99 protein-coding genes and 1 pseudogene are annotated in these 103,572 nt (G+C 70.4%); 53 read left to right on the plus strand and 47 right to left on the minus strand.

Going from position 1 to position 103,572, the window contains the following annotated elements; all coding sequences use genetic code 11:
• Positions 1-193 precede the first annotated feature (193 nt).
• Positions 194-2,326, plus strand: coding sequence for a SpoIIE family protein phosphatase (locus tag AB0E85_RS20255; protein ID WP_361928873.1), 2,133 nt, complete (start codon positions 194-196; stop codon positions 2,324-2,326).
• Here the strand turns inward: AB0E85_RS20255 and AB0E85_RS20260 are convergent.
• Together AB0E85_RS20260 and AB0E85_RS20265 are read right to left on the minus strand one after the other, a co-directional pair.
• Positions 2,317-3,009 carry a GAF and ANTAR domain-containing protein gene (locus AB0E85_RS20260; protein WP_361928875.1) on the minus strand — a complete coding sequence of 231 codons (693 nt, stop codon included), beginning with the start codon at positions 3,007-3,009 and terminating at the stop codon, positions 2,317-2,319. The two genes, AB0E85_RS20255 and AB0E85_RS20260, sit on opposite strands and share 10 nt — an antisense overlap.
• 107 nt (positions 3,010-3,116) lie before the next feature.
• Positions 3,117-4,337 (minus strand): annotated as a pseudogene (locus tag AB0E85_RS20265) (GAF domain-containing SpoIIE family protein phosphatase); the annotation flags it as partial.
• Positions 4,338-4,668: 331 nt separating this feature from the next.
• On the opposite strand from AB0E85_RS20265, the gene AB0E85_RS20270 reads away from it, so the two are divergent.
• From AB0E85_RS20270 to AB0E85_RS20340, 15 genes are all read left to right on the plus strand, one after another.
• Complete coding sequence (locus AB0E85_RS20270) at positions 4,669-5,502, plus strand: hypothetical protein (protein WP_361929098.1); 834 nt, start codon at positions 4,669-4,671, stop codon at positions 5,500-5,502.
• A 70-nt stretch (positions 5,503-5,572) separates the two neighbouring features.
• On the plus strand, positions 5,573-6,280 hold the full coding sequence (gene cpaB / locus AB0E85_RS20275) for a Flp pilus assembly protein CpaB (protein WP_361928878.1): 708 nt from the start codon (positions 5,573-5,575) through the stop codon (positions 6,278-6,280).
• A 9-nt stretch (positions 6,281-6,289) separates the two neighbouring features.
• Entirely contained in the window at positions 6,290-7,522 is a 1,233-nt protein-coding gene (locus AB0E85_RS20280; RefSeq protein ID WP_361928880.1) for an AAA family ATPase, read from the plus strand.
• Positions 7,519-7,914 carry a pilus assembly protein gene (locus AB0E85_RS20285; RefSeq protein WP_361928883.1) on the plus strand — a complete coding sequence of 132 codons (396 nt, stop codon included), beginning with the start codon at positions 7,519-7,521 and terminating at the stop codon, positions 7,912-7,914. The genes AB0E85_RS20280 and AB0E85_RS20285 overlap by 4 nt, the downstream gene beginning before the upstream one ends.
• A 1-nt stretch (position 7,915) precedes the next feature.
• A complete protein-coding gene (locus AB0E85_RS20290) occupies positions 7,916-8,272 on the plus strand; it encodes a TadE family protein (RefSeq protein WP_361928885.1) in 357 nt (118 codons plus the stop codon).
• Positions 8,273-8,297: 25 nt separating this feature from the next.
• The gene (locus tag AB0E85_RS20295) at positions 8,298-9,635 is read left to right on the plus strand and encodes a CpaF family protein (RefSeq protein ID WP_361928888.1); all 1,338 of its coding nucleotides are present in this window, start codon (positions 8,298-8,300) and stop codon (positions 9,633-9,635) included.
• Positions 9,636-9,644: 9 nt separating this feature from the next.
• On the plus strand, positions 9,645-10,589 hold the full coding sequence (locus AB0E85_RS20300; RefSeq protein WP_361928891.1) for a type II secretion system F family protein: 945 nt from the start codon (positions 9,645-9,647) through the stop codon (positions 10,587-10,589).
• 16 nt (positions 10,590-10,605) lie between these two features.
• Positions 10,606-11,493 (plus strand): DUF5936 domain-containing protein, encoded by an 888-nt coding sequence (locus AB0E85_RS20305; protein WP_361928894.1) that lies wholly within the window; start codon positions 10,606-10,608, stop codon positions 11,491-11,493.
• Between the two features lie 463 nt (positions 11,494-11,956).
• Positions 11,957-13,321, plus strand: coding sequence for a histidine kinase (locus AB0E85_RS20310; RefSeq protein ID WP_361929101.1), 1,365 nt, complete (start codon positions 11,957-11,959; stop codon positions 13,319-13,321).
• Between the two features lie 25 nt (positions 13,322-13,346).
• Entirely contained in the window at positions 13,347-14,294 is a 948-nt protein-coding gene (locus tag AB0E85_RS20315) for a response regulator transcription factor (RefSeq protein ID WP_361928897.1), read from the plus strand.
• A 147-nt stretch (positions 14,295-14,441) separates the two neighbouring features.
• Entirely contained in the window at positions 14,442-14,675 is a 234-nt protein-coding gene (locus AB0E85_RS20320) for a Flp family type IVb pilin (RefSeq protein ID WP_184849469.1), read from the plus strand.
• Positions 14,672-15,274, plus strand: a complete 603-nt coding sequence (locus AB0E85_RS20325; RefSeq protein ID WP_361928899.1) for a pilus assembly protein TadG-related protein — start codon at positions 14,672-14,674, stop codon at positions 15,272-15,274. The genes AB0E85_RS20320 and AB0E85_RS20325 overlap by 4 nt, the downstream gene beginning before the upstream one ends.
• 34 nt (positions 15,275-15,308) lie before the next feature.
• Entirely contained in the window at positions 15,309-15,893 is a 585-nt protein-coding gene (locus tag AB0E85_RS20330) for a hypothetical protein (RefSeq protein ID WP_361928902.1), read from the plus strand.
• Between the two features lie 8 nt (positions 15,894-15,901).
• Positions 15,902-16,558, plus strand: a complete 657-nt coding sequence (locus AB0E85_RS20335) for an OmpA family protein (protein WP_361928904.1) — start codon at positions 15,902-15,904, stop codon at positions 16,556-16,558.
• A gap of 201 nt (positions 16,559-16,759) precedes the next feature.
• Positions 16,760-19,159 (plus strand): hypothetical protein, encoded by a 2,400-nt coding sequence (locus tag AB0E85_RS20340; RefSeq protein WP_361928907.1) that lies wholly within the window; start codon positions 16,760-16,762, stop codon positions 19,157-19,159.
• Between the two features lie 22 nt (positions 19,160-19,181).
• Here AB0E85_RS20340 and AB0E85_RS20345 read toward each other — a convergent pair whose 3' ends face one another.
• Both AB0E85_RS20345 and AB0E85_RS20350 read right to left on the minus strand, forming a co-directional pair.
• Complete coding sequence (locus AB0E85_RS20345; protein ID WP_361928910.1) at positions 19,182-19,445, minus strand: hypothetical protein; 264 nt, start codon at positions 19,443-19,445, stop codon at positions 19,182-19,184.
• 453 nt (positions 19,446-19,898) lie between these two features.
• Positions 19,899-20,282, minus strand: coding sequence for a DUF192 domain-containing protein (locus AB0E85_RS20350; protein WP_361928913.1), 384 nt, complete (start codon positions 20,280-20,282; stop codon positions 19,899-19,901).
• A 313-nt stretch (positions 20,283-20,595) separates the two neighbouring features.
• Between AB0E85_RS20350 and AB0E85_RS20355 the strand changes: the two genes are divergently transcribed.
• The 5 genes from AB0E85_RS20355 (at position 20,596) to AB0E85_RS20375 (ending at position 24,676) form a co-directional block, all read left to right on the plus strand.
• Positions 20,596-21,255, plus strand: a complete 660-nt coding sequence (locus tag AB0E85_RS20355; RefSeq protein WP_361928916.1) for a hypothetical protein — start codon at positions 20,596-20,598, stop codon at positions 21,253-21,255.
• A gap of 71 nt (positions 21,256-21,326) precedes the next feature.
• Positions 21,327-22,280 (plus strand): hypothetical protein, encoded by a 954-nt coding sequence (locus tag AB0E85_RS20360; protein ID WP_361928918.1) that lies wholly within the window; start codon positions 21,327-21,329, stop codon positions 22,278-22,280.
• Positions 22,281-22,388: 108 nt separating this feature from the next.
• On the plus strand, positions 22,389-23,267 hold the full coding sequence (locus AB0E85_RS20365; protein WP_361928920.1) for an LLM class flavin-dependent oxidoreductase: 879 nt from the start codon (positions 22,389-22,391) through the stop codon (positions 23,265-23,267).
• Positions 23,268-23,304: 37 nt separating this feature from the next.
• Positions 23,305-23,802, plus strand: coding sequence for a GNAT family protein (locus tag AB0E85_RS20370; protein WP_361928923.1), 498 nt, complete (start codon positions 23,305-23,307; stop codon positions 23,800-23,802).
• Positions 23,803-23,812: 10 nt separating this feature from the next.
• Complete coding sequence (locus AB0E85_RS20375) at positions 23,813-24,676, plus strand: class I SAM-dependent methyltransferase (protein WP_361928926.1); 864 nt, start codon at positions 23,813-23,815, stop codon at positions 24,674-24,676.
• A gap of 19 nt (positions 24,677-24,695) precedes the next feature.
• Here AB0E85_RS20375 and AB0E85_RS20380 read toward each other — a convergent pair whose 3' ends face one another.
• On the minus strand, positions 24,696-25,892 hold the full coding sequence (locus AB0E85_RS20380) for a winged helix DNA-binding domain-containing protein (protein ID WP_361928927.1): 1,197 nt from the start codon (positions 25,890-25,892) through the stop codon (positions 24,696-24,698).
• 808 nt (positions 25,893-26,700) lie between these two features.
• Between AB0E85_RS20380 and AB0E85_RS20385 the strand changes: the two genes are divergently transcribed.
• The 4 genes from AB0E85_RS20385 (at position 26,701) to AB0E85_RS20400 (ending at position 31,721) form a co-directional block, all read left to right on the plus strand.
• Entirely contained in the window at positions 26,701-27,474 is a 774-nt protein-coding gene (locus tag AB0E85_RS20385; protein ID WP_107455663.1) for an isoprenyl transferase, read from the plus strand.
• 354 nt (positions 27,475-27,828) lie between these two features.
• Entirely contained in the window at positions 27,829-29,154 is a 1,326-nt protein-coding gene (locus AB0E85_RS20390) for a PhoH family protein (RefSeq protein ID WP_062928844.1), read from the plus strand.
• Positions 29,155-29,556: 402 nt separating this feature from the next.
• A complete protein-coding gene (locus AB0E85_RS20395) occupies positions 29,557-30,270 on the plus strand; it encodes a transglycosylase SLT domain-containing protein (protein WP_361928931.1) in 714 nt (237 codons plus the stop codon).
• 137 nt (positions 30,271-30,407) lie between these two features.
• Positions 30,408-31,721, plus strand: coding sequence for an AI-2E family transporter (locus AB0E85_RS20400; protein WP_361928933.1), 1,314 nt, complete (start codon positions 30,408-30,410; stop codon positions 31,719-31,721).
• A gap of 82 nt (positions 31,722-31,803) precedes the next feature.
• On the opposite strand, the gene AB0E85_RS20405 is transcribed toward AB0E85_RS20400, so the two are convergent.
• Positions 31,804-32,337, minus strand: coding sequence for an alkyl hydroperoxide reductase (locus AB0E85_RS20405; protein WP_030842655.1), 534 nt, complete (start codon positions 32,335-32,337; stop codon positions 31,804-31,806).
• Between the two features lie 6 nt (positions 32,338-32,343).
• Positions 32,344-32,898: a peroxiredoxin gene (locus tag AB0E85_RS20410; protein WP_031132607.1), complete on the minus strand. Its 555-nt coding sequence runs from the start codon at positions 32,896-32,898 to the stop codon at positions 32,344-32,346.
• Between the two features lie 133 nt (positions 32,899-33,031).
• Between AB0E85_RS20410 and AB0E85_RS20415 the strand changes: the two genes are divergently transcribed.
• Positions 33,032-33,982 (plus strand): LysR substrate-binding domain-containing protein, encoded by a 951-nt coding sequence (locus AB0E85_RS20415; RefSeq protein ID WP_361928937.1) that lies wholly within the window; start codon positions 33,032-33,034, stop codon positions 33,980-33,982.
• A 15-nt stretch (positions 33,983-33,997) separates the two neighbouring features.
• Here AB0E85_RS20415 and AB0E85_RS20420 read toward each other — a convergent pair whose 3' ends face one another.
• From AB0E85_RS20420 to AB0E85_RS20440, 5 genes are all read right to left on the minus strand, one after another.
• Entirely contained in the window at positions 33,998-36,334 is a 2,337-nt protein-coding gene (locus AB0E85_RS20420) for an FtsX-like permease family protein (protein WP_361928940.1), read from the minus strand.
• Positions 36,331-37,020: an ABC transporter ATP-binding protein gene (locus AB0E85_RS20425; RefSeq protein WP_062928847.1), complete on the minus strand. Its 690-nt coding sequence runs from the start codon at positions 37,018-37,020 to the stop codon at positions 36,331-36,333. The genes AB0E85_RS20420 and AB0E85_RS20425 overlap by 4 nt, the downstream gene beginning before the upstream one ends.
• Positions 37,017-37,541: a PadR family transcriptional regulator gene (locus AB0E85_RS20430; protein ID WP_033311201.1), complete on the minus strand. Its 525-nt coding sequence runs from the start codon at positions 37,539-37,541 to the stop codon at positions 37,017-37,019. The genes AB0E85_RS20425 and AB0E85_RS20430 overlap by 4 nt, the downstream gene beginning before the upstream one ends.
• A gap of 128 nt (positions 37,542-37,669) precedes the next feature.
• A complete protein-coding gene (locus tag AB0E85_RS20435) occupies positions 37,670-37,930 on the minus strand; it encodes a hypothetical protein (protein ID WP_361928943.1) in 261 nt (86 codons plus the stop codon).
• On the minus strand, positions 37,927-38,862 hold the full coding sequence (locus AB0E85_RS20440; RefSeq protein ID WP_361928946.1) for an SPFH domain-containing protein: 936 nt from the start codon (positions 38,860-38,862) through the stop codon (positions 37,927-37,929). Before AB0E85_RS20440 ends, AB0E85_RS20435 begins: the two co-directional genes overlap by 4 nt.
• 261 nt (positions 38,863-39,123) lie before the next feature.
• Here AB0E85_RS20440 and AB0E85_RS20445 point away from each other — a divergent pair, with 261 nt between their 5' ends.
• Positions 39,124-41,412: a transglycosylase domain-containing protein gene (locus AB0E85_RS20445; RefSeq protein ID WP_361928949.1), complete on the plus strand. Its 2,289-nt coding sequence runs from the start codon at positions 39,124-39,126 to the stop codon at positions 41,410-41,412.
• Positions 41,413-41,469: 57 nt separating this feature from the next.
• On the opposite strand, the gene AB0E85_RS20450 is transcribed toward AB0E85_RS20445, so the two are convergent.
• From AB0E85_RS20450 to AB0E85_RS20465, 4 genes are all read right to left on the minus strand, one after another.
• Positions 41,470-43,614, minus strand: a complete 2,145-nt coding sequence (locus AB0E85_RS20450; protein ID WP_361928951.1) for a SpoIIE family protein phosphatase — start codon at positions 43,612-43,614, stop codon at positions 41,470-41,472.
• A gap of 322 nt (positions 43,615-43,936) precedes the next feature.
• A complete protein-coding gene (locus AB0E85_RS20455; RefSeq protein ID WP_361928953.1) occupies positions 43,937-44,629 on the minus strand; it encodes a DUF402 domain-containing protein in 693 nt (230 codons plus the stop codon).
• Between the two features lie 83 nt (positions 44,630-44,712).
• The gene (locus AB0E85_RS20460) at positions 44,713-46,116 is read right to left on the minus strand and encodes a class II fumarate hydratase (RefSeq protein WP_361928956.1); all 1,404 of its coding nucleotides are present in this window, start codon (positions 46,114-46,116) and stop codon (positions 44,713-44,715) included.
• 77 nt (positions 46,117-46,193) lie between these two features.
• Positions 46,194-47,864, minus strand: coding sequence for a fumarate hydratase (locus tag AB0E85_RS20465; RefSeq protein WP_361928959.1), 1,671 nt, complete (start codon positions 47,862-47,864; stop codon positions 46,194-46,196).
• A gap of 180 nt (positions 47,865-48,044) precedes the next feature.
• Between AB0E85_RS20465 and AB0E85_RS20470 the strand changes: the two genes are divergently transcribed.
• Both AB0E85_RS20470 and AB0E85_RS20475 read left to right on the plus strand, forming a co-directional pair.
• Positions 48,045-48,746, plus strand: coding sequence for a DUF1707 domain-containing protein (locus AB0E85_RS20470; RefSeq protein ID WP_361928962.1), 702 nt, complete (start codon positions 48,045-48,047; stop codon positions 48,744-48,746).
• A 114-nt stretch (positions 48,747-48,860) separates the two neighbouring features.
• Complete coding sequence (locus tag AB0E85_RS20475; RefSeq protein WP_361928964.1) at positions 48,861-49,238, plus strand: WhiB family transcriptional regulator; 378 nt, start codon at positions 48,861-48,863, stop codon at positions 49,236-49,238.
• A gap of 103 nt (positions 49,239-49,341) precedes the next feature.
• Here AB0E85_RS20475 and glpX read toward each other — a convergent pair whose 3' ends face one another.
• Positions 49,342-50,376 carry a class II fructose-bisphosphatase gene (gene glpX, locus AB0E85_RS20480; protein ID WP_033311180.1) on the minus strand — a complete coding sequence of 345 codons (1,035 nt, stop codon included), beginning with the start codon at positions 50,374-50,376 and terminating at the stop codon, positions 49,342-49,344.
• A gap of 127 nt (positions 50,377-50,503) precedes the next feature.
• On the opposite strand from glpX, the gene AB0E85_RS20485 reads away from it, so the two are divergent.
• Positions 50,504-51,028: a DUF4245 domain-containing protein gene (locus AB0E85_RS20485; protein ID WP_361928966.1), complete on the plus strand. Its 525-nt coding sequence runs from the start codon at positions 50,504-50,506 to the stop codon at positions 51,026-51,028.
• Positions 51,029-51,085: 57 nt separating this feature from the next.
• Here the strand turns inward: AB0E85_RS20485 and AB0E85_RS20490 are convergent, their stop codons facing one another.
• The 3 genes from AB0E85_RS20490 to xseA all read right to left on the minus strand — a co-directional run bounded on the left by AB0E85_RS20490 (position 51,086) and on the right by xseA (position 53,261).
• Complete coding sequence (locus tag AB0E85_RS20490) at positions 51,086-51,676, minus strand: malonic semialdehyde reductase (protein ID WP_361928969.1); 591 nt, start codon at positions 51,674-51,676, stop codon at positions 51,086-51,088.
• Positions 51,677-51,797: 121 nt separating this feature from the next.
• Positions 51,798-52,043: an exodeoxyribonuclease VII small subunit gene (locus AB0E85_RS20495; RefSeq protein ID WP_361928972.1), complete on the minus strand. Its 246-nt coding sequence runs from the start codon at positions 52,041-52,043 to the stop codon at positions 51,798-51,800.
• 9 nt (positions 52,044-52,052) lie between these two features.
• Positions 52,053-53,261 carry an exodeoxyribonuclease VII large subunit gene (xseA, locus tag AB0E85_RS20500; RefSeq protein ID WP_361928975.1) on the minus strand — a complete coding sequence of 403 codons (1,209 nt, stop codon included), beginning with the start codon at positions 53,259-53,261 and terminating at the stop codon, positions 52,053-52,055.
• Positions 53,262-53,380: 119 nt separating this feature from the next.
• On the opposite strand from xseA, the gene AB0E85_RS20505 reads away from it, so the two are divergent.
• Positions 53,381-54,406, plus strand: a complete 1,026-nt coding sequence (locus tag AB0E85_RS20505) for a 4-hydroxy-3-methylbut-2-enyl diphosphate reductase (RefSeq protein ID WP_361928977.1) — start codon at positions 53,381-53,383, stop codon at positions 54,404-54,406.
• Between the two features lie 69 nt (positions 54,407-54,475).
• Complete coding sequence (gene ppgK / locus AB0E85_RS20510) at positions 54,476-55,222, plus strand: polyphosphate--glucose phosphotransferase (protein ID WP_361928980.1); 747 nt, start codon at positions 54,476-54,478, stop codon at positions 55,220-55,222.
• Between the two features lie 18 nt (positions 55,223-55,240).
• On the opposite strand, the gene AB0E85_RS20515 is transcribed toward ppgK, so the two are convergent.
• Positions 55,241-55,894, minus strand: a complete 654-nt coding sequence (locus AB0E85_RS20515) for a DUF6542 domain-containing protein (RefSeq protein ID WP_361928983.1) — start codon at positions 55,892-55,894, stop codon at positions 55,241-55,243.
• Positions 55,895-56,062: 168 nt separating this feature from the next.
• On the opposite strand from AB0E85_RS20515, the gene ychF reads away from it, so the two are divergent.
• On the plus strand, positions 56,063-57,151 hold the full coding sequence (ychF, locus tag AB0E85_RS20520; protein WP_030842729.1) for a redox-regulated ATPase YchF: 1,089 nt from the start codon (positions 56,063-56,065) through the stop codon (positions 57,149-57,151).
• A 143-nt stretch (positions 57,152-57,294) separates the two neighbouring features.
• Here ychF and AB0E85_RS20525 read toward each other — a convergent pair whose 3' ends face one another.
• The 3 genes from AB0E85_RS20525 to AB0E85_RS20535 form a co-directional block, all read right to left on the minus strand.
• On the minus strand, positions 57,295-58,293 hold the full coding sequence (locus AB0E85_RS20525) for a methyltransferase (protein ID WP_361928986.1): 999 nt from the start codon (positions 58,291-58,293) through the stop codon (positions 57,295-57,297).
• 10 nt (positions 58,294-58,303) lie between these two features.
• Positions 58,304-59,404, minus strand: coding sequence for a type III polyketide synthase (locus AB0E85_RS20530; RefSeq protein WP_361929103.1), 1,101 nt, complete (start codon positions 59,402-59,404; stop codon positions 58,304-58,306).
• Between the two features lie 134 nt (positions 59,405-59,538).
• Entirely contained in the window at positions 59,539-59,991 is a 453-nt protein-coding gene (locus tag AB0E85_RS20535) for a MarR family transcriptional regulator (RefSeq protein ID WP_361928988.1), read from the minus strand.
• 136 nt (positions 59,992-60,127) lie between these two features.
• Here AB0E85_RS20535 and AB0E85_RS20540 point away from each other — a divergent pair, with 136 nt between their 5' ends.
• Entirely contained in the window at positions 60,128-61,543 is a 1,416-nt protein-coding gene (locus tag AB0E85_RS20540) for an FAD-binding oxidoreductase (RefSeq protein ID WP_361928991.1), read from the plus strand.
• A gap of 37 nt (positions 61,544-61,580) precedes the next feature.
• On the opposite strand, the gene AB0E85_RS20545 is transcribed toward AB0E85_RS20540, so the two are convergent.
• Entirely contained in the window at positions 61,581-62,837 is a 1,257-nt protein-coding gene (locus tag AB0E85_RS20545; RefSeq protein WP_361928994.1) for a cytochrome P450, read from the minus strand.
• Positions 62,838-63,097: 260 nt separating this feature from the next.
• Here AB0E85_RS20545 and AB0E85_RS20550 point away from each other — a divergent pair, with 260 nt between their 5' ends.
• Positions 63,098-64,414: a condensation domain-containing protein gene (locus AB0E85_RS20550; protein WP_361928996.1), complete on the plus strand. Its 1,317-nt coding sequence runs from the start codon at positions 63,098-63,100 to the stop codon at positions 64,412-64,414.
• Positions 64,415-64,507: 93 nt separating this feature from the next.
• Here the strand turns inward: AB0E85_RS20550 and AB0E85_RS20555 are convergent, their stop codons facing one another.
• Positions 64,508-65,188 carry a class I SAM-dependent methyltransferase gene (locus AB0E85_RS20555; RefSeq protein WP_361928999.1) on the minus strand — a complete coding sequence of 227 codons (681 nt, stop codon included), beginning with the start codon at positions 65,186-65,188 and terminating at the stop codon, positions 64,508-64,510.
• Positions 65,189-65,257: 69 nt separating this feature from the next.
• Entirely contained in the window at positions 65,258-66,193 is a 936-nt protein-coding gene (locus tag AB0E85_RS20560; protein WP_361929001.1) for an NADP-dependent oxidoreductase, read from the minus strand.
• A 204-nt stretch (positions 66,194-66,397) separates the two neighbouring features.
• On the opposite strand from AB0E85_RS20560, the gene AB0E85_RS20565 reads away from it, so the two are divergent.
• From AB0E85_RS20565 to AB0E85_RS20575, 3 genes are read left to right on the plus strand one after another with little or no spacing between them, the layout of a single operon-like run.
• Positions 66,398-67,777 carry a BTAD domain-containing putative transcriptional regulator gene (locus tag AB0E85_RS20565; RefSeq protein ID WP_361929004.1) on the plus strand — a complete coding sequence of 460 codons (1,380 nt, stop codon included), beginning with the start codon at positions 66,398-66,400 and terminating at the stop codon, positions 67,775-67,777.
• A gap of 51 nt (positions 67,778-67,828) precedes the next feature.
• Positions 67,829-68,893, plus strand: coding sequence for a methyltransferase (locus tag AB0E85_RS20570; protein ID WP_361929007.1), 1,065 nt, complete (start codon positions 67,829-67,831; stop codon positions 68,891-68,893).
• Positions 68,894-68,905: 12 nt separating this feature from the next.
• Positions 68,906-70,033, plus strand: a complete 1,128-nt coding sequence (locus AB0E85_RS20575; RefSeq protein ID WP_361929009.1) for an FAD-dependent oxidoreductase — start codon at positions 68,906-68,908, stop codon at positions 70,031-70,033.
• Between the two features lie 97 nt (positions 70,034-70,130).
• On the opposite strand, the gene pheA is transcribed toward AB0E85_RS20575, so the two are convergent.
• The 8 genes from pheA to AB0E85_RS20615 are packed head-to-tail and all read right to left on the minus strand — an operon-like array spanning position 70,131 to position 77,089.
• The gene (gene pheA, locus AB0E85_RS20580) at positions 70,131-70,994 is read right to left on the minus strand and encodes a prephenate dehydratase (protein ID WP_361929012.1); all 864 of its coding nucleotides are present in this window, start codon (positions 70,992-70,994) and stop codon (positions 70,131-70,133) included.
• A 27-nt stretch (positions 70,995-71,021) separates the two neighbouring features.
• Positions 71,022-72,251: a 3-deoxy-7-phosphoheptulonate synthase gene (locus AB0E85_RS20585; protein ID WP_361929014.1), complete on the minus strand. Its 1,230-nt coding sequence runs from the start codon at positions 72,249-72,251 to the stop codon at positions 71,022-71,024.
• Positions 72,252-72,253: 2 nt separating this feature from the next.
• Positions 72,254-72,697, minus strand: coding sequence for a chorismate mutase (aroH, locus tag AB0E85_RS20590; RefSeq protein WP_361929016.1), 444 nt, complete (start codon positions 72,695-72,697; stop codon positions 72,254-72,256).
• A 46-nt stretch (positions 72,698-72,743) separates the two neighbouring features.
• Entirely contained in the window at positions 72,744-72,989 is a 246-nt protein-coding gene (locus AB0E85_RS20595; RefSeq protein ID WP_361929018.1) for an acyl carrier protein, read from the minus strand.
• Positions 72,989-73,477: a hypothetical protein gene (locus tag AB0E85_RS20600; protein ID WP_361929020.1), complete on the minus strand. Its 489-nt coding sequence runs from the start codon at positions 73,475-73,477 to the stop codon at positions 72,989-72,991. Before AB0E85_RS20600 ends, AB0E85_RS20595 begins: the two co-directional genes overlap by 1 nt.
• A complete protein-coding gene (locus tag AB0E85_RS20605) occupies positions 73,470-73,904 on the minus strand; it encodes a hypothetical protein (protein WP_361929023.1) in 435 nt (144 codons plus the stop codon). The genes AB0E85_RS20600 and AB0E85_RS20605 overlap by 8 nt, the downstream gene beginning before the upstream one ends.
• A 17-nt stretch (positions 73,905-73,921) precedes the next feature.
• On the minus strand, positions 73,922-75,475 hold the full coding sequence (locus AB0E85_RS20610) for a phenylalanine aminomutase (D-beta-phenylalanine forming) (protein WP_361929025.1): 1,554 nt from the start codon (positions 75,473-75,475) through the stop codon (positions 73,922-73,924).
• A 9-nt stretch (positions 75,476-75,484) separates the two neighbouring features.
• On the minus strand, positions 75,485-77,089 hold the full coding sequence (locus tag AB0E85_RS20615; RefSeq protein ID WP_361929027.1) for an AMP-binding protein: 1,605 nt from the start codon (positions 77,087-77,089) through the stop codon (positions 75,485-75,487).
• 381 nt (positions 77,090-77,470) lie between these two features.
• Between AB0E85_RS20615 and AB0E85_RS20620 the strand changes: the two genes are divergently transcribed.
• From AB0E85_RS20620 to AB0E85_RS20665, 10 genes are all read left to right on the plus strand, one after another.
• A complete protein-coding gene (locus AB0E85_RS20620) occupies positions 77,471-77,938 on the plus strand; it encodes an ester cyclase (RefSeq protein ID WP_361929030.1) in 468 nt (155 codons plus the stop codon).
• 120 nt (positions 77,939-78,058) lie between these two features.
• Positions 78,059-78,979, plus strand: coding sequence for an alpha/beta fold hydrolase (locus AB0E85_RS20625; protein ID WP_361929032.1), 921 nt, complete (start codon positions 78,059-78,061; stop codon positions 78,977-78,979).
• Positions 78,980-79,020: 41 nt separating this feature from the next.
• Entirely contained in the window at positions 79,021-79,752 is a 732-nt protein-coding gene (locus AB0E85_RS20630; protein ID WP_361929034.1) for a PIG-L family deacetylase, read from the plus strand.
• Complete coding sequence (locus tag AB0E85_RS20635) at positions 79,752-80,525, plus strand: AraC family transcriptional regulator (protein WP_361929036.1); 774 nt, start codon at positions 79,752-79,754, stop codon at positions 80,523-80,525. Before AB0E85_RS20630 ends, AB0E85_RS20635 begins: the two co-directional genes overlap by 1 nt.
• 232 nt (positions 80,526-80,757) lie before the next feature.
• Entirely contained in the window at positions 80,758-81,744 is a 987-nt protein-coding gene (locus AB0E85_RS20640) for a ketoacyl-ACP synthase III (RefSeq protein ID WP_361929038.1), read from the plus strand.
• Between the two features lie 33 nt (positions 81,745-81,777).
• On the plus strand, positions 81,778-82,515 hold the full coding sequence (locus tag AB0E85_RS20645) for an SDR family NAD(P)-dependent oxidoreductase (RefSeq protein ID WP_361929040.1): 738 nt from the start codon (positions 81,778-81,780) through the stop codon (positions 82,513-82,515).
• A 368-nt stretch (positions 82,516-82,883) separates the two neighbouring features.
• The gene (locus AB0E85_RS20650; RefSeq protein WP_361929043.1) at positions 82,884-83,222 is read left to right on the plus strand and encodes a hypothetical protein; all 339 of its coding nucleotides are present in this window, start codon (positions 82,884-82,886) and stop codon (positions 83,220-83,222) included.
• 82 nt (positions 83,223-83,304) lie between these two features.
• The gene (locus AB0E85_RS20655) at positions 83,305-84,396 is read left to right on the plus strand and encodes a GNAT family N-acetyltransferase (RefSeq protein WP_361929046.1); all 1,092 of its coding nucleotides are present in this window, start codon (positions 83,305-83,307) and stop codon (positions 84,394-84,396) included.
• Positions 84,397-84,437: 41 nt separating this feature from the next.
• On the plus strand, positions 84,438-84,971 hold the full coding sequence (locus AB0E85_RS20660; protein ID WP_361929049.1) for a hypothetical protein: 534 nt from the start codon (positions 84,438-84,440) through the stop codon (positions 84,969-84,971).
• Positions 84,968-86,452 (plus strand): FAD-dependent monooxygenase, encoded by a 1,485-nt coding sequence (locus AB0E85_RS20665; protein ID WP_361929052.1) that lies wholly within the window; start codon positions 84,968-84,970, stop codon positions 86,450-86,452. The genes AB0E85_RS20660 and AB0E85_RS20665 overlap by 4 nt, the downstream gene beginning before the upstream one ends.
• Before the next feature lie 23 nt (positions 86,453-86,475).
• On the opposite strand, the gene AB0E85_RS20670 is transcribed toward AB0E85_RS20665, so the two are convergent.
• Positions 86,476-86,856: an SAM-dependent methyltransferase gene (locus tag AB0E85_RS20670; RefSeq protein ID WP_361929054.1), complete on the minus strand. Its 381-nt coding sequence runs from the start codon at positions 86,854-86,856 to the stop codon at positions 86,476-86,478.
• 113 nt (positions 86,857-86,969) lie between these two features.
• On the opposite strand from AB0E85_RS20670, the gene AB0E85_RS20675 reads away from it, so the two are divergent.
• Together AB0E85_RS20675 and AB0E85_RS20680 are read left to right on the plus strand one after the other, a co-directional pair.
• A complete protein-coding gene (locus AB0E85_RS20675; RefSeq protein ID WP_361929056.1) occupies positions 86,970-88,229 on the plus strand; it encodes an MFS transporter in 1,260 nt (419 codons plus the stop codon).
• A gap of 133 nt (positions 88,230-88,362) precedes the next feature.
• The gene (locus AB0E85_RS20680) at positions 88,363-88,992 is read left to right on the plus strand and encodes an NADH oxidase (RefSeq protein WP_361929059.1); all 630 of its coding nucleotides are present in this window, start codon (positions 88,363-88,365) and stop codon (positions 88,990-88,992) included.
• 20 nt (positions 88,993-89,012) lie between these two features.
• On the opposite strand, the gene AB0E85_RS20685 is transcribed toward AB0E85_RS20680, so the two are convergent.
• The 10 genes from AB0E85_RS20685 to AB0E85_RS20730 form a co-directional block, all read right to left on the minus strand.
• Entirely contained in the window at positions 89,013-89,621 is a 609-nt protein-coding gene (locus AB0E85_RS20685) for a response regulator transcription factor (protein ID WP_361929062.1), read from the minus strand.
• Positions 89,622-89,720: 99 nt separating this feature from the next.
• Positions 89,721-90,911 (minus strand): histidine kinase, encoded by a 1,191-nt coding sequence (locus AB0E85_RS20690; protein ID WP_361929065.1) that lies wholly within the window; start codon positions 90,909-90,911, stop codon positions 89,721-89,723.
• Positions 90,912-91,151: 240 nt separating this feature from the next.
• Complete coding sequence (locus tag AB0E85_RS20695; protein WP_361929067.1) at positions 91,152-93,443, minus strand: TOMM precursor leader peptide-binding protein; 2,292 nt, start codon at positions 93,441-93,443, stop codon at positions 91,152-91,154.
• Positions 93,440-93,664, minus strand: coding sequence for a hypothetical protein (locus AB0E85_RS20700; RefSeq protein WP_361929070.1), 225 nt, complete (start codon positions 93,662-93,664; stop codon positions 93,440-93,442). The genes AB0E85_RS20695 and AB0E85_RS20700 overlap by 4 nt, the downstream gene beginning before the upstream one ends.
• Before the next feature lie 85 nt (positions 93,665-93,749).
• The gene (gene rfbB, locus AB0E85_RS20705) at positions 93,750-94,775 is read right to left on the minus strand and encodes a dTDP-glucose 4,6-dehydratase (RefSeq protein ID WP_361929073.1); all 1,026 of its coding nucleotides are present in this window, start codon (positions 94,773-94,775) and stop codon (positions 93,750-93,752) included.
• The gene (locus AB0E85_RS20710) at positions 94,772-95,281 is read right to left on the minus strand and encodes a GNAT family N-acetyltransferase (RefSeq protein WP_361929076.1); all 510 of its coding nucleotides are present in this window, start codon (positions 95,279-95,281) and stop codon (positions 94,772-94,774) included. The genes rfbB and AB0E85_RS20710 overlap by 4 nt, the downstream gene beginning before the upstream one ends.
• A 15-nt stretch (positions 95,282-95,296) precedes the next feature.
• Positions 95,297-96,193, minus strand: a complete 897-nt coding sequence (gene rfbA, locus AB0E85_RS20715; RefSeq protein WP_361929079.1) for a glucose-1-phosphate thymidylyltransferase RfbA — start codon at positions 96,191-96,193, stop codon at positions 95,297-95,299.
• Position 96,194: 1 nt separating this feature from the next.
• The gene (locus tag AB0E85_RS20720) at positions 96,195-96,800 is read right to left on the minus strand and encodes a dTDP-4-dehydrorhamnose 3,5-epimerase family protein (protein ID WP_361929081.1); all 606 of its coding nucleotides are present in this window, start codon (positions 96,798-96,800) and stop codon (positions 96,195-96,197) included.
• Positions 96,800-97,900 carry a DegT/DnrJ/EryC1/StrS family aminotransferase gene (locus tag AB0E85_RS20725; protein WP_361929083.1) on the minus strand — a complete coding sequence of 367 codons (1,101 nt, stop codon included), beginning with the start codon at positions 97,898-97,900 and terminating at the stop codon, positions 96,800-96,802. Before AB0E85_RS20725 ends, AB0E85_RS20720 begins: the two co-directional genes overlap by 1 nt.
• 98 nt (positions 97,901-97,998) lie before the next feature.
• Complete coding sequence (locus AB0E85_RS20730; RefSeq protein ID WP_361929085.1) at positions 97,999-98,985, minus strand: NAD-dependent epimerase/dehydratase; 987 nt, start codon at positions 98,983-98,985, stop codon at positions 97,999-98,001.
• 264 nt (positions 98,986-99,249) lie between these two features.
• Here AB0E85_RS20730 and AB0E85_RS20735 point away from each other — a divergent pair, with 264 nt between their 5' ends.
• Together AB0E85_RS20735 and AB0E85_RS20740 are read left to right on the plus strand one after the other, a co-directional pair.
• Positions 99,250-100,737: an MFS transporter gene (locus AB0E85_RS20735; protein WP_361929088.1), complete on the plus strand. Its 1,488-nt coding sequence runs from the start codon at positions 99,250-99,252 to the stop codon at positions 100,735-100,737.
• Positions 100,738-100,908: 171 nt separating this feature from the next.
• On the plus strand, positions 100,909-102,039 hold the full coding sequence (locus tag AB0E85_RS20740) for a nucleotide disphospho-sugar-binding domain-containing protein (RefSeq protein ID WP_361929091.1): 1,131 nt from the start codon (positions 100,909-100,911) through the stop codon (positions 102,037-102,039).
• Between the two features lie 71 nt (positions 102,040-102,110).
• Here the strand turns inward: AB0E85_RS20740 and AB0E85_RS20745 are convergent, their stop codons facing one another.
• Entirely contained in the window at positions 102,111-102,815 is a 705-nt protein-coding gene (locus tag AB0E85_RS20745) for a hemerythrin domain-containing protein (protein WP_361929094.1), read from the minus strand.
• Positions 102,816-103,064: 249 nt separating this feature from the next.
• On the opposite strand from AB0E85_RS20745, the gene AB0E85_RS20750 reads away from it, so the two are divergent.
• A complete protein-coding gene (locus AB0E85_RS20750) occupies positions 103,065-103,451 on the plus strand; it encodes an ester cyclase (RefSeq protein WP_361929096.1) in 387 nt (128 codons plus the stop codon).
• The last annotated feature ends 121 nt before the right edge of the window (positions 103,452-103,572 follow it).

Raw genomic sequence — 103,572 nt, forward strand, 5'->3', positions numbered from 1 at the left:
CCCGGCGGCCTAGCGGCCCGGCGGCCTAGCGGCCCGGCGGCCTAGCGGCCCGGCGTCCCAGCGGCCCGGCGGCCCAGCGCCCAGCGACCCCGTTCCGAGACCTGCACATCCGGCGTCAAACCGGGCACCCGTCGGTATGACATGCCCGGACGCTCCGCCAGGCGTAGCGTCCGGGTAGGAGCGGGAGGACACCATGCCCGGGAGCAACGAGCACCCCGGCGGCTCCGGATCACCGGACGACGCCCTCGGGGTGGCCTTGGCCGACACCGTGCGCGGCACCGGCGCCTCGATCGGCGGCCTCTACCTGATCGAGGAGGCCGAGCCCGTGCTGCGCCTGGTGGCCGTCTGCGGTCTGCCGGTGGCCTTCACCGCCCCCTGGCGGCGGCTGCCCCTGACCGCACCGGTCCCGGTCGCCGACGCGATCCACGACGACACCCTGGTCAGCCTGGCCGGCCAGGACGACATGGCCCGCCGCTACCCGCGCGCCGCCGCCGTCCTGCCCTACCCGTTCGCCCTCGTCGCCGTCCCGCTGACCGGCGTACGGCGCTCCTGGGGCGGCCTCGTGCTGATGTGGCCCGCCGTCCGGCCGCGCCGGATCACGCCACGCGAACGCGACCACATCACCTCCAGCGCCCGCCGCATGGCCCGCCTCCTGGACGACGCCCCCCAGCCGCCGTCCCTGCCCGACCTGCCGCGGGTCGTCCCCGTGGACGCCACCCGCCATCCCGTGCAGACCGGTCTGGCCGCCGCCGACTACCTCGAACGCCTCCCCGAGGGCGCCCTGGCCCTCGACCTGGAGGGCCGTGTCACCTTCATCACCGCCACCGCGGCCCGCCTGCTCGGCCGCGGCGCCGACCGACTCCTGGGCACCAGGCCCTGGCAGTCCCTGTCGTGGCTCGACGACCCCGTCTACGAGGACCACTACCGCACGGCGGTGGTCAGCCGCGCCCCCGTCTCCTTCACCGCGTTCCGCCCCCCGGACCAGCCGCTGACCTTCCAGCTCTATCCCGACACCAGCGGCATCAGCGTCCGCGTCCTGCCCAGCACGGAACAGGCCGGTGCCCCGCCGCCCGCCGGCGCCCGGCAGCCCGCCGTGGCACCCACGGGACGCCTCTACCAGCTCGTGCACCTGGCCGCCGCGCTCACCGAATCGGTGACCGTACGCGACCTCGTCGCGCTGATCACCCACCAGATCCTGCCCGCCTTCGGCGCCCAGGGCCTGGTGCTGTCCGGCGTCGACGCCGGACGCCTGAAGATCACCGGCTACCACGGCTACCCGGCCGAGGTCATGGAGCGGCTCGACGCCCTGTCCCTGGACACCGACCTCACCCCCGCGGGCCAGGTCCTCGCCAGCGGCACGCCCGCCTTCTTCGCCGACCCCGCGGAACTGGCCGCCAGCTATCCCAGAGCTCCCCAGATCAGCGGCAAGCAGGCCTGGGCGTTCCTCCCCCTGATCATCTCCGGCCGGCCCGTCGGCTGCTGCATCCTGTCCTACGCCCAGCCGCACACCTTCACCGCCGACGAACGCGCCGTCCTCACCTCGCTGTCCGGCCTGATCGCCCAGGCCCTCGACCGTGCCCGGCTCTACGACACCAAGCACCGGCTCGTGCACGAGCTGCAACGCGCCCTGCTGCCCCGGGCCCTGCCGCGCCTGCCCGGCCTCGATGTCGCCGCCCGCTACCTGCCGGCCGGCCACGGCACCGAGGTCGGCGGCGACTTCTTCGACGTCCTGCGCGTGAACGACACGACCGCCGCCGCCGTCATCGGGGACGTGGAGGGCCACAGTGTCGCCGCCGCGGCCCTCATGGGCCAGGTCCGCACCGCGATCCACGCCCACGCCACCGCCGGCGCCGCACCCGGCCAGGTCCTGGCCCGCACCAACAGGCTCCTGGCCGATCTCGACTCCGACCTGCTCGTCTCCTGCCTCTACGTCCACCTCGACCTGGCCGGCCGGCAGGCGTCCTTCGCCAGCGCGGGACACGTGCCCCCGCTGCTGAGCCACGCCCGGCACCCCGCCCGGGTCCTGGACGTCGACCCCGGCCCGCTCCTGGGCATCGACACCGGCGGCGACTACCCGGTCACCACCGTGCCCCTGTTCCCCGGTACGACCCTCGCCCTCTACACCGACGGCCTGGTCGAACTCCCCGGCACCGACGTCACCCGCACCACGACCGACCTCGCCGGGCACCTGGACGCCGCCGACGGGCAGGACCTGGAGCGGCTCATCGACCGGCTCGTCCGCCACACCACACCCACCGGACAGCACAGCGACGACATCGCGGTGCTCCTCCTGCGCGCCATACGCCTGCCGGACGGTCAGACCTGACCGGACGGCTGGGCCCGGACCCGCCGGGCCACGTCACGCAGCTTGAGATTGTGGTCCTGGGAGATGCGCCGCAGCACGCCGAAGGCCTCGTCCTCGCTCAGCTGATGGCGCTCCATCAGGATCCCCATGGCCTCACCGATGGCGTGCCGCGTCTCCAGGGCGTGTTCGAGCTGGTCGACGGTACGGGCCGTCGACAGGGCGACGGCGGCGTGGGAGGCGAGCAGCCACCCCGCCGACTCGATGTCCTCGCCGAACGCCCCGGGACGGCGCGAGTAGAGGTTCAGCGCGCCGAAGTCCTCCTCGTCGGTGTAGAGCAGTACCCCGGTCATGCTGCCGATCCCGAGGTCGCGAGCGGCCCGGCTGTAGCGCGGCCAGGACGGCTGCGGCCGGGTCATGTCGGCGATGCGGAACAGCCGCTCGCCGTCCACGCGGCGCGCGGCGTCGAAGCAGGGGCCCTCGCCGAGCTCGCCCTGGAGCCGGTCCGACTCCTCGACGAGGTCGCCGCACACGGCGAGCGTCACGGCCCGGCCCTTCGAGACCGTCAGGATCCCCGCCGCGTCGCAGCCCTCGACCAGCTCCACCGCCGCCGCCGAGACCGCGTCCAGCGTCGCCTGCACCGAATCCTGGGCGACCAGGTCCCGGGCGAGTTGCGCCATCTGCTCGGCGTACCGCCGCCACTCCACCGCCACCACCGCCTTGCTCGCCGGTCCCGCCCACGGTACTCCGCGCCGATTCACAGGGCCGTTCAGCCGATCCGGCCGGGCAGTATGCCCGGGGCCGGGCACCGTATTCACCGGTACGCCGTCAGCAGCAGCGCCACGTCGTCCGGCCGTTCCCGGGCCCGCCGGGCCGTCCCCACCAGCCGGTCGGCGAGGTGCTCCACCGAGTCCGCCGGGGTCTCGGACAGCCGGTGCCGGACCGCGTCGATGCCGGTCTCGATGTCGCTGCCGGGCCGTTCCACCAACCCGTCGGTGTACAGGGCGAGAACACTGCCGGGGGCCAGGGTGAGCGCGGTGACGGGGTACACCGAGTCGGGCTGCACGCCCAGCATGACGCCGCCCACGAGATCCAGGGTCTCGGCCCGCCCGTCGGGGTGCCGCAGCAGCGGCGGGGGATGACCGGCCCGCACCGCGAGGGCCCGCCCGGTGCCCGGGTCGAGCTCGATGTAGCAGCAGGTGGCGAAGACGTCCGACTCCAGCTCCGTCAGCAGCCGGTTGGTGTGTGTGATGACCTCCTGCGGCGGGCGCTCGCTCGCGGCGAACGCGTGCACCGCGCTGCGCAGTTGCCCCATCACCGCCGCGGCGCCGACGCTGTGTCCCTCGACGTCCCCGATGACCAGGGCCACCCCACGCCCGGTCGTGATCACGTCGTACCAGTCCCCGCCGATCGCCATGCCCTGCGTACCGGGCAGATAGCGGCCGGTCGTGCGCAGACCCTCGACGGCGGGCAGGCGGTGCGGCAGCAGCCCCTCCTGGAGACCGCGGGCGACCGCGGACTCAGAGTCGTAGAGCCGGGCCCGTTCCATCGCCTGGGCGGCCAGGCCGCTCAGCGCGGTGAGGGCGGAGCGCTCGTCCGGGGTGAAGCGGTGCGGGGCCTCCCAGCCGAGGATGCAGGAGCCGACGGAACGGCCGGAGGCGATCAGCGGCAGGAACGCCCAGGCGTTCATACGGTCCAGGACGATGCCCGGATAGGCGAGGGAGAGGTCCTCCGGCGACTCGAAGAACAGGGGGAGCCGAGTGGTGAGCGCGTGCACGCCGGGAAGCTGTGTGTCGAGGGTGACCCCTTCGAACGGGGTGAGGAAGCCCTCCGGGTACCCCGACTCCCACAACAGGTACATCCGGCCCTCGCGGACGGTGTACAGCGCCAGCTCCCGGGCACCGAAGGCCGGCAGCAGCTGCTCGGACACGGCCCGGCAGACGTCCCGCACGGTGACCGCCTCGGTGAGCACGCTCGCCATCTGCACCACGTGGTAGAGCGCTCCGGCACGCGCCGCGGTGACCGGCCCGGGCGGGGGCGCCGCGGCCGTGGCGTCGGGGCCGGCGGCGGCACCCGGCGGCGGCCCCCGTTAGGGCCCCGGGGGGGGCCCCGGGGGGCCCCCCCGGGGCCCCCCCCCGCGACCGGCAAGATGCTCAACCTGCCCCGTTTTGACGCATCTTGTGCAACGGCAGTTGCTCCCCAGCTACACAAACGCTGTTCTCCGGTCCCAGAGCCGTGGTTACAGTGCTGAGGTAGTCACGCAGTGAAGTCGACACGGTGCGCCGGAGTGACACCCGGCGTTCCGACGGGCATGGGGAAACGGGGAGCTGCGCGTGCCAACTGCCATTGCCGTGACCAGCGCCGACATGGCGCTGCCACCACAGGACGAACGCACCCTGCCCGCCGTCGTGCTGCGGGACGTCGAACGACGCCCCCTGGAGCAGGTCCTGGCCGAGATGCAGGCCCTGGTCGAGCACCACGGCCATGTGATCGTGGTCTGCTCACAGGCCGCGCCCACTGCGGTGCAGCGACGGCTGCACACCCTGCGCGCCCTCATGGAGAGCGACCGGATCGCCCTGTTCCGGCCGGATCTGCCGCCCCTCGGACTGGCCGTCCTGGCCCGCCAGTTACGGCAGCTCGCCTCCTGCGACATCAGCCCCGGCGTGCTCGCCTCGGCCGGCCGGCTGCTCGTCCACTACATCCACGCCGGCGCGCTGCTGGGCTCCGTCGCGCGCCTCGACCGCGTCCCCGTCGGCCTGAAGTCGCACGCCAAGTCCTGGATGCCCGGCAGCCAGTTCGGCGTCCTGGCCCACCCCGAACCGCACCTCGTCCGGATCACCCCCGAAGCCGGGCTCCCCGGACCCGAGTTCGGCACCTGGATGCTTCTCGCCAAGGGCCAGCTCCCGTCCGACTGGGTCACCACCACCCTCGCCCCCTCCTGGAAGGTGCAGGGGCTGCGCGAGACCCGGCTCCCGGCCGAGTCACCCGGCTGGTGGGGCACCGGCAAGCTCGTCGAGTTCTGCAGCTACCTGCCCGACCTGTCCGTCCTCTACCAGTTGGTCACCTCCGTCCGGCGCAGCCAGTGCCACTGGTGCGGCATCGACGTCATCGGCGACCGGTGCGTGTTCTGCTCCGCCACGCCCCCCGTCCACGACAGCCCGCCCCGCAAGCAGCTGGAGAACCGGACGGCCGTCGGGTGAGGCCTGACACCGCTCGTCAGCACTGCTCCGATCCCGCCCGACCGATATCCCCAACGAGGTTGTCCGGTTCATGAACTCCCGTCAGCGCCGCGGCGTGATTCTCCTGCTCCTGTCGGTCGTCTGCGCCCTCGGCGCCTTCGCCGGCGTCCTCTCCGTCATCAGCGACGTGAAGTCGAAGGTCGGTCCCGAGGTCACGGCCTACCGGCTGAGGTCCGACGTGCCGCCCTACACCACCCTCAGCACGGGCCAGTTCGAGAAGATCAAGATGCCCGAACGGTGGCTGTCCGACAACGCGGTCACCGACCTGCGGGAGATCCAGGGCAAGATCGCCGTGACCACGCTGGAAGCGGGCTCCCTGCTCCAGACGGACATGATCGTCCGCCGGCCGGCGCTCCAGCCCGGCCAGCAGGAGGTCGCCATCATGATCGACTCGGCGACCGGCGTGGCCGGCAAGATCACGCCCGGCGCCTCGGTCAACGTCTACGCCACCTTCGAGGGCGCGCGTGAGGGTGACCCCGACCAGTCGAAGATCATCGTCACCGACGCCAAGGTCCTCGACGTCGGCGAATTCACCCCGCTCAAGCCCGACGAGTCCGACCGCACCCGGCAGCCCACCGAAGCCGTCCCGATCACCTTCGCGCTGTCCGCCCTCGACGCCCAGCGCATCACCTACGCCGAGTCGTTCGCCAAGCGGGTCCGGCTCGCCCTCGTCGCGCCCGGCAGCGACACCACCGTCCCCGAGCGGGACCGGACGTACGAACTCGCGAAGGACAAGTGAGAGGCTGCCATGCCCACGAGGATCCTCCCGGCAGTCGGTGACGCGGACGCGGTCCGGTCCGTCACGACGCTGCTCAGCCAGCTCCCGGACGCCGAGCCCGTGGCCCCCGTGGTCGACTCCACCCAGCTCATCGACACCCTCGCGCGCCTCGCCGCCGAGTCGGTCGACGAGCTGCCGGAGGTCGTGATCGTCCACGAGCGGATCGGCCCCGTCCCCGCGCTGGAACTGATCCGCGAAGTGGCCCTGCGCTTCCCGGCCGTCGGCGTCATCCTCGTCACCTCCGACGCGAGCCCCGGCCTCTTCCAGGCCGCCATGGACTACGGCGCCCGCGGCCTGGTCGCCCTGCCGCTCAGCTACGAGGAACTCGCCAGCCGCGTCCAGGCGGTCGCCCAGTGGTCCGTCGGCGTACGACGGCACCTGGGCGCCGGTGGTGACGTGTTCACCGGCGTCGGCGGCACCGTCGTCACGGTCAGCGGCGCCAAGGGCGGCGCCGGGACCACGCTGACCGCCATCCAGCTGGCCCTGGCCGCCCAGGCCTCCGGCCGCAGCACCGCCCTGGTCGACATGGACCTCCAGACCGGCGACATCGCCTCCTACCTGGACGTCCAGTTCCGCCGTTCGGTCGTCGACCTGGCCGCCATCAACGACATCTCCCCGCGCGTCCTGGCCGACGCGGTCTTCCGGCACGACACCGGGCTCGCCCTGCTGCTGGCCCCCGCCGAAGGGGAACGCGGCGAGGACGTCACCGACCGCGCCGCCCGGCAGATCGTCAGCGCCCTGCGCTCGCGCTACGAGGTCGTCGTCATCGACTGCGGCGCCCAGCTCGGCGGCGCCGGCGCGGCGGCCGTGGAGATGGCCGACCGGGCCCTGCTGGTCACCACGCCGGACGTGGTCGCCGTACGGGGCGCCAAACGGGCCGTGCGGATGTGGGACCGGCTCCAGATCCGCAAGGCCGAGGAGACGACCGTCGTCGTCAACCGGCACAGCCGCGCCACGGAGATCCAGCCGCCCCTGATCCAGAAGATCACCGGCACGGCCGTCGCGGCCACCGTCGTCCCCGCCAACTTCAAGGAGCTCCAGAGCGTCGTGGACGCGGGCCGCATCCACGAACTGGAGAACAAGAGCTCGGTGAAGCAGGCACTGTGGGGGCTGGCGGGGGAGCTGGGGCTGGTCAAGGTGGCGGACGGCGGCCACAAGGCAGGCCGCGGACCGGTGAGTTTCCGGCGCCGGAGGGAGTCATGAACATGCGCTCCGCTCTCGCACCGCCGGGTTTACGGGACCGGGGCCAGGTCACCATCGAGTTCCTCGGCATGACCCCGACGATCATCGTGACGCTGATCGCGCTGTGGCAGGTCGTTCTCGTCGGCTACACCTTCACCCTCGCGGGCAATGCCGCGGACGAGGCGGTACGGCAGGCGACGGCGGCGGAGCCGGGGGCGCGGCAGGGCGCGTGCGAGGCGGCCGGGCTCAAGCATCTGTCGGAGGCGTGGCGCTCGGGTGCCGAGGTGACCTGCGGAGGCTCCGGCTACGTCACGGCCGACGTCAACCTCCAGGTCCCGATTCTCTTCCCGGGCACGCTGTCCTTCCCGTTCACGGTCCACGGCCACGCCGGCGCGGTCGAGGAGGCGGACTGAGATGCCGTACGCACGAAGGGCCCGCGACCGCGGCCAGGTCGCCATCGAGTACATCGGCTTCCTGCCGATCCTGCTGATCGTCGCCCTGGGGGCCGTGCAGCTCGGCCTGATCGCCTACACGGCCCAGCAGGCCGGCACGGCGGCCAGGACCGGGGCGCGCAGCGCGTCGCTGGAGGGTCCGCACGAGGCGGACTGCAAGGCCGCGATCAGCAGTTGGCTGGCCGACGGGACGACCTGCCCGGCGTCGATCGGCGGCGACGAGGTCACGGTCACGGCCACCGTGCAGATCCCGTCCCTCGTGCCGGGCTGGGACTTCGACCCGGCCGTCAAGACCGCGACGATGCCGCTCGACCACTGAGCACCGAGCTAGGAGCACCCCACTCATGAGCCTGCGAGCACGCATCAACACCCCCGAGGAGCACGGCAACCGGGGCGAGGACGGCCACATGGTCGCCTCCTACCGGGCCAAGCTCCTGGAGGAGATCGACCTCGCGGAGATGAGTTCGCTGGCCGCCGCCGAGCGCAGGGCACGGCTGGAGCGCGTGCTCGGGCACATCATCAGCCGTGAGGGCCCGGTCCTGTCGACGGTGGAGCGCTCGCAGCTGATCCGCAGGGTGGTCGACGAGGCGCTCGGCCTCGGCATCCTGGAACCGCTCCTGGAGGACGCGTCCATCACCGAGATCATGGTCAACGGCCCGGACGCCATCTTCGTTGAGCGCGGCGGCCGGGTCGAGCAACTGCCGTTGCGCTTCGCCTCCAACGACCAGCTCATGCAGACCATCGAGCGCATCGTCTCGACCGTCAACCGGCGCGTGGACGAGTCGAACCCGATGGTCGACGCCCGCCTGCCCTCCGGCGAGCGCGTCAACGTGATCATCCCGCCGCTGTCCCTGACGGGCGCCACCCTCACCATCCGCCGCTTCCCGCGCTCCTTCACGCTCCACGAGCTGATCGGCCTCGGCTCGCTCGACGAGCACATGCTGTACCTGCTGGCGGGCCTGGTGCAGGCGAAGTTCAACATCATCGTCTCGGGCGCGACGGGCACCGGGAAGACGACCCTGCTGAACGCCCTGTCGGGCCTCATCCCGCAGGGCGAACGCATCATCACCATCGAGGACTCCGCCGAACTCCAGCTCCAGCAGCCCCACGTGATCCGCCTGGAATCGCGGCCCCCGAACGTCGAGGGCAAGGGCCAGGTCACGATCCGCGACCTCGTCCGCAACTCCCTGCGCATGCGCCCCGACCGGATCGTCGTCGGTGAGGTCCGTGGCGGCGAGTCCCTCGACATGCTCCAGGCGATGTCCACCGGCCACGACGGCTCCCTCGCCACCGTCCACGCCAACAGCGCCGAGGACGCGCTGATGCGGCTTCAGACCCTGGCGTCGATGTCGGACGTGGAGATCCCCTTCGTGGCCCTGCACGACCAGATCAACAGCGCGGTCGACGTCATCGTGCAGCTGACCAGGTTCGCCGACGGAGCCCGCCGCATCACCGAGATCGCCCTGATGGACAGCCACGGCAGCGACCCGTACCGGCTGGTCAGCGTCGCCCGCTTCAACGCGCAGCCCATGACCTCCGACGGCCGTATCCACGGGGCCTTCGAGTACTACCCCCTCCCGCGCCGCACCGCCGACCGCCTCTACATGGCGAGCCAGCCCCTCCCGCAGGCGTTCGGCATCGCTCAGTCGGCGGACCAGCTAGCCACCCGAGAAGCCAGGTAGGACCGACCGATGGAACTGCAACAGCTGATCACGCTCACCACCGGCATCACCCTGCTGACCTGCGTCCTCGCGGTCGTCGGCCTGCACTCCTACGCCATGGGCAAGGCACAGCGGCAGGCGCTGGTCGACCGCCTCTCCGCCACCGGCCAGATCCCGGCGGGTGGCCGGCGCCGCAACTTCCGCGGGATCGACCGCCGTCTGCGGCGCACCAAGCTCGGCAAGAAGCTGGAACTGCGCCTGGCGGCGACCGGCCTGGACATCACCCCCGGCGAGTTCTTCGTCTACATGCTCGCCACGGTCGCGGGCCTGTGGCTGATCGGCCAGGCGGCCCTGGCCCCGTTCTTCGGCCCCCTGGCGGGCCTCCTGGGCATCGGGGTGGCGGTCCAGTTCCTCAACTGGCAGCGGCAGAAGCGCATCGAGAAGTTCATCAACCAGCTCCCCGAGATGGCCCGCATCCTCGCCAACGCCACCCAGGCCGGCCTCGCCCTGCGCACGGCCATCGGCATGGCCGCGGAGGAGATGGAGGCCCCGGCGGGCGAGGAACTCGGCAAGGTGTCCGACCAGCTGGCGGTCGGCGCCTCGATGGACGACGCGCTGGGCGAACTGGCCGACCGCCTCCCCTCCCGCGAACTGGTCGTCCTCGTCACCACGCTGGTCCTGTCCAACCGGGCCGGCGGTCAGGTGGTCAGTGCCCTGCGCAACCTGACGGAGACGCTGGAGGAACGCAAGGAGACCCGGCGTGAGGTCCGTACCCAGCTCTCCCAGGTCAACATGACCTCGTACGCCGTGCCGGTCCTGGGCGTCGGCTCCCTGTTCCTCATGAACGGGGTCAAGGACGGCGCCCTGGACCGCATGACCGGCTCCACCTTCGGGCAAGGGGCGGTCATCATCGCCTTCTCGCTCTACGCCGTCGGTTTCGTCCTCATCCGCCGCCTGTCCCGCATCGACGTCTGAGAGACCGGAGGCAACCATGGGACTGCTCCTCGCCCTCCTGACGGGCCTCAGCGTCTGGGGCGCCTTCGCCGGCATCCGCATGTACCGGGCGGAGGCCAAACTGCCCGGCGACCTCGCCCTGGCCCTGGAGGTCGGCTCCACCCGCACCGGCGCCGTCGACTCGCTCATCGACCGCCTGGGCATGCGCTACGCGCCCGCGGTGCTGCGGCTGATGGGCCCGAAGCAGGTGGCCAAGTACCGCCGCAAGATCGACCTCGCGGGCAACCCCGGCGGCCTGACGATCGACCGGTACGCGGCCCGGCGGGCGGTCTACGGCTTCCTCGGGGCCGTGGGATTCCTGGTCTTCCTCATGCGCGGCCAGCTGCTGGTCGCCCTGCTCCTGCTGGCCTTCGGCGCGTTCTGGACGGAGGTCGGCATCTGGTCGGCGATCCGCATCCGCAAGGACGTCATCGAACGGACCCTGCCGGACTTCCTGGACGTCCTGGCGGTCGTGGTGAGCGCCGGCCTCGGCTTCCGCCAGGCCCTGGACCGGGTCGCGTCCCGCTACGAGGGCCCCTGGGCCGACGAACTGCGCATCACCCTGCGCCAGATGGACCTCGGCATGAGCCGCCGCCAGGCCTTCGCGGAACTGCGCCGCCGCAACGACTCCGAGCAGGTGGCGATGTTCGTGACGGCGCTCCAGCAGGGCGAGGAACTGGGCGCGCCGATCGTCGACACGCTCGTGTCCCTCGCCAAGGACATGCGCCGCACGGACGCGCAGAACGCCCGCCGCAAGGCGGCCCGGGCCGTCCCCAAGGCCACGATGATGATCACGACCTTCATGGTCCCGGCCACGATGCTGCTGCTCGGCGCGGGCCTGATCCTCGGCTCGGGCACGGACTTCGGCTCGGTGACGGGCAAGTAGGGGAGGGGGCGACGTCATGTCGATGACAGGGGAGCGGGCTGGGGAGCAGGCTGGGGAGCGGACCGGGCTGCTGGGCCGTCGCCGCCGCCGTCGCCGCGCTGTGCAGACGCCGGAGATCACGACGCCTCCGGCGGGGACGGTGCTGCCGGCGCACGTCCGCACGGGCGCGCCCGACGTACCCGTGACGTCCGTGACGCCCGCGCTGCCGCCGGGGTGGGAGGCGGTCGGAGCCCTGGCCGGCGGTGAGCCGACGTTGCGGACCACGGGGGGCGGGCCGGGGGAGGCGGCGACTCGGGTGGATCCGGGGGGTGCTCCGGGCCAGGGCGGGGGACCGAGCCGGGGCTCGATGCCGATGCCGCCGACCGCAGCCGACAGGGACCCGTCGGGGCCGGCACCGCGCGGCCCTGAAGGACCTGAGGACGGCGGGCTGGGCCGGACAGCGGGCGACGGTCCGCACGCACGGGTGCACGACCGGGCAGCCGCCGATGGTGCTCAGCCGCCCCAGGGGCCACCCGCGTCCGTACCCGGCAGGGAAGGCCGCACGGGTGATGGCGCGGATGGGAAGCCGATCCCGGCCGATGGCCAGGCCTCCACCAGCCCCGCCATCGACATCCAGGTCAACGCTCTCCAGGCCATGTGCCGACAGGTCTTCGGCTTTCGCCTGGCCATGATCGCCCTCGCCACCCCCACCGCCCTCGTCAACGCCAACGACGGCCTCCCCACCCGCCTCGTCGGCGCGGCCGTGGTCGTCACGTTCATGACCTCCTACGTCCTCTTCAGGGACTGGGAACGCTTCGGCCCCCTCCTGCTGCGCCACCCCTCCCTCCTCGCCGCGGACACCCTCTTCGGCGCCCTGCTCCTCATCGCGGCCGGCCCCGACAGCACCCTCGCCTACGTCAGCGTCTGCACCCCCCTCCTGGCGGGCCTGGTCTACGGCTGGCGCGGGGCGGCTGTCTTCGCCTCACTCCAGGCGCTCCTCCTGCTCCTCATCCACGCGGCACAGGAGGACCCGGCCCCCGGGATCACCGAGTCCGCCCTCCTGCCCGGCCTCTGCGTCATCGCCGGAGCCGTCGGCTCCAGCCTGCGCAACCTCATGCTCCGCTTCGGCGCGGCCACCCAGGCCCTCACCACGGTCCAGGCCCGTCTCGCCGTGGCGGAGGCGGTCAGCGCCGAACGCGCCCGACTCGCCCGCGAGATGCACGACTCGGTCGCCAAGACCCTGCACGGTGTGGCCCTGGCGGCGGACGGCCTGACCACCTCGGCGAACGCCGACCGCGTGGACCCGGCCCTGGTGCGACAGCAGGCGGCACTGGTCGCCCGCTCGGCCCGCCGGGCCGCCGCCGAATCCCGGGAACTCCTCGCCGACCTGCGTCGCGAATCGGACCCGTCCCAGGCCACGGACGTCCTGGTCGAGCTGGCCGCCCGCACCCGCGACTTCAGCGCCCGCACCGGCCTGACGGCGGTCTACCGCCCCACCGGCGCCCAAGCCGTTCCCCCCGTCCCACCGGCCGTGGCACGCCAGCTCCTGACGATCGCCTCGGAAGCCATGGAGAACGCCCACCGCCACGCCCACCCCACCCGCGTCGACGTCAGCGCGGGGGTCCACGGCGACCTCCTCCGCATCAGCGTCTACGACGACGGCCGCGGCCTCCCACCCGGAACCACCCTCGAACAACTTCGCCGCGCGGGTCACTTCGGGCTGGTCGGCATGGTCGAACGCGCGGCCTCCGTCGGCGCCCGCATCCGTATCGGCCGGGGCAGCCATCCCCAGGGCACGGAAGTCCGCCTGGAACTCCCCCTGGCCGCCCTGACCACCCCTACCGCATGACCTCGCGACCCGAGAGGAGGCCCTGATGCCGGATCCCACCACTCCTCACCCCGGCCCAACCCCGCCGCCCCCAGAGAACCCCTTCGTCGCCCCACCGGCCCGCCGCCTCCGGGTCGTGGTGGCGGACGACAACCCCGTGGTCCGCGCCGGTCTCACCGCCCTGCTCTCCGGCCGCCCGGACATCGAGGTCGTGGCGGAGGCCGCCGACGGCCGCCAGGCCTACGAGGCCGCCCACCAGCACCGCCCGGACGTCGTCCTGCTCGACGTCCGCATGCCGGGCGTGGACGGCATCTCGGCGCTGCCGTACCTGGTGCAGATCGCTCCCGTGGTGATGCTGACCTACAGCAGGGAGTCGGAGATCGTCCAGGAGGCCCTGCGCCGGGGGGCGGGCGGCTACCTCGTCCACGGCGAGTTCACGGCCGACCAGCTGGTCGATGCCGTACGGGACATCAAGGAGGGCCGGGCCCATTTCACCCCCACGGCGGCGGGCGCCCTGCTGGCCCGACTCCGCCAGGACCGGGCACCGGCTCCGCCCCTGCCGGAGGGTCTGGGACAGTCATCGAGTGCGACTGCATACGGAATTTCCACCTCCGCACACTCGTATAACCAACCTCAACAGCCCTTACAGCCAGGGGGTTTCGGCTCCTCTGCCCTTTCGGCGGCACCCGCGTCTTCAGAAAACCTTTCGCAAGTGCAACCGAATGTGGGACAGTCTTCGTCTGGGTGGACGAGTGGCCGTCCGGCCGCTCCCGACCGGGCGCGGTTCCAACTGAGCACGAGGGAGGCGGAGATCATGGACCTCATCGCATCCGGCATGAACAACCAGCAGATCGCCGCCGCGTGCTTCATCAGCGAGAAGACCGTCAAGAACCACATCAACCGCATCTTCGCCAAGCTCCACAGCACCAGCCGCTCCGAGGCCGCCGCGAAGTGGATCGGCACGGCGCCGGACGCACACCGGGGACGGGGGTGACCTCGGTGACGCGATGGGGGGACAACCGACCTTCGGGCCCGGGCGATTGGGCCCGGAAATGGGCCCAGGGGCCCTCTGACGGACAGGGCGTTGCGCCGTACGTTCCTCGTGTCGATAGCGACACAGCCGCAACCGGAGGGGCACACCATGAGCGACCTGATGCTGAAGACCGCCGTCGCGACCAAGGTCCGCGTGAACGGCTGGAAGAACACGACGGCCGAGGCGATGCGCCGCCGCGCGGGCGACAAGGGGCAGACGGCGGTCGAGTACCTGGGCATCATCGCGGTGGTGGTGGCGATCGTGCTGGCGATTACGGGTACCAGCATCGGCAACACGATCCTCGACAAGATCACGAATCTGGTCAACCGGGTCGGGAATTGACACGATCTTGTAAGTACGGCGACGCAGGGCAGGCTTTCCCCATCTACATCACGGTGGTGGGGGGCCTGCTCTTCCTTGCGCTCGCCTACTTTGCGGTCGGCCAGGCCACAGTGAACAGGGGCGGCGCCCAGACGGCGGCCGACGCCGCGGCGCTCGCGGCTGCCCAGGACGCCCGGGACCAACTTGCGGGCGAGTGGGTCGAGGCCGTTCTCGACCCCACCAAGTGGCAGGACATCTTCGACGGCGCTGTACCGCTGGGCAACGACCCGTGCTCGCGCGCGTACCAGCTCGCCGGCGCGAACGACGCCGATGTCCAAGGATGCTCGGGCACCGGATTGCCCCTGGGGTACGAGGTCGCTGTGCAGACCAGGAGGCCCATGGGGGAGTCCATCGTCCCTGCCACGGCGCAGAAGAGGTCCAAGGCCAGTGCCACGGCCGTCATCGAGCCCCTCTGCGACTTCAAACCCCTTGCCGAGGATGCAGGTGACGACGTGCTCCCTCGCCTTACGTGCGACGGCAAGAACTGGGACCTGAAACCGGACGATCTCACCGAGCTCCCGGAACCCGAGGACCTTTTCGACGTCCACCTGGCCGACTGAGAAGTGAATGACGAGTGAAGAAGGAAGCGGAGAGATGAGCATGCGGTTCACTGAGAGGGCCCGCAGGAGGACGGTCGCGTGGACCCTGGCGGCCGGACTGGCCCTGGGCACGGCCGGTTGTGGCGGCGGCGGTGACGGCGACGACAAGAAGCCGGACACCTCAGCCTCCGCTTCCAAGGGCCGTGGCTCTGCTCCGAGTGCTCAGGAGGGGAAGACGGAGGCGCCGCTGGCCGAACTCAAGGGCAAGGACGGCCTGCTCCTCCAGATCACGTCAGCGCAGCGGGACGCGGGCGGATTCCTCACCGTGAACGGTCAGTTCAAGAATGACGGATCGGGTTCACTCGTGCTGCCGGCCGCGCTGCGCGGCGATGAAACGGAGATCCTCAAGCACGGCACGTCGCTCGGCGGAGCGACGCTTGTGGACTCGAAGGGGAAGAAGCGCTACTACGTGCTGCGTGACACCGACGGACGACCGTTGACCACCACCGGTCTCACCACGATCGAGTCCGGCCAGACCATCCCCGTGTTCATCCAGTTCCCGACCCCGCCCGCGAGCGCAACCGACGTCACCCTCCAGGTCCCGACGTTCTCCAGCGGCACCATCAAGATCTCCGGGTGAGGCAGGCCATGACGACCCGCACCCGCGTCCGAACCCGAACGGCGACTCCACGCCTCGCCCTCGTCCTCACCGCCGCAGGCCTCATGGTCGCCACGAACATCTACGGCGCCGTCTCGGCCCACGCCGACGAAACCCCCGGCGTCCCTCCCGGCACCGAGGCCTCCGCCTCCGCCCCCGTGGAGGTCGACGCGAACGACCCCGACCTCAAACTGCCCGAGGGCGGCACCCTCGCCGAACCCAAGGTCCTCGACATCAAACAGGTCGTCGAAGACCAGAGCGGCGACGAACGCCGAGAAGACACCAACGCCGACGTCAAGTTCGCCCTCCAGGCCGAGGTCCTCTTCGGCAAGGACAGCGCGAAACTCGGCGCCGAGGCGAAGGCCCGGATCTCCGCGATCGCCGAGGAGATCAAAACGCAGAACGCGACGAAGATCCGCGTCTTCGGCTTCACGGACAACCTCGGTTCGTCCGCCCACGGCGACGTCCTGTCCCGCAAACGCGCCGACGCCGTACAGAACGTCCTCGACCAGGAACTGACCGACTCCAACGTCACCTACGAGGTCCGCGGCTACGGCGAGCAGTACCCCATCGCCGACAACTCCTCGGAAACCGGCCGCAAGAAGAACCGCCGCGTCGAGGTCTCCTTCCCGCGCTCAGAGAGCTGAGTCACCGAAAGTGGGCCCGGGATTGGGGCCACGGGCCCACGCGTGAGTGATCGACCTTCCCTACTCTCGGCTCGATATCCGTCTTGAACAGCCGTTGATCGAGCTGAGCCGAGGTCGCGCATGTCCCCTGCCGGTGACCGGATACCTCCGTACGGAACAGGGGGTGCAGAGAACAGCCCGTCCTGGGACCGGCATTCACCGTTGCCGAGGGAACTGGGCTGGGCGCAGGTACTGCTGTGGGTGCAGTTCGCGCTGACGGCGCTGTACGTGATCACCGTGCTGTCGGTGGTGACGTACTACTCCGGGGAGATCTTCGGGATCCTGGTGTACGACTCGCTGCCCAGCGTGGCCGGGATCTACCTGGCCCGGCGCCTGTGGCGAGGCGGGGTGTGGACGAGCCGCGCACTGATCGCCGTCCAGGCGTGGATCGTGTGGCTGTCGTTCGGCACCCTGATGCACGGTGATCTGCGGGGCATCACGCAGGCGGCCATGCCGGTGGCGGTCATCGTGCTGCTGCGCCGGGACCGCTCGCGTGAGTGGTTCGACAGCGCTCCCCAGGGCAGGGAGCAACGGCGGCCGTTCAGCCTGCCGAGAATGATCCGCTGGCGGCGCGACGAGGGTCAGACCGCGGTGGAGTACGCGGGGCTCGTCGCGGTGGTCGCGGCGATCATCGTCGCGCTGTCGGTGGGCGGCCTCGGCGGGCGTATCGCCGACGGCATCCGGTCGGCGGTCTGCTCGGTGACGGGCACGGCCTGCCCCGCTCCGCAGGGCGCCGGTACGGAGACGGGCGCGGCCGGGGACAACGAGGCCGCAGGGCAGGGCGATGCGGACACCGGTGCCGACGGCGGCACTGGTGCGAGCGCGAACGGCGATGCGGACACCCAAGGCGGCTCGGACACCCAAGATGGTGCGGGTGGCCAACACATCCCCGCGTCGGCCCAACTCATCACCTACGAGGGCGCGGGCCCGAACGACACGATCCCGCTCGCTCCGGGCCCCTTCGAGGACAAGTCCCTCTGGGACGACGTACATGACCAGGAACGCCACGACAGGACGTTCATGGACCACGTCCGGGGCTTCTTCGTGGCCCCGGCCAAGGGCTTCCTGGCCGGCACCATGGACGTCGTCAGCGACCCGGTCGGCTCGGTCAAGGACACCTGGAACGGTCTGAAGGGTTACACCACGGACTGGTGGGGCGACAAGACCGACGAGCTGGGCGAGAAGTGGGACAAGGGGAACTACGTCTCCTCCGTCTGGGGCTGGGTCAACTCGCCCGAGGACTTCGTGTCCGACCTGGCGGTCGATGTGTTCGTCGACAAGGAGAACTGGGAGAAGGGCAACTACGGCGCCTCCATAGGCAACACCGTGTTCGGCGTCGTCGGCGTCTTCAGCCCGAAGACGATCACGAAGTTCACCAAGCTCGACAAGCTCGCCGAGGCCGGTGAATCCCTCGACAAGGCGGCGGACGCGGCGGAGAAGGCCCGCAAGGCCGCCGAGGCGGGCGATGCCGAAGGCGCTCGGAAGGCGGCGCAGGACGCCGACGATGCGGCGGACGAGGCCGAGAAGCAGGCCCGCGAGTCGGGCTGCACCATCGCGGCGCCGGCTCGCCGGATCCCGTACGGCGACAGCCCGCCCGAAACCGCCCCTGGGCACCTCACCGGACCCTCCGGCTCAGGCACCACGATCCTCGCGGCCGGCCCGTCCGGCTCCCCATACGTCATCCTCGCCGAGGACGGCTGTGACGAGGAGGCCAAAGCGGCAGCCCAGGACGCCCGGGAGAAGGCGGATGAGGCACAGCAACTGGCCCTGGAAGCCCAGGCGGAGGCGGCGAAGGCCGCCATCAGGCAGGGCAGGCTCAGTATCGACGAGCGCAACATCGACGACTTCGTCAAGAACGCCAAGGAGAACCCTGGCAAGAAGGAGATCGGCAAGGACCAGGCCGCGGCGGCGCTCGACGAACTCACCGATCTCGCACGACGCAAGAACGTCGACCGGGCGGGAGCGAGCAAGCTCGGCTCCGAAGTGACCAACGCGCGTACCGCCAGCAGGCTTGAGGAGATGCTGGCCGAGGTGCGGGGTGTGCGGCGCGCCTCGGAGGACGCGGCACCCGACAGCACCGTGCACACCGCGGTCGGCTCGGAACACAACCGGCGTCAGGTCGAGGTCGCGCCGGGGGAAACAGTGGATGTGTCGAACGTGCCGGACGCCGATGTCCTGTACAAGGGGCGGGACGGCAGGGTGCACCTCGTCGAAGTGAAGAACACGGTGAATCCGACGCGTCAGCCGGAATTCGTCGGGAAGATCAACACCCTGTCCGCGTGGAAGAAGGCGAACCCGGACAGGGCGACTCGCGTCGAGATCGACAAGCCCGACAAGTGGACCGAGCTTTTCCGGCCCATCAAGGGTCAGAAGGTCTCTCCTGCCCAGCTCATGAACGAGAAGGGAGTTGACGCTCGTATCGGTGATGCGAACTTCACGGCCGGTCAGCTGGGTGACATGCAGCGGGCGCTGGAGGTGAAGTTCAACCGCGGTGAGGAAATCGACTGGAATCGGTTGAACGACAACCCCAAGGGGGCGTTGGAGTACCTGGGTCTGGAATGACAGATGCCCTCCAGGTTTCCGCTCAGCCGCCGAACCAGACGACGAGGCGGACGTTGTCCTCACCATGGAGTCCGGCCAGCGTGCCCATCACGTTCCACACGGGTTGCCACGGTCCGTCGGCCGGTACCAGGTCGCGATAGGCAGGGACGACAGGCCGGTACACCTCGTCACCGAGCACGAGCTCTCCGTCGGCGGGCCACCGGGAGGGAGCGATGTTGCCTTCTCCGAACGTGGCGGCGGCCGAGTCGTACAGCTCATCCGGGAGTGCGGCCAAACCGCCGGGCACGAGGGACCCATCATGGGCACGGGACCAGCGGCGGACCCAGTGCCGGGACGGGCCGTCTGTGCAGGAGGCGTTCCAGTCGACAGCCGACAGTTCACGCCACGAGAACCACGAATGACTGTGGCCGTCGAAATCGTCCGCGTCCCTTCGAACCGCGTCCGACATATCCACAGGGACTCCGCGGTCAGGGAAGAGAGCTCTGACAGGCTCCACACTCCGGACGTCAAAGAGCGCTGACCACGACATGTAATCACGGGCCCAATGCAGGTACCGGAGTTCGGAGAAGGGCTCCCACAGCGCGTGTTCAGTGCCAAAGCGCCCAGGCCGCGGCCTGCATTCCAGCCATCCAGACAAGTCGGTACTCATATAGGCGACTCTATCCAGCGCACCCGTGCTGTGCGGCTACATCAGGCTGCGCGACGACTGGTCGATGTCAAAGCACCCTGACGTCAGGCCCTAACGCCCCTCCGCCGGCACGACCACCTCCACCCGGGCCCCTTCCCGCATCCCCCACCCGCCCATGACCCCGGCCCCCGCCTCCACCACATGCCGGGACCGCAGCCGAGGCATCCCGAGCCGGCCCGGTCGCATGGTCCGCACGGCGATGACCCGCAGGTGGCGGTCCAGGTAGGCGACGTCGATGGGGATGCGCATACGAAAGGTGTGCACGCTGTTGGCGGGGGAGAGCAGGATCGCCCCGTCGACCGAGTCCCGCCCCAGCAGACCCTTCGTGCGGGCTCGATAGGACGCGGCGATCTCCAGCGGCACCCTGACGGACGGCCCTCCGCCATCCCCCCGCACGACCAGCTCCCCACGCCCGTCCCGCCAACGCCGCCCCATCCGGACCCCCTCCGACCGCGCCCCTGCCCATGCTGGCTATCGGACCCGAACGTATCGGCAGGCCTTCGCATGGGCCATGGGCCCACGGACACAGCCCCTTTGCTCGTTCCTGACTGAAACGCCCGTGACGGCACGGCCGTTGAGGTCCACTACTGACGCGTTATGCAACCGTTACGGCCTGAAAGTGACGGCGAATCGCCGATTTCTCCCCATACACCCCGCGAGTTGACAACCTTCACCCTGGTGCGGCCGCACCCCGCTGTATAGCTTTGGTTCGCTCAAGAGAAGCCTCGCCACCTCCCGGGAGCCGACCGTGAACCGCCGCCCCACCCTCCTCGCAGCGCTCACGCTGACCGCCGCTGCGGCCCTGACGCTGTCCGCGTGCGGGAGCGACGACAGCTCCAAGGGCAAGGACAACGACAAGATCGCGGGAGCGGACGCGGGAAGCGAGACCTCGGCATCGCCGACCACTTCCGACCCGACGCCGGCCGAACGACCGAAGATCGACCTGCCGTCGGACCTCTCCTACACCTTCGACTGGCCCAAGACCGGGGACAAGGAGAAGGACGCGATCCTGGCCGACGGCGAGCAGTCGATCAAGGCCGTCGACCTCGCGATCGTCAACCAGAACGCGCTCGACAAGCCGTACCTCTACTACTACGAGGGCGAGGCCGCCGCCGGCACGCAGAAGTTCGTACAGAACTACGTCGATCACAAGGCGGCCATCACCGGCGCGTACCGCTTCTACGCTCCGCAGGTTGCTGTCGGCAAGGACGGCACCGGGTCCCTGAGCTACTGCGAAGACCAGGGCAAGGCGTATGTGAAGGACCTCAAGACCGACAAGGCCAAGAAGACCGAGGTCACCGCCAAGAGCTACGTCATCTACCACACGTCGCTCAAGAAGAACGACAACGGCGTCTGGGTGATCCAGAAGATCGTTTCGCAGAGTGGGAGCCCCAAGTGCCAGCCATGAAACGCTCGTTGGGGACGGTCTCTGCGGTGGTCATAGCCGGTACGTGCTGGTCACTCCTGGCCCTTCCTGGAGTGGCGACCGCTGACGACACGCTGGGCGGCGACACCCAGGGCGCCAACCAGCAGGCCAACGCAGGCAAAGACGGCACCGTCTCCGTAACCGTGGGCGGCGTCGTCTTCGACCGTTCCAAGAACGGCAGCGGCAGCTCCGCCGGCGCGCTCACCTCCGCCACGTCCTGGACCCCGCCCCCCTGCTGGTACGCCCCCAAGTACACCCCGGAGCAGCTCCAGAAGACCATGGAGCCGGTCTGGGAGGCCGGTTCGACGGGCTACGAGTGGGACGCGAAGCAGCGCGACCGTTACGTCAACGGGAAGCCGTACAAGGACTTCAACAAGGACAAGACCGGCAAGGGCTACTTCTGGGACTCGTTCGTCGACGAGGACTTCCCCCCGGGCTGGGACGCGTGCACGGAGGAGCCCTTCTGGGTGGACCAGGGCGACCCGCCGCCCGCCGACATCCAGAACGCCGTCACGCCCGAGATCCTCGCCGAACTGGCCTACGCCGAGATCCGCGTCCCCAGCACCGAGGTCACCCTGGCACCCGCCGCGGCGACCAAGGTCAACCTGCCGACCTGGGCCTGGCTGGACGCCGCCGACTTCAAGCCGGTCTCCGTCACCGCGTCCGTGCCCGTGATCGGCATTACGGCGACCGCGACCGCGAGACCCAAGTCGCTCAGGATCGAACCGGGCACCAAGGACGCCGTGACCTACCCCGCCTCCGGCGTCTGCGAAGTCGACGGCGACCGCATCGGCGAGCCCTACGCCAAGGGCAAGGCCGACCGGACGCCCCCCTGCGGAGTGAGGTACCTGCGATCCTCCGGCGACGGCACCTACCCCCTCCAGGCCACCGTCACCTGGGAAATCGACTGGACCGGCTCCGGCGGCGCGGGCGGCGACCTCCCCGACGGCACATTCGGCGCCACACAGGACGTGGCCGTACAGGAGATCCAGGCCGTCAACCGCTGAGCGAGGACCGAGCCCGGCCGGGCGGGACCACCACATGCAGGGGATCACCCGCCCGGCCGACGTGAATTGCGTTGTCCGTCGCGGCCCGGCCCGGGTAAGAACAGCACCATGACCTCACTAGGTGCAGTCTTCCGCCCCCAACTGGCCCCCGAGCGACTCCGATCCGTGGCACGGCTGGCCGATGATGCCGGGCTCGAAGAGCTCTGGCTCTGGGAAGACTGCTTCAGAGAGGGCGGGATCTCCACCGCCGCAGCCGCCCTCGCCTGGACCGAGCGTATTCGGGTCGGGGTGGGGCTGCTGCCCGTGCCCCTGCGGAACGTCGCCATCACGGCCATGGAGGCCGCCTCGCTGCACCGGATGTTCCCGGGGCGCCCGGTCCTCGGCGTGGGGCACGGCGTGCAGGACTGGATGGGGCAGGTCGGCGCCCGGGTCGAGTCGCCGGTCACCCTGCTGCGGGAGCATCTCCTCGCGCTCAGGGCTCTGCTGAGCGGCGAGCGGGTCACCGTCGACGGGCGGTACGTCAAGCTCGACGACGTCGCCCTGGACTGGCCGCCCGAGGGCCCGCACGGCGGGGTGCTGGCCGGGGCCACAGGGCCGCGGTCCCTGCGGCTCACCGGGGAGGCCGCCGACGGGACCATCCTCACCGCCTCCACGAACGCCGAGGGCGTGCGCACGGCGCGGCGGCTCGTCGAGGAGGGGCGCGCCGCGGCCGGCCGTGAGACCGGGCCCCACCGTCTGGTCGTGTACCTCCTCACCGCCACCGGCCCCGACGCCGCCGCCCGGCTGCGCGCGGAGCTCGTCGCCGAGGGGGACGAAGCTGTTCCGGACCTCGGGGTCGCCGGGGACGCCGGAGCCGTCGCCAAGGCCGTCGAGCGGCTGGTCGAGGCCGGGGCCGACAGCGTCGTACTCCAGCCGACGGCGGACGAGCCCGACCCGGAGGGGTTCGTGCGGTTCGCCGCCGAGGAAGTGCGGCCCCTGGTTCCCTGACGGCCCGTCTGTCAGTGGTGGCTGCCACACTCCGGGCATGAGCGACGGCATGAGCGACGGCATGAGCGACGGCATGAGGAAGGACAGCGGGGACGTGCGTCTGCGCGATGTCGTGGAGGACGACCTGGAGTTCCTCCTCGCGTACGAGCACGACCCCGAGGCCGTTCGGCGGTCGAGGTTCACGCCTCGGCCGCGCGACGCGTTCCTGCGGCACTGGAAGACCAGGGTCCTGGGTGACGACACCGTCTTCGTGCAGGCCGTGACCGTCGACGCCGAGGTCGCCGGCAGCGTCGTCGCCTGGTGGGAGGGGGACCGCCGCTTCCTCGGCTACTGGCTCGGACGCCCGTACTGGGGCCGCGGCATCGGCAGCCGCGCCCTGACCCTGTTCCTGGCGCGCGAACGGAACCGGCCGCTGTATGCCGACCCCGCCGGCGCGAACACCGGCTCCGTACGGCTGCTGGAGAAGCACGGATTCCAGCGGACCGGCACCGTACGGCACGGTGAGACCGAGCACGTCGTATTCGTCCTGTCGTAAGGAGCACCGCGTGACGTCCCTGCCCGAGCCCGTGCCCCCACGCCCCACCACCTTCGAGGACCTCGTGGCCGAAGGCGCCTCCGTCCCCACGGACGGCTGGGACTTCTCCTGGTTCGACGGGCGGGCGACGGAGGCACGCCCCTCCTGGGGATACGCCGTCTCGATGGCCGAGCGGCTGGGCAGGGCGAGTGCCGTGCTCGACGTGCAGACCGGGGGCGGCGAGGTGCTGGACTTCGCCCTCTCCCGGGTCGCCGAGGAGGCCACGGACAGGCCCGCCACCGAGTCCGCCGCCGAGACCGGCACCACCGCCCCGGAGCCGCCCCTGCTCACCGTCGCCACCGAAGGCTGGCCCCCCAACGTCGCGAAGGCGACCGCTCTGCTCCGTCCGCGGGGCGTCGCCGTCGTCGCCGCTGCCGAGGACGACCCGCTGCCCTTCGCCGACGGCGCCTTCGACCTGGTCGTCAGCCGTCATCCCGTCCGTCCGCACTGGGAGGAGATCGCCCGCGTCCTCCGGCCCGGCGGGACGTACTTCGCCCAGCACATCGGCCCGAGCAGCGTCTTCGAACTCGTCGAGTACTTCCTCGGACCCCAGCCGGACGGCGTGCGCAGTGCCCGCCACCCCGACCGTGAGCGCGCCGACGCCGAGGCCGCCGGGCTCGACGTCGTCGCATTGCGGGCGGAGCGGCTGCGCGTGGAGTTCCGCGACATCGGCGCGGTCGTGCACTTCCTGCGCAAGGTGGTCTGGATGGTCCCGGGCTTCACCGTCGAGGCGTACGAGCCACGGCTGCGGGAGCTGCACGAGCGAATCCGGGCCGAGGGCCCCTTCGTCGCCCACAGCACCCGCCACCTCTTCGACGCGCGCAAGCCGGGCTGACGCACCCCGGGGCCCGTGATCACGCGTGCGGGCCCACCGTCACCTCTCCCACCACCAGTTCGGGCGCGGCCTCCAGCACCTCACCCACCCGCTCCACCTGCTCGCCCAGCTCCCGTTCCTGCCGTGCCGTCAGCGGGACGAGCGGCTCGACCGTGACGGTCGTACGACGGCCCCGGCGCCGCTGGTGCCACACCCCCGCCACCACACCGTCGACGAGCAGCACCGGGTAGTTGCCCGCCTGGCCGCCGCCGAGGGCGCGCTGGTACGCCGCCCCGGGGAACAACCGCTCGCGGGGCTGCCCGGCGACGACGTACGCGTCGAAGTAGGGGAGCAGGCGAACACCCCGCGCCGGGCCGTCCGGGAAGTCGGTGTCGCCCGCCGCCACCCACGCCGCTGCTCCCTCGAAGCGGACCTCCTCGATGCGGCCCGCCGCGGCCAGTTCGCCGAACAGGGCCGTGGCCCAGCCGGGCGGCGCCGCCAGCCACCGTGCGAAGTGGGCCGGGGTCGCCGGGCCGTACGCGCGCAGGTAGCGGTCGACGAACGCGGACAACGTGGCGCCCTCCCCGCCGCTCCCCTCCTGTTCCCTACCCTCCTGATCCCTCCCCTCCTGATCCCTCCACGCGGGGCGCGTGTACGTCGCCTTGCGGCCACGGTTGGGGCCGAAGCACAGCGTGCCCGCCCAGCCGGCCCGGTGCATCACCTGGCGCCAGCGCGGCCACAGCTCCTGGAACGCCGGCATCACGCGGTCACCGGCCCAGGGCCCCGTGCGGGCGACGACCTCCTCGGACAGCTCGTCGAGGGTCAGGAACCTGCCGTCGAGCGCTTCGCCGATGGCCGTCACCACCTGGGCGGCCTGCTCCCCGGTGAGCCGCACATCGGGCGGGAACGGGCTCGGGCCCGTCGGCACCGCAGTCAACGCGGCGGAGAAGAGAGGCAGTTCACGGGCCGGGAGGAGGTGGACCGTGCCGCGCGGGCCGTACGTCTTGACCAGGGACCGGTCGTCCCAGAGCGCGGACCGTACGTCCGCCCGTGTCACCCCTCCCGCCCGCATCCCCACCGACAGCTCGGCCGCGGAGAGCACCTGGGCGTGCACGCCCAGCATCGCGCTGGCCACCTCGGCGAGCGGCGTGCCGGTCCCGGCCGGCGTGGCCAGGAACTGCCGCTCCGCCCGGCGTGCGCTCGCCGCGTCCCACGTGATGCTCACGATCGTCGTCATGGCGCGACGCTAGACGGCAATGAGGTCAGTTTCTGTCCTCTACGCCGTCCGGGGCGCGCCGGGCGTGGGTCCCCTCTGTCGCTCAATGCACTTGCGCATCTTCCGCCGAGGGTTTTCACATCGTTATCGCCCGTGGCTCGCCTCCATGCATCCACTCGCGTAGATTCGGAGCCAGGCAATTCGCGTGAGCAAAGCTGCGCGGGCGGTACCGCGCAGTGGAGGGGGCTGCGCGGTGCCGGGCCTCCCGCCGGGTCTTGCGCGGCGGCGATGTCGTGACGGCAAAGCGGTGAATCGGCGGCGGCGCGGGCACGACCCGGGTCAAGCGGACGTTGGTGGCCGGGTCACCCGTCGGGGGGATGCCGGGACATGTCACCCGAGTGGACCCCAAGGTGCGGCACATCCTCCGGATCCTGCCCCGTGGCGCCCGATTCCCCTGCGTATGCGCCCTGTTTCGGCCACAAGCGAGCCCTGAACGACGGCCTCCACGGTCATCGCCGCGTCGCCGGACGGCTCCGGAGAGTAGTTGTGGCACGCCGATGCACGCAGCATCACTTACGAAGGGTTATGGTGGAAACCCCCCCTCGGGCCGGTCCGTCTCCCCCCCACGGACCGGCCCGTTTTTCTTGGGTCCGCCGGGCGGCTCGAACCACCGGCCGGAACCTTTCGTTCCGCCCCGGTTGGCGGCCCACCGCCGCAGCGGGGGTAGGCTTCGCCCCCGGGGACTGCCACACGGGCAGGGACCGCCCGCGGCCACGACCGGGCCGCACACCGCGGCCTGTCCGATCCTTACGGAGGGGCTGACGATCACGTGAACCTGCGCGACAAGCTGCGCGGCCTGCTGGTCAGGCTGTACGCACGCCGGGTGGAAGGTCACCTGGACCACGCTCAGGTGCCCAAGCACATCGGCGTCATCATGGACGGCAACCGGCGCTGGGCGAAGGCCGCCGGATCCAGCACCGTCGACGGCCATCGGGCCGGTGCCGGGAAGATCGAGGAGTTCCTCGGCTGGTGCACCGAGACCGATGTCGAGGTCGTCACGCTCTGGCTGCTCTCCACGGACAACTTCGACCGGCCGCAGGAGGAACTCGTTCCCCTGCTCGGCATCATCGAGGACGTGGTGCGCACCCTGGCCGCCGACGGCCGCTGGCGCGTGCACCACGTGGGCACGCCCGACCTGCTGCCCTCGGGTATGCAGACGGTCCTCAAGGAGGCCGAGGAGACCACCGCGCACGTCGACGGCATAGTGGTCAACGTCGCCATCGGATACGGCGGCCGGCAGGAGATCGCCGACGCCGTCCGCTCGATGCTGCTCGACGCCAAGGACCGGGGCACCTCCATGGAGGAGCTGGCCGACGCCGTCGACACCGACATGATCGGGCGTCACCTCTACACCAGCGACCAGCCCGACCCCGACCTGGTGATCCGCACCAGCGGAGAGCAGCGGCTGTCCGGATTCATGCTCTGGCAGACCGCCCACTCCGAGTACTACTTCTGTGACGTGTTCTGGCCGGCGTTCCGCAAGGTCGACTTCCTGCGCGCCATGCGCGACTACGCCGTCCGCCACCGGCGCTACGGCGGCTGACGTACCGCTGCCGGGCCCCGCGGACGCAGGACGTCCCACGTCACGACACCTCCCGGTACCCCCTTGAAGACGCGTGTAACACGGAGTTCACCGGCTCGCCGTCATATGCCGTGGCATGGCGACGCTCGTTCGAGGGCATAACCCAGACAGGTCGACGCCCGAACCACGGGTGTCGGATCTCAGCGGACGGCACGGGGCCGTCCGCCCGGGAGGCCCTTTGCACCAGCCCGATCGTGCGGTCACAGCACGGACGAAGAGGCGGAGGGCCGGTTCTCGGCCCGCGCAGGGCGGCCGACGACCGGTCCAGCTCCATACCGTCGCTCCCCGACCTCATCCGAGGGGGTACGTCCTTCCGTGGTGACCAGCACAAAGCGCCACAAGCCCGACCGGCGCACCTATGTTCTCGACACCAGCGTCCTGCTGGCCGACCCGAACGCCCTGAACCGCTTCGATGAGCACGAGGTCGTGCTCCCCATCGTCGTGGTCACGGAGCTGGAGGCCAAGCGGCACCATCCCGAACTCGGCTACTTCGCCCGGCAGGCCCTGCGCCTGCTCGACGAGTTCCGGGTGCGGCACGGTCGCCTCGACGCCCCCATCCCGATCGGGGATCTGGGCGGGACCGTCCGTGTCGAGCTCAACCACTCGGACCCCAGCGTGCTGCCCAGCGGCTACCGCCTGGGGGACAACGACTCCCGCATCCTCGCGGTCGCCCGCAACCTCCAGGCCGAGGGGTTCGACGTCACCGTCGTGTCCAAGGACCTCCCGCTCAGGATCAAGGCGTCCTCCGTCGGACTCCTCGCCGAGGAGTACCGCGCGGAACTCGCCATCACGGACTCCTCCGGCTGGACCGGAATGTCCGAACTGACCCTGCCCGGCGAACAGGTGGACATCCTCTTCGAGGAGGGGCACGTCTACGTCCCCGAGGCCGCCGAGCTGCCGGTCCACACGGGCCTGATGATCCAGTCGGAGCGCGGCAAGGCACTCGGGCGGGTCACCCCCGAGGGCAACATCCGGGTCGTGCGCGGCGATCGTGAGGCGTTCGGCATCAAGGGCCGCAGCGCCGAGCAGCGCATCGCGCTCGACCTGCTGCTCGACCCGGACGTGGGAATCGTGTCGATGGGCGGCCGGGCCGGCACCGGCAAGTCGGCGCTGGCGCTGTGCGCGGGACTGGAGGCGGTCCTGGAGCGCCGTCAGCACCAGAAGGTGATGGTCTTCCGTCCGCTGTACGCGGTGGGCGGGCAGGAGCTGGGCTACCTGCCTGGTTCCGAGGCCGAGAAGATGAGCCCCTGGGCACAGGCGGTGTTCGACACGCTGTCGGCGGTCACCTCCCGCGAGGTCATCGAGGAGGTCACCGCGCGCGGGATGCTGGAGGTCCTGCCGCTCACCCACATCCGCGGCCGCTCGCTGCACGACGCGTTCGTGATCGTGGACGAGGCCCAGTCGCTGGAACGGAACGTACTTCTTACCGTTCTGTCCCGGATCGGGGCCAATTCACGGGTGGTTCTCACCCATGACGTGGCCCAGCGGGACAACCTCAGGGTCGGCCGGTACGACGGTGTCGTCGCCGTCGTGGAGAAGCTGAAGGGGCATCCGCTCTTCGCGCACGTGACCCTGACGCGGTCCGAGAGGTCCCAGATCGCAGCCCTTGTGACCGAAATGCTCGAAGATGGGCACATCTGACCGCACCCCGCCAAACAGTGGCGGTTATGCGATAGTTGGCGCCGTCCGGAAAAGGCCAAGAGCCTAGCCGGGCGGCGCCTTCGCGTGTGGCCGTTCCGTGGAATTTCCTGCGTCAAACGGGATGTGAGCTTTCACACGCAACTCGGAATTGCCTTGCCCCGTCCGGTTACGGCAGAGTCTCACTCCTGTCAGGCCCCGCATACGACACACCTGTACCCCCAGCGGTATGGCACCACAAAAGCATCAGCATCAACTGCATAGCGATGTCGTATGCCGCCCGAGCAACACGCGGCGCTCCCCTCGGGGGAGTTGCCCACCGGGCCCGCGCCTCCCGTGACCCCGCAGTTGGGGAGGCCAGTGCCAGGGGCACGATTGCGTCCGCGAGGGTCACCGAAGCGGGCGATGCTGGAAGGAAACCGTGTGAGCCGGATCTCGGTCCGGGGATTCGCAGTGGCTTCGGCCACGGCGGTCACCGCTGTCGGAAGCGTCGTCGGCGTTGCCTCGGGCAGCACCGCGCAGAACAACGACGCCGAAGCGACGGCAAGCGGCGCGACTCTGCTCGCGGACATCCCCGCGGGCCAGCAGGCCCAGGTACAGACCGCGTCGCTGACGCAGCAGGCCGACGCACAGGCCATCCAGGCGGACGCGAGCGCGAAGAAGGACGCCGAGGAGGCCGCCCGCAAGGCCGCCGCCGAGACGGCCATCGCCAAGAAGGAAGCCGCGAAGAAGGCTGCCGAGGCAGCGGCCAAGGAGCGCGCGGAGGCCAAGGAAGCCGCCGCCAGCCGCTCCAAGGACATCTCCGACTTCCCCGTCGCGACCTCCTACAGCATCGCGCAGCTCCAGGCGATGGCACGGCAGATCGTGCCCTCCGGTCAGTTCCAGTGCTTCAGCAACATCGTGGACCACGAGTCCGACTGGAACTACAAGGCGGTCAACCCCTCCTCGGGGGCCTACGGCATGTTCCAGGCGCTGCCCGGTTCCAAGATGTCGTCCGTCGGCGCCGACTGGCGGACCAACCCGGCCACCCAGATCAAGTGGGGCCTGAACTACATGAACGACCGCTACGGCAGCCCCTGTGAGGCCTGGTCGTTCTGGCAGGCCAACAACTGGTACTGAGCCGGTCGGCCCACGGCCGAACCCGTCCTTCGCGCGAGCCCCGCACCGTCGTCCGGTGCGGGGCTCGCGCCATGTACGGTCGGACGGACGGCTCCCCGGGGGGAGTGGTGCGCCAAGACGGGGGAAAAGGACGGATCATGTCGCGAGTGCCAGGGTGGCTCGGCCGGCTCGGTGCCGGGCTGACCGAGATGAGCGAGCGGTACAACGAACGCCGCGCCGAGGCCGAACGGGAGCAGGACGACCCCGAGCCCGGGACGCTCGCCGGTGACCACGTGCCGCCGCCCCCGGACTACGCCCCCGACGTCGCAGCCCGCCCCGATCCCGCGCTGGCCGTGCCCTGGGGGGTACGCGTCGCGGCCGAGGCCGGCTGGCGGCTCCTCGTCCTCGCGGGCACCCTCTGGGTGCTGATGCGGGTCATCAGCGCCGTCCAGCTCGTGGTGCTCTCGTTCGTCATCGCGCTGCTCATCACGGCGATCCTGCAACCGACGGTGGCCCGGTTGCGACGCCACGGCGTGCCCCGCGGGCCGGCGACGGCGCTGACGGCGATGTTCGGCTTCGTCGTCATCGGCCTCATCGGCTGGTTCGTGACCTGGCAGGTCATGGAGAACATCGACGACCTCTCGGGCCAGATCCAGGACGGCATCGACGAGTTGCGGAACTGGCTGCTGAACAGCCCCTTCCACGTCACGGACAAGCAGATCAACGAGATCGCCACGAACCTGCGCGAGGCGGTCGGGGCGAACACCGACCAGATCACCTCCGCCGGCCTGGAGGGCGTGACGGTCGTCGTCGAGGCGCTCACCGGCATCCTGCTGTCGGTCTTCTGCACGCTGTTCCTGCTCTACGACGGCAAGCGGATCTGGGAGTGGACGCTGAAACTGGTGCCGGCGGCGGCGCGGCCCGGGGTGGCCGGGGCCGGGCCGGCGGCGTGGCGGACGCTGACGGCGTACGTGCGGGGCACGGTGATCGTCGCGCTGATCGACGCGATCTTCATCGGTCTCGGCATCTACTTCCTCGATGTGCCGATGGCCGTCCCGCTGGCGGTGTTCATCTTCCTGTTCGCCTTCATCCCGCTGGTGGGCGCGGTGGTGTCCGGGGCGCTGGCGGTGGTCGTCGCGCTGGTCACCCAAGGGGTGTTCACGGCCGTCATGACGCTGGTGGTGGTGCTCGCGGTGCAGCAGATCGAGGGCCACATCCTCCAGCCGTTCATCCTGGGGCGGGCCGTGCGGGTGCATCCGCTGGCGGTGGTGCTGGCGGTGGCGTGCGGCGGAATGGTGGCCGGGATCGGCGGCGCGGTGGTAGCCGTGCCGCTGGTGGCGGTGACGAACACGGTCGCCGGGTATCTGCGGTCGTACTCGCAGAAGTCGGCGCTCCGGCACTCCGTGCGGCCGCGCGGGGCCACGGCGGTGAGCGCGGAGCCGACCCCGCAGACGCCCCCCGCCCCGGAGTAGTCCAGGAGCCCGGGACACCGAAAGGGCCCCGTCCACCGGTCAGGTGGGCGGGGCCCTGTTCCGTGAGGCGTGCGGCCGGGGGTTACCCGGCCAGGACCGCCTCGGCGTCCAGCGTGACGCCGACCGCCTGGATCACGGAGGCGATCTTGAACGCCTCCTGAACGACCTCGCGGTCCAGGCCCGCCTTGCGCAGCACCTGCTCGTGCGAGTCCAGGCACATGCCGCAGCCGTTGATGGCCGAGACGGCGAAGGACCACAGCTCGAAGTCGACCTTGTCGACGCCCGGGTTGCCGATGACGTTCATCCGCAGGCCGGCGCGCAGGGTGCCGTACTCGTGGTCCGACAGGAGGTGACGGGTGCGGTAGAAGACGTTGTTCATCGCCATCACCGCGGCCGCGGCCTTGGCGGCCGTGTACGCCTCCGGCGACAGGTTCGCCTTCGCTTCCGGCTCCAGCTCGCGCAGCACGATCGGGGAGCGCGAGGCGATCGCCGTCGACAGGACTGTGCCCCACAGCTGCTGGGCCGGCAGGTCGGAGTTGCCGATGACCGAGCCCAGGTTGAGCTTCAGGTCCTTGGCGTAGTCCGGTATGGCGGACTTCAGGGCATCAAGCGACATGTCGGATCACTCCCCGGAGAGCAGCGCGACCGGGTCGAGGGTCTCGTCGCCCTTCGACCAGTTGCAGGGGCACAGCTCGTCCGTCTGGAGCGCGTCCAGGACCCGGAGGACCTCCTTCGGGTTACGGCCGACCGAGCCCGCGGTCACCATCGAGAACTGGATCTCGTTGTTCTGGTCCACGATGAACACCGCGCGCTTGGCGAAGCCGTCCTCGCCCTCGATGCCGAGGTCGCGCATCAGCTCGTGCTTGGAGTCGGCCATCATCGGGAACGGCAGGTCGCGCAGGTCGTCGTGGTCCTTGCGCCAGGCGTGGTGGACGAACTCGGAGTCGCCGGAGAAGCCTAGGACCTGCGCGTCGCGGTCCGCGAACTCCTCGTTCAGCTTGCCGAAGGCGGCGATCTCGGTCGGGCACACGAAGGTGAAGTCCTTGGGCCACGCGAAGATGACCTTCCACTGACCCTCGTAGGTCTTGTGGTTGATCTGCTGGAACTCCTTGCCCTTCTCCAGCGAGACGCAGGCGGTCAGGTCGAACTCGGGGAACTTGTCACCGACGGTGAGCACACACACTCCTTGCAGCGAAGAAACTCCCGGATCGCGGGGGTTTCCCATGGGTTGGACTGTGTTGATGTTGGCACAGGCTCGATTGATTACGGAAATAGCTACACTCGGTCGAGTTGATCGGAGGTAGTTATCAGTGACGGTCGGTAATAAGCGCAGGCAGCCGAGCCTCGCCCAGCTCAGGGCCTTCGCGGCGGTCGCCGAGCACCTTCATTTCCGGGACGCGGCCGCGGCGATCGGCATGAGCCAGCCCGCCCTCTCGGGAGCCGTGTCGGCCCTGGAGGAGACACTCGGAGTGACGCTCCTGGAGCGTACGACGCGCAAGGTGCTGCTCTCACCCGAGGGTGAGCGGATCGCCGTACGGGCCAGGGCGGTTCTGGGGGAGGTGGGAGCGCTCATGGAGGAGGCCGAGGCGGTCCGGGCGCCCTTCACCGGGGTGCTGCGGCTCGGGGTGATCCCGACGGTCGCGCCCTATCTGCTGCCGACGGTGCTGCGCCTCGTGCACGAGCGGTACCCGCACCTCGACCTCCAGGTGCACGAGGAGCAGACCGCCAGCCTGCTCGACGGCCTGGCCGGCGGCCGGCTCGACCTCCTGCTGCTCGCCGTGCCCCTGGGTGTGCCCGGCGTGACCGAACTGCCCTTGTTCGACGAGGACTTCGTGCTCGTCACCCCGCTCGATCACTGGCTCGGCGGCCGGGAGGGCATCCCGCGTCAGGCTCTGCGCAAGCTGAACCTGCTCCTGCTGGACGAGGGCCACTGCCTGCGCGACCAGGCCCTCGACATCTGCCGGGAGGCCGGCCGCGACGACGTGCCGGTCACCACGACCGCCGCCGGACTGTCCACGCTGGTGCAGCTCGTCGCGGGCGGGCTCGGCGTCACCCTGCTGCCGCGCACCGCCCTCAAGGTCGAGACCTCCCGCAGCAACCAGCTCCTCACCGGGTACTTCGCCGACCCGGCCCCCACCCGCCGGGTCGCGCTGGCGATGCGGGCGGGGGCCGCACGCGGCGGGGAGTACGAGGAGCTGGCAGCCGCCCTGCGTCAGGCGCTACGGCCGCTGCCCGTACGGGTCGTCGACCGGGACGCCTGACGCCCGTACGAGGAGCTACTCCGTCCGCAGCCCGTCCGGCCGCATCAGTTTCAGCAGCGGCGGCAGGCTGAGCAGCGTCACCACGAGGACGATGCCCGCCCCGATGCCGGTCATCGACAGCACGCTCGGCCAGTCCACCCGGACCGAGGTGTTGGTCATCCGCAGCAGGACCGCGCCCAGGGCCATGCCCACCGTCGCGGCGAGCAGCAGACCGAGACCGATCGGGATCGCCGTCTGCCACAGCACCGACAGGCCCAGGGTGCGGCGCCGGGTGCCGAAGGCGACCAGGGACGACAGCAGCTTGCGGCGTTCACGCAACTGCTCCAGCTGCGAGACCAGCAGGCTCGCCCCGATCAGGGCCAGCACACACGCGGCTCCTACGGACAGGCCGGTGCGGATGGCGGCGTAGCGGTCGTTGCTCTCGATGCTGTGCCAGGTCATCGGCTGGGACGTCGGGTCGAGCCGCGCGGCCGTGTTGCGCACGTGGTCGTAGGCGTCCGGCACCGACGGGTCCACGCTCAGGAAGAGCCGCGTGGAGATGAGCGCCTTGAGCTTCCCGGGCAGCGCGCCGGGGGTGATCAGGATGCCGCCGCGCTCGTACCCGGTGGGGTCCTCGCGGGACTCGGCCTGACGGATGCCCCGCGGAACGGTCCAGGAGACCGTACGGTCGCCGGCGCGGCCGGATTCCTCCGATTCGGCCCACAGGGGCGTGCCGGGCACGGCCAGGCGCTCACTGTCGCCGTCGTACTCCGAGCCCTTGGCCGCGAACAGGTCCCCGTCGCGGCAGTCGGGAAGCGTGGCGACTTCACGCAGCGACGCACAGTCGGCCACGGTGATCTGGATGAGGGCGTCCGCCTCGCGCCGGTCGCCGAGATGGAAGTCCGACAGGACGGTGACCTTGCGTACGCCCTCGGTGTCGCGGTATTGCGCGGCGACCGGGGCGGCGTCGCTGCCGTCCGGCACGTCCACGCTCATCTGGGCCCGGGAGACGTCGTACTGCGACGCCCTGGTGTAGTTGCCCTCCACCCCGGCGAACAGCATCTGAAGCGCGATCGCCCCGGCCACCGCCACCGCGATGCCGTTGACCATGCGGGCCGCCACACCGCTGCTCAACTGGAGTCGGCGCACGGCCAGTTGCCAGGCGACCCCGCCCGAGCCGAGCCGGGCGACGACCGTCTCCACGACCCAGGGCAGCAGCGCCGTGACACCGATCAGGAGCAGCATCACGCCGCCGACGACGAGGTACTGGTTGAAGTTCCCGCTGTCGTCGCCCTGCCCGATCATCGGGAAGAGCAGTGCCAGCCCGCCCAGCGGCAGCAGTAGCCGCCACCACAGCCGGCGCCGCGCGGGCCTGGCCGTGCGCACCACGCCGAGGGGCTCGATGACCACGCCCCGCAGCGCGAGGATCGTCACCAGGACCGCGGCCGCCGGCACCGCCAGCGCGACCAGCACGGCCAGCAGGGGAGAGGGGTTCAGATAGCTCGGGAACACGCTGACGCGGAACACCTCTACGGACGCCGCCAGTTGCCGGCCGAGGAGGAAGAACCCGGTGCCGAGGACGAGCCCCAGCACGGAACCGGCGAGCGCCTCCCCGGCGGCGATCCGCCGGGTCATCCGGCTGTCGGAGCCGACCAGCCGCAGCGCCGCGAGCCTGCGGTCGCGCCGCTCGCCGCCGAACCGCACGGCCGCGGCGATGAACACGGCCACCGGCATGAGCAGCACCACGAAGACGACCAGGACCAGCAGGAGCAGCACCGGGTCCCACGGGTCGGACGACCTGAGGTCCGGGTTGCCGAAGCTGTCGATCCGGGCCCCGCTGGCCGAGCCCTCCAGCCGTTCCGCGAGGCCCTTGCCGCCTGCGAAGTAGGCGAGTTCCTGGGAGCCGACGAGTCCCTGCTCGCCGATGGTGCCCGTGATCCGGTAAGGCAGCCGCTCGCGCAGCAGCTTGCCGTCGTCGGAGGCGAGCAGCTCCTTCAGCGCGGGGGAGACGACCATCTCGCCCTCCGCCGGGAACGCCGACACTCCCGGGGGCAGCGGAGCCTTCGGACCTTCGGGCTCCAGCATGCGCCCGCGCACGTCCCGGTCCCGGAAGATGGTGTCCGCGTCGACGACGATCAGGGTGTCGTCGGCCTTCGGTATCTCCTGCTGGCCGAAGGTGTGGTCGCTGCGCGCCTCCTCACGCCGGTCCCGTTCCGCCAGCGCGCCCGGGATGGCGGTGGTGAGCAGCAGCAGCGCCACACCGAGCCCGACGCCGACGGCCGTGAGCAGCGCCCGGGTCCACCCCTCGCGCCCGCCGGCGAGGGCGAACCGGGCCCCCATACCCAGGTCCCGGCTCCACTGCCTGACGCTCATACGACGCGCTCCATGTCACGGGACTTGCCGTCCCGCACGACGATCTCGCGGTCGGAGTACGCGGCCACCCGCGCCTCGTGGGTGACGAGCACCACGGCCGTGCTGGCCGACCGTGCCGCGTCCGTGAGCAGCTCCATCACGCGCTCGCCGTTGAACGAGTCGAGTGCGCCGGTCGGCTCGTCGGCGAAGACCACCCGCGGGTTCGTCACCAGCGAGCGGGCCACGGCGACCCGCTGTCCCTGACCGCCGGAGACCTCGCCGGGCCGCTTCTTGCGGAGGTCGTCGACCTCCAGCCGTTCCATCCACGCCAGCGCGGTCCGCTCGGCCTCCTTGCGGGACGAGCCGTTCAGCCGCAGCGGCAGCGCGACGTTCTCCACGCAGGTGAGTTCCGGTACGAGCTGCCCGAACTGGAACACGAACCCGAACTCGGAGCGCCGCAGCGCACTGCGCTCGGCGTCGCTCATCGCGGTCACCTCGCGCCCGTTGTACGTGATCGAGCCCGAGTCGGGCATGACGATCCCGGCCAGGCAGTGCAACAGGGTCGACTTGCCCGACCCGGACGGGCCCATCACGGCGACGACCTCGCCCGGGTGGATGGAGAACCCGGCCCCGTCGAGGGCGGTCGTCGGACCGTAGACCTTGCGCAGGTCCTGGGCGGTGAGGAGCGAACCAGCGGGAATCGTCACCGGGTCACCGCCTCACGGAGCTTGTCCAGACGGGCCGCGGCCAGCTCCAGCCAGCGCAGGTCCGCCTCCAGGTGGAACAGGGCGTGGTCGCAGATGAGCTGGTCGGCCAGGTCGCCCTTGCGCTTGCGGTCGGTGAGGATCCGCATGCTGCGCAGGTGCTCCGAGCGCTGCGTGTCGAGGATGTCCCCGGCGTCACGGTGGGTGAGCAGTGCGAGGACGACCTTCGTGTAGAGGGTCGACTGGAGGTACGGCTCCGGCTTCTCGGGCGTGGCGAGCCAGCGTGCGACGTCCGTGACGCCGGCCTCGGTGATCGCGTACCGCTTGCGCTCGGGCCCGTCGCCCGCCTCGATGCCGTCGACCTCGACGAGCCCGTTCTTCAGCAGGCGGGACATCGTCGAGTAGACCTGGCCGTAGTGGAGCGGCCGGTCGTGACCGAACTTCTCGTCGAAGGCCCGTTTCAGGTCGTAACCGTGACGCGGGCCGGACTCCAGGAGTCCCAGGAGAGTGTGACCGATGGACATGCCAGGACTGTACACGGGGTGTATACGCGTCATGTATACGCCGAGTGTGCAGTCCCTGGCGTGGGGTGTGGCCGCGCAGGTCGGAGCGTGTTGTCACGCTTCTGTAACAGCCGCGGGCGCCCGGGTGTTCAGCCCGGCGGGGGGTCGGAGGCGGAGCTCCCCGGCGGACGCCCCCGCCGGGGCAGCGGCCCGGTCTCCCGCGGCAGCCGCCCCGCCTCGGCCAGCGCCTTCCGCAACAGGAACTCGATCTGCGCGTTGGCCGACCGCAGCTCGTCCCCGGCCCACCGCGCGAGCGCCTCGTACACCGCCGGGTCCAGCCGCAGCAGCACCTGCTTGCGCTGCTGCTGCGGCCGGCGCTGCGGGCCCTGGCCTTCGGGAGGGACCGTCACTGGTAGAGGGACCCGGTGTTGAGGACCGGCTGCGCGGCCCGGTCGCCGCACAGCACCACCATCAGGTTGGAGACCATCGCCGCCTTCCGTTCGGAGTCCAGCTCCACGATGTCGCGCTCGGTGATCCGGGCGATCGCCGCCTCCACCATGCCCACCGCGCCGTCCACGATCTGCCGCCGCGCCGCGACCACCGCTCCGGCCTGCTGCCGCTGGAGCATCGCCGAGGCGATCTCGGGTGCGTACGCGAGGTGCGTGAAGCGGGACTCGATGATCTGCACCCCGGCCGCCTCCACGCGCGCGTGCAGCTCGACCGCGAGCTTCTCGGTGATCTCCTCGGCGTTGCCGCGCAGCGAGAGACCGTCCTCCTCGTGTGCGTCGTAGGGGTACTCGATGGCGATGTGCCGCACGGCCGCCTCGGTCTGGGTGGAGACGAACTCGATGTAGTCGTCGACCTCGAAGGTGGCCTGGGCGGTGTCCTCGACGCGCCACACGACGACCGCGGCGAGTTCGATGGGGTTGCCGTAGGCGTCGTTGACCTTCAGGACGGCGGTCTCGTGGTTGCGTACGCGCGTCGAGATCTTCGTGCGGGAGGTGAAGGGGTTCACCCAGCGCAGGCCGTCCTGCCGGATCGTGCCGCGGTAGCGGCCGAAGAGCTGGACGACCCGGGCCTCACCCGGCGCCACCATGTTCAGCCCGCACATGGCGAGGAACGCCGCGAGCGCGACCAGGATGCCGCCGATGATCAGCCCGGCCTTCGCGCCGCCCGCGTCCACCGAGGGGGCGAGGGCGATCAGTCCCGCGCCGGCCAGCAGTCCGAGCAGGCCGAGCAGCAGGGCCAGCCCGCCGCCGATGCTGTGGGCGGTGAACTCCCGCACGCGTGGCGCCGGCATCTCGGGCACGTCGGCCGTGACCTGCGTGTCGTGTGTGGACATGGGTGGTCCCCCTTTCTTCCGTCGAAGCCACTCCTGCATAGCTTCCGTCTAGCTAAGTGATATCACTTTTTCACGTCCTGGCAACCCTTCGGGTGTCTCGTACGTCGGTTCCGTTGGGATGGGTGCTGATTGTCACGTCCGCAAAGGGCCGGATCGGCAGCCCTATCTCTTATCTCCCGGTGTTAGCTTTCTGAGCTGACCTGAGCGGCGAACCTGTGTGACGCGTGAGCACACATGAACGAAGCGGAGCGGATCGGACCCATGGGGCGAGCGGAAGAGAGACGCGCCAGACAGCGCGGTGGGCGCCGGGCGGCACCCAAGAGCCGCCGTTCATCGGCCACGGCAGGGAAGAGCGGCATACGCAGGCTCTTCACCTGGAAGAAGATCCTCGGCACCTTCCTCGGCCTGTGCCTGCTGGGCATGGGCGCCTTCATCGTGCTGTACATGGTGATCGACATCCCCGAGGGGAACGCCGACGCCAAGCGCCAGAGCAACATCTACAAGTACAGCGACGGCTCGATCATGGCCCGGGACGGCAAGGTCAACCGTGAGAACGTCGACCTCTCCCGGGTCCCCAAGGGAGTGCGGCTGACCTTCGTCGCCGCCGAGAACAAGACCTTCTACAAGGACGCCGGCGTCGACCTCAAGGGCACCGCCCGCGGCCTGCTCAACACCGTGTCCGGACGGGGTGCGCAGGGCGGTTCGACGATCACTCAGCAGTACGTCAAGAACTACTACCTGACGCAGGAACAGACCGTTTCCCGCAAGCTGAAGGAAATGGTCATCTCGTTGAAGCTGGACCGGGAGAAGTCCAAGGACTACATCCTCGCCGGCTACATCAACACCAGCTACTACGGCCGCAACGCCTACGGCATCCAGGCCGCCGCCCAGGCCTACTACCGCAAGGACGCCGAGAAGCTCAGCGTCGCGCAGGGCGCCTACCTCGCCGCGCTCCTCCAGGCCCCGAGCCAGTACGACTGGGCCGTCGCCTCGGAGAACGGTAAGAAGCTCGTGAAGGCGCGCTGGAACTACGTCCTGGACAACATGGTCGACGAGGGCTGGCTGAGCGCGTCGAAGCGGGCCGGCATGAAGTTCCCGGAGCCCGAGGAGCCCAAGCCCGCCCCCGGCATGGAGGGCCAGAAGGGCTACCTGGTCAACGCGGCCAACGCGGCACTGGAGAAGCAGCTCGTCGCCGAGGGCACCGCCGACAGCGCCAAGGAAGCCGAGGCTATGGTCAACGCCGGCGGCTGGACCCTCACGCTGAACATCGACAAGAAGAAGCAGGCGGCGCTGGAGAAGTCCGTCAAACAGCAGCTGACCAGCAAACTCGACCCCGACAAGCGCAAGGTCGACGGGGACGTCCAGGCCGGTGCCGCGTCCGTGAACCCGAAGACGGGCGCCGTGGTCGCGATGTACGGCGGCGAGGACTACTTCAAGCACTACATGAACAACGCCACCCGCGCCGACTACCAGCCGGCCTCCACCTTCAAGCCGGTCATCCTGGCCGCGGCCCTGGAGGGGGAGGCGAAGACCCAGGACGGCAAACCGATCACCGCGAGCACCGTCTACGACGGCACGAGCAAGCGCCCGGTCGTGGAGGACGGCACCAAGGTCGGCTTCGCCCCCGAGAACGAGGACGACCAAAACTACGGCCCGATCTCCGTCCAGACGGCGATGAACAAGTCCGTCAACTCCGTCTTCGCGCAGATGGGCGTCGACGTCGGCATGTCCGAGGTGGTCGACGTCGCCGGCAAGCTCGGCATGGACACCAAGAACATGGAGGCCGTGCCCGCTCAGACGCTGGGCAGCATGGGCGCGAGCCCCCTGCAGATGGCCGGCGTCTACGCGACGCTCGACAACCACGGCAAGAAGGTCACCCCGGCCCTGGTGAAGTCGGCCGAGCACCTGAACCGGACGGTCCCCATGCCCGACCCGATCGGTGAACAGGTCATCAGCCGCGAGGCCGCCGACTCCGTCACCTCGGTGCTGACCGGCGTGGTCGACGACGGCACCGCCCAGGAGTCCGTGCGCAACAACCCCCGGCGCGACGGACAGCAGGTCGCGGGCAAGACCGGTACGTCCGACAACAACAAGTCGGCCTGGTTCACCGGCTACACGCCCAACCTGGTCACCTCGGTGGGCCTGTTCGGCGAGGACCCCAAGACCCACGCCCAGGTTCCGATGTACAAGGCGGGCGGCGAACCCCGGATCAACGGCGGTGGCTTCCCGGCGCAGATCTGGGCGGCGTACACCTTCGGTGTGATGGGCGACGTCAGCAAGTTCGACCTGGAGACCCAGCAGGGCGCGGCCGTCCAGCCGACGTGGACGCCGACGCCCACGCAGGAGCCGACCAAGGAGCCCTCGCAGGAGCCGACGACCGAGGAGCCGTCGTCGTCCCCGCCGCCGACGACGGAGAAGCCCTCGTCGTCCCCGCCGGCCACCCCGTCGACGAACCCGCCCAGCTTCACCCCGCCCACGACCCCGCAGACGACACCGCCGGGCGACGGCGGCGACCCGTTCGACCCGGTCAAACCGGGCGACGACGAGTAGGAGACGCCGAAGGGCGCCCGGTGAACACCGGGCGCCCTTCGCTTGTCCTCGCGGACCTCAGCCGCGGTTGAGCTCGAACCAGACCACCTTGCCCGTGCTCAGCCGGGTCGCGCCCCAGCGCCGGGCCATCCGGTTCACCAGGTACAGTCCCCGGCCGCCCTCGTCGGTGGCCCGGGCCTGGCGCAGTCGCGGCAGCTGCGGCACGTCGTCGCCGACCTCGCAGCGCAGCACGTCCGTGCGCAGCAGCCGCAGCGTGACCGGCCGGGACGCGTACCGCACGGCATTCGTCACGACCTCGCTGACGAGCAGCTCGACGGAGTCGCTGAGCTCCTCAAGGCCCCAGCGCTGCAACGCGCGCCGGGCCAGCCGGCGGGCCCGGCCGGGGGCCGCGTCCTCCGGCTCCAGGAACCAGTACGCCACGTCGCTGGGTGCGATCCCGTCGAAGCGGGCGGCGAGCAGCGCGATGTCGTCGTCCCGGTCGCCCGGGCCGAGCATGTCGAGCACCTCGTCGCACAGCGCTTCCAGGGGCGGCGGATGGTCCGGCCCGGTGAGCTGCGCGACCGCGGCGAGCTTCTCCCGCAGCTGCTCGATGCCCGTCCACACGTCGCGCAGGCGCGACTCGACCAGGCCGTCGGTGTAGAGCAGCAGGGTCGCCCCGGCGGGCGCGTCCAGTTCCACGGCCTCGAAGTCCACGCCGCCGACGCCGATCGGCGCACCGGCCGGCACGCGCAGCACCTCGGCACGGCCGCCCAGGTGGAGCAGGACGGGCGGCGGATGACCGGCGTTGGCGATGGTGATGCGGTGCGATACCGGGTCGTACACGGCGTAGAGGCAGGTCGCCATGCGGTCCACGCCGAGGCGCTGGGCCTGTTCGTCGAGGTGGTGCAGGACCTCCTGCGGCGGCAGGTCCAGGCTGGCGAGGGTCTGGGCCGTGGTGCGCAGCTGGCCCATGATGGCGGCCGACGTCATGGAGTGGCCCATGACGTCACCGACGACCAGGGCGACCCGGCTGCCGGGCAGCGGGATCGCGTCGTACCAGTCGCCGCCCACCCGGGCCGTCTCCGCGGCCGGCAGGTAGCGGGAGGCCAGCCGCACGCCCGTCGGCCGGGGCAGCGTCTCGGGCAGCATGGTGCGCTGCAACTCGTCCGCGATGTAGGCCTCGCGGCCGTACAGCACCGCCTTGTCGATGCCGAGGGCGCTGTGCGTGGCGAGCTGGGCGGCCACCAGGAGGTCGTCCGGTTCGAACGCCATGCGCTCGGGCCGGCGCAGGAACAGCGCCGCACCGATGACCCGGCGTCGGCCGCGCAGCGGGGCGAGGATCGCGCGCTGCCCGTCCGGCACGCCGAACTCTCCGCCCTCACCGAGCAGTTCCGGCAGGGCGGCCCGGGCCGCCGGAGCGTCCGTGAACACCGGGCGCACCCCCCTCAGGACCTCGGCGAGCGCGCTGCCGGGCCGCACCTCGCACAACTCGGCGCCGACCGTGTCCAGTTCGTTCGGCTCGGGCTGCGCGGCCGGCAGGAAGCCGTTCTCCGTGTCGCGCTCCGCCGGTATCCGGTCGGTGCGGCGCAGCCGCAGCACCAGCGGTCCGGTGGGCCGCTCGTCGCCGACGGGCAGCGGGTCGCGCAGATAGACCAGGATCGCGTCGGAGAAGGTGGGCACGGTCGCCCGGCACAGCCCCATCACGATCTCGTCCAGGTCGATGCCGCGGGCGATCCGCCGGGTGGCGGCCCCCACGAACCTGAGCCGGTCGCCGTCCCGCCGCATGGGCGTGGGGCGGCCCGGCGGCAGGCTCTGGCCGCTGCGCCGCTCCTGCCCGTCGGTGTTCATCGCCGGCCGGTCCTGTTCGTCGGCCGGCTGGACCGGAATGCCCTCGGGGGCGGGGCGCGGCCGAGGCGTCTCGCGCTCGGCGGTCTGCTCGGCACCCGGCTGGGAGTGCTCGGAGGCGGGGTCGCTCACAGTGTCCTTGCCCTTGCCGAACGGCGTGGAGGTGCCCGGCTCCGACGTGCCCGGCGTGCTGTGTGCCGTCGTGACCGGAACGGTGACGTCGCCGCCGGAGCGGCCCTGTACCGGTAAGGCGCCGGCGCCGGGCGCACGCGCCGGTGTCGGGGTATGCACGAACGCCCCGCGGGGATCCGCGGGGTCGACGCCCGTCTGGGGGCGTTCGAACGAGGTCGGCTGCTCCGTCACGCGTGTCGAATCCATCCGTCCGGGGCTGCGCGCCGCGCGCGCAGTTGGTCCCGCCGAAACTCCGATACCCGGAATACATGCCCCAGGAACGGAATTCCGGCGTGGTCAGAGGTTGTTCCTGTGCCGCCGGCGGACCGTCTGCGGCCGGCAGGAGCCGTCCGACGGCCCCTGGGGCCCGTGGCGCAGGCCCTTGTGGTGTTGCCCTCGTACCCCTCGCTCACGTCCTGCCGCCCCTCGGTGACGATCGGTCAAGCCCAGCGCGTGCTCCGGTAGTTGCCGCCGCGCGCCCTTGCGGAGGACGATCCTACGTTTCTTGCCCGGGGGCGCATCAAGGGTCTCATGAGGACACTTGCGCGGGCGTACGATCCCAGTCCTCCGGCAGTGACGGTACAGCCCAGGAGGGGTCCGGGCGCCAGTGCTGCCAGCCTTCCGAGAACGGCGGGCCCCAGGCGCGGATCACCTCCACCGCCTCCCGCCCCGCCGTCTGTACCTTTTCCGCCTGTTGGTCGTCCATCAGCCCGTCCCGCCGGGCCTGGGCGAACTCGTCCTCGTCCCGCCAGTGCCAACTCCGGTCGGGATGGACGGAGATGTCCAGGAAATGGTCGACGGAGTCGACGCCGCCCGCCCAACGGGTGAGCGGCTCCTCCAGGTTCACGTACCAGTTCTTGAACTGCCAGCCCGGCTCCCAGAACAGCCAGACCGACCAGGGTTCACCGGGCCGGGCGAGTTTCAGCACGCCCGTGCCGAACCACCGGTCGCGCTGCACGGTCCGCGGCTTGGTGTAGCGCGACTCCAGCGGTTCCAGGTGCACGGGTGTGCCGTCGGCGAGCACGGGCTTCACACACTCGGTGCCGGGCGCCAGCCACACGGCGAGCAGGTCGGCGTCGTCCCGGACGACGGTGACGGGACGCGCGATGTGCACGTGCGTGCCGCCGTTCTCCCGGTACCGCCACAGGATCCGGCTCCCGGGCGCCCAGAAGCCTGCCGCACCACCCGTTTCCACGCGTCTCATCGCTCCACCGTCTGCCATGAACAGATATTAGGTGCCGTAGGCATACGACGCTGCGGCGCGTGTCACGGTTCACGCGCCGGGCACACGTGCGTGTCCCCTCGTCACGGGTGGGTCATCCGCAGGACATCCAGCGCCTCGTCGAGCTGCTCCGCGGTCAGGTCACCGCGCTCCACGTACCCGCCGTCCAGCACGACCTGACGGATCGTCTTCCGCTCGGCCAGGGCCTTCTTGGCGACCCTGGCGGCCTCCTCGTAGCCGATGTACTTGTTGAGCGGCGTGACGACGGAGGGGGAGGACTCGGCGTACTCCCGGGCCCGCTCGCGGTCCGCGGTGATGCCGTCCACGGTGCGGTCGGCCAGCAGCCGTGTCACGTTGGCGAGCAGCCGGACCGACTCCAGCACGTTCTTCGCGATGACCGGCAGCATCACGTTCAGCTCGAAGTTCCCGGCGGCGCCGGCGGTCGCGACGGTGGTGTCGTTGCCCGCGACCTGCGCGGCGACCATCAGGACGGCCTCGGGAACGACCGGGTTCACCTTGCCCGGCATGATCGACGATCCGGGCTGGAGGTCGGGCAGGGCGATCTCGGCGAGGCCGGTGCGCGGCCCGGAGGACATCCAGCGCAGATCGTTGGCGATCTTCGTCAGCCCGACCGCGATGGTCCGCAGCTGCCCGCTGGTCTCGACGATGCCGTCCCGGGCGCCCTGCGCCTCGAAGTGGTTCCGGGCCTCGGTGAGGGGCAGCCCGGTGGTACGGGCGACCTCCTCGATGACGGCGGCGGAGAAGCCGGGCGGGGTGTTGATGCCGGTGCCGACGGCCGTGCCGCCGAGGGGCAGTTCGGCGAGCCGGGGGAGGGACGCCTGAAGCCGCTCGATGCCGTACCGCACCTGGGCCGCGTACCCGCCGAACTCCTGGCCCAGCGTCACGGGCGTGGCGTCCATCAGGTGCGTCCGCCCCGACTTCACGACGTCGGCGAACTCCTCGGCCTTGCGCTCCAGGGAGGACGCGAGGTGCTCCAGGGCGGGGACCAGATCGCGCGTCACGGCCGCGGTGGCGGCGATGTGGATCGAGGAGGGGAAGACGTCGTTGGACGACTGGGAGGCGTTGACGTGGTCGTTCGGGTGGACGGCGCTGCCCAGCCGCTCGCTCGCGAGCGTGGCGATGACCTCGTTGGTGTTCATGTTCGACGAGGTCCCGGACCCGGTCTGGAACACGTCGACCGGGAAGTGCTCGTCCCACCTGCCCTCGGCGACCTCCCCGGCCGCCTCCTGGATCGCCTGCGCGATGTCCTTGTCCAGGACCCCCAGCTCGGCGTTGACCTTGGCCGCCGCGGCCTTGATGCGGGCCAGCGCCTCGATGTGCGCCCGCTCGATGCGCTGCCCGGAGACCGGGAAGTTCTCCACGGCCCGCTGGGTCTGCGCCCGCCACTTGGCGTGGGCGGGCACCCGCACCTCGCCCATGGAGTCGTGCTCGGTGCGGTACTCGGTCCTGTCCTGCTCGTCGGTCATCGACGATCACCTCCACGTGTCACAGCGTCAGCGCCGCGACCACTGTTCCCCGTGGAGGCGAATCGTCACCGGCCTTGTCAGGCGAGTCCGGGACCGCGTACCGGAATGGAGGTGAACGTCGGCGCCGGCGCCGGGTCCTGGAAGAAGTCGTTGCCCTTGTCGTCGACGACGATGAACGCCGGGAAGTCCTCCACCTCGATCTTCCAGACGGCCTCCATGCCGAGCTCCTCGTACTCGACGACCTCGACCTTCTTGATGCAGTCCTGGGCGAGGCGCGCGGCCGGGCCGCCGATGGAGCCCAGGTAGAAGCCGCCGTGCGTGCCGCACGCGTCCGTGACCTGCTTGCTGCGGTTGCCCTTGGCCAGCATCACCTTGGAGCCGCCCGCCGCCTGGAACTGCTCCACGTAGGAGTCCATCCGGCCGGCCGTGGTCGGGCCGAAGGAGCCCGACGCGTAGCCCTCGGGCGTCTTGGCCGGGCCGGCGTAGTAGACCGGGTGGTCCTTGAGGTACTGCGGCATCTCCTCGCCCGCGTCCAGCCGCTCCTTGATCTTGGCGTGCGCGATGTCGCGGGCCACGACCAGGGGGCCGGTCAGCGACAGCCGGGTCTTCACCGGGTGCCGGGTGAGCTCGGCGAGGATCTGCTCCATCGGCTGGTTGAGGTCGATCTTCACCACGTCCGAGGACTCGTCGAGGTGCTCGTCCGTCGTCTCCGGCAGGAATCGCGCCGGGTCCGTCTCCAGCTGCTCCAGGAAGACGCCCTCGGCCGTGATCTTCGCGACGGCCTGGCGGTCGGCGGAGCAGGACACGGCGATGGCGACCGGGCAGGACGCGCCGTGCCGGGGCAGGCGGACCACGCGCACGTCGTGGCAGAAGTACTTGCCGCCGAACTGCGCGCCGATGCCGATCTTCTGCGTCAGCTCGAAGACCTTCTGCTCCAGCTCCTTGTCCCGGAAGCCGTGCCCGAGTTCGGAGCCCTCCGCCGGGATCTCGTCCAGGTAGTGCGCGGAGGCGTACTTGGCGGTCTTCAGCGCGTACTCGGCCGATGTACCGCCGACCACGATCGCCAGGTGGTACGGCGGGCAGGCCGCGGTGCCCAGCGAGCGGATCTTCTCCTCCAGGAACTTCATCATGGAGGACTCGTTCAGGACGGCCTTCGTCTCCTGGTACAGGAACGACTTGTTGGCCGAGCCGCCGCCCTTCGCCATGAAGAGGAACTTGTAGGCGCCGCCGTCCGCCGCGTACAGCTCGATCTGCGCGGGCAGGTTGGAGCCGGTGTTCTTCTCCTCCCACATGGTGAGCGGAGCCATCTGCGAGTAGCGCAGGTTCAGGTTCTTGTACGCGTCGTAGACGCCGCGGCTGAGGGCCTCCTCGTCACGGCCGGCCGTCAGCACGTTCTGCCCGCGCTTGCCCATGACGATCGCCGTGCCCGTGTCCTGGCACATCGGCAGCACACCGGCCGCCGCGATGTTCGCGTTCTTCAGCAGGTCCAGCGCGACGAACTTGTCGTTGCCGGAGGCCTCGGGGTCGTCGATGATGCGGCGCAGTTGCGCGAGGTGGGCCGGGCGCAGGTAGTGCTGGATGTCGTGGATGGCCTCCTCGGCGAGCTTGCGCAGCGCCTCCGGCTCCACCTGGAGGAAGGTCCGCCCGTCCGGCCCCTCGACCGTGGAGACACCCTCGGAGGTCACCAGCCGGTACGGGGTGGTGTCCTCTCCCTGGGGGAGCAGATCGGTGTACGCGAACTCAGGCATCTCGCCCATTCCTCACTCGACAGACGCGGCCCGCCTCCTTTGGCGGGCGCCAACCAGCGTAGAACCTGCCGCTGACGGCGAGCTTGTGAGGTAAGGCTCAGTTCGTCACACCCGGCCGCGCCGCACGGGGGCGTCCGCCGAGGGGTGTCGCGATCTATCGTGTTTCGGTACGCTGCTGTGGTGGACCTTCAGCAGCAGGACCTTCAGCAGCAGAGCGCGCCCGCCGTCTCCGAGCTCCGCGCCTCCGACGCCGAGCGCGACCGCATCGCCGACATCCTGCACGACGCCCTGGCCGAAGGCCGCCTGACCGCCGACGAGCACGCCGAGCGCGTCGAGGGGGTGCTGCGCGCCAAGACCGTCGGCGAGCTGGAGGTCTTCGTACGGGACCTGCCCGCGGCCCACCGTCAGGGTCCCGCCTCCTCCCCGGCTCCCGCCCCGCACCGCCCCACCGCCGGCGCCCTCCCGATCGACCCGGACGACAACGTGGTCGCGGTCTTCAGCGGCGCCGTCCGCAAGGGCCGGTGGCGCGCGGGCCGCCGTATCCACGCGTACGCGGTGTTCGGCAGTGTCGAGATAGACCTCAGCGAGGCCTTCTTCGACCACCAGCAGGTCGTCGTCAAATCGTTCGCGATCTTCGGCAGCGTCGACATCCGCGTCCCGGAGAACGTGTCGCTGCGCGGCACGGGAAGCGGTGTCCTCGGCAGCTTCGAGGTGGACACCCTCGACTCGGGCGACCCGCAGGCCCCCATCGTCTACGTCGACGGCTGGGCCGTCCTGGGCAGCGTCGAGGCGCGACCGAAGCGGGGCAAGCTCGTCGCGGACATCCTGGACCGGGTGCAGCGCAAGGTCGACAGGAGTTTGCGCAAACACCTGGGGCATTGACGGGCGCGAATCCCCTGAACCCGGCGGTTCGGAACTCAGTGCATAGGCGCGCGTACAGCGGGTAGGCCTTGCTGCATCGTCTCTCGCTCGCGAAGCCGTCGTCAGGAGTAGACCGTGCTGCAACCGCCGCATTCGTCCGTGCAGGTAGCTGCCGTTCCGGCCCCGCGGGTGCCAGCGCGAGACAGGGACCAGGACGCCCCGTGGCACACCGAGGCGGTGTGCCGTCGTGACGAGGCCGGCCTGTTCTTCGCCCCCTCCAAGGAGCCGACCGCCGCGAGACTGTCCCGGGAGGAAGCGGCGAAGCGGGTCTGTGCCCGTTGCCCGGTGATGGTCGAGTGCCGCGAGCACGCGCTGCTCCAGCCCGAGCCCTACGGCGTCTGGGGCGGCCTCACCGCCGCGGAGCGCCGCGTGGTCCTGGCCCGGCGCCGCCGCCGCGAGATGGAGCTGAAGAAGGCGGCCCGCCCGGCGAACCGGATAGCGGCGGCAGGCTGACGGCCGAGGGCGCGAACAGCGCTGAGGAAAAGGGTGTACGAAAAGGGCGTCCCCACCGCACCGGGGACGCCCTTTCGCTGTGCCGTGCCGCTGCTCCTCGGGGCTACTTCCCCTTGTCGAAGTCGATCGCGCTGTAGGCCCGCAGCTTGCTCAGCCGGTGCTCGGAGGAGATCCGGCGGACCGTGCCCGAGCGCGACCGCATCACGATCGAGTCGGTCGTGGCGTTCTCCGCCCGGTAGCGAACCCCCCGCAGCAGCTCGCCGTCCGTGATGCCGGTCGCCACGAAGAACACGTTCTCCCCGGTGACGAGGTCCTCGGTCGTCAGCACGCGGTCGAGATCATGCCCCGCGTCGATCGCCCGCTGCCGCTCCTCGTCGTCCTTGGGCCACAGCTTGCCCTGGATCGTGCCGCCCAGGCACTTCACCGCGCAGGCCGAGATGATGCCCTCGGGCGTACCGCCGATGCCGAGCAGCAGATCGACGCCCGTGCCCTCGCGCAGCGCCAGGATCGAGCCGGCCACGTCGCCGTCGGAGATCAGCTTGATGCGGGCCCCGGTCTCCCGGATCTCCTTGATGATGCCCTCGTGCCGCGGGCGGTCCAGGATCACCACCGTCACGTCCTCCGGCGCCGACCGCTTCGCCTTGGCGACCCGCCGGATGTTCACCGACACCGGGGCGTTGATGTCGACGAAGTCGGCCGCCTCCGGGCCGGTGACGAGCTTGTCCATGTAGAAGACGGCGGACGGGTCGAACATGGACCCGCGCTCGGCGGCGGCCAGCACCGCGATCGCGTTCGTCATGCCCTTCGCGGTCAGCGTCGTGCCGTCGATCGGGTCGACGGCGATGTCGCACTCGGGCCCGGTCCCGTCGCCCACGCGCTCCCCGTTGAACAGCATGGGAGCTTCGTCCTTCTCGCCCTCGCCGATGACGACGACGCCGTTCATCGAGACGGTGGAGACGAGGGTGCGCATGGCGCGTACCGCGGCACCGTCGGCGCCGTTCTTGTCACCCCGCCCGACCCAGCGGCCCGCGGCCATCGCCGCGGCCTCGGTGACCCGGACCAGTTCCAGGGCGAGGTTGCGGTCGGGGGCCTCGGAGGGCACATCGAGTTCGGACGGCAAGTGATGATGCTCGGTCATCGGAGCGCACCTTTCTGTACGACGACGGCCGGATGAGGGCTATGTCGCCCGACTCTATCGCCGAGGCCGCAAAATGAGCAGGGGCCCCCACGGATGAGCGCGGCAGGGACCTGCGACGATAGGGGGCGTGGCAGGCAAGAACGGCAAGCAGAAGACGGCGCGGGACATGATCCTCTCCATGGGGGTCATCGTCCTGGTGGCGGGCTTCGTGTACCTCTTCATCCCGCACGACGACAGCGCGCCCGACGTCAAGGCCGTCGACTACCGGGTCGAACTGCTCACGGCACGCCGCGCCGCCTCCTACCCGGTGGCCGCGCCCGAGGGTCTGCCCGGCACATGGAAGGCCACCTCCGTCCGCTTCCGGGGCGACGAGTTCGACGCCTGGCACCTCGGCTTCCACGATCCCGAGGGGGAGTACGTGGCGGTCGAGCAGTCCACTCAGCGGCGCCCCGTCTTCCTCGACGAGGCGACCCAGGGCGCACGGGAGACCGGGAAGACCGAGGAGATCTCCGGCAAGACGTGGACCCGTTACGAGGGCGGCCGGTACGACGCGCTGGTCCTGGAGGGCACCAAGGGCTCGACGACGGTCGTGACGGGCACCGCCTCGTTCGCGCAGCTGACGAAGATGGCCGAGGCGCTGGAGGCGAAGTGAACCCGCACGAGGAAGGCCCCCGGCGGATGCGCCGGGGGCCTTCCTCGTGTTCGTCGCTCAGACGGTCGTGACGACCTGGTCGAAGTCCAGGCGCGGGGAGCGCGGGTGCCAGGCGTCCGGGCCCGGGCGGCCGATGTTGACGACCATCAGCGGGGTGTGGTCGTCGTCCAGGAACTCCTTGCGCACACCCTCGGAGTCGAAGCCGGTCATCGGTCCGGCGGCCAGGCCGGCGGCGCGGACGCCGACGATGAAGTACGCGGCCTGGAGGGCGGCGTTCAGCGCGGCGGCGTTCTCGCGGACCGGGCGCTCGGCGAAGAAGACGTCCTTGATCTGCGGGGCGGCCGGGAACAGCTGCGGCAGCTCCTCGTGGAACTCGTTGTCGGCGGAGAGGATCGCCACCAGCGGGGCGCTCGCGGTCTTGGGCCGGTTGCCCTCGGCCATGTGCGCCACCAGACGCTCGCGGGCTTCGAGGGAGCGGACCAGGGTGATGCGCAGCGGGGTCTGGTTGAAGGCGGTCGGACCGTACTTGACCAGGTCGTAGATCGCCTGCACCTGCTCATCGGTCACCGGCTCGTCGGTGAACGTGTTGGCGCTGCGGGCCTCACGGAACAGAAGGTCCTGGGCTGCGGGGTCAAGAACGAGGGACATGGATGCACTTTCTCGCGACTGTCGATCCGGATGACCCGGCTGACGTCGTCGACCGTACGCGAATGAAGTTCAACGTTCAACCAATGTGGGGGTGTCGTATATCACGAACCGAACGCCCTGGTCACTCCGTGTCCTCGTCCTCCGCGGCCTCCTCCGCCAGCGCCGCGTCCAGCCGCGCCCGCGCCCCCTCCAGCCACCGCCGGCACACCGAGGCCAGCTCCTCGCCCCGCTCCCAGAGCGCGAGGGACTCCTCCAGCGTCGTACCGCCCGCCTCCAGGCGCCGGACGACCTCGATCAGCTCGTCCCGCGCCTGCTCGTACCCGAGCGCCTCGCTCGTGCCCGGTGTCTCGTCAACCTCGCTGGTCATCCACCCACCCTATGTGTCCACTCGTACGGAGAACTCACCCTCGGAGACCCGCGCGCGCAGGGCCTCCCCGCTCGCCACCTCGCCCGGGTCGCGGACCGCGTGCCCGTCCGCCTTCTGCAACACGGCGTACCCGCGCTTCAGGGTCGCGGCGGGGGAGAGGGCCACCACGCGCGCGTGCGTGTGCGACAGCTCCGAGTCGGCGCGGTCGAGCTGGTGCCGCAGACAGCGCCGGCCCCGGTCGAGCAGGTCCGCCACCTGGTCGGCGCGCACGTCGATCATCCGGTGCGGGTCCTGTATCGACGGCCTCGCCAGCGCGTGCGCCAGCCCCCGCTCCTCCCGGTCGACCAGCGCCGCCACACAGCGCCGCGCCCGGTCCCGCAGCAGCCGCACCCGCTCGTACTCCTCGCCGACGTCCGGCACCACCTTCTTGGCGGCGTCGGTCGGGGTGGAGGCACGCAGGTCGGCGACGTGGTCCAGCAGGGGATTGTCCGGTTCGTGCCCGATGGCGGACACCACCGGCGTGCGGCACTGCGCGACCGTGCGGATCAGCTGCTCGTCGGAGAACGGCAGCAGGTCCTCCACGCTGCCGCCGCCCCGGGCGACGATGATCACGTCCACGTCGTCGAGCGCGTCGAGCTCCTTCACCGCCTGCACGACCTGCGGCACGGCGTGCACGCCCTGCACGGCGACGTTGCGCACCTCGAAGCGCACGGCGGGCCAGCGGTGCCGCGCGTTCTCCAGGACGTCCCGCTCTGCGGCCGAGGCCCGGCCGCAGACCAGCCCGACCAGCTGCGGCAGGAACGGCAGCGGCTTCTTGCGCTCCGGCGCGAACAGCCCCTCCCGGGCGAGGGCCTTCTTCAGCTGCTCCAGGCGCGCGAGCAGCTCCCCGACCCCGACGGGCCGTATCTCGGCGGCCCGCAGCGACAACTGGCCGCGCGGGGCGTACCACTCGGGCTTGGCGAGGACGACGACCCGGGCGCCCTCGCTCACCACGTCCGCGACGGCGTCGAACACCTGCCGGTAGCAGGTGACGCTCACCGAGATGTCGTACGACGGGTCCCTCAGGGTCAGGAACACCACCCCCGCACCCGGCCGCCGCGACAACTGCGTGATCTGCCCCTCGACCCACACCGCCCCGAGCCGGTCGATCCAGCCGCCGATGAGCCGCGACACCTCGCCGACGGGCAGCGGGGCTTCCGGAGTCGTGTTCACAGCCATGTCCGCGAGAGTAGTGGGCCCCGCCGACAACACCCTCACGTCCCTCGCGCGGGGCCGTGCCGGTCTTCGCCGGAGCGTCACACGGACGGGATCTTCGACGCGCCGAACGCGGCCTTACGATGGGACGCATGTCTGCTTCGCCTGGCCGCCGTGTCCTGCTCGCCGCCCCCCGTGGCTACTGCGCGGGTGTGGACCGCGCCGTGATCGCCGTCGAGAAAGCCCTGGAGCAGTACGGCGCTCCGGTGTACGTCCGGCACGAGATCGTCCACAACAAGTACGTCGTGCAGACCCTGGAGAAGAAGGGCGCGATCTTCGTCGAGCAGACGGAGGAAGTGCCCCCGGGGAACATCGTCATGTTCTCCGCGCACGGCGTGGCCCCCGTCGTCCACGAGGAGGCCGAGCGCGGCAAGCTCGCCACCATCGACGCCACCTGCCCCCTGGTCACCAAGGTCCACAAGGAAGCCGTCCGCTTCGCGAGCGAGGACTACGACATCCTCCTGATCGGCCACGAGGGCCACGAGGAGGTCATCGGCACCTCCGGTGAGGCCCCCGACCACATCCAGCTCGTCGACGGCCCGGGCGATGTGGCGAAGGTCGAGGTCCGGGACCCCTCCAAGGTCGTCTGGCTCTCCCAGACCACGCTGTCCGTCGACGAGACCATGGAGACCGTCGACGCCCTGAAGGACAAGTTCCCGCAGCTCATCTCCCCGCCCAGCGACGACATCTGCTACGCCACGCAGAACCGCCAGCTGGCCGTGAAGCAGATGGGCGCCGAGTCCGACCTGGTCATCGTGGTCGGCTCCCGCAACTCCTCCAACTCCAAGCGGCTCGTCGAGGTCGCCAAGATCGCCGGTGCCCGCGAGGCCTACCTCGTGGACTTCGCCGACGAGATCGACGAGGCCTGGCTGGAGGGCGTGACCACGGTCGGCGTCACCTCGGGCGCCTCCGTCCCGGAGATCCTGGTCGAGCAGGTCCTGGAGTACCTCTCCCGGCGCGGCTTCGAGGACGTCGAGATCGTCAAGGCGGCCGAGGAGTCCATCACGTTCTCCCTGCCCAAGGAGCTGCGCCGCGACCTGCGCGAGGAGGCGGCGTCGCTGGTCGCCGAGCGCGGTGGCGCCGGGACCGGTGAAGATTCCGCGAAGTGACCGGGTACGGGCCGGGCGGTGACCGCCGTCCGGCCTGTGACTGTCAGTCGTTCGTCGTAACGTAGGGCCATGCAGATCTTCGGAGTGGACATCGGCGGATCCGGGATCAAGGGTGCGCCGGTGGACCTGGACAAGGGCGACCTGGCGCAGGAGCGCCACAAGGTCCTCACCCCTCACCCGGCCACACCCGACGCGGTGGCCGACGGCGTCCGGGAGGTGGTCGGCCACTTCGGCTGGACGGGCCCCGTCGGGGTCACGTTCCCGGGCGTGGTCACCGAGGGAGCCACGATCCGCACGGCGGCGAACGTCGACGACAGCTGGATCGACACCGACGCCCGCGCGCTGCTCGGCGAGCGGCTGGGCGGACTGCCGGTGACGGTGGTCAACGACGCGGACGCCGCGGGAGTCGCCGAGATGCACTTCGGCGCCGGCCGCGACCGCCGGGGCACGGTGATCCTGCTGACCCTCGGCACGGGCATCGGCAGCGCGGTCTTCGTCGACGGCGTCCTCGTCCCCAACACCGAGCTGGGCCACCTGGAGCTCGACGGACACGACGCCGAGAAGCGGGCCTCCAGCAAGGCCCGCGAGGACTACGACATGACGTGGGAGCACTGGGCGGTGCACCGCGTGCGCAAGTACCTCGCCCACGTCGAGATGCTGTTCTCGCCGGAGCTGTTCATCATCGGCGGCGGCGTCAGCCGCAAGGCCCACAAGTTCCTGCCCCACATCGAGGGCATCAAGGCCGAGATCGTCCCGGCGCAGTTGCAGAACAACGCGGGGATCGTGGGCGCGGCGATGCGGGCGGCCGGGCGCTGAGGCCCGATCCGCCGGGTGTCACACCGGCGGCCGGGCCCCGGCCGTCCGCCGCCGGTGCACCAGCCTGATCCGCCGGACGAGCACGATCAGCCCGGCGATCAGCGTCCCTCCGTACAGCCATCCGGCCTGCGTGGCGAGCGCCGTCATCAGGCCCATCAGCCTGCTGCCGGTCCCTCCTTCGCCGTCGGCCAGCGGCAGCAGTCCCACGGCGAACGCGATCGGCACCACGACCGGCGCGGTCATCAGGTCCCCCCGGCGCACCCACAGGGCGGTCAGCGCGCACACCGGCAGGAACAGCACGCCGTACGCCGTCAGGGACGCCCCGAACAGCGCCGAGCAGAGCGCGCCCAGCAGGAACATCACCACCGCGCAGAACAGCCCGCCGCCCAGCCCGGTCAGCCGGGGGTTCGGCAGCCGGCCGGCGGTGGGCGCCGGTGCGGGCGCGGGCCGTCGTACCGGTGCCGGGCGGCGCTGCGGTCCGGGCGGCCGGGCCGCGCGCACGGGTTCGCCCCCCGCTCCCCGCCCCGCCTGGGACGGCACGGGCTGCCGGGACGGCACGGGCTGCCGGGACGGCACGGGCTGACGGGGCGGCCCGGGGGGCCTGGGCCGGTCCCGTCGCGGTCCGTACTGTCGCGGTCCGTACTGAGGAGATCGCGTCCTGTATTGCTCCACCGCACCAACTTAGGTCGTTCAATATGCCGAATAGCCCTTCAGACACGCCGTCGGCCGCGGCTTGGCCAAGCGTTCGACTGTCCGCCCGGGCGGTTCCGGACACGCCGTAGACTGGTGGATCGGCCGGTCCCCTGGCCCCCTGGCCCTCCACTCACGGGAAGTCGCAACGTGTCGCTCACGATCGGAATCGTCGGTCTGCCGAATGTCGGCAAGTCGACCCTGTTCAACGCCCTGACCAAGAACGACGTGCTGGCGGCCAACTACCCGTTCGCCACGATCGAGCCCAACGTCGGCGTCGTCGGCGTGCCCGACCCCCGTCTGACGAAGCTGGCGGAGATCTTCTCCTCGCAGCGGGTCCTTCCGGCCACCGTCGACTTCGTCGACATCGCCGGCATCGTCCGCGGCGCCTCCGAGGGCGAGGGCCTGGGCAACAAGTTCCTCGCGAACATCCGCGAGTCGGACGCGATCTGCCAGGTCATCCGGGCCTTCAAGGACGAGAACGTCGTGCACGTGGACGGCAAGGTCTCGCCGAAGGACGACATCGAGACGATCAACACCGAGCTGATCCTCGCTGACCTCCAGACCATCGAGAAGGTCCTGCCGCGCCTCCAGAAGGAGTCGCGCATCAAGAAGGACATCGCGCCGAAGGTCAAGGCCGTCGAGGAGGCCAAGGAGATCCTGGAGAAGGGCGACACGCTGTTCTCCGCGGGCATCGTCCAGGGCTCCGGCAACGAGGAACTCCTGCACGACCTGCACCTGCTCACCACCAAGCCGTTCCTCTACGTCTTCAACGTCGACGAGGACGAGCTGACCGACGAGGACTTCAAGAACGAGCAGCGTGCGCTGGTCGCCCCCGCCGAGGCGATCTTCCTCAACGCCAAGCTGGAGGCGGACCTCGCCGAGCTCGACGAGGACGAGGCGCTGGAGCTCCTCCAGTCCGTCGGCCAGGAAGAGCCGGGCCTGGCGACCCTGGCCCACGTCGGCTTCCGCACGCTCGGACTCCAGACCTACCTGACCGCCGGCCCCAAGGAATCCCGCGCCTGGACGATCAAGAAGGGCGCGACGGCCCCCGAGGCGGCCGGCGTCATCCACACCGACTTCCAGAAGGGCTTCATCAAGGCGGAGGTCATCTCCTTCGACGACCTGGTGGAGACCGGCTCGGTGGCGGAGGCCCGCGCGAAGGGGAAGGCGCGGATGGAGGGCAAGGAGTATGTGATGCAGGACGGGGACGTGGTGGAGTTCCGCTTCAACGTCTAGTTCTCGCGGCGCAGGAGTGGCCCGGCGGGGATGCCGGGGGCCGGGTGCGCGGCGTGCTGTGAAGGGGCACGCCGAGCACCGGGTCCCGCGCCGTGGCCGCCGCGCCGTCGGCTTCTCCTGCTGCGGCCCGGAGCAGGCGCCCGCTACTTGGCGATGATCAAGGTGGCGGGGGACGGGGTGGGGTGGAACGACACGTCGGAGAAGCCCGCTTCCGTGAGCCAGGCCCGGTAGTCGGCGCGCCGCCAGGTGCCACCCCGCTGGCTCTTGAGCAGCATCTCCGAGGCGAACATGAGCGGGAAGGGCGGGCCGCTTCGGTCGTCCTCGACGACGTAGTCGCAGACGACGAGCGTGCCACCGGGCTTGAGCGACGCACGGAGCCTGGTGAAGACCGCCACGTTCTCCTCGGGCCCTTCCTGGTGTGCGACATGCGAGTACAGCGCGATGTCGTAGGCGGCGTCGGTGAGTCCGACGGTGTGGAAGTCACCGTCGATGCACGTGAACCGGTCGGCGACGGAACGCTCTTCGAGCAGCCGGCGGGCGATGGCGTTGATCGGCCCCCAGTCGAGCTGGGTCGAGCGGGCCGCGGGATTGGCCTCCAGCCACGTGGAGGAGAAGATGCCGGACCCGCCGCCCACGTCGAGGATGGAGATCTCGCCGCTCTCCCTGAGCCCGAGGAGGTCGACGGCCGTCTCCGCGACCTTGACCGATGATGCCGCGATGGCGGGGGCGACCTTCGCCCAGTGGGGGTTGTCGGCCACCTCCACCATCGGGTCCGCCAAGGGGCCGCCGGCGCTGAACACATCGAGCCGGCCCACCAGTTTGTCCATCTCGGCCAGCTTGAGCCGAGCGAAGCCGCCGAGGTCGGTGGGCTGCCCTTCGACCAGGTACAGGTCGGCTTCCGGGGTGTTGCGGTAGCTGCCGTCGGAGGTTTCGACGAGCCCGAGGCCGACGACCCCGTCGAGCAGGGTCTGCACGCCTCGTTGCGAAAGCCCGGTTTTCGCCGCCAGTTGTTCCGCGGTGTCCACACCGGCCTGGAGATGGGTGAACAGGGAGTGCTGTGTCGCCACGCCGAGCAGGGCGGTGGCCCAGTAGCCGTTGGCGATGTCGAGAATACGGTTCGGCAGAGGCAGGCTGCCCGTCATCTTGTTCTCCTCAGAGGGAAACCGGCACGGCCTGCCGGAAGAGGTCCTCGTGTATCGAAGGCGATTCGACGCGCCAGCTGCCCATGGCCATTTCAGCGGTGATGCCAGGGCCGAAACCGGCGATGATTCCGTTGGCGTCCGGGGTCATGGTGTCTTCTTCGAACAGCCGGCGCAGCGCGTCGAGTACGACCGCGCTCGCGATGTTGCCGCATTCCGTCAGGGTGGCCCAGCTGTGGCGGAACATCCTCTGGTCGACCCCGAGGAACCTGCTGAGGTCGGAAAGGATGCGCGGACCGCCGGCGTGGATGATGTAGAAATCGAGGTTCCCGACGTCACGGCCGTGGCTCGTGGCGAGTTCGCGCAGTACGGGAGCGAGCGGTTCCATCGTTCCCGGCACCCGGCGGTCGAGCTGGAAGTGGAAGCCGGTGGAGCGTACGGCGTAGGAGATCCAGTCCTCGGTGCCCGGGATGACGTGCGAGGCATTGCGTTCGAGAGACACGCCGGTGCCACCGATGCCCCGGACCACGGCAGCCGCCACCGCATCGCCGAAGAGACCGTCGGCCAGGAGGGAGCTGACACCGTCGTCGTCGGGCTGATAGCACAGCGAGCACAGCTCGCAGGACACGATCAGGACGTTGTTCTGCGGGTAGGCGGTGCAGAAGTCGTGGGCGCGGTTGATCGCGGCTCCGCCCGCCGCACAGCCCAGTTGTGCGATGGGTATCTGCCGGGTGTCGGTGCGGAAACCCATCGTGTTGATCAGCCACGCGGTCAACGAAGGCATCATGAACCCGGTGCACGACACGAAGATGATCGCGTCGATGTCCTCGGCGGTCAGCCCGGCGTTGGCAAGGGCCTGTTCGATGACGGCAGGACAGCGTTTCTTCGACTCGCTCTCGAACACCCGGTTGCGCTCCTCAAGGCCCGGGTGGCGAAGTGTCTTCTCTATCGGCTGCACGATGTGCCGCTTCTGGACGCCCGTGTTCTTTATCAGGCGCAGCGCAAGGGGCAGTTGCGGCTTTCCCGCGTGGGTTTTTTCGGCGAACTTCAGGGTTTCTTCGAGGGTGATGACGTATTCCGGCAGCTCAACGGCCGGTTTGCAAAGCGTTGGCATGTCCGTCAAGTCCACCTTTTGAGGAGTCGGCTTGGAGTTCGACACCTCAATACCCTGAAGTACGGCGCTTGAGCGCGGCTCGGGGCGGGCTCGGGCCGCGTTCGGGTAGCACCGGAAAAGGCCGGATCCGGTGGCTATTCCTCGTGCCGCGCGATAATCTCTTCCAATGTCCGGCGCAGCATGGCGATCCCGTCACGGCCGAAGTGCTTGACCCAATTCCGTTCCATGTCCCCGAGGATCCGGGCGGCGGCGAGCTGGCCCTTGGTGCCGAGGTCGGTCAGCCGGATGAGCTTGGCCCGGCGGTCGTTCGGATCCGCCGTCCGCTCCACGTAGCCCAGTCGTTCGAGTTCGTCGACCACCTCACCGAGGGCCTGTTTGCTCAGTCCTGACTGCTCGGCGAGCGCGGTGAGCCGAGAGCCTTCCGGTGCGATGAAACGGAAGACGGAGCCGTGCCGGTACCGCAGTCCTTCGAAGCCCTCGTCGGCGAGCTGCCGGTGGAGCTGCTCGACGGTGATGTCCTTGGCCTGCGAGAGCAGGGCGGGCAGCGGCACCGGGCCCTCGGCCTGCTTCTCGGATCGCGTGGTCATCTCTGGCCACCCTTCTGTTGCGGCTAAGTCGTCAGGGTGCTTGACTAAAAAGTAGTACGGTTGCTTGACTAACTCTAGCGGCGTCGGCGGCTCGACCGCGAGCGCGGGCGCGATACCGGTGATGAAGGGAAGAGTCATGAGCGGTTCGGTCGAGGAGAACAGCCAGGTCGCCCGTTTCGACGCCGAGGCGGTCGAGGCCTTAAGCAAGCGGGTCCTGGGCCCGGTGCTGACGGCGAAGGACGAGGACTACGACGCGGAACGAGCGGGGAACCAGACCGCGCGGCGGCATCGGCCCGAGATCCTGGTCGGTGCGACCGGGCCCGCCGATGTGCAGGCAGCGGTGGAGTTCGCCGGCCGCCACGGGCTTCCGGTGGCGGTACAGGGCACCGGGCATGCGCTGGCGGCCGTCGCCGCCGAAGGCGGGGTGCTGATCAACACGTCCCGGATGACCGGCGTCCGGGTGGACGCGTCGGCGCGAACCGCATGGGTCGCGGCCGGGGTGAGCTGGGACCAGGTGCTCCACGAGGCGGCACCCGCCGGGCTCGCACCGCTCTCCGGCTCGGCTCCGGGGGTCGGCGTGGTCTCCTACACGCTCGGCGGCGGTCTCGGACCGCTCTCGCGGCGCTACGGCTACGCCGCGGACCACGTGCGCAGCATCGATGTCGTCACCGCGGACGGCCAGCTGCGTCACGTCACGAACTCCTCGGACCCCGACCTCTTCTGGGCGCTGCGCGGTGGCCGGGACAACTTCGGTGTGGTCACCGGAATCGAGATCGACCTCATGCCCGTCGCCACGCTCTACGGCGGTGGACTCTTCTTCGACTTCGCGTCGGTCACCGAAGTGCTCAACACGTACGTGCGGTGGTCGGCCGGTATGCCCGAGGAGATGACCTCATCGGTCGCGGTGATCTTCTTCCCCGATGTGCCGGTACTCCCGCCGCCGCTGCGGGGCCGCCACGTCGTGCACGTCCGGGTCGCCTACTCGGCGGACGATCTCGACGCGGGCAAGGAACTCGTGGCGCCTCTGCGGGCACTGAACCCCTTCAACGACACGATCCGTGAGATGCCCTTCACCGAGGTCGGAACCATCCACAACGACCCGGCCGCGGCGGGCAGCTTCGAAAGCAGCACCGCCCTCCTCGGCGAGCTGGACGCCGACGCGGTGCGTACCCTCCTGGACCGGGTGGGCCCGCACGCGCCCGTCCCGCACGTCGTCGAGCTGCGCCACCTCGGCGGCGCTCTCGCGCGCCCCGCCGCCGTGCCGAACGCGGTCGGCCACCGGGGCGCGCACTACCTGCTGAACGTCGTGTCGCGGCTCGAACGCGCCGACATCGCCGACATCAAGCCCGCGCACGACAGCCTCTTCGAGGCGATCGAGCCCTGGAGCACCGGCGGGCGGACCCTTACCTTCCTGAACGGCGAGCGGGACACCGAGCACGTGCGCTCCGCGTACAACCCCGAGGACTACCAGCGCCTCACCGAGATCAAGGCGGCTCACGACCCGGAGAACGTTTTCCGGCTCAACCACAACATCCCGCCGGCGCAGCGCTGAGCCCTCGGTGCCGCCTGGCGGAGGGAGTCGGAGGGAGTCAGCTCTTCGCCGGGCCGAGGTGCACCGGAAGGCCGGTGACGGAGTTGGAGAAGAGGGAGGGGACCGGGGACAGCTCGGAGGGGTCGACGGCGAGCCGGAGTTCGGGATAGCGGGCGAACAGCGGGGGCAGCGCGGCCATGGCCTCGAACCGGGCGAGGCCGGGGCCGATGCATACGTGCGGTCCGGTGCCGAACGCCAGGTGCCGTTTGACCGGCCGCGTGATGTCGAACTGGTCGGCGGTGTCGCCGTACTGCTTCGGATCGCGGTTGACACCGCTCCACGGGGCCAGGATGGCGTCCCCCTTGGGGATGGTGACGCCGGCCACCACGATGTCCTCGGTCGGGAACCGGGCGGGAAAGTTGCCGACCGGTGAGTCCCAGCGCAAGGTCTCCTCGATGACCTCGCCCCAGAGGGCGGGGCCGCCCTCGCGGACCATCGCCAGTTGGTCGGGATGGGTGAGCAGCGCACGGGTGGCGTTGACGATCAGACTGATCGAGGTCTCATGGCCCGCGCCGATGAGCGTCCACAGGGTGTCTTCGAGTTCCTCGTCCGTGAAGGGGTCGTCCGCCTCCTCGTTGTGGGTGAGCAGTGCGCTGGTCAGATCGTCCGCGGGCTCGGCGCGGCGCATGGCGAAGAGACGCTGGAACAGCTCGTGCCGCTCCTGCTCGGTGGCGAGGAACTGTTCGGCTGTCGTGTCGGCGCGGATGACGGTGTTGATGAGTTCGCGGCAACGCGACCACCACGCTTCCGGTATGCCGATGAGCTCGCAGATCACCTGCATGGGGAACGGGTAGGCGTAGTGCGCCCGCAGATCGACCGTGCCGTCCGGCGCTGCCCGGTGGGGCAGGTCGTCCAGCATCTGCGCCACGATCTGGTCGATACGCGGCCCCATGGCCTCGACCCGGCTGCGGGTGAACGTACGGGTCAGCGGGCGGCGCAGCCTCCGGTGCTCCGCGCCGTCGCGCGCCATCATGTTGTTCAGGCGGATCATGCCGAGCAGCGGCCAGTCATCGGGGATCTCGCCGCGGCGCAGCGCCTCCCAGTTCCGCCAGTCCCGTCCCACCCGCGGATCGGCGGCGAGCTCGGCGAGCAGCGCGTAATCGGTGACCACCCACATACGGACACCGCCGGGCAGCACGGCGCGCACCACAGGTCCGAGGTCGCGCATCCGCGCCGCCTCACCGTGGCGATCCGCGCCCAGAGGGTCGATGGCAACGAGCGGAGAAGTGGTCTGCGCGAGCGTTGGCTGAGTCATGGCGACGTTCCTCCAGAATGGCTTGAGTCCGACTGGAGAATGGCAGCACGGCCCCCTTGATATGGACTAAGTACTGGCCTAACGTCGCAGGTCAATTGACCGTAAGGGGGCTTCACCCCAGGCTCGATTGTCGCTCGATGGCCCCTTGTTAGCCTCCCTCGAATGTCCGGTACGGCACCGGACTCGAGGAAAGCGATGGGGGAATGTCTGCGATGAATGCATCGAGCACCCTGACGGAAAATGCGACGGGGGAAAGCGTCGTGACATCGCGCGAGCTGAGCCCTGGGGAGCGCTGGTACTGGATCATCGATCAGCTCTCCACGCTCAACGTCTGCGCCCGTGTCCGCATCACGGGTGAGGTGTCGGCACAGGTGCTGCGCAGCGCGCTCGGTGCGCTACAGGACCGGCATCCGCTGCTGCGTACGGCCATAGCGGACACGGCGCCGGGCACACCCGGGGACGGGCCGCGGTTCGTGCCGGCCGACCGGCCCGTCCCGCTGCGCGAGGTGGTCCGCACCGAGGAGGACGAGGCCCGCTGGGCGAGCGAAGTGGACGGCCACGAACTGACGGACGCCATCGACTGGAGGTCGGGACCGCTGGCCCGCGCCGTCCTCATCAGCGGCCCCGGACAGACCCACGACCTCATCCTCACCGTCCCGCACTGCATCGCGGACGGGACCACCGCGCTCTCCCTGCTGCGCCAGTGGGTACGGCTCGCCGCTGCGCCGTCCGGGCCCGGGGCCGGTGCGGTGGAGCGCGGCCCCCTGCCGGAGCCGTTCGAAGCGCTGTTCCCGGAACGGGACGTCGAGCGCGCTGCGGATGCCGAGGGCGCCACGGACGACGCGGGCGAGGTGGGCAGACTCGAACCGGAGCAGTTCGTACCGTTCGCGCGGCGTCGGACCCGGATGCTGCACCGGTCCATCGGAATCGACGCGCTGGACGGGCTTGCGCGCGCGTGCAAGCGCGAAGGGGCCACGCTGCACGGTCTGCTGGCCGCGGCGCTCGCGTCTGCCGTCGCCCGCGACGCGAAGGCCGAGTCACCCGCGCGCTTCGCGGTCGGCTCGCCCGTCTCCCTGCGGGAGGAGCTGCGGCGTCCGGTGTCCGAGGACGAGGCCGGCTGTTTCGTGTCCGCGCTGCATTCGGTGGTCGGCTACCAGCCCGACGATCTGTGGTCGATGGCGCGGTTCATCAAGGAGGACATACCGGCGCGCAAGCAGCGCGGCGAACAGTACGGGGTGTTCGACCTGCTCGCCCGTCAGGGGCCGTCCTCGGTGGCCGACAGCGAGCCCTTCATCCAGTACATCGATGAGCACGGGCCCTTCAACTTCTTCGTGTCCAATGTCGGACGCTTCGAGTTCCCGGCCGGACTGGGCGGCTGGCAGCTCTCGCAGGCGCAGTTCGTGGGCGGAATCTCCGTGGTCGGGTACTTCGGTTCGTCGGTGACCACCAGTCACCGTCAACTGTCGTGGAACTTCACGTACATCGAGGGGGCGGTGTCCTGCGAACGCGCCGAGCGCATCGTCGACGACTGCATCCGCACGGTCCTCTCGGCCGGGGAAGAGCGGACGGTGGAGTAGGACGGGGGACAGGACGGGAAAGAGCCGACCGCGGCCACTCGGGTACGCACCCGGTGGCCGCGGCCGGCTTTGTCCGTCGGTTCGGCTGAGGTGTCAGCCGACCTTCAGAGCGAGCTGAACTCCATGGTGGACGGGGATCGTCACGGAGAGAAAGCCGTTGGCAGGGTCGCTGATGTAGTCGCGGAACTCCGCGTAGACGCCGCGGCCGATGTCGAGATCGACATCGTCGATCACCACAAGCGCGCCGGGCCGCAGCCGCGGTCCCACGATGCGCAGAATCGGCAGCCGCAGATCGAGCCACCCGTCGAGGAGCAGCAGATCGACCTGCTCGGGCAGTTCGCGCAGGGTCTCGCGCGCATCGCCGAGCCGCAGGTCGATGAGATCGCCGAGCCCGGCGGCGGCGAAGTTCTCCGTGGCCTTGCGCGCCTTGTCCTGCTGAAGCTCGGTCGTGATCACCTGGTCGCCGCCGTTGTCGCGCACTGCGGCAGCCAGATAGAGCGTGGAAATCCCGAACGACGTGCCGAACTCGACGACCGTCCGCGCCTTGACGGCCCTGGTGAGCAGATAGAGGAGTTCGCCGCCCTTCCTGGACACGGACATGATGATGTCCTTGGTGCGCTCCGCCATTTCGGCGGCGCTCATGTCGGCAGGGAACTCCCCGCCCAGATCCACCCCGGCCGCCGCCCATTCGGCCGCCAGATCCTGCTTGTCCTCCGCAGCCAGAAGACGGTCGAGCGTGGTGGCGACAGCGTCGGATTCCAATGTCGAAGGCATGGGAACAGTGCTCCTTGTTCTGTGCGGCCCCGGGCGGTCGCAGAGCCGCCGTTTCGGGGGATCGGGTGATCAGGGGAGCAGGACGGTCTTCCCGGGCAGCTTCCCGGCGGCCAGCTCCTCGTGCACGGCCCGCAGTTCACTCAGCGGCCTGCGCTCGGCGACATGGATCTTCAGCTCGCCGGCGTCCACGCGGCGGACCAGCTCGGTGAGCTGGGCGGCGTCGCTGCGGCCGAAGACCTGCATGTTGCGCACGCCGCGCTCGGTGGCGGACAGGCCCGGCGGAACGGTGTTCGCGAAGACGCCGCCGTCGACGACCAGGTCGACGAGCTTCGCGAGCTCGTCCGGGTCGCTCAGGAACACCAGGTTGAGCACCACGTCGAACTGCTGACCGGCCAGCGCTTCCCGGAGCGGAGTCACGGTGTAGTCGACGACCCGCTCGGCGCCGTACGACCGGACGCGGTCCTGGCTCCCGGCGCTTGCCGTCGCGGTCACCGATGCGCCGGCCTGCGCCGCGAGCTGGACCGCGTAGCCGCCCACCGCGCCACCGGCGCCGTTGACGAGGAGGGTCTGGCCGGCCTTCAGACCGGCGTGCTCGAACAGCGCCTGCCAGGCGGTCAGTGCGACGGACGGCAGCGCCGCGGCGTCCGCGGCCTCTCCCGTGCGGGGAGCCGCCGCCAGGGCCTCGGCGGGTGCCACGGCGTACTCGGCGGCGGCACCGGGGCCGGGGATCGGTAGCCATGCCACCACCGCGTCACCCACGCTCCAGTCGCCCACACCCTCGCCGACCTCGGAAATGACGCCCGCCACGTCGTAGCACGGCACGTGCGGCATCGCGAGGTCGAAGACCTCCCTGACGAACCCGGCACGCAGCGAGGCATCGACGGGGTTGCACGCCGCGCCGACCACCCGCAGCACGACCTGGCCGGCCCCGGCCTGCGGACGGTCCGCCTCCTCGTGCACGAGGACGTCGGGGTCGCCGTAGGAATGGAAACGCACTGCCTTCATGATCAGCCTCTTCTCGTCTTCATCATCGCTCAGAACGCAAGCAGCTCACATTTGGTAGCACCGAATGCGAGTCCGCCGCCAGATCGAACCGGCAAGAGTCGACTCCGGCTCAAGGAACACTCAAGGGAATTACGAATCCGCCTTCTTAGCATCGGAGAGTGATACCCGGGGTCCCGGTATTCGGCAAATCCGGAAGGGCTCATCATGAAGGACACGATGGTGGTCGAAACCGGTCGCCGTACGACGGTGGAATTTCATGCTCTGGGACCTGTGGAGGCGACGGTCTCCGGGCGGACGGTGGATCTGGGCGCGCCCAAACAGCGCACGCTGCTCGCCCTCCTGGTGAGCCAGGCAGGCAGGCGGGTGACGACCGACGTCATCCTGGAGGCCCTGTGGGAGAGGAAGCCCCCGCCTTCGGCGATGACCGCGCTACAGGTGTACGTGGCCAACTTGCGCAAGGTCCTCGAGCCCGGCCGTGCGCCGAGAACACGGGCGACGGTGCTGCGTACCTGCGTGCGCGGTTATGTCCTCGACGCCGACGCTGTGGACGTCGACGTACAGCGCTTCATCGCACACGCCGAGGCGGGACGGCAGGCACGGGACCACGACGATCCGCGCCAGACGCTGCACGAGTGCGACGCGGGTCTCGCCCTGTGGCGAGGCCAGGCCCACGCGGAGGTGAGCGCTGTCCCCTGTGTCGTACCGGAGGTGGCACGTCTTGAGGAACTGCGGCTGTCCACCGTCGAGATGCGGTGCGCGGCGCTCCTCGCCCTGGGGGCCCACGAAGCGGCCGTGGCCGAACTGTCGGCCTTCGTCAACGCCAACCCGCTGCGCGAGTACGGCTGCGAGCTGTTGAGCCTGTCCCTGTACCGGGCAGGCCGCCAGGCCGACGCCCTCGCCGTGCTGAGCGGCATCCAGGCGCGCCTTTCCGAGGAACTCGGCGTGGACCCCACGCCGCGCCTGCGACAGCTGCGGCAGCGGATACTGCACCAGGATCCGGCCCTCGACCGGCGTCCGGCACCGGCAGCCACCTCGCCGCGCGCGGCAGGCACACCGCCGTCGGCGGAAGAACCCGCCGTCGAAGTCTTCGTCGGCCCTGAGGCGTCCGTCCGGCAGCTGACCGAGGCGCCGGCAGCGGTGGAGGCCGGCCGCGGGCAGCCGGTGACGCCACCAGGGAAGCCGGGGGCCGGAAGGGCAGGGCCGCTGCGGCGGTTCGCCGGGTGGCCCGGCGTGCCGGTGCTGTGGGACACCTGCGAAGCGGTGCTGCGCCGCGTCAGACAACTGCCGGAGCCCGCGCCCGAGTTGCTCGCCGTGGCCGCCGTCGCGGGCCAGCACTTCGATGCCGAGGTCGTCGCCGATGTCGCCTCGATCGACATCGACACGGCACTCGCGGCCCTCGACCAGGCGATCGCGGCGGGGCTGATCGACGAGGACGAACAACGACTCGGCTGGTTCCGCTTCAGCGACGCCCTGGTGGCGGAGGCGCTGTACGAGACCACGGGACGGATGCGCCGGGGACGACTGCGGCTGCGGATCGAGGCAGCGGCAGGCCGTTCCTGGGCGACTGCCGCCGACACCGGGTGACGGCGGCCGATCTCGGCACCAACCTGTTGAAAACCCGAAGGGAATTGCTCCATGACTGCACAGGCCACGCTCGCCCGGTTCCGTGAATACATGGTGGGACCCGCACGGTTCATGAACCTGCTGTCCTGCTTCGAACTCGGCATCATCGACGAGCTCCGCAAGAGGCCCGGCATGACCGCGGCGGAGCTCGGCGATGCCGTCGGCGCCAAGCCGGACGCGGTGGGACAGCTCCTGTACCTGCCGGTCAAGGAGGGCTTCGTCGCGTACGACGAGCGCTCGGGCGGCTACGCACTCGACGCGATCGCGGAGGTCGCCGAGGCCGACCTGCGGCGGGTCCTCGACTTCATGGGCAAGATCAAGGCCACCACGCTCAGGCAGCTCTACTACCTCACCGACAGCGTGCGCACCGGCACCGTCGTCGGCCTGAAGGAACTGTACGGATTCGAGGGCGACCTGTACGGCGCGATGGCCCTCCACGCCGATCTGCGCGAGCCCTGGTCGAAGCTGATGGACTCGGTCACCGACCGCATCGACCCGTGGTTCTTCGACACCATCGAGATACCGGCGGGATCGAAGGTGCTCGACCTGGCGGGACACACCGGACTCGGCGCGATCCACACCCACAAGTTCAAGGGCTCGCCCGGACTGCACGTGACCACGTTCGACCTCCCGGACAAGCGCGAGGACTGTCTGCGCACCTTCCGTGAGCACGGCGTGGACGACAAGTCCTCGTTCATCGGCGGGGATGTGTTCGAGGCGGTGCCCAAGGGGTTCGACGTCGTACTGATCAAGCACTTCCTGAACATGTTCGACGGTGATGACGTGCTCAGGATCCTCAAGGGTGTCCATGACTCGCTCGAGGTGGGCGGGCGGGTCCACATCCTGGTGCCGATCTACGCCGAGAACATCAAGGAATCCAGGAGCGTCGACTACTACCCGTCCTTCTTCCTCGGCTGCGCCACCGGTCAGGGCGGGCCCCAGAAACTCTCGACGTTCCGCGAGTGGCTGGAGGAAGCGGGATTCACCGTCACCCGGGAGCTCTCCCAGGACCCGGCGCAACTACCGCCGGACGCACTGCCGTTGCAGGGCATCCTCAGCGCCACGAAGAACGCCTGACCGGCAGCCACGATGACTTCTCAGCCGGCCGTACGCGTGCTGATCATCGGTGCCGGGATCGCCGGCATGTCGGCGACCATCGCCTTGCGGCGCACCGGCGCCGCCGTCGACCTGATCGACATCGAGCCCGACTGGACGGTTCTCGGCGCGGGCCTCACCATCACCGGACCGACGCTGCGCGCGCTGCGCCGGCTCGGGGTGTACGAGGAGGTCGCGGCGCACGGGTACGTGGGCGAGGGCATCCGGGTGTGCGGTGTGGACGGCACGCACATCCGGGACATCCCGACGCCGATGCCGGCCGGGTCCGGGGTGTGCGGCTCCGGCGGGATAGGACGGCCGGTGCTCTACCGGATCCTGTCCTCGCATGTGCTCGCCAGTGGTGTGCGCCCGCGCTTCGGCCTGTCGGTCGCGTCCTTCAGTCAGGGCGCGAGCGGCGTCGACGTCGCCTTCAGCGACGGTACGAACGCCCGCTACGACATGGTGATCGGAGCGGACGGGATCTACTCGCGGACCCGGCGCCAGCTCTTCCCGGCCGCCCCCGAGCCGCAGTACACCGGACAGAGCGTGTGGCGGATGTTCGTCCCCAGGCCACCGGACGTCGACCGTCGGCACTACTTCCTCGGCGGCGAGGTCAAGGTCGGCTGGACACCTGTCTCGGCGACCCGGATGTACATGTTCGTGGTGGAGCGGACGCCGCGGACGGTCCGTGCGGCGCACGAGCTGCCGGCCGGCCTCGCCGGACTCCTCAAGCCCTACGGCGGGTACGTGGAGACCTTCCGGGAGTCGATCCGCGAGGACACCGAGATCGCCTACCGGCCGCTTGAGTCGTTCACGCTGCCGGGCCCATGGCACCGGGGACGTGTGCTCCTGATCGGTGACGCCGCCCACCCCACGACACCGCAACTGGCCTCCGGTGCGGGCATCGCGGTCGAGGACGCCCTGGTGCTCGCGGAGGAGCTGGGCCGCCACGACGAGGTCGCCGCGACGTTCGAGGCCTTCTCCGCCCGGCATGAGCAGCGGTGCCGTTTCGTGGTCGAAAGCTCCATCGAGATCGGCAGGCTCGAACAGGAGCAGGCGCCGCCACAGGCGCAGACCGCCGTCGTGGAACGGGCGCTGGCCAGGCTGATGGAGCCGTTCTGAGCCGGTCGGCCACGCGGCAGTGCCCGCTCGGGCACCGAGTCCGAGCGGGCACTGCCGAGGGCCTGTCAGGTCCGTGCGGCCACTGCCGCGTGACCTGTCACGTCTGCGCGGGCACCGCTGTGTTCAGGGCGAGGGCGAGATCGGCGCGCGGGTAGCTGCCGAGGACGTAGGCGTGGTGGCGCCGGGCAAGGGCGGCGACGAGTGGCCCCACGACGGGGTCGTGTGCATGGCCCTCGCATTCCATGAGGAAGAAATAGCTGCCGAGTCCGGAGCCGCCCGGCCGGGACAGGATGGAGGTCAGCGGTACCCCGGAACGGTCGAATTCGTCGAGTACGTCGTGCAGGTGACGCATCTCGTCGGTGGGCGGCACGACCAGGCTCGTGCGGTCGGTGCCGGTCGGCAGGGAACCCACCCTGGGCGGGGCGACCTTCACGAAGCGGGTCACCGCGTCCCGGCTGTCCCCGATGTCGCCGGCGACGATGTCGAGCCCGTAGCGCCGGAGCGTGTTGGGTGAGGCGATGGCGGCGAGGCCGGGCGTGCCCGTGGTGCCGACCTCGCGGGCGGCATGGGCGGTGGACGAGGTGGTGACCACGTCGACCCGCGGCAGGTGGTCGTCGAGCCACGTGCGGCACTGGGCATGCGCGATGGGATGCGTCAACACCGTCCGGATGGAGGCGAGGGTGCCGGACGGGGGCACGGCCAGAGCGAACTCCACGCGCAGCAGCGTCTCGCCGACGATGGACAGATCCCTCTTGGAGGCGAGCGCGTCGACGGACTCGGTGACCGCTCCTTCGACCGAGTTCTCCCAGGGGACGACACCGGCCGACGCCTCCTGGCGGCGCACGGCGTCGAGGGTCTGCCGGACCGTCGGATACGGCACGGCGTTGTGCCGCGGTACGTAGAGCCCGTCGAGAGCTGCTTCGGTGAAGGAGCCCGGCGGGCCCAGATAGGCGATGGACATGGGCGTATTCCCTCGGGTCTCGGCCGGTCAGGCGGCGCTCCAGGCCCCGGCGACGGTGAAGGCCTGGCGGGGGTTGAGGCGTGGGTCGCACAGCGTCGTGTAGTGCCGGCCGACCTCCGCGGTCCTCGCCTCGCTCCAGACGCACTCGGTGACGTCGTCCGGCGTGGTCTCCAGATGGAGGCCGGCCGCGACACCGCCCGCCTTCGCCGCCGCCTGCTGGAAGGCCACGACCTCTTCGATGATGGTGTGCACCGACCGGGTCTTGAGGCCGGTGGCGGTCTTGACGGTGTTGCCGTGCATCGGGTCGCACAGCCAGGACACGGGATGACCGGCATCGCGTACCGCCGTGATCAGCGCAGGAAGTCTCTCCGCGACCTGGGAGGCGCCCATGCGGGCGATCAGCGTGAGCCGGCCAGGCTCCCTGCCCGGATCGAGCCTGCTGCACAGGTTCACCAGTTCCGCGGGGGTCATGGCCGGGCCGACCTTGCACGCGACGGGATTGGCCACCGCCGCGAGCAGACCGACGTGCGAGCCCTCCGGGTCCCGGGTGCGCTCACCGATCCAGGGCAGATGCGTGGAGGACAGATAGCTCTGGCCGCCCGCCGTGCGGCGCAGCAGCGGCCGCTCGTAGTCGAGAACCAACGCCTCGTGGCTGGTCCACACCGGTGCTCCGGTGGGCGGCATCCAGGCACCGGTGCGCTGGCGCAGCAGCGTGGTGGCCCGCTCCGCCGCCGCGTAGCAGGAGAGCATGCGGTCGGGGTCGGCGCGGCGCTCCCCCGGCGTGGGGGCGGGGCCGTTCACCAAGTGGCCGCGGAACACCGGCAGTTCACGTCCGTCGACCACCTCGGTCGGGGAGCTTCGGGGCTTGGCGAACTGTCCGGCGATACGGCCGATCCGGATGACCGGCTTGCCGGTGTTGATCTTCATGACTCCGGCCAGCGCGTCGATCAGACCGATCTTGCGGTTCACCGCCTGCGGTCCGCACTCGGCCGGGTCCTCCGCGCAGTCCCCGGCCATGATGACCTGGTACGAGCCGCCGGCCGCCTCGCTCATCAGCAGGCGGAGCAGCTGCACCTCCTCCCAGCCCACCAGGCCCGGCCTGGCGGCGAGTTCCGCCCGCACCGCCGACGCGCGCGCGGGATCGGCCCATACGGGCTGCTGCTCCGGGGCGACAAGCCGGCCCGTGGCGACGCCGGAGGCCGTCTCGGGTGGGAGGGCTCGGTCATGTACGGGGGAGGCGACAGGCATCACGGACATCGTCAAGCTCCTTGAGGCAGAGGGGAGTCAGTTCTCGGGGGCGGGGCGTCGAGATCGGGACGCAGCGCCGCCGCGGCGCCGAGATAGACGTGGCGCACGGCGTCCCGTGGCCGTGTGCTGTGCACATGCGCCAGGATCCGGATGACGCGGTGCAGCGAGCCCGGGACCGCGATCTCCGAGGTACACAGCAGCGGTACGTCGGTGAGGCCCAGCTTCCTGGCCGCCGCCGCCGGAAAGGCGGAGCACAGATCGTGGGTGGCGGTGAACACGATGCTGATCAGGTCCGCCTCGCTCAGACTGTTGCGGCGCAGGATCTCGCCGAGAAGTTCGCCGGTGGCCTGCTCGATGAGTGCGGGGTCGTCGCGGGCGACCTGGGTGGCACCGCGTACGGCACGTACGGCGAGCGCGCCCGGCGCGGGTGGTGCCTGGCTGGTCGGGGTCGTCACTGGCCTTCCTCCTATGGCTGCGGACAGGGCCGTCGCGGCCGAGTGGTCAGGCCGCCTGGCCGACGAGGAGATCGCGCAGGGCGGCTATGGAGCGCGCCCGCGGCAGTTCCTTCTGGGGCAGCACCACGCGGAACTGCTTCTCCACCTGCGCGACGATCTCGATCAGGTTGAGCGAATCGGCCTCGTACTCGTTGAAGAGGTCGGCGGTGTCGTCGATCTCCTCGGGGCTCAGGGCGAGGATCTCCGCCACGATCGCGCGGACCCTGGAGAGCGGGTTGTCGGTGTCGTTCATCAGCCGTCCTTCGATGGATGCGGTGTCGGTGTGAGCAGGCTCTCGGCCGGGCGCGAGACGACGAGGAGGGAGGCCACGGTGAGTACGGTGCGGCCGGCTGCCCGGGTCTCGCCGGTGAATTCGCCGACCGCGCCGGAGTGATGGCGCAGCTCCACGTGGTGTTCGAGGAGGTCTCCGGGCACGGCCGGCGATGCGTACACGAGGTCGCGGATGCCGACCATCAGCGGAATCTCCTCCGCAGGGCCGAGACCGGCGAGCGACCACAGCAGGGAGACCGCCTGTCCGAACGATTCGAGCAGGAGCACCGATGGGTAGGCGAAGTCGTCGGTGCCGGCTCCGTCCGCCATGTTCCGGTAGCAGTCCTCGCCACCGGTGACGGCCTTGGTGGCGACGAGCGTGCCGGGCGGCGAGAACTCCCGCACCGTGTCGAGCAGCAGCATCGGGGGGCGCTGGCGCAGCCGCTCGCGCACCTGGCTGTGGTCAAGCATCGGCCACTACCGGTTCAGCGGCCACCACGGGTTCAGCGGCCACCACGGGTTCGAGCGTGACGGTCAGCTGCGCCGCCAGCGCGCCGTCGGAGCGCGCGCCGCGAGCGCGCACCAGCACGCGCCCGTCCGGGCCGGACGTGATCCGCAGGGACAGTTCGAGCTCGTCGCCCGGAAGCAACGGGCGGGTGAAGCGGGCACGGTCGATGCTGCGCAGCCGGAGCTCGGTGCCGTGAGCCTCTCCGGCCGCCTGGCGGACACAGTCGATCAGGAGCACCCCCGGCAGAATCGGGAAGCCCGGGTAGTGGCCGGCCATGTGCGCGGTGGCCCGCTCCACAGGGATCCGCACCGTGACCCGGGTGCCCTCGGCGGCCGGGTCGATCTGCGGTGGGCGGTCAAGCGCGTCGAACACCTTCGCTGTCCGGGACAAGGCGCGCACGGCACTCCTCAGCCCAGGCCCGGCTCGGCGACGAGGCGCCGCGCGAGCTCTTCCACGTAGTCGGTGATCGTCACGTCGTGGTCCAGGTAGGGGACCACCTCGCGCGTCTGCTCGTAGAGCCGCCGTGTCGCGGGCGAAAGACCCTCCGTTCCCCGGATGTCGACGGCCTGGCAGGCGCACAGCAGCTCGAAGGCGACCACGTAGGCCACGTTGTCGATGATCTCCCGTGCGCGCCGGGCCGCGACGAAGCCGAAGGAGACGATGTCCTGGAAGTCCCCGGTCGAGGTCAGCGACTGGATGGACATGGGCATGGCCTTCGCGCGGGTCTCCGCGGTCAGGGACGCGGTCATGAACTGCCCGCCCATCAGGCCGAGCCGCAGACCGGGGTCTTCCCGGCACAGGAACGGGGGCAGCCCCTCGCTGTTGCTCTTGTCGAGATACCTGTCGATACGGCGGTTCGACAGGTTCATCAGCGTGGTCATCGCGATCGCCAGATGGTCCATGGCCATCGCCACGTACTGACCGTGGAAGTGCCCGTTGTGGAACACCTCGGCCTCGTCGGGGTTGACCAGCGGGTTGTCGTTGGACGAGTTGAGTTCGTCCTCGACGGTGCGCTCGATCGAGGCGAGGCTGTCCACGACGGGTCCGAGGATCTGCGGGGTGCAGCGGATCGAGTACGCGTCCTCGATGGACTGCGATCCGGCCTTGGCGGTGTCACCCATCTCGCCCGACAGGAGGTGCTCGGTGTCGAGTTCGTCGACCGCGAGCGCGGAGTCGGTCAGCGTGTCCCAGAGGAACTTGGCCACCGCCTGCTGGCCCTTGTGCGGCTTGAGCGCGTGGACCCGCGGGTCGAACGGCTTGGTCTTGCCGGCGAGACCTTCCACGGACAGCGCCGAGATGAGCAGATACGTCTCAAGGAGCCGGCGGGCCCGCGCGATGTTGATACTGCCGAGGCCGACCATGCCGGAGGTGCCGTTGATCAGCGCGAGGCCCTCCTTGAAGCTGAGCTCCATCGGCTCGATCCCGACCCGGCGCAGCGCCTCCGCGCCCGGCAGCAGCTCACCGTTCAGCCGCGCCTTGCCCTGCCCTATGCAGACCAGGGCGATCGCGGCGAGCGGCCCGAGGTCGCCGCTGGTGCCCAGCGAGCCCTTCTCCGGCACACACGGCACGACACCCGAGTTGAGCACCGCGATCAGCTTGTCGAGGTTGGCGGGGGAGATGGCGGAGTTGCCGCGGGACAGCGACACGATGCGGGACATCATGATCGCGCGGACCGTGGTGTCGTCCAGGTGGTCACCGACATTGGTGGCCACCGCGTTGAGCAGGTTCTCCTGGAGCTGCCGGGCCATGGTGACCGGCACCAGGTAGTTGACGAACCCTCCCATGCTGGTGTTGACGCCGTAGATCACTCGCTCCTCGGCGACGAACTTCTCCAGCGTACGGCGGGAGGCCTGCACCCGTTCTCGTACGGTGTCGTCGATGGCTACCTCGTCGGCTGCCGCCGCGGTCGATTCGACCTCTGCCAGCTGCACCCGCCGGCCGATGGACAAGGTGTACGTCACGTGTGACTCCTAAGCGTTCGTGGCCTGTCGTGCGGCCGGTGTCCGTCGGGGGGCGGCCAGTTCCTGCGTGAGCAAGGCGCGGTCGACCTTGCCGTTGGTGGTCAGGGGAAGCTCCGGCACGGTGCGGATCGACCGGGGCACCATGTAGGAGGGCAGCTCACGGGCGCAGAACTCCAGCGCCTCGCCCACATCGAGCTGTGTCCGCGCACCGTCGAGGACGACGGCCGCCACGAGTACGTGGCCGCCCGCGCGCGGAACCAGCGTGGCCGCGGCCGCCGTGACGGCGGGAAGACGGGTCAGGGTGCCCTCGATCTCGCCGAGTTCCACCCGGTTGCCATGGATCTGCACCTGGTAGTCGGAGCGGCCGATGAAGTACAGCTCGCCGTCCGCGCCCAGGCGGGCCAGGTCGCCGGTGCGCAGCACCCGCTGCCCGAGCCGCGGCTCGACCGGGTCGGGCACGAGCACCGCGTCGGTGGCCTCGGGGTCGTTCCAGTACCCGGTGAACAGAGCCGGGCTGCGCAGGTAGATCTCCCCGGTCGGACCCGGCTCGGTGATCACGTGTCCGTGCTCGTCGACGAGGGTCATCTCGGCGCCGGCGTGGGCGTGACCGATCGAAAGGCGTTCCTGCCCGGCCGGCAGCGGATGCGGTACCTCGGTGAAGGAGGCGGCCATCGACTCCGTGGCCCCGTAGCCGTTGACGAGGCGGGCGCCGGGCAGCGACTCCTGAAGGCGGCGCAGTTCCGGGGTGGGGAACTCCTCGCCCGCGAAGACGACCGAGCGAAGGTGCTCCAACTCCTTGAGGAGGTCGGGGTCGTGGCGCAGTACGGGACGCCACAGTGAGGGGACGCCGTGCACCTGGGTGACCTGGGCATCCCGCAGGAATCCGATCATGCGCCGCGGTGAGGCCAGGTCCTCGCGCCGTACCGGGACGAGGGTGGCGCCACTGCTGAGGGCCACGCCGATCCCGAACAGGGCGAAGTCGAACTGGAGCGGTGAGGTGCTCGCCACCCGGTCGCCGGGCCCGGCGAGACCGTCGTCGGCCATCGCCCGCAGGAACGTCACGATCGCCCGGTGGCTCATCACCACGCCCTTGGGGCGGCCTGTCGATCCGGAGGTGAAGATGATGTACGCGGGGTCGGTGGCCAGGACGCTGCGCCGCCTGCGTACCTTGCGCACCGGCGGCTGCTCGACGACGAGTCCGCCGGGGCCGAACCGGGCGCTGCCGACCGCCGCGGCGTGTTCCCTGTGGTCGAGGCCGTCCGCCCGTGCGTGGAGCGCGGGTTCGACCGTCCGCAAGATCGAGCGCAGCCGGGTGTCCGGGGTCTGCGGGCTCACCGGGATGAACGGCAGGCCGAGGGCGGAGCAGGCGAGCAGCATGGCCACCGCGGACGCGGAGGTGTCCGCCTCGACCACCACACGGTCACCGACATCCAGGCCGAGACCGTCGAGGACCGCCGCGTACTCGCGGGCCATCAGGCCGAGCCGGCGGTAGGAGAACTCCTCGAGAACACCGTTCTCGTCCGCCTGGACCACCGCGGGTTTGTCCGGAGTGACGGCCGCGGGCCCCATGAGCAGCCGGTAGAGATTCTGCGCCGAAGGATGGGCGCGTTCCATAGCGTCTCCCTTGCAGTCGGGTGGTGGCACGCAGAGCCGCCGTTGCTGCCTTGTCGGTTCGGAGCCTTGGGTCCGACTCTGGGACAGCCGGATGGGCGCAGGACTGGAGTGCGTCTTGACGGCCGGTGTATCGCCTGGTCGGCACGGTCGTACGGGCGGCGGGTACGGCGGGTACGGCGGGTACGGCGGGTACGGCGGGTACGGCGGGTACGGCGCGGTCCGGGCGTCCGGGCCGGCGGAGCGGGCGGCGACACCGGCCCGCGTACGAAACGGCCGCACCTGACGCTGTGCCCGCGCTCCAGCAGCCCGCGAGGAACAGACGAGCGCAGCGGCCTAGCGTCGGCAGCCGAATCGAACACGTCGATGTCTGAAGGAGCCCTCATGTCCGAGGAGCACGAGTTCAAGCTGCCCGGCGCCGACCTTGCGCAGCCCGACGCGGACCTGCGCAAGAGGCGCGAGGCCGTCGTCATGGAGCACACCATCGCCGAGCACGCCTGGGACATCGACGGGGTGCTCGCCACATTCCCGCGCGGCGGCGTCTACCGCGTCATGGCGTACGAGGAGAGCCCGTTCATCGGCGAGAAGGCCATCAAGGAGCAGTACTTCGCCGAGCTGAAGGAGGCCTTCCCGAACCCCGAGCACGACCTGATCCACGTCCACCACACGCCGACCGCGGTGATCCTCGAGGCCCAGTTCCGCGCCACGCAGGAGGCGGACTGGCGCGGGATACCCAACCGCGGCAAGTCCGTCGACGCCCCGGTCGCCGTCTTCTTCCACTTCGACGGTGACGTCCTCGTCGACGAGACCCTCTACTTCGACATGGCCACCTTCGCCCGTCAGCTCGCCTGAGCAGTCACGCCCCCTCGTCAGGGCGTACAGCCCGAGGCCGTACGCAGTGCCGGGGTGCCGTAGCCGTCTGCGCGCACCCCGGCCGCCGGACCGTCCACCGCCGACCGACAAGGACCTCCGATGAGCGTGTCCAGGACGGCCCGCAGGACGCCGTCGCCCACCCCTTCGACCGGGGTGCGCCCGATTCTTCTCGAAGCCGCGGGCCTCACCCTGTCCGGGCTGCTCGCCGAGCCGGCCGACGGGCCGCCGCGGGCGACCGTCGTCGCCGTGCACGGCGGCGGTATGCGGGCGGGCTACTTCGACGGACAGGCCGATGCCGACCTGTCCCTGCTCACGCTGGGCGCCCGGCTCGGCTTCACGGTCCTCGCCCTGGACCGGCCCGGCTACGGTCACTCCGCCCAGCAGGTACCCGGGGGCATGACGCTCGACGAGCAGGCGGCCGTCCTGTCCGCGGCGTTCGACGCCTTCGCCGGCCGGTACACGGTCGGCCGGGGCTTTCTGCTCCTCGCCCATTCCTACGGCGGGAAGCTCGCCCTGGCGACCGTCGCGCGCACCCCCGGCCTGCTCGCGCTCGACGCCTCGGGCGTCGGCCACCGCTACGCGATCGAACCCGCCGAGCGGCAGCGGCTCCGCCGGCACCTCGAATGGGAGCGCAACTGGGGCCCGTTGGGGCTCTACCCGCCGGGCACGTTCCGCGCGGCCGAGTCCCTCGTGGCTCCCATTCCCGTACGCGAGGGCGCCGAAGTCCCCTTGTGGCCCCAGCGATTCGAGGAGCTGGCGCCGCGGATCGGCATCCCGCTCAGGCTGACGTTCGCCGAGCACGAGGGCTGGTGGCGGCACGCGGAGCCGGACCTCGCCGAGCTGGCCGCCCGGCTGAGCAAGGCGCCCGTCCTCAGGGTCGAGCACCAGCCCGCCGCGGGCCACAACATCAGCCTCGGCCGGGCCGCGCGCTCCTACCACCTGCGTGCGCTCGCCTTTTTCGAGGAGTGTCTTCAGGCGGCAGCCGACACCGATCCGGAGCACCGAGCCGGATCCGGCTGACGTGCGGGCCGGGCAAGGAACGTCACCAACGGAGAGGCACCATGACCAAGCCGTACGAACCCATGCCGCAGGACTGGCAGCGCGCCCTGTGCGTCGTCGCCCATCCCGACGATCTGGAGTACGGGCCTGCCTGCGCGGTCGCCGAGTGGACGGCGCGGGGCAAGTTCGTGGCGTACGCCGTGGCCAGCCGGGGCGAAGCGGGGATAGCCACCCTGTCCCCGAAGGCCACGGGTGAGTTGCGCAGCGAGGAGCAGTTGCGGGCCGCCGCCGCGGTCGGGGTGCGGGACGTGGACTTCCTCGACCACCCGGACGGCACCATCGAGTACGGTCTGCCCCTGCGCCGTGACATCGCGCGGTCGATCCGCAAGTACCGCCCGGACATCCTGGTCACCATCAACTTCTACGAGCGGTGGCGCAGCGGAGACTGGAACACCGCCGACCACCGCAACGTCGGCGTCGCGGCGCTCGACGCCGCCGGCGACGCCGGGAATCCGTGGGTCTTCCCCGAACTCGTCGAGGAGGGTTTCGCGCCCTGGTCGGGTGTGCGCTGCATGGCGGTCGGCGGCTCCCCGGACTCGACGTATGCCGTCGACTGCACCGAGGGTCTGGCCCCCGGGATCAAGGCACTGGAAGCACACGCCGGGTACCTGGCCTCGCTGCCGCCGGACAACCCCATGTCCGACGCCGCCGGCTATCTCACCACCAAGCTCACGCGTTTCGGTGAGCGCTTCCACTCCGTTCCGGCCATGCCGTTCGAGCTCATCGGTGTCTGATGCGCAGGGAGCGCGCCGTCGAGCAGGCCGTGCGGATCATCCGCGAACGCTACGCGGAGCCGCTCGGACTCGATGAGCTCGCCCGTGCGGTCCTGGTGAGCAAGTTCCATCTGCTGCGGATCTTCACGGAGATCACCGGTGTGACCCCGGGGCGGTTCCTCAGCGCGGTGCGCATCAGCGAGGCGAAGCGGCTCCTCCAGCAGTCGGATCTGGCGGTGGCCTGTATCTCCTCCATGGTCGGATACAGCAGTACGGGCAGCTTCACCAGCCGATTCACCGATTCCGTGGGTATACCGCCCACGCGCTACCGGCAACTGAGCCGCGGCCAAGCCGAGTTCACCGCCCGCCCCCGGGTCGATGATGACGGGGCCCGCCCCGAACGCAGCCGGCTGGGCGGTGTGACCAGGGCACGGGCCGTGCCCCTCTCGCCGATCTACATCGGCTCGTTCGAGGGACCCATACTCCAGGGTCGTCCCTCCAGTTGGACCTCCACACGGCGCCCCGGCCCCTTCGTCCTCGAACAGGTGCCGTACGGCACCTGTTACCTGCACGCCACGATGCTCGCGGTCCGCGAGCATCCCCTGGAGACCGTGCTCCTGACGGCCACGTTCGGGCCCGTGCAGATCGGCCCGTACGCGGGTGTCGAGGCGGAACTCGTACTCCGCCCGCGGGCCTGGTGGCATCCGCCCGTCCTTTTCGCGGTTCCCGGCCTCGAAATTCTCACCGGGCGGACCCACCCCGGATTCAAGCGGATACCGAGCGGATTCAAGTGAGACTCGGGCGGATTCCAAGAAACGTCAAGCGCTGACTCGGTATGCCTTTCGCTGGATGAGCAATCAGGGAGAAGACAGAACTCGACTGCGGCTGTAACCCTCGTGGAGTGCGTGGTGCCGACTGTATCTCCGCGTTCCGGTGGAGCGTCTTCGTGCCGCCTTCCGAAGGGACGGTCGACCGACTGCGATTCCCTGAAATCCATCTAGCCATTTGCGGAAGGATTGATCGTCAGTGCCGATAGGAATTCTGCGCCTGGGTGCCCATCTGCCGCCGACTGTCGTGGACAACGCCGCCATCGCGGCCTGGAGCGGCACCACCGAGCAGTGGATCGACGAACGTACGGGTATCCGCGAGAGGCGCTACGCCGACCCCGGGGTCGCCACATCGGACCTCGCCCTCGCGGCCTCGCTCGACCTGCTCGGCGAGGACCGCACTGCCTGGCCCGACATCGACGCCGTGATCGTGGCCACCTCCACCCCCGACCAGCCCCAGCCGTCCACCGCCGCGGTGCTCCAGCACGGACTCGGCCTGCCGAGCGGCGGGTTCGCCTTCGACGTCAACGCGGTGTGCAGCGGGTTCCTCTTCGGACTGACCGTCGGCGAAGGGTTGCTCGCGCACCGCATGAAGGGCAGGAGCGCTCTGGTAGTGGCCGCCGACATGTACTCGCGGATCATGAACCGGGAAGACCGCAGGACGGTCAGCCTGTTCGGTGACGGCGCGGGCGCGGCCCTGATCGGCCCGGTTCCCGAGGGATTCGGGCTGCACGCGAGCCGGCTCGTCACCGACGGTGAGCTGAGCTCGCTCGTCCGGGTGCCGGCAGGGGGGACCGTGCGTCCGCTCGATCCGGAGGCTTACGCGGCGGGCGATCACCTGTTCCGCATGGACGGCCGGAGAGTACGCGACTACGTCGTCACCACCTTGCCGAAACTCGTCCAGGAAGTGCTCGACGAAGCAGAGCTGACCCTGGGGGACATCGATCGGGTGGTGTTCCACCAGGCCAACACGCGCCTGCTCGAACACTGCACGGACATGCTCGGCCTCGACCCCGCCCGGGTGCCGCTCACCGCTCCCCGGTACGGCAACACCGGAGCCGCCTCGATACCGGTGACCCTGCACGACAGCCATCTGCGGCAGCCGCTGCTCCGCGGCGAGCGGATCCTGCTGGCCGGCGTCGGCGGCGGCATGACCGCCGGGGCCGCCGTACTGACCTGGTACTGACACCCACTTGGCGATCTGTGAGGAGAGATGGGCATGCGTGCACAAGGGCGAGTGGCAGTGGTGACCGGAGGGACCCGGGGGCTCGGGTTCGCGATCGCCAGGGAATTCCTGGAAGAGGGAATGTCCGTGGTGTGCGCGTCCCGTGGCGCAGGCGACTTCAAGCTGCTCGACGACGAGTATCCCGGCAGGGTCCGCTACCGGCAGACGGACGTCACATCACCGGATTCGGTGGCCGCGCTCATGCGCTCGGCGGTGGACCTCTTCGGCGGTCTCGACGTGGTCGTGGCCAACGCGGGCGTCAACCGTGACGGCAAGGTGGAACGGCTGGCCCCGGAGGACTGGGACGCGATGGTCAGCACCAACCTCACGGGTGTCTACCTGTGCACCCACGCCGCGGTGCCTCATCTGCGCGAGCGCGGCGGGACCATCATCAACGTCTCCTCCAGCATGGCCACCCGGGTCTCCGTCGGCGCCGCGGGGTACTGCGCCACCAAGGCGGCGGTGGAGATGTTCACGCGGGTGACGGCGATCGAGCTCGGCCGGTACGGGATACGGGTCAACGCCCTCGCGCCCGGCATCCTCAGCGAAGGCATGGGCAAGGAGCTGACCCACAACGACAAGGTCTGGGAGGTCTACCGCAAACGGTTCGCGCTCGGCCGGGCCGGCGAGGCGGCAGAGGCCGCGAGGGCGGCCGTGTTCCTCGCCTCGGACGATGCGTCGTACGTCAACGGTGACGTACTCGAGGTGAACGGGGGACTGCAATGGGCGTGAGCACGTCCTGAACGCGAAGGTGCCCTCCGTGCAGGGGCGATGAGACGGCTCGTGGGTCTCGTCCGCCCTTGCCGGAAGGTGCCTTTTTTCGTTTTCTGTTTCCGAGGCCGCAGGCCTCGGAACTTTTTTTGCCCACGGACTCCGTGGGCGTTCAAGTGGGACTCAAGCGGCTGCCGAGGGGATTCAAGTAGCTTTTGCACAGCAGAGAAGGAATTCAAGAATGTCCTCGCCATGCCTTGCGGAAGGTAAGCAATCAGGGAGAAGACAGGTGGCGGCTCGGGCTGCGACGCTCATTTCTGAGCGCGGCGAGTGCCGTGTCTCGGCGGTCCACAGGATCGCCTTCTGTGCATCTGTCGAAGGGACACGGCATGCGCGAGGCAGAGGTCATCCGTATGAATCCGGCCGAGGAGTTCGGCGTATGGGACCTGACGGTCTGGGACCGGGCGGGCGAGGACCTGGCGGTCTGGGACCAGGCCGGCGAGGAGCTCTCCGTGTGGGACCGGGCGGGCGAGGAGCTGGCGGTCTGGGACCAGGTGGGCGACGAGCTGAAGGTCTGGGACCGGGTCGGCGAGGAGCTCTCCGTATGGGACCGGGCGGGCGAGGACCTCGCGGTCTGGGACCAGGCCGACGAGGTGCTGAAGGTCTGGGACCGAGCCGACGAGGACCTGTCCGTCTGGGACCGGGCGACGGGACTGCAGGCGGCCTGACCGCCCCCCACCACCTTTCCGGCCCGGCAGCCCTGTGGCGCCGGGCCGGACGGGTTTCCGCCATGTCCGAGAGGGAGTTGCCGTGACGACATACCGCACCGAACCGGCGCCGACGACCGACGGGTTGCTGGTACGCACCGAGCTCCCCGACAGCTGGGACGACTGGATCGGCCGGGCCCCGGCCACCCTGCGCCGGCGCTGGATCTCGCTCGCCGAGGGCAGAATCCCCGGCGGCGCCCGCACCTTCGGCCTGGCGGGTCCGGGCGGTGTGCGGGTGGCCCTGGTCGGCGGCGTGATGGAGGCGCCCACGGGCCACGTGCGGTTCGATCCGCAGCGCGTTCTGTCGGGAGGCTCCGTCGAGGACGGAGTGGTCGCCGACGGCCCGCATCCGTGGCAGGGGCGCCGTGCCGAGGAGCTGTTCCCCGGTTGTCTCCTGATGGCCCCCAACTACGAGACCGCGCCCGTCGGCCCGGGCTCCCGCGACCCGCGGGTGCTCAGGGCCCACCTCGACGCTCTGCTCGACTGGTGCCGCGGCCAGGGGATCCGCAGTGTCTCCGCACTGTTCCTGCGGCCCGACCACCCCGAGTTCCTCGACGTGCTGCGCGGCGCCGGCTTCGACGTGGTCCCGATGGTGGACCGCAGCGACATGAACGTCACCTGGGACGACCTGGACGGCTACATCGCCACGCTGCGACGCAACCAGCGCTTCTCGGTACGCCGCGAACTGCGCGACATCGCGGCCCGGGGGATCGAGATCGTCGAGCGCCCCATCCGCGCCGACGAGCCCGAACTCCTGCCGCTGCGCGCTCAGTTGATGACCAAGTACGGCGCCGTGCCCGACGGTGAGCGCGAGGCCGCCTCGTTCCGTCATCTGCGCGACCACTTCGGCCCGGACAACGTCTGGATCGTCGAGGCCCGCAAGGGGGGCGCGCTGCTCTCCTTCACGATGCTGGTGCGCGACGGGGACCAGTGGACCGCGCTGATGAGCGGCACCGACTACGAGAACCCGGACGCCTCGTTCACGTACTTCGCCACGATGTTCTACCGCCCCGCCGAGCTGGCTCCGGGGCAGGGGATCACCACGATCTCCTACGGCCTCGGGACCGTACAGGCGAAGAAGCTGCGCGGCTGCACCGTGAGCACGCTCTCCGCCGCCGGCCTCGTCCTCGACTGACCGCCCGTCCTCACCTCACCGATCCGGCCAAGGAGATGCCCATGCCGCCCCAGAGCGCCACCCCGGTACCCCAGCACGACGGGAAGGTCCTGCTCGTCGCCGATGAGGGTCTGAAGTCCGCCGAGCGGATGACCGCCGAACAGGTCGACCGCAAGGTCTCCGACTTCTGGAACGGCATCGGCGGCGCCGCGTTCTTCGAGGCGCTCACCACCCGCTTCTACGAGCTCGTCTCCCAGGACGAGGTCCTCTCCCCGCTCTTCGCGGTCCCCGACTGGAGCCGCCACGCGGCACGGCTCCACGACCACTTCCGGCGGATCTACGGCGAGAACGACCTGTCCGCCGCCTGGGACCCGAAGATGCACCAGGCGCACGCGCACTTCCTGATCACCCGTGAGCAGAGGCTGCGCTGGCTCGCCCTGATGAAGGAGGCGGGCACGCAGCTGGAAGCGCCCGAGCCGTACTTCACCGAGTTCCTCACCATCATGAAGATCGCCAGCGGTGAAATGACCGCCGTGTCCCGGGGTGCCGCGCTGGCCCGCCAGGAGCGGTTCCACTGGGACGGGACCCCGGCATGAGCGGCGCCCCTGTCCGCAGCGTGGCCGTGGTGGGCGCGGGCCCGGCAGGGGCGTTCTGCGCCCTGGAACTGGCCCGGCTGCTGCCCGGCACGTCCATCGAGCTCTACGACCGCGACGAGAGAGGGCCGGGAGCGGGCATCGTCCTCACGGACGAGTTCGCCGAGCGCCTGCGCTCCGTCCACCCCGAGGCGTTGCGGCTGCCGTCGTCCGCGTACGCCACCTGGCGCGAGACGATCACGGTGATCGACGGCGAGCGGATACCGTCCGGCGCCTTCGGCATGTCGGGGATCTCCCGTCAGGTCTTCCACGCCCACCTGCGCACGCTGGCCGCGCGCCACGCCAATGTGCGTCTGATCCGAAGGGCCGTCACCGAACTGCCGGAACAGGCGGACCTGGTGGTCCTCGCGGACGGAGCGGGCAGCGAGCTGCGCCGGGAGCGGGCGGGAAGCTTCGGCACCTCGGTGACCACGGGCCGCACCCGGTACCTGTGGATGAGCACACCCTCGGTGCTCGAACCGTGCTTCCTGCTCAAGGACGTGGGCCCGGGCCCCCTGGTGGTGCACGCCTATCCGCATGCCGCCGCGGAGTCCACCTTCATCGTCGAGGCCGATCCGGACACGCTGTCCGCGCTCGGCCTGCTCGACCTGTCCGCAGCCGAGGCGGAGCTGCGGCTCGCCACGCTGTTCCGCGACGAGCTGCGTGGCGCCCCCCTGACGGCCCGTACCACCGGCTGGCTGCCCTTCCGTACGGTGATCAACCGCCACTGGTCGGACGGGCGTACGGTGCTCGCCGGGGACGCCGCCCACACGGTCCACTTCTCGACCGGCTCGGGCACCACGCTGGCCATCGACGACGCCCTGAGTCTCGCCCGCTGCATCGCCGGCCACGAGAATCCGCAGGCTGCGGTGGCCGCGTACGAGAGCATCCGCAAGCCGGTCGTCGAGCAGATGCAGGCGGAGGCGGCCGAAAGCACCGCATGGTTCGAGCAGTTGTGCGGCGGCGGGCGACTTGAAGGGCACAGGACGGTGTTCGCGCTGCGCAGCCGCCGGGCGCTGAACACCTTCAGCCGGCTGCGGGAGCGCGACCCGGAGTTCGTCGCTCGCACCGTGGCACGCCTGGCCGGAAAGGCAACCGACGCGGAGCCGGTCGACGTACCGCTGACCGTGGGCCGGGTGCGCGTCGACCACCGGCTGGTCAAGCTGGAGCGCCAGGGCGGCCGGTGTGTGCTGCGCGGCTCCGACGGCGCCGAGGCCCAGGGCCTGATCGTGGACCGGACCCCCGGACAGCCGCTGCCGGGCATCGACTTCCTCGCCGTACGAGCAAGGCCGGAGGGCGGCCGGGTGACCCGCAGCGCCACCGCCGCACACATCCGGGGCGTCACGCAGCTCCCCGTCGCGCTCCTCGTCGATGAGACTCTGCCCCGCGACGAGGCCAACACGCTGATCGCCGGGGCCCGTACGGACCTGGTGGCCGTGTCATGATCAACACGGCGAGTCCGGTGGCATCAGAAGTAGTTGCGCATCAGCTCACCGGACCAGGCGGGAGCGCGCACCTCACCGCGCGGGGCGAACTCCGGCAGATAGGGCTTGACGTCCAGCACCGGCGATCCGTCGATCGCGTCGAGGCCGTGCACGGTGAGCGTGAGCCCGTCGACGGCCGCCAGGGTGCACACCGACACCCCCAGGTGATTGGGCCTGTTGGGCGCGCGCTGCGCCAGGATGCCGGTGCGGGGCCAGTCGGTGTTGCCGCGCGGATGCTGCGTCGCGGTGCAGGTCCGCTGTGCCAGATGGAACGCGAAGATCACTTCGATGTGCGAGTAGTCGTCGAGCCCCGATGTCGCCGACGGATCGAACACCGCCGGATCGAGCTCGATCCGCGAGACCACAGGACCCCACCCGTCCTCGTGGATCCGCTCACGTCCCCCTCTGACCACCCCGACCGGACTGATCGGAAGCACCGCGTCCCCGCTTTCCGCCCCCACCGAATGAGGTGCCAGCCATGGCCCGTCTGATGTCCCGGCTGCTTCCCGCACCAGGACCCGGCCGTCTGCTGGTCCTGTGCACAGCCGTCGCCAGCCTTGGCAACGGACTCTACGTCACCGGCGGCGCCGTGTACTTCGTTCACGTCGTCGGCCTCTCACCGGCGCAGGTGGGCCTCGGTATGTCCCTCGCGGGCATCCTGGCGCTCGCCCTCGGGGTGCCGGCCGGGCACATCGCCGACCGGTTCGGGCCGCGCGGCACCACCGCCGTGTTCGCGCTGGGCAAGGCGGCGGCGCTCGCCGCGGCGGCCTTCGTGCACTCCTTCCCCGCCTACCTGGCGATGGCGGTGTTCCACGGTCTCGCCGAACAGAGCGGCCACGTCGCCCGGGGCGCCCTGGTCTCCGCAGTGATGGGCAAGGAGGGCCGGGTCCGGCTCTCGGCGTACATGCGCTCCGTGTTCAACGGCGGCTTCTCCCTGGCCGCGCTCGCGGCAGGTCTCGTCATCGCCGCCGATTCCACGACGGCCTACCTCGCCCTGTTCTGGGGCAACGCCGCGGCCATGGTGCTCGTGGCCGGGCTCTACATGCGTCTGCCCAAGGTTCCCGGCATCCCGCGTGAACCCCGTGGTGCGCGCCCGCGCGGGGCGGTGCGCGACCTTCCCTATCTGGCGGTCGCCCAGGTCTCCGGGATCGTCAGGATCGGGCCGACCGCTCTCGCGGTGGGACTTCCGCTCTGGCTGGTGGCGCACACCGACGCCCCCCGTGCGCTGGCGGCCTGGTTCATGCTCGTCAACACGCTGATGGTCGTGTTCCTCCAGGTGTGGCTCGCGCGCGACGCGGACACCGTGCGGGGAGCCGCGCGCCTCCAGCGGCTGACCGCCGTGGTCCTGGTCGTCGCCTGCGCGGTCACGGCGATGACCGGGGCCCTGCCCGCCTGGGCCGCCGCCGCCGTGCTGCTGTGCGTCGCCGTGCTGTTCACCGTCGGTGAGATCTGGGGCGAGGCCGCCCGGTGGGGGCTGCGCTACGAGCTGGCGCCCGCCCACGCGCAGGGACAGTACGGAGGAGTCTTCGCCACCGGCGACGCCCTGGCCCTGATCGCGGGACCCGTTCTGGTCACCGCGGTACCCGACCGGCTCGGCGCCCCCGGCTGGCTGCTCATCGCCCTGCTGTTCCTCGGCGTGCTCGCCGTCAGCGGACCCGTCGTGCGCTGGGCGGAACGGACCCGGGTGCCGGACCACGAGAGCGTGGACGCGGTTCCGACGGCGGTGAAGGCCACATGATTTCCTCATGCCTTCGATGTGATTCCCTCGCTGCTGTCGACGCAGTATGCGGTTTCATACTGAGGCCTGGAGCCCATCCGCGCGCAACAACGCCCCGGTGCCGGCTCCGCAGGCGCGAGGAGGCCGGCTGTCCGTGATTCCCTACCGGAAAGACTCGCCGCTGCGCATGCACTACCTGTGGTCCCTGCGTGAGGACACGGCGGTCGGCTGGGATGCGGAGGGCCGGGCCCTGGTGCTCAGCGGACCGCAGGGCATGGAGCGGATCGAGGACCCCACCACCGCGGTGGCCGAGACGCTGCACCGGATGGAACTGGGTCCCATCCGGCTGGCGAACCTGCTGGGACCCAACGAGGGGGCGGCCTCCGGCGCCGAGGCCTACACCCTGGTCCTGTCGGTGCTGCGGGAGATCTCCCACCTGGTGATCCGCACCCTGTCCCTCGAAGACCTCAAGGGCCCTGTGCTCTCCGTGGTGCCGGCGGGACCGGCCGCCCGCTTCACCCTCGTACGCCTTCCGGCGCAGCGCAGCGTGCGGCTGCGGCCCAACGTGACGATCACCCTGGAGGGGAACGTCTTCCTCCTGGAGTGCCGTGCGCTGGACCACCGGGTGCAGATCCACCGTCCCGAGGCGATGTGGGTGGTGTCGCTGCTCGCCTGGCCCACGACACCCGACGCGCTGATCCAGGTCCTGCCCCTGCCGGCCGAGCTGACTCTGGAGATCCTCGGCCATCTGGCGGGCGCAGGCATGACGGTGTCCGCGGGCTGACGGCGTACCGCGGCCGCGGGCTACAGCAGCCAGCCGGACTCACGGGCGATGCGGATGGCGTCGACCCGGTTACGCGCGTTGAGCTTGGTGACGACCGTGGTCAGGTAGTTGCGAACGGTGCCCACCGAGAGGTGCAGCTGCGCGGCCATCTCCTGCGGCTCCGTGCCTTCCGCGGCCAGTTGCAGCACCTCGGTCTCACGGATGGTCAGCGGGCTCTCGCTGCCACCCCAGGCGGCCAGGGCGAGTTGCGGGTCGATCACCCGCTGGCCGGCGACGACCTTGCGCACGGCCTGGGCGAGTTCGTTCGGCGGTGCGTCCTTGAGCAGAAAGCCCGAGACGCGCGCGGACATCGCCCGGCGGAGCGTGCCGGGCCGGCCCAGGCTGGTCAGGATCAAGGTGCGGCACTCGGGGAGGCGTTCGTGCAGGAGCGCCGCCGCGCTGATTCCGTCGAGTCCCGGCAGATCGATGTCGATGATGGCGACATCCGGCCGGTGTTCACGCGCCTGGCCCAGGATCTGGTCGCCGCGATCGAGCTCGGCGACCACTTTCAGGTCGTCCTCCAGATCGAGCAGGGCCACCAGTGCGCCGCGCACCATGTGCATGTCCTCGGCCAAGAGGATCCGAATCATCGCCGCCGCCCCCGTTTGCTCACCATGAGTTGTTTCGAGCCTACTCAGCTCATTCGACGCCAAAGCACCGTCAACCACAAGATCCGGCAGCCAAGTTGCTCATGCGGCACTGTCCGTACGGTCGTAGGGCCGCTCCTCGTCCGCGATGTCCGTCGCGTCCGGGTTCGGGGCCTTGGCCTCGCGGACCGGTGCCTCGGCGATGAGCCGGAATTCGCCCGTGTCACCGTCGTCGGGGACGCGCCGCACGAGGAGGCGCCCGCCGACGTCCTCAAGGCGTCGTTCGAGATTGCCCAGTCCGCTGCCGCTGTGCTGTGCCGGGGGATGGTGGCCGAGCACCAGGCCGTCGTTGGTGATCGTGAGGCGGGCGACGTCTTCCTCGACGTGGGCCGAGATCCAGCAGTACGAGGCCTTGGAGTGCCGCAGCAGGTTGGTGACCCCCTCGCGCAGCACCGTGGCGAGGACGGTCGACGTCGCCGGCGTCAGGTGCTCGATGGCCTCCTCCACGTCGACGGTGACCGAGACCCCCGCCGCGGCGAGCACCGATTCGGCGGAGGTGACTTCGGAGCGGAGGGACATCTGGCGGTAGCCGGTCGCGACCCGGCGTACGTCGGCGAGGGCCTGGCGGGAGATGACGAGCACCTCGTCGACCTCCTCGCAGGCCCGGTGCGGATTCGTCGGGATGAGCCGGCGGATCAGCTCGTTCTTCAGGGAGACCGCGGAGAGGCTGTACCCGAGCAGGTCGTGCAGATCCCTGGCGAACCGCAACTGCTCGTTGCTCACGGCCAGTCGGGCCAGGTCGGCGCGAGCCCGGTGCAGCTGGTCGACCAGGCTGGTCAGACGGCTCAGGCCGTAGACGACCAGACCCGTGAGCGCGGTGGACTGGCACATGTAGAACGTGTCGACGGCGCCGCGGCCGTCCACCGTGGCGGGGATGAGCAGACTGAGCACGGTCAGCCCGTACAGCGTCCAGCCCGCTCGCGGTGGCAGGAGAAGCAGCAGGGAAGCGGCGAAGAATCCGGCCATGGCGCCCCAGAACACCCCGAGCCAGACGAACGGCAGGTAGGTGAGGACGCCCTGGGCGGCGAGGGTGAGCATCTTGGTGCGCGTCGGCGCCGCGGAGGCGTTGGGGGCCGAGTGCACGAGTTGCAGCCCGAACAGCAGCAGCAGGCAGGTCACGAGAACGGGCAGGTCGTACGCGTCGTGCGGTGCGGACAGGATGTTGAGGAGTGTGATCACCAGGAAGCAGAGCAGTGAGGCGATCAGAATGCCTCGGGCGGTTCTGGCGGCCACGTGGCTGTGATCCTGTGACCGGCTGGTGGGCGTGAGGGACTCACCCGGACTGGTGCCGTCCATCTGTCGTCTCCCAGCTCCCCTCACGGTTCGATGCCGAGTCGAACGCAACAGGCGGTCATTCTATGCAGGTTGGGTGAAGTCGGGTGACGATATCCGGATCAGGTTGCGAAGGTGTCAAGGGGCGGCGTCGTGCGGCCGACCGCGTGACCTGAAGGCGGAGGTACGCGGCCGGCCGGGTCACACGAAGAGCGGGATCGGGTTGAGCTGCTCGTAGGGGGTGGGCCGGGAGAGCCGTCCGAGCCTGACCGGAGCCTCGAACAGCCTGCCCGGCGCGAACCGGGCCCAGAAGTGCCGCAGCCCCGGCACGAGCACCTTGACCACCGGCATGCCGACATCCGGCCGGGTCTGGTCGAGGACGAGCAGCTCCAGGCCCTGGGCCGCGGTGAGTTCCGTGATGGCCTTCACGTCGTCGAGCAGATCGGTGCGCGCAACGTAGTCCCAGTGGGCGGGGGTTCGCGCCTGGGTGGCCGGGTCCGGTGCCAGGTACGGCTGGTTGGCGAGGGTCGCCTGCCGCCACCAGCGGACCGTGAGTGGATCGGTGATGCCGTAGCCGCCGCCGGGACGGTCCGTGCTCGCGGACGGCAGCAGCTGGCCCGCTTCGGTGAGCGCGCGGCACAGGGCGATGGCCGGATCGAAGTGTGCGCCGAACCCGAAAATGATGTCCTCGGCGGGTCCACCCGTGCGCCGGGACAGGGCCACCACGGCGGGTATGCCGAGGTCCGAGGTGAGATCGAGCGCCCAGAGGTCCCGGCCCAGCTTCCGGTACTCCGCACGCAGCCGCTCGATGTACGGCTCTTGGAACGCGTCCAGGTCGATCGCGGGCTGCCGGGTGCGGTTGTACCACCACAGGGCGACGGCGTCCCGCTCGACCAGTTCCAGGAACCCCTGAAGCAGGGCGTCCTCCGGACTGCTGCCCGCCGCGTTGCCGTTGGAGTCGGCGTACGGTCCCCGCCCGCCGGGGGTGTCCGAGAAGTAGAGCATCGAGGTGGGCAGGAGCCTGTGGCGCTGCTCGGTGAGGGACCATACGGGCGTCCACTCCACGGGCCGGTCCTCGTCGAAGGGCTCCGGCACGTGGTGGAAGGGCGAGCCGGAGCGGTTCCAGCGGTCCCGCTCGCGGAACTGCCGGTCCGCGTACAGCTGGCAGAGGTTGGGGTGCACGGCCTGGTCGCCCAGGGCGCGCAGGGAGTCCACGACGACCGGTTCGTCGCCGTGCCGGGCACCGCAGTAGCGCTCCACCGCCTCGCACAGGGCGCTGGTGCGGGCCTCCGTGCCGGTCTGGCCCTTGCCGCCGCTCTGGGTGCGCAGTCCGGCGGGGCCGCGGTTCCGCATCGCCAGGTTGCACCCCGATACGTAGGTGATGGCGAAATCAGGGGCCCCGGGGGCGGGTTCGATCTGCGGGACGATGCCGGTGATCGGGCTCACCAGGTGCGCGTAGCGCTTCAGCAACTGGTCGGGAGTGAGCGCGCGGTGGCCGCCGCCGTTCGCGGCCTTGGCGCGCGAGACCGGGACGAACGGCGCGCGCACGCGCCGGCTCGTCAGGCCTGCCTCGCCGCAGGAGGGGCACTGCGGGATCCGGGACACGGCGTGGACGCGGGTCCGCAGTGCGAGGGTGTCGACCGTGCGGATGGAGCCCTGGTCGGCATAGCGCAGCCCGGCCAGCCACTTGGCCGCCTCCAGGACCGCGCTCTGCGCGGCCATGACGCGCCCGGCCGAGAGAGAGGCGGCCGGCAGCGCGAGCGGACGGTCAAGGCGCAGCGCGTCCCTGAGCGGCGCCTCGTACCCGCGGTGCAGCGCGAGGCGGTGCGCGAGGCAGGACCAGCAGGGCCCCTCGCCCGGCTGGAAGAAGGGCCCGATCCAGGGCTCGTAGCCGCACAGCCGGGTGAGCAGCCACGGTGTGCCCGCAGCCCGGTGCTCGGCGTCGACCTTCTCCAGCTCGGGGGAGAGGTAGTCGTCGCACAGGACAAGGGTCAGGTCCGCGTCCGATGTGGACACGCCGAGGCCACTGGCGAGGCCCGCGGCGAGCACCGGTTCGGGGTCGACGTCGCCGAGCGGCAGGACCCGCAGCCGTGAGCGGTTCAGCCCCGCCGCCGCCCGGGCGCCGTCCAGGCCGGCCAGGTCCCAGTACGCCTCGGCGGCCGGGTCGGAGTCCGGTGCCGCGAGGGCGGGATCGCAGAAACGGAGCAGCCCGGCCTCGCTGAGCAGGCGCAGTCCGTCCTCGACCTCCTCGCCGGTGAGGGCGGGCGCGGCGGCGTGCAGGATCTCGGCGAGCGACCGGGTGCCGTCGAGCAGCGGGACCAGGACGTCGGCGAGGACGCCGTGCAGGGTGGTCACACCCTGTCGGGAGACCAGGTACGTCGCCTCGCCGGGTACGGTCGCCGGACGGAGGTGGTGCCGGAAACCCACGAGGGTCGAGCCGTTCTGCGGCGCGGCCGGTCGGGGTCTTCGGGGGTGTCCCGACTCTGGGTTCATATCCAGGACCCCACGACCGCATCACCCTCGACGGCCAGGGGAGCCGATGCCTGCGCGTCGAAGGCTTCGGCGGACGCGCTCAGGCCGATCCAGGTGAAGCAGGCCAGCGGATGGGTGTCGGCGGAGTGGTCGAGACGTTTGACCACGAGGAGCGGACGGGCAGAAGGTGCCTCGGTGTGGTGCGCCGAGCTGGTGACAAGAGTGGCACTGGCGTGACTCATCGCAGAATCCTCACTGGCGTGGTCGGCTTGTGCTCCGATGGCCGGAATTCTTGGCGAAATCGAATGGTCACGGACAGTGACCGTGTCACCGGTGAGGGGTGAAGATCTCACTCGCGGAGCTTCCACTTCCGCCGGCGCCCGCCTTCAGCGGTTCCCACCAACTGCGGTGGTCGCGATACCACTGAACGGTTTCGGCCAACCCCTCCTCGAAGCTTTTGCGCGGGTTGTAGCCGAGTTCCTCGCGGATCTTCGTGCAGTCCACGGAGTAGCGCCGGTCGTGGCCCTTGCGGTCCTCGACGTGGTCGACGCTCTCTGCCCAGGTCGCGCCGCATGCGTCGAGCAGCAGACCGGTGAGCTCCTTGTTGGAGAGCTCCGTGCCGCCCCCGATGTTGTAGACCTCGCCGGCGCGGCCCTTGGTGCGGACGAGTTCGATGCCCTGTACATGGTCGTCTATATGCAGCCAGTCGCGGACGTTGCCTCCGTCGCCGTAGAGCGGGACCTTCCGCTCGTCGAGGAGGTTGGTCACGAACAGCGGGATGAGCTTCTCGGGGAACTGATGGTGCCCGTAGTTGTTCGAGCAGCGCGTGACACGGACGTCCATGCCGTGGGTGCGGTGGTACGAGAGCGCGATGAGGTCGCTCGACGCCTTCGACGACGAGTAGGGCGAGTTGGGGCTCAGCGGGTGGCTCTCGGGCCAGGAACCCTCGTCGATCGACCCGTACACCTCGTCCGTCGAGACGTGCACGAAGACCTCGACCCCGGCCCGGTGCGCCGCGTCCACGAGCGTGTGCGTGCCGACCACGTTGGTGCGTACGAACTCGGCGCCCCCGCCGATCGACCGGTCCACGTGCGACTCCGCGGCGAAGTGCACCACCTGGGCGTGCTCGGCCATCAGCTTCTCGACGAGGCCGGGATCGCAGATGTCGCCCTGCACGAGGGAGAAGTCCGGATGTGAGCCGACCTCGTCGAGGTTGGCGGGATTGCCCGCGTACGTCAGCTTGTCGAGGACGGTGACCGAGACGTCGCCGGGGCCGTCGGGGCCGAGCACCGTACGGACGTAGTGCGAGCCGATGAAGCCGGCACCGCCGGTCACCAGGATGCGGGTCGTCACGACGCGCTCCCCGCGGTGGTGTACCGGCTCTCGGGCACCGGCTTCCCGGCGTACCGGTTCATCGGCCTGATCGTGTCGGGCAGGTCCTCGAAGCCGAGCTCCTGGTACAGACCGACCGCCTGCGGGGCGACGAAGACGCTCATCCGCCCGCAGCCGAGCGCCATGAAGTGCTCGGTCATGTGGTGCACCAGGGAGCCGCCGATGCCACGACGGCGGTACTCGGGCAGGATGCACATGGCGATGCCGTAACCGGCGGCCGTCGCGGAGGACCCCGGGTTGGGGAAGGTGGGCCTGATCTCGCCCGTGATCCCGGCGATGACCTTGCCCTCGTCCTCCACGATGAACGCGTAGAAGGAAGGGTCGTTGGCGAGACGGTCCCGGGTGATCTCCTCACAGGCCTGCATCCAGTCCGTGGGATGGGGGCCGTTGATGTCGTCGTGCATCTGCCGGCGGAGCTCGGTGAGGACCTGTGCGTCGTCCGGCGTGGCGGGGCGGATCGGGAACATGGGGCGGTCTCCTTCTCAGGCTACGTGGGCGGTGAGCAACGGGCGGTGGCGTGCCGCGACCTCGGTGACGTAGGCGCCGTAGGCCGTGCCGGCCATCTCCTCCCCGAGGCGAAGACACTGCTCGGGGGTGATGAAGCCGCGGTTGAGCGCGACCTCCTCGACGCACGCGATCCACTCGCCCTGGCGCTGCTCGACCAACTGGACGTACTGCGCCGCCTGGAGCAGCGAGTCGTGGGTGCCCATGTCCAACCAGGCGAATCCGCGCCCGAGTTCGGTGAGGCGGGCCCGGCCCTGGGCGAGGTAGGCAAGGTTGACGTCGGTGATCTCCAGCTCGCCGCGCGCCGACGGGGCGAGCTTCTCGGCGATCCCGACCACGTCGCCGTCGTAGAGGTAGAGACCGGTCACGGCGAGGTTGGACCGCGGGTGGCGGGGCTTCTCCTCCAGGGAGAGGAGCCGGCCGTCGGCGTCGATCTCCCCGATCCCGTACCGGTGCGGATCGCGCACCCGGTAGCCGAAGAGCGCGGCGCCGTCGAGCCGGCGCAACGCGTCGTCGATGAGGACCGAGAACCTCGGACCGTGGAAGATGTTGTCGCCGAGCACCAGCGCGACCTGGTCGCCGTCGATGAAGTCGGCCCCGATGACCAGGGCTTCGGCAATGCCGCGCGGCTGGTTCTGCTCGGCGTACTCGATGTTCAGACCGAGCCGTGAGCCGTCCCCGAGGAGGGTGCGGAAGCTGTCCGAGTGGTCCTTGGACGAGATCACCAGGATGTCCCTGATCCCGGCCAGCATCAGCACGGAGAGCGGGTAGTAGATCATGGGCTTGTCGTAGACCGGCAGGATCTGCTTGGACAGCGCTCCGGTCAGCGGCCGCAGCCGGGTACCGCTGCCGCCGGCGAGGATGATGCCCTTCATCTCAGCCCACCCTCCACTGCTGTTCGAGCCGGGTGCTCAGCTCGTAGCGCGGGAGCAGGCCCTGCTCGGCGGCCTCGGCGAGGGTGGGCGCCACGGTGTCCCGCTCGGAGTAGACGGGCGTGATGTCCTCGGGGATCGGCAGGCCGAGCGCCGGGTCGGTGACCGAGATGGCCAGCTCGTGCTCGGGTACGTAGCTGCTGGTGACCATGTAGGACATGACCGTGTCGTCCTCGAGCGCGACGAACGCGTGGCCGAGACCGACCGGGAAGTACATGGCGCGGAAGTCGTTCTGGTCCATCAGGACCACGTCCCATGTGCCGAAGGTCGGCGAGCCGACCCGGATGTCCACGACGAAGTCCAGGGCCGAACCCTTCGGGCAGTACACGTATTTGGCACAGCCGGGCGGGGTCAGCGTGTAGTGCACCCCACGCACCACACCGCGCTGGGAACGGCTGTGGTTGGTCTGGGAGACCGGGAAGCGCGCGTTGCCCGTGGCCTCGGTGTAGGCCGGCCCCTGGAACGGCGAGAGGAAGAGACCGCGCTGGTCGGGGAAGACTTGCGGGGTGAACTCGAGTGCGCCGGCGACGGCCAGTTCACGGACCTTCATCACAGCACCTCCCGCAGCGCGGCGATGACCTTGTCCTGAAGGCCCTCGGAGAGCGAGGGGTACATCGGCAGCGAGAAGATCTCCCCGGCCAGCTTCTCGGTCACCGGCAGCGAGCCCTTGGCGTATCCGAGGTGTTCGAAGCCGGTCATCGTGTGCACCGGCCACGGGTAGCTGATGTTCAGGCTGATGTCGTGCGCCTTGAGCGCCTCGATGATCCGGTCGCGCTCGGGGTGGCGGACCACGTACACGTAGTAGACGTGCGTATTGCCCTCGTTGACCTTGGGGAGCAGCAACCCGGTGTCGCCCAGGGCTTCCTGGTAGCGCTCGGCGACCCGCTGACGGCCGGCCACGTAGGCGTCGAGCCGGGTCAGCTTGCGGCGCAGGATCTCCGCCTGCACCTCGTCGAGCCGGCTGTTGTGGGCCGGCGTCTGGACGGTGTAGTACACCTTCTCCATGCCGTAGTAGCGCAGCTTGCGCAGCTCGGCGTCGATGTCGTCGCGCGAGGTGACCACGGCTCCGCCGTCGCCGTACGCGCCGAGCACCTTCGTCGGGTAGAAGGAGAAGGCGGCGGCGTCCCCGGTCGTTCCGGCGAGCCTGCCCTGCCGGGTCGCACCGTGCGCCTGTGCGCAGTCCTCCAGGATCGCCAGGCCGTGCCGGTCGGCAAGGGCCTTCAGCGGGTCGAGGTCCACGCACTGGCCGTAGAGGTGGACCGGAAGCAGCACCTTGGTGCGCTCGGTGATCGCCGCCTCCACCTGGCCGACGTCCATCAGGAAGTCGTCCTCGTTGACGTCGACGAAGACCGGTGTGGCCCCGGTGCCGTCGATCGCGATGACGGTGGGCGCCGCGGTGTTGGACACCGTGATGACCTCGTCGCCCGGGCCGACCCCGAGTGCCTGGAGGGCGAGCTTGAGCGCGTTGGTGCCGTTGTCGACGCCGACGCAGTGACCGGCGCCGTGGTAGGCGGCGAACTCCTCCTCGAATCCCTTGACGCTGTCACCGAGCACCAGCGTGCCGGAGGAGAAGACCTTCTCCACGGCGTCGAGTAGGTCCTCGCGCTCGCTGTGGTACTCGGGCAGGTAGTCCCATACATAGGTGGTCATGCGCGTTCCTTCGTGTGTCGTCGTGGTGCGGCGGGCGCGAGTACGGGGGTACGGGGTGTCGCCGGGTCCGCGGTACGGGGGGGGTGGGGTACGGCGGTTCACCGGCTGGACGGTGCGGGGGCGAGGGCGGCCACCGTGCGTTCGAGGCCCTCGTCGAGCGGGACCCGCGGCTGCCAGCCGGTGACGGAACGGAACGGGGTGGAGTCGATGGTCACGCTCAGGAAGTCCGTCTCCGGGGCGTGCGCCGGCGGCTGTACCGAGACGACCGGGACCGGCGGCCTGCCGGTACGGGCCGCGGCGTGCCGGGCCACCGTGCGGAACACGTCGCCCAGCGCGTCACCGCGTCCGGCACCGAGCAGCCAGGCACGGCCGGCCAGTTCGGCGGGATGGTCCACGGCGGCGGCGAACGCGGCGGCGATGTCGGCGATGTGCACCAGATCGCGGCGTACGGTGCCGTCGTGCCACAGCGTGATCTCCTGGCCCGCGAGCGCACGGCGGGCCATCGCGGCGACCACCCCGCGGTCGGCGGTGCCGGGTACGGTGCCCTCGCCGTAGACCGTGGGCAGTCTGAGGCCGACACCGCGGACCACCCCGGCAGCACTTGCTTCGAGCAGCAGCCGTTCCGCGGCGAGCTTCTGCTCGTCGTACACCGTACCCGGCAGATCGGGTTCGCTGCCGTCGAGGGGTTCGCCCGGCGGGGGGCCGACCTGTGAGGCGGCGCCCGCGTAGATCACCAGCGGCGGCCGGTCCGGGTTCGCGACCAGGTCCAACAAGTCACGCAGCACACCGACGTTGACCCGCTCGCCGCCCGGTTCGGCGGCGGCCCGCCAGCCTCCCTCGCACAGCAGAGCGTGGATAACGACGTCCGCGTCCGTGACGGCCGCGGACAGGGCGTCCCGGTCGGTGAGGTCGGCGGTCACCACCTCGACGTCCGCGCGGGCGCCGTGCGGAACGGCGGCGGGACGCCGGGCCACCGCCCGCAGGCGCAGCTCCTGCCCGGCAAGGGCGGCGAGCACGGCCGAACCCACGAAGCCGGTGGCGCCGAGCACGGCCACCAGGGGCCGGTCGGTCGGTGCCGTTGTCATGCGGATGCCTCCCAGAGTGGCCGGATGGATGCGGCGATCGTGCAGCCGCCCGATCGGGCGCGACCGGAGCAGCGCTGGAGGCCGGCTCGCACCGGTGGCCTGAGGCGCGACTCGACCGGAGCTTGAGCCCGGACGCCTAGCGTCGGTGTGTCTCGCGCCCGCCGGGCGCGATGTGGTGCGCCGTCCGCACAGGCCGGCGCACGGTTACCGCTCACGCGACGGACACCGTTGCCTCCTCTCTGATGAAGTCGGAAGGAACCCTGAATGAGTACTGACAAACTCGCCGTCGGCGGCGACGCGGCCGTGGCGGGGAAGTCCCCGGGCGCGGCCACGCTGATCACCGGCCTGATCGCTTTCATGGCGGGGCTCGACAACCTGGTGGTCGTCACAGCACTGCCCACCATCAGGGAGAAGCTGGGCGGCAGCCTGGAGCAGCTGGAATGGACGGTGAACGCCTACACCCTGACGTTCGCCGTCCTGATGATGTTCGGTGCCGCGCTCGGCGACAGGTTCGGGCGCCGCCGGGTGTTCATCGCCGGTCTGCTGCTCTTCACGGCGGCCTCGGCCGCCGCGGCCCTCGCGCCGGGCATCGGTGAACTCATCGCCGCCCGCGCGGTCCAGGGCGCGGGTGCGGCCATCATCATGCCTCTCTCCCTCACCCTGCTCACCAGCGCCGTGCCCGCCGCGAAGCGGGGCGCCGCCCTCGGTATCTACGGTGCGCTCAACGGACTCGCCATCGCGGGCGGCCCGCTGATCGGCGGCGTGGTCACCCAGCACATCGCCTGGCAGTGGATCTTCTGGATCAATGTGCCGGTCGGTCTGCTGCTCGCCCCGGCGGCCTGGCGCGGTCTGGCCGAGAGCCGCGGCCCCAACAGCCGTCTCGACCTGCCGGGCACCTTCCTCATCAGCCTCGGCATGCTCGGCCTCGTCTTCGCCCTGATCCGTGCCAACGGCCATGACGGCTGGGGCTCCCCGCAGGTCGTCGCCTCACTGGCGGGCGGTGTCCTCGTGCTGGTCCTCTTCGTCGTGTGGGAGCAGCGCACCAGCGCTCCGATGCTGCCCATGGGCATGTTCCGCAACCGGGCCTTCAGCGCCGTCAACGCGGGCGGTCTGCTGATGAGTGTCGGCATGTACGGAGTCGTCTTCCTCATCACGCAGTTCATGCAGACCATCCAGGGGATGTCACCCACCGAGGCCGGTGTGCGGATGCTGGCGTGGACGGCCATGCCGCTGCTGGTGGCGCCCTTCGCGGGCATCCTGTCGGACCGGATCGGCGGACGGCCCGTCGTGACCTTCGGACTCACGCTGATGGCCCTCGCGTTCGCCTACTGGGCCCTCGTCATGAGCCCCGACGCGTCCTACCTCTTGCAGCTGCCCGGCTATCTCCTCGGCGGCGTGGGCATCGCCTGCTTCTTCGCCCCGCTGCTCAACCTGACGATGAGCTCCGTCGACGTCTCCGAGCAGGGCATCGCCTCCGGCTCCACCTCGGCCACCCGTGAACTGGGTGCGGCGCTCGGCGTGGCCGTGCTCGCCAGTGTGTTCACGCACAACGGCGGCTATGCGTCGGGCCAGAACTTCGTCGACGGCTTCGTGCCCGCCCTGTGGGTCGGCGCCGCGGCCGTGGCGCTCGCCGCGGTCGTGATGTTCTTCGCCCGCAGGCCTGACGGCGCGGGGGAGCGGACCGGTGCCGAACCGGTCGGTGCCGCGCCCGCCAGGGACGCGGCCGCAGAGGCCCAGCCGGCCGCCCGCTGACCTCTTCGTGAGCAGGCCCGCGGCCCACCAGTACGCCCACGCGGTGGGCCGCGGGCCTGCGGCGAAACGACGTGTGCGTCATCCGTTCTTCGCGCCATCGGCAGAAAGGCAGTACCGGACATGAAGGTTGTCTTCGCAAGTCTCGGAAACTACGGACACATACTTCCCCTGGTGCCGACCGCACAGGCGGCACAGGCGGCCGGGCACGAGGTCTGGTTCGCCACCAGCGAGCAGTTCCACCCGATCGTCGAGAAGGCCGGCCTGCGCCCGGTCACCGCAGGGATCACCGTCCCCGAGGCGTACATCGAGGCGGCCGGCGGCCAGGCAGCCCTCGACGCCATGGGCGGTGCCTCGCAGGCCAGCGATGTGCCTCCCGAGGTACTGGCGGGCATGGGCGTCCAGGCCTTCTCCTCGCTGCTGCCGCGCAGCGTGTACGCGGACCTCACCGGTGTCCTCGACTCCCTCGGGGCCGACCTCGTCGTCTACGAGATCTACAACCCGGGCGCGGCCTTCGCCGCCGTCGCGGCCGGGGTGCCCGCCGTATGCCACGGCATCGGCCGGGTCTCCTACGACGAGATCATGGACCCGCTGTTCCAGAAGGAGCAGATCGCCACGGCGATCGACCTGGGGGTGGCCGACAAACTCGGCCACAGCCGCACCTTCGGCAACCCGTTCATCGACATCTGCCCGCCCGCCGTACAGAACCAGGGGTTCCTGGCCGAGGGCCTGGAGCTGATCCCGCAGCGGCCCATCCCCTTCGCCGAGCCGGGCGAACTGCCCGCGAGCGTCACCCAGGGCGAGGGCTCGCTGGTCTATCTCAGCCTCGGCACCGTGCTCGGTTCCGCGGAGCTGCTGCGTACCGCGATCGACGGTCTGCTGCCGCTCGGCGTGCGGGTGCTCGTCGCCACGGGCCCGGTCGTCGACCCGTCCGCGCTCGGCGATCTGCCGGAACGGGTCGTCGCGCTTCCCTGGGTGCCGCAGACCGAGGCGCTGCGGTACGCCACAGCGATCGTCCACCACGGCGGCCAGGGCACCACGCTGGCGTCGCTCGTCGCAGGGCTGCCTCAGCTGATCCTGCCGCAGCCCGGCGACGGCCCCGGCAACGCCACCGCGGTGCGCGACACCGGGGTGGGCCGCTTCCTGCTTCCCGAGCAGGTGTCCGCCGCCGCGGTCGAGACCGAGATGCGCGCGCTCCTCGCCGACGCCGCCTACCAGGAGCGGGCCCGCAAGGTCGCGGCGGAGATCGAGACCCTGCCGGCGCCGACCGAGACCGTCGCGCGGTTCGCCGAGTTCGTCCGCTGACCGGCCCCCGGCACGTACCGGTGCCCCGCGCTCGACGAGGAGCGCGGGGCACCGGTACGTACGGCCTGATGTCAGGTCGTGGCGCGGACCCTGCCCATGGTGCGGGCGTACAGCCGCGGCCCCAGCGCGCGCCACACCAGGCGCACGGGTGCGGGCAGACCGCCGAGGAGGATCGCACGCTCGCGTTCGTCGGCGTCCTCCATCACCATGCCGAAGTATTTGAAGAGCTTCGTCTTGGGGGTGCTCATCACGAAGTGCTCGCCCAGCGCGCCGAACTCCTTCGCGGTGAGGAAGCGTTCGGCGAGGGGAAGCAGATGGGCCTCCTCGTCGTCGAGGTGTTCGACGATGACGGTGCGGTGCTCTTCGATCGCGGCCACGGCGAGGTCACGGGTCCGCGTATCCGCCGCGGACGCCCAGGTGGAGACGAGGGCGGCGGCCGCGTCGAGGGTTTCGACGACCCGCTGGTGCTCGGCCTCCATGCGGTGGACGACCTTGCGCTCCTCGGCGCTCAACCTTTCGAGCATCGGCGGCCAGAGGAGCTCGTCCTCACCCTCGTGGTGGTTGATCAGGCCACTGCGCAGGTCGGCGAAGTGCTCGGCGAGTACGGCGGCCCGCTTGACGTTCCCGGGACCCACCGCGGCGATCAATTCGCCGATCAGCCGCAGCTCCCGCCGGAAGGCGCGGTGGACGATGACCATCTCCTGGGCGTCGAAACCGCCGAACTCGGTGCCGCTCGTCGAGGGAGTCGGTGACGTGCCGGACGTGGACGAGGTCATGGGCGTCTTCCTCATCGGTTCGGGGACCCGGCCTGCCGGCCGGCTCCTTGGCTGTCCTTCGTGGGGGGAACGGAGCGAGAGCGCTGATCGCTTCCAGTCTGCCCTCACCGTGCTCGAGTCTCGCTTGAGCCGCGGGCGCTGAGCGTGCTCCAGAGCGGCTCGACCGCGTTTGGCGATGCTCGGTCCACACACGTTCCTGTCGGAGCCGAGCCGAGAGAGGCCAGCATGCCCAGCAGCCACCACACAGTCGTGCAGCACTTCGTAGACATGATCAACAGCCATGACGTCAGCACCATGGCGGAGCACACGGCACCCGGACACATCGACCACAACCCGGGGGTGGCCGACGGCATCGAGGCCAACCGGGCCTTCTGGGTGCAGGTGTTCACCGCGTTCCCCGACCTGAAGGCCGAACTCCACGACGTCATCGCGGAAGGCGACAGGGTAGCCGCCCGTATCGAGTACACGGCGACCCACCAGGGCCCGTTCCTCGGGATACCGGCGACCGGGAACACGGTGAACTTCCAGTCCATCGACATCTGGCGGCTCGAGGACGGACTGTTCGCCGAGCACTGGGACCAGCTGAACATGGACGACCTCTTCCGCCAGCTGGGCGTCGCCCCGGCGGCCGCCTGAGACAGGTCCCGGCACCATACGTCGGCGCGGTGACCGGGCCTCCCGTGAAATCCGCTGACGAGCGGATGTACGTCGAGAAACGATCTCGTCCCAAACAACACAGACGCGCCGGGTGAAGCCC

Source organism: Streptomyces sp. NPDC029044, assembly GCF_040637495.1.
Lineage (GTDB): Bacteria > Actinomycetota > Actinomycetes > Streptomycetales > Streptomycetaceae > Streptomyces.

Coding starts and splice junctions, on each gene's coding strand:
- AB0E85_RS20400 (WP_361928933.1), top strand. CDS start 30,408: ATGTCGCGAGTGCCAGGGTGGCTCGGCCGGCTCGGTGCCGGGCTGACC.
- AB0E85_RS20490 (WP_361928969.1), bottom strand. CDS start 51,676: ATGTCCCTCGTTCTTGACCCCGCAGCCCAGGACCTTCTGTTCCGTGAG.
- AB0E85_RS20370 (WP_361928923.1), top strand. CDS start 23,305: ATGAGCGACGGCATGAGCGACGGCATGAGCGACGGCATGAGGAAGGAC.
- AB0E85_RS20365 (WP_361928920.1), top strand. CDS start 22,389: ATGACCTCACTAGGTGCAGTCTTCCGCCCCCAACTGGCCCCCGAGCGA.
- AB0E85_RS20395 (WP_361928931.1), top strand. CDS start 29,557: ATGCTGGAAGGAAACCGTGTGAGCCGGATCTCGGTCCGGGGATTCGCA.
- AB0E85_RS20530 (WP_361929103.1), bottom strand. CDS start 59,404: ATGCCAACGCTTTGCAAACCGGCCGTTGAGCTGCCGGAATACGTCATC.
- AB0E85_RS20710 (WP_361929076.1), bottom strand. CDS start 95,281: ATGTTCCCGATCCGCCCCGCCACGCCGGACGACGCACAGGTCCTCACC.
- AB0E85_RS20545 (WP_361928994.1), bottom strand. CDS start 62,837: ATGACTCAGCCAACGCTCGCGCAGACCACTTCTCCGCTCGTTGCCATC.
- AB0E85_RS20450 (WP_361928951.1), bottom strand. CDS start 43,614: ATGGATTCGACACGCGTGACGGAGCAGCCGACCTCGTTCGAACGCCCC.
- AB0E85_RS20445 (WP_361928949.1), top strand. CDS start 39,124: ATGGGGCGAGCGGAAGAGAGACGCGCCAGACAGCGCGGTGGGCGCCGG.
- AB0E85_RS20535 (WP_361928988.1), bottom strand. CDS start 59,991: ATGACCACGCGATCCGAGAAGCAGGCCGAGGGCCCGGTGCCGCTGCCC.
- AB0E85_RS20555 (WP_361928999.1), bottom strand. CDS start 65,188: ATGCCTTCGACATTGGAATCCGACGCTGTCGCCACCACGCTCGACCGT.
- AB0E85_RS20270 (WP_361929098.1), top strand. CDS start 4,669: ATGGCGCTGCCACCACAGGACGAACGCACCCTGCCCGCCGTCGTGCTG.
- AB0E85_RS20280 (WP_361928880.1), top strand. CDS start 6,290: ATGCCCACGAGGATCCTCCCGGCAGTCGGTGACGCGGACGCGGTCCGG.
- AB0E85_RS20420 (WP_361928940.1), bottom strand. CDS start 36,334: ATGAGCGTCAGGCAGTGGAGCCGGGACCTGGGTATGGGGGCCCGGTTC.
- AB0E85_RS20285 (WP_361928883.1), top strand. CDS start 7,519: ATGAACATGCGCTCCGCTCTCGCACCGCCGGGTTTACGGGACCGGGGC.
- AB0E85_RS20600 (WP_361929020.1), bottom strand. CDS start 73,477: ATGCTTGACCACAGCCAGGTGCGCGAGCGGCTGCGCCAGCGCCCCCCG.
- AB0E85_RS20295 (WP_361928888.1), top strand. CDS start 8,298: ATGAGCCTGCGAGCACGCATCAACACCCCCGAGGAGCACGGCAACCGG.
- AB0E85_RS20335 (WP_361928904.1), top strand. CDS start 15,902: ATGACGACCCGCACCCGCGTCCGAACCCGAACGGCGACTCCACGCCTC.
- cpaB (WP_361928878.1), top strand. CDS start 5,573: ATGAACTCCCGTCAGCGCCGCGGCGTGATTCTCCTGCTCCTGTCGGTC.
- AB0E85_RS20350 (WP_361928913.1), bottom strand. CDS start 20,282: ATGGGGCGGCGTTGGCGGGACGGGCGTGGGGAGCTGGTCGTGCGGGGG.
- AB0E85_RS20380 (WP_361928927.1), bottom strand. CDS start 25,892: ATGACGACGATCGTGAGCATCACGTGGGACGCGGCGAGCGCACGCCGG.
- AB0E85_RS20575 (WP_361929009.1), top strand. CDS start 68,906: ATGACTTCTCAGCCGGCCGTACGCGTGCTGATCATCGGTGCCGGGATC.
- AB0E85_RS20735 (WP_361929088.1), top strand. CDS start 99,250: ATGAGTACTGACAAACTCGCCGTCGGCGGCGACGCGGCCGTGGCGGGG.
- AB0E85_RS20495 (WP_361928972.1), bottom strand. CDS start 52,043: ATGACCAGCGAGGTTGACGAGACACCGGGCACGAGCGAGGCGCTCGGG.
- AB0E85_RS20255 (WP_361928873.1), top strand. CDS start 194: ATGCCCGGGAGCAACGAGCACCCCGGCGGCTCCGGATCACCGGACGAC.
- AB0E85_RS20630 (WP_361929034.1), top strand. CDS start 79,021: ATGACCAAGCCGTACGAACCCATGCCGCAGGACTGGCAGCGCGCCCTG.
- AB0E85_RS20560 (WP_361929001.1), bottom strand. CDS start 66,193: ATGAAGGCAGTGCGTTTCCATTCCTACGGCGACCCCGACGTCCTCGTG.
- AB0E85_RS20650 (WP_361929043.1), top strand. CDS start 82,884: ATGCGCGAGGCAGAGGTCATCCGTATGAATCCGGCCGAGGAGTTCGGC.
- rfbA (WP_361929079.1), bottom strand. CDS start 96,193: ATGAAGGGCATCATCCTCGCCGGCGGCAGCGGTACCCGGCTGCGGCCG.
- AB0E85_RS20625 (WP_361929032.1), top strand. CDS start 78,059: ATGAGCGTGTCCAGGACGGCCCGCAGGACGCCGTCGCCCACCCCTTCG.
- AB0E85_RS20460 (WP_361928956.1), bottom strand. CDS start 46,116: ATGACCGACGAGCAGGACAGGACCGAGTACCGCACCGAGCACGACTCC.
- pheA (WP_361929012.1), bottom strand. CDS start 70,994: ATGTCCATCGCCTATCTGGGCCCGCCGGGCTCCTTCACCGAAGCAGCT.
- AB0E85_RS20290 (WP_361928885.1), top strand. CDS start 7,916: ATGCCGTACGCACGAAGGGCCCGCGACCGCGGCCAGGTCGCCATCGAG.
- AB0E85_RS20505 (WP_361928977.1), top strand. CDS start 53,381: ATGGGACGCATGTCTGCTTCGCCTGGCCGCCGTGTCCTGCTCGCCGCC.
- AB0E85_RS20645 (WP_361929040.1), top strand. CDS start 81,778: ATGCGTGCACAAGGGCGAGTGGCAGTGGTGACCGGAGGGACCCGGGGG.
- AB0E85_RS20540 (WP_361928991.1), top strand. CDS start 60,128: ATGAGCGGTTCGGTCGAGGAGAACAGCCAGGTCGCCCGTTTCGACGCC.
- AB0E85_RS20615 (WP_361929027.1), bottom strand. CDS start 77,089: ATGGAACGCGCCCATCCTTCGGCGCAGAATCTCTACCGGCTGCTCATG.
- AB0E85_RS20330 (WP_361928902.1), top strand. CDS start 15,309: ATGAGCATGCGGTTCACTGAGAGGGCCCGCAGGAGGACGGTCGCGTGG.
- AB0E85_RS20430 (WP_033311201.1), bottom strand. CDS start 37,541: ATGTCCATCGGTCACACTCTCCTGGGACTCCTGGAGTCCGGCCCGCGT.
- AB0E85_RS20585 (WP_361929014.1), bottom strand. CDS start 72,251: ATGTCCGTGATGCCTGTCGCCTCCCCCGTACATGACCGAGCCCTCCCA.
- AB0E85_RS20570 (WP_361929007.1), top strand. CDS start 67,829: ATGACTGCACAGGCCACGCTCGCCCGGTTCCGTGAATACATGGTGGGA.
- AB0E85_RS20660 (WP_361929049.1), top strand. CDS start 84,438: ATGCCGCCCCAGAGCGCCACCCCGGTACCCCAGCACGACGGGAAGGTC.
- AB0E85_RS20700 (WP_361929070.1), bottom strand. CDS start 93,664: ATGAGTCACGCCAGTGCCACTCTTGTCACCAGCTCGGCGCACCACACC.
- AB0E85_RS20440 (WP_361928946.1), bottom strand. CDS start 38,862: ATGTCCACACACGACACGCAGGTCACGGCCGACGTGCCCGAGATGCCG.
- AB0E85_RS20300 (WP_361928891.1), top strand. CDS start 9,645: ATGGAACTGCAACAGCTGATCACGCTCACCACCGGCATCACCCTGCTG.
- AB0E85_RS20675 (WP_361929056.1), top strand. CDS start 86,970: ATGGCCCGTCTGATGTCCCGGCTGCTTCCCGCACCAGGACCCGGCCGT.
- AB0E85_RS20635 (WP_361929036.1), top strand. CDS start 79,752: ATGCGCAGGGAGCGCGCCGTCGAGCAGGCCGTGCGGATCATCCGCGAA.
- AB0E85_RS20465 (WP_361928959.1), bottom strand. CDS start 47,864: ATGCCTGAGTTCGCGTACACCGATCTGCTCCCCCAGGGAGAGGACACC.
- AB0E85_RS20525 (WP_361928986.1), bottom strand. CDS start 58,293: ATGACGGGCAGCCTGCCTCTGCCGAACCGTATTCTCGACATCGCCAAC.
- AB0E85_RS20745 (WP_361929094.1), bottom strand. CDS start 102,815: ATGACCTCGTCCACGTCCGGCACGTCACCGACTCCCTCGACGAGCGGC.
- xseA (WP_361928975.1), bottom strand. CDS start 53,261: ATGGCTGTGAACACGACTCCGGAAGCCCCGCTGCCCGTCGGCGAGGTG.
- ppgK (WP_361928980.1), top strand. CDS start 54,476: ATGCAGATCTTCGGAGTGGACATCGGCGGATCCGGGATCAAGGGTGCG.
- AB0E85_RS20320 (WP_184849469.1), top strand. CDS start 14,442: ATGAGCGACCTGATGCTGAAGACCGCCGTCGCGACCAAGGTCCGCGTG.
- AB0E85_RS20720 (WP_361929081.1), bottom strand. CDS start 96,800: ATGAAGGTCCGTGAACTGGCCGTCGCCGGCGCACTCGAGTTCACCCCG.
- AB0E85_RS20405 (WP_030842655.1), bottom strand. CDS start 32,337: ATGTCGCTTGATGCCCTGAAGTCCGCCATACCGGACTACGCCAAGGAC.
- AB0E85_RS20620 (WP_361929030.1), top strand. CDS start 77,471: ATGTCCGAGGAGCACGAGTTCAAGCTGCCCGGCGCCGACCTTGCGCAG.
- glpX (WP_033311180.1), bottom strand. CDS start 50,376: ATGACCGAGCATCATCACTTGCCGTCCGAACTCGATGTGCCCTCCGAG.
- AB0E85_RS20315 (WP_361928897.1), top strand. CDS start 13,347: ATGCCGGATCCCACCACTCCTCACCCCGGCCCAACCCCGCCGCCCCCA.
- AB0E85_RS20665 (WP_361929052.1), top strand. CDS start 84,968: ATGAGCGGCGCCCCTGTCCGCAGCGTGGCCGTGGTGGGCGCGGGCCCG.
- AB0E85_RS20695 (WP_361929067.1), bottom strand. CDS start 93,443: ATGAACCCAGAGTCGGGACACCCCCGAAGACCCCGACCGGCCGCGCCG.
- AB0E85_RS20455 (WP_361928953.1), bottom strand. CDS start 44,629: ATGGCAGACGGTGGAGCGATGAGACGCGTGGAAACGGGTGGTGCGGCA.
- AB0E85_RS20565 (WP_361929004.1), top strand. CDS start 66,398: ATGAAGGACACGATGGTGGTCGAAACCGGTCGCCGTACGACGGTGGAA.
- AB0E85_RS20725 (WP_361929083.1), bottom strand. CDS start 97,900: ATGACCACCTATGTATGGGACTACCTGCCCGAGTACCACAGCGAGCGC.
- AB0E85_RS20595 (WP_361929018.1), bottom strand. CDS start 72,989: ATGAACGACACCGACAACCCGCTCTCCAGGGTCCGCGCGATCGTGGCG.
- AB0E85_RS20730 (WP_361929085.1), bottom strand. CDS start 98,985: ATGACAACGGCACCGACCGACCGGCCCCTGGTGGCCGTGCTCGGCGCC.
- AB0E85_RS20305 (WP_361928894.1), top strand. CDS start 10,606: ATGGGACTGCTCCTCGCCCTCCTGACGGGCCTCAGCGTCTGGGGCGCC.
- AB0E85_RS20685 (WP_361929062.1), bottom strand. CDS start 89,621: ATGATTCGGATCCTCTTGGCCGAGGACATGCACATGGTGCGCGGCGCA.